The organism is Ensifer adhaerens, from assembly GCF_028993555.1.
GTDB lineage: Bacteria > Pseudomonadota > Alphaproteobacteria > Rhizobiales > Rhizobiaceae > Ensifer > Ensifer adhaerens_I.
In genome coordinates, this window is record NZ_CP118610.1 from 3,304,556 (window position 1) to 3,400,000 (window position 95,445).

The following is a 95,445-nucleotide window of genomic DNA, read 5'->3' on the forward strand; positions in this document are numbered from 1 at the left end:
AGAGTTCGCCCTTGCCGCTGGTTGCAAGGAAGATGCCGATCGGAAGCCCGATCAGCGAGCCGATCAGGCCGGCGATCGCGACCATGTAGATGGTGTCGACGGTGGCGCCAGCGATGCGCAGCAGAATATCAGGCGACATAACCGAGCACCTCCGTAACCAGGCCGTTTTCCGCAAAGAAGCGTTCGGCACGACCGGAGGTCTCGGCGTCCGCACCATAGGCGACGACCAGCGAGCCATAGGGCGCGCCGCCGATCTCGTCGATCGTGCCGGCGATGATATTGACCTCGGCACCGACCGACTTGATCAGCTGCGAGATCAGCGGCTTTTCGGCTGCCGCACCAAAGAAGGTAAGCCGCACCACGGCGCGATCGCCGGCGGCCGGCTGCGGTTTCAGCGCCCGCGACACAGCGTCGGGAAGCTTGGAGCCCGGCAGGCCCGACAGCAACGCCCGCGTCGTCTCGTGCTTCGGATGGGTGAAGACGTCGAAGGTGTGGCCCCGCTCGACGATGCGGCCATGGTCGATGACAGCCACATCCGAGGTCACAGCCTTCACCACTTCCATCTCGTGGGTGATGAGCAGCACCGTCAAGCCGAGTTCGGCATTGATGCGCTTCAACAGTTCGAGGATCGACTGCGTCGTTTCCGGGTCGAGCGCCGAGGTCGCCTCGTCGGAAAGCAAGAGCTTCGGCTCGGTCGCAAGTGCGCGGGCGATGCCGATGCGCTGCTTCTGGCCACCGGAAAGTTCGGCCGGATAACGCGCGTGCTTGTCGGCGAGGCCGACGAGATCGAGCAGCGGCCGGATGCGCTGCTCGATGGCGCGCTTGTCCATGCCTGCGATTTCGAGCGGCAGGGCGACGTTGCCGAACACGGTGCGCGAGGAGAGCAGGTTGAAATGCTGGAAGATCATGCCGACCTTGCGGCGAAGCCCGCGCAGCGCCGCCTCGTCGAGCGCGCCGACATCGACGCCGTCGACCAGGACCTTGCCGCTGCTCGGCTTTTCCAGCCCGTTGACCAGCCGGATCAGCGTCGACTTGCCGGCGCCGGAGCGGCCGATGATGCCGGTGATCGAGCCGCGGTCGACGGTCAGCGAGACCTTGTCGAGCGCGGTGAAAGCGCCGCTCTGGCCAGAGGCGGGAAAGTGCTTGGAAACGCCGTCGAAGGCGACGGCCGCGTCAGCGGGTGGCGCGGCGCTTTGGGCGGAAACGCTCATCGTTCGGAGACCCCCGGAAGAGGCGCGGTCGAATTGTGCGGGTACATAGGTGCTCTCGGAATGTTCAAAACTCATGATCCCGGGCAAGCCGGGATGGAACGCGTGTCCGGTCAGGCCGACATTCGACAACGCATTCGGAACAGGGAGCACTTCTCTAACATCAAGCAACCAGTCAGTTCAACTTTGGCGTCGCATGGCCCGCATGCGACATAATCTACGGCTCTTATGGAGAACTGGCAGCGGATTTCACAGGCATGATATTCCTGAATATGCTGCCGAGCGGCAAAACCATGCTCTTTTGCTGCGGCCCGCCTGAGAAGTGCCACATCCCGGCGCCACCACCTTGGATATCCTCATCGAGACGGACTGCGCCCGCAGACGTTTCATGATAACGGGCGAGGATCCACGGGTTACGAGGTAGAAAATGCGCATCGTCTTGACCGGAAGCTCGGGCCGCATCGGCCGGGCGATCTACAACGCGCTCGCCGCTGCCGATCACGACGTCATCGGCATCGATCGGGCGCCCTTCGGCACGACGGCTGTCGTCGGCGATCTCGTTGACGGCGAACTGCTGGAACGTGCCATGGAGGGCGCGGATGCGGTGATCCATACGGCAGCGCTGCATGCACCGCATGTCGAAGCGGTGGCCGACCAGGAGTTCGAGCGCGTCAATGTAATGGGCACCCATCTCGTGATCGCCGCGGCGCAGGCTGCCGGCGTCGGCCGCATCGTCTTCACCAGCACCACGGCGCTCTATGGCCATGCGGTCACAGAAGGAGGCTGCGCGTGGATTACCGAAGAGACACCGCCGAAGCCGCACACCATCTACCATCACACCAAACTTGCGGCCGAAGCATTGCTCGAAAACGCGGCCGATCGCGCCCTGCACGTGCGGGTGCTGCGCATGTCGCGCTCTTTCCCGGAGGCTGCGGACACGGTCGCGAGCTACCGCCTTCACCGCGGCATCGATGCGCGCGATGTCGCGGCCGCGCATGTGGCGGCGCTCGACAATGGCGGGCCAGCGTTCCAGCGCTACATCATCTCCGGGGAAACGCCGTTCCTTCCGACCGACTGCCGTCGTCTGGCGGAGGATGCCGCGAGCCTCCTGCGCGAACGCGCACCAAAGATGTCGCAGGCCTTCGCCGAGCGCGGCTGGGCGCTGCCGGAAACGATCGACCGGGTCTACGACCCCAGCGCCGCAATCGAAAAACTCGATTGGAAGCCGCGCTACGGCTTCAAGGAAGTTCTGGCGCAGCTCGACCGGCAGAGCCTGGAAGTCCTGCCGGTTCGCCGGTGATCCTGGAGTAGCACAACTTCGGTAGACGCCTCTGCTTCTCCCGGAGTTGTCCCTGGTGTGGCCGGGCTAAAACCGCGCGCCTGTCGTCAACCGTGATTGCCCTTCGGAAACTGTTCCGCGAGCGCCTGGTACCACTGACCGCTTTTCTTGATCGTCCGCACCTGGGTGTCGTAGTCGACATGCACCATGCCGAAACGCATCTTGTAACCTTCGGCCCACTCGAAATTGTCCATCAGGCTCCAGGCGAAATAGCCGCGCATCGGATAACCCTCGGAGATCAGATCCGCGGTGATTGCGAGGTGGTCGGCGATGTAGTCGAGCCGCGGCTGGTCGTCGACGATGCCGTTCTCAACACCCATGTTGTAGCAGGCGCCGTTCTCGGTGATGTAGCAATCGGGCAGCTGGTACTTGGCGTTGAGCGTCTTGACCAGACTGCCGAGCGCCGGGGCATAGACTTCCCAGCCGATATCCGTCTTCACCTCGCTCACCGGCTTGGCGTTGACCGTCCCCGGGTATTCCGCACCCTTGCTCGGATCGGCGCTGACGCGCATCGGCGTGTAGTAGTTGAGGCCCCACCAGTCGAGCGGCCGGGAGATCGTCTCCATGTCGCCGTCTTCGATCACGGGCATGCGGTGGCCAAGCGCACTCATGAAGCTCTCGGGGTATTCACCCTTGAAGATCGGGCCGAAGAAGACGCCGTTGTGGAAGTCGAAGGCCCGATCAGCCGCCGCCTTGTCGGCCTTGCTGTTGCTGCCGGGATAGACCGAGTGGGCGTTGATGACGATACCTGAAGGCAGATTCGGTCGCTCTGAGCGGATCGCATCGACGCCGAGTCCATGCGCCAGATTGGTGAAGTGCAGCGCATGCAGGGCCGCATCCATGTTGCGCTCGCCGGGCGCATGGATGCCGTAGAGGTGGCTGAGCCAGACCGAGCACCACGGCTCGTTGAAGGTCGCGACCGCGTCGAGCCGGTCACCGAGACGGGCGATCACAGTCTTGGCATAGCGCTGGAAGGCGTAGGCCGTCGTGCGCGCCGTCCAGCCGCCATCCCCCATCAGCGCCAGCGGCAGATCCCAATGGTAGAGCGTGGCATAGGCCCTGATGTTGCGCGCCTTGAGCCCGTCGACGAGGCGGTCGTAGAAGTCGAGGCCCTTTTCGTTGATAGGCCCGGTACCCTCCGGGATGATGCGCGGCCACGCGATCGAGAAACGATAGGCATCGACGCCGAGGCTCTTGATCAGGTCCAGATCCTCGTCCAGCCGGTTGTAGTGGTCGCAGGCGACATCACCGTTGTGCCGCCCGAAGACGCGGCCCGGCATGTTGGAAAAGGCGTCCCAGATCGACGGCTTGCGCCCGTCGGCCTTGGTGGCGCCTTCGATCTGGAAGGAGGCGGTCGCCACCCCGAATACGAAATCGCCCGGGAAACGCTGGGCCAGGATCTTGGGATCGGTCATCGCTTTGGTCTCGTCTCGTTCTGGCCCCGCTGCCAGCGGGACCTCGTTGTCTTCTTGTGTTTCGCCGGCTGGCCTAAGGCCGCACAGGCAAATGTCAACTCGCGAAAAAGGGCGGGAAAGCCCCCGCCCTTCGCCGGTTCCGGCCGTTGGTTACACCTTTACCCAGGCACCATTTCGTTTGGATGACTGCACGCAGGCATCGACGAAGACCATGCCCTTCATACCGTCGTCAATGGTCGGGTAAGTGACGGCCGGATCGACCTTTTCGCCCTTGCGCTTGGCAAAGATCGCGCGCGCCGCCTCGGTGTAGATGTTGGCGAAGCCTTCGAGATAGCCTTCGGGATGGCCAGATGGCACGCGGCTTACACGGTTGGCAGCAGCGCCAGCGCCGGCCCCCGCCCGAGTGAGCAGCCGCTTCGGTTCGCCGAACGGCGTGTACCAGAGATAGTTCGGATCCTTCTGCGTCCATTCGAGCCCGCCCTTGGTGCCGTAGACGCGCACCATCAGGCCGTTCTCGTGACCGGGCGCCACCTGGCTGCACCAGAGCAGCCCCTTGGCGCGTTCGCCGCCCTTCGTCTTGAAGCGCATCATCACATGCGCATTGTCGTCGAGCTGACGGCCCGGAACGAAGCTGTCGAGATCGGCCGAAAGCTCTTCCAGTTCGAGGCCCGAGACGAAGGCGCCGAGATTATAGGCATGCGTGCCGATGTCGCCGGTCGAGCCGCCCGCACCCGAACGGGCCGGATCGGTGCGCCAGGCCGCCTGCTTCTGGCCGGACTGCTCGATATTTTCGGTCAGCCAGTCCTGCGGATACTCCATCTGCACCAGCCGCACGGCGCCGATCTCGCCATTTTCGACCATCGCGCGTGCTTGCCGCACCATCGGATAGCCGGTGTAGTTGTGGGTCAGCACGAACAGCGCGTCGCTCTCGTCGGCCGCCTTCTTCAGTTTCTTGGCATCGCCAAGTGTCGAGGTCAGCGGCTTGTCGCAGATGACGTGGATGCCGCGCTTCAGGAATTCCTTCGCGGCGGCATAATGCACATGGTTCGGCGTGACGATCGCGACCGCCTCGATGCCGTCCTTCAGCTTGGCCTCGCGGATCGCCATCTGCTTGAAATCGGAATAGACACGCGACGGGTCGAGCCCGAGCTCGCGGCCGGAGCTTTCCGCCTTCTCCGGCGTCGACGACAGGGCGCCGGCCACCAGTTCAAAGTGATCGTCGAGCCTTGCGGCAATGCGGTGCACCGCGCCGATAAAGGCGCCCGAACCGCCACCCACCATGCCGAGCCGGATGCGGCGCTCGCGCTTCTCGCTCGTTCCTTCAATTGCCATTGTCTTCTCCCCTGTTTCCGTTCGTATCGTGTTGTGGCGGCTTTCGCCCCTCATCACTAGCGGTGAGGACTACCCCTCATCCGCCTGCCGGCACCTTCTCCCCGCGAGCGGGGTGAAGGGAGGTGCCGCATCCGCTCCTGCCATCGCCGCTGCAACACCGACCTCAACAATCCGGGGCCCAGCCGTGGTCCGCATACCCTTTCCCCGCCTGACGGGGAGAGGGTTAGGCCTCGGGTTAAACCCGAGGAGAGGGGCAACCGGCCAAAGCCGTGTGACGGGCAATCCTAGATACCCAGCATGCGCCGGTTCGCCGCCTCGTCGGTGCCGCCGCCGGCGAAATCGTCGAAGGCTTTTTCGGTGACGCGGATGATGTGGTGCTTGACGAAGTCGGCACCCTCGCGCGCGCCATCTTCCGGATGTTTCAGCGCGCATTCCCATTCGACCACGGCCCAGCCGGAGAAATCATTGGCGGCCATCTTCGAGAACACCGCACCGAAATCCACCTGGCCATCCCCCAATGACCGGAAGCGCCCGGCCCGGCTGACCCAGCCCTGGTAGCCGCCGTAGACGCCCTGGCGGCCGGTCGGGTTGAACTCGGCATCCTTGACGTGGAACATCCGGATGCGGTCCTTGTAGATGTCGATGTTGTCGAGATAGTCGAGGCACTGCAGCACATAGTGCGAGGGGTCGTAGAGCATGCAGGCGCGGGCATGGTTGCCGGTGCGCTCCAGGAACATTTCGTAGGTGATGCCGTCGTGCAGGTCTTCGCCCGGATGGATTTCGTAGCAGATGTCGACGCCGTTCTCCTCGGCATGATCGAGGATCGGCTTCCAGCGCTTCGCCAGTTCGTCAAAGGCGGTCTCGACAAGGCCGGCCGGCCGCTGCGGCCAGGGATAGACGAAGGGCCAGGCAAGCGCGCCAGAGAAGCTCGCCATCGCGTTCAGCCCGAGGTTCTTCGAGGCGGTCAGCGCCAGCTTCACCTGCTCCACCGCCCAGGCCTGCCGCGCCTTGGGATTGCCGCGCACCTCGGGTGCCGCGAAACCATCGAAGGCTTCGTCATAGGCCGGATGCACGGCGACGAGCTGGCCCTGCAGATGGGTCGAAAGCTCGGTCACTTCGACGCCGTTGTCGCGCGCAGTACCCGCAAACTCATCGCAATAGGTCTTGGAGGTCGCCGCCTTCTTGAGGTCGATCAGCCGCGCGTCCCAGCTCGGGACCTGCACGCCCTTGTAGCCGCAATCGGCCGCCCATTTGGTGATCGCATCCCAGGAATTGAACGGCGCCGCATCGCCGGCAAACTGCGCAAGAAAGAGCCCTGGCCCCTTGATCGTCTTCATCCCGATTTTCCTCCCGATGGGTTGGCCGCAATTGACGCCGGCCGTCCGGACAGTCGGCGTCAAGGATTACCGTATCACCCTGATTTCACCGAAACTGGTGGACCTGAAACGTTGCAGGCGCCAAAGCTAGCAGATTTTTAATAGGGGGCAACTGGTGAACGCACAGATTCCCTAGAGATTTGTAATCGATTTCATGTTGCAGACTCACCAGTCTCACCGACACGCCGAAGTCGCCGCAAACCGGCGGCCCGGAAAAACCGGGCCGCCGCACGAGCAAACGCGCAAGAGTGGTCAAACGTAGCGGTTGACGACGTTTTCGAGCAGTTCCTGCTTGCCGGACTTCGGCTGCGGGTTGAGGTCGGACTTCAGCACCCAGGCCTCGATCTCTTCGAGCGAGAAGCCGCCGTCGAGCATCTTCTTGGCTTCCGGCACCTGCCAGCCGGCATAGCGCTGATCGAGCGGGGCGGAGAGCGCCTTGTCCTCGATCATCTTCGCCGCCGCCTTCAGGCCACGCGCGCAGCAATCCATGCCGCCGATATGACCGATCAACAGGTCCTCGGGATCGATCGACTGACGGCGCAGCTTGGCATCGAAGTTGGTGCCGCCGGTCTTAAAGCCGCCGCCAGCGAGAACCTGATAATAGGCGAGCGCCATTTCCGGCACGTTGTTCGGGAACTGGTCGGTATCCCAGCCGGACTGGTAGTCGTTGCGGTTCATATCGATCGAGCCGAAGATGCCGAGCGCGTTGGCAAGTGCCAGTTCATGCTCGAACGAGTGACCGGCAAGGATCGCATGGCCCTGCTCGATGTTGACCTTCACCTCGTTCTCAAGGCCGTAGTTCTTCAGGAAGCCATAGACCGTCGCGACGTCATAGTCGTACTGGTGCTTGGTCGGCTCCTGCGGCTTCGGCTCGATGAGGATCGCGCCCTTGAAGCCGATCTTGTGCTTGTACTCGACGACGAGATTGACGAAGCGGCCGAGCTGGTCGAGCTCGCGCTTCATGTCGGTGTTGAGCAGGGTCTCGTAGCCTTCGCGTCCGCCCCACAGCACATAGTTCTGGCCGCCGAGACGCTTGGTGGCGTCGAGGCAGGTCTTCACCGTCGCCGCGGCAAAGGCGAAGACGTCCGGGTCCGGATTGGTCGCCGCACCCGACATGTAGCGGCGGTTGGAGAAGAGGTTTGCCGTGCCCCAGAGCAGGTTGACGCCGGTCTCGGCCTGCTTCTTCTCGAAGTGATCGACGATCTCGTTGAGGTTCTTGGTGTTCTCGGCAAAACTCCGGCCTTCCGGGCGCACGTCGGCATCGTGGAAGCAGTAGAAGGGAACGCCGAGCAGATCGAAGAATTCGAAGGCGACGTCGGCCTTCAGCTTCGCCGCGTCCATCGTGTCCTTGAACCAGGGGCGCTCGAAGGTCTGGCCGCCGAAGGGGTCGCCGCCCGGCCAGACGAAGGTGTGCCAGTAGGCGACGGCAAAGCGCAGGTGGTCTTCCATGCGCTTGCCGAGAACGATCTCGTCCTTGTTGTAGTGACGAAAGGCCAGCGGATTGGTGCTGTCGGGCCCTTCATATTTGATCTTGGCGATATCGCCGAAAAATCCTGTGCTCACGGGTTTGGCTCCTCTCAGGGATGATGTGAATGGAATGGATTTCGGCCGGCGCCGCCCATGCGGTACGCGCGGCCATTACCTGCAAGGTAATTGGTTTCATTCCCTCGACCGGCGATATCGGAAGCATCGAAACGCCAAACAGAAGGAACATTTCGATGCATGACTTCAACGCGATTGCCGAAGCCTACATTGCCGCCTGGAACGCCACCGATGCAGCAAGCCGCGTGGCCCTGATCGAGAAGACCTTCACTGCCGACGTCAGCTATTGCGATCCGATCATGCAGGGCGACCGCCACGCCGGCATCGAAGCGCTGATCGCGGGTGTCCAGGGCCAGTTCCCCGGCTTTCGTTTCACCCTGAAGGGTGCCGCCGACGGCTATGCCGATACGATCCGTTTTTCCTGGGCGCTCGGCCCCGAGGGCGTTCCGTCGGTTATCGAAGGCACGGACGTCTGCGAAATCGAGAACGGCCGGCTGAAGTCGATCACCGGCTTTCTCGACAAGGTACCTGCCCGCTGAGCGGGCTGTGCCCGAACCGGATCTGCGGTGCAGCGTCGTCACGACGCGGCACCCTTGATCGCCGGATAGAGCCGACGGTAGCGCTGGTAGCTGTCCTCGTAGGCCGAAACCAGCGTCGCGTCGGGCGCGATCGTCTCGGCGGTGCGCGGCGCGTAGCAGGTGGCGACAGGGTCCGCACCCGTTGCGGCGATGAGACCAAGACGGGCGGCCCCGAAGGCAGCGCCGAAATCGCCGTCGGCCGGCAGGTCGACCGGCAGATTGAGCGCCGTCGCGATCGACTTCAGCCAGTAGCGCGAGCGCGAGCCGCCGCCGATTGCCGTCACCCGCGAGAGCGCCGTGCCTGCGGCGCGGAGCGCTTCCAGGCTGTCGCGAATGGCGAAGGACACGCCTTCCATCACCGCCTGCGTCAGCACCACGCGGCTGCTTTCGTGGCCGAGCCCGACGAAGGCGCCACGGATCGCCGCATCGTTGTGCGGCGTGCGCTCGCCCGAGAGATAGGGAAGGAAGGTGACGCCGGTCGGCGCCTTCAGATTGTCGCCGAGTTCGGCGCTCAAGTCCGAAGCACTGCGCCCGGCAACGCCCGAATACCAGTTGAGTGCATCGGTCGCCGACAGGATGACGCCCATCTGGTGCCAGGTGTTGGGTAGCGCATGGCAAAAGGCATGCACGGCGCTTTCCGGATTGGGCAGGTAACTGGCGTTGGCGGCAAAGAGCACGCCCGAGGTGCCGAGCGAGACGAAGGCATGCCCCTCGCCGACCGTGCCCATGCCGCAGGCGGACGCCGCATTGTCGCCGGCACCGCCGGCAACCACGACGTCACCGGAGATGCCCCAGCGGGCCACGAGTTCAGGACGCAGCTTCCCGGCCGGGTCGGTTCCCTCGACCAGGCTCGGCATCTGCTTTTCGTCCATACCGGTGGCAGAAAGCAGGCTCTCAGACCATCGCCGCTTGCCGGTATCGAGCCAGGAGGTACCGGCCGAGTCCGACATTTCCGACATGTGTTCACCGGTCAGCCACAGCCGCAGATAGTCCTTCGGCAGCAGGACCCACCGCACCTTGGAGAAGATCTCGGGCTCGTTGGCGCGCACCCAGGCAAGCTTCGGCGCGGTGAAGCCGGGGAAGACGATATTACCGGTAATTGCGCGGAACTGCGGATCGGCGTCGAGTGCTGCCGCCTCGCGGAAGCTGCGCGTGTCGTTCCAGAGAATGCAGGGCCGGAGCACCCGGTCTTCAGCGTCCAGCAGCGTGGCGCCGTGCATCTGACCGGAAAGACCGATGCCGCGCACGGCCGCAAGTTCCTTGGGATGCGCCGCCTTCAGCCCTGATATCGCTTCTTCGGTGGCGCGCAGCCAGTGTGCCGGGTCCTGCTCCGACCAGCCGGGATGCGGCCGCGAGACGTCGAGGGCGCCTGAGGCCGACCCGACGATACGCTGGTCGCCATCAATGAGCATTGCCTTGACGCCCGATGTGCCGAGATCCAGTCCGAGATACATGCTTGCCTCCATTGAGCAACTCCAGCCGGCTTCCCGTCTGGAACCGCACAGTTCCAAATCGTTACGCCGGATCGACCGGCAGGTTGTCCTTCAGGAAAATCTCGATACGGATGCGCTCCTGCGCCCCGATCACGGCGAGACCATCGGCACGAGCCTTGAGCACGCGGATGGCGCTGCGAACCTCATGGCCGGCATCCTGGTTCAGGAGCGCGTCCAAGGTGCCCGAGGCGAGCGCGGCGCGGCTGTGCGGCGTCAACTCATGCGCGATGGCGCAAACATCGGCCTGACGCCCGGCCCTTTCGAGCGCTGTGATCAGGCCGCGATTGCCGGCGCCGAGACTGTAGATGCCGGCGAGATCCGCATGGTCGACGATGAGCCCCGAGACGAGTTTCTCGACCTCGGCGGGATCGTCATGGCCTTCGACGACGGGCAGAAGCCGGCGGCCCGGCGCGCTTTCGGCCATGGCCGCGCTGAAGCCCTCGAGACGATCGCGATGGTCGCGCACCAGCATCGAGCCGGCGACGATCGCGACCGGCCCTTCGCGACCGCCAAGGAAACGCCCCATCAAGGTGCCAGCGGTCCGGCCAGCGGCGATGTTGTCGACGCCGGCGAAGTGATCACGCGAAGATCCCGGCAGGTCGGACACCAGCGTCACGACGGCAATGCCGTCCTCGCGGAGCCGATTGACGGCCGCAACGACCTCGGGCGCGTCGATCGCAACAACAGCGACGCCGGCAGGGGCGAGTGTCCGCGCCTTTTCCAGGGCCGCGGCCAGGGCCGCCCTATCGAAAGCCGGCACGGAGACCACTGTGATCGCGGTACGCTCGACCGCAGACCGCATTTTTGCCGCCTCCACCTCGACCGCAAGGCCGCGCATGAAGGTGTTGTCGCCCTCGGGCAAGATGAAGATCAGCGGGTAGATGCGGCTCTTGGCAAGATTGGCGGCGGCAACGTCGCGCACATAGCCGAGCGTTGCAATGGCGCGCTCGACCTTGTCGCGCGTGACACCGCGCACGCCCGGACGATTGTTCAAAACCCGGTCGACGGTCGCGAGGCTGACCCCCGCTTCGGCAGCGATATCGTGAACAGTCGGGCGCATGTTTTCCTCCGGGCTCTGCCTTTAGAGGATTTTTTGATGTACGTAAATCAAGAATCTGCAGAACGCGAAAAACAGGCCCTTGGCCTGGCGTCGGGGAACCACCGGACATCTGCCTTAAACTATTGAATCAGCTTATTTTTTCGCTCATCCGAGACGCTTGCTGAAGGCCGCGGTGAAGGCAACTTCGCCATGAGCCTCACCCGCTTCGGCCAGCACCACATCCATGAACCCGTCTGTCACCCGCACGATCGCAAAACCGCCCATATAGGCCGCCTTCGGCTTGATAAGGTCGAGCCCGCTCTGCCGGTAGATCATTGCGGTCTCGTGCTGGTGCCCGTGGAACAGGGCGATGACGTTGCTGCCCTTGATGGCGTCCAGCAGCGCCTGGCGCTGAGGGATGCTCCACCAATGCGGACTGCCGTCGCCGCTGTCGTCAAAGGTCTTCAGCTTCGCATCCCAGACCTCGGTCGAGAACGCGTCCCAGCCATAGTGCTGGAACAGGATCACCGGCCGGCCGTCGCCGGCATAGGTCGCCAGGTCCTGCTTCAGCCAGGGCAGCGCATTCACCGCGCCCTTGGACTCGTCACCGCCGAAGCGCTGCAATTGCACGAGGTGCAGTCCGCCCCAGTCCCATGAGTAGCAATCCGAGAGCGGGTCGTAGTTGGTCACCGGCACCGGCGGCTTGTAGAAGACCGTCTGGCGATGGTTGAGCTCGACATAGTCGCGCAATTCGCGGCGATACCAGTCGACATGCGGCGGCGGGCCGTCCTGGTCGAGGTCATGGTTGCCGAGACCCACATAGACGGGCATGTGGACGCGGTCGGGTCCCGCCCCTTCCTGGTAGCGGCTGGAGAACTGCTGCAGCTGCCGCCCCTCGCGCGGCTGGCGCACCTGGCCGCCGCCGTCGTCGGTGATGTCTCCCCCGAGCACCAGGCCGAGCGGCTTGCCGATCTGCCGTCCGGCGCTTGCCAGGCCACTCGGCTTGTTCGCAACCGTTTCCGGCCAGCGCATGGCATGCACGGCATTCAGCGCCGCCACATGTCGCAGCAGGCTGGCGTCGGTCTTGCCTTCAGCCGCGCAGTTCGGGGCAAGCCCCTCGATCGACACGAGGCAGGCATGGATGTCGTTGGAGAACAGGAACGTCGCGTCGATGGCCGGAGCGGCAGCACGGCTGCGGGAGGCCGCAAGCCCTACGCCAAGGCCGGCAAGGCCCGTGACGAAGGACCGTCGCGAAATACCGGCAGAAAACAATGGTTCCATTCTTCCGTCCCTCTCGCGGAACGGGAGTGTGCCGCAAGGCGCTGCTCGCGTAAACCGAGAGCAGCGCCTTACCGAAGTGAACTAGTGACCGCCACCGCTCGGGCCGACGCCCTGTGGCTTGCTGATCATCATCACGCCGAGGATCAGTGACAGGAACAACACGGTCAAAAGCATGAAGATATCGCCGAAAGACAGGATGACCGCCTGCTTCTGCGCCATGGCAGCAAGCTGCTTGACGGCGATCGTCGTACCGTCGAGACCGTGCGCGTTGAAGCTGGCGGCCATGTTGTTGAACCGCTCCATCGCTTCCGGGTTGCCCCACTGCACATGCTCGGCAAGGCGGGCATAGTGGAAGTCCTGGCGCTGGGTCAGGATCGTGTTGATGACCGCGAGCCCTACTGCACCGCCGAGGTTACGGGTCAGGTTGAACAGGCCCGAGGCGCCGCGCATGCGGGCCGGCGGCATGGTGCCGAGCGCGATGTTGTTGATCGGCACCATGCAGAGCATCAAGCCGACACCGCGCAGGATCTGCGGGATAAACAGTTCGTAGAAGTCCCAGTCGGCGGTGAGGTGCCCCATGATCCAGGTACCGGCGGCAAAGCTGGTAAAGCCGATCGTCATCAGCACGCGCGGATCGAGCTTGCCCGACAGGATGCCGGCCACGGGCGCCGTGAAGAACATCGCAAGGCCCGAGACGAACATCGTCTCGCCGATCATCAGCGAATCGTAGCCGCGGATGCGACCGAGATAGAGCGGATAGAGATAGGTGAGACCGTAAAGGCCGATGCCCATCACGAAGGAGAACATCGAGCCGAAAGCGAAGTTTCGATTGGAGAACGCCCTGAGATCGACGACGGGGAATTCCACCTTGAAGGCCCGGTAGAAGAAAATCACCGCGGCGATCACGGTCGCGACCGCGCCCATGACGATGTGGTCGTCGTTGAACCAGTCGTTGGCGTTGCCTTCCTCCAGCACATATTCGAGCGAGCCGAGGAAAATCGCCATCGACGCCAGGCCCCACCAGTCGAACTTCTTCATCAAACCGAGTTCCGGCTTGTCGAAGTCGATGAAGGTCCAGGTGAGCGTAGCGACGATGATGCCGGGGATGACGTTGACGAGGAACAGCCAGTGCCAGGAGAAAGCGTGGCTGAGATAGCCGCCGACCGTGGGGCCGATCGTCGGCGCCAGCGTCGCGATCAGGCCGATGATCGGCGAGACGATGTTGCGCTTCGACGGCGGGAAGATGGTGAAGGCCGCTGCAAAGACCGACGGGATCATGCCACCGCCGATGAAGCCCTGGATGGCGCGATAGACGATCATCTGGTCGATGTTCGTCGCCGTTGCCGCAAGCGCACTCGCCGCGGTAAAGCCCGCCGCCGAAACGGAGAACAGCACGCGCGTGGAGACGATGCGCGCCAACGTCCCCGACAGCGGGATCATGATGACTTCGGCGATGAGATAGGAGGTCTGCACCCAGCCGATCTCGTCCGACCCGGCCGACAGGCCCGCCTGGATTTCGGCGAGTGACGCCGAAACGATCTGGATGTCGAGGATCGCCATGAACATGCCGACGACCATGGCGAAGAAGGCGATCAGCCTCTTCGGATCCATATGTTCCTCGACCTTCGGTGCGGCGGCCGCCACCGAACCTGCTGTTGCCGTTGCGGCCATCTCAGCCACTCCTTGCATGGGCGCCCTGGCGCCAGCGTTCTGGACATGCGCGTTTCGCCGCGCGTGCGTTCCGGACTTGAACACGCCGCGTGGCGCGCTGGCGTCTCGACGGTAAGGCGCGCCCAAGAGCGCGCCGGCATTTCGTCCGCTTACTTGGTGGCTGCGACCTTCGTTGCGTCCGGCGCCGTGCGCGTGTCGACATCGACGACGACACTCAGACCCGCACGCAGGTGACCTTCCGCCAGCACCTCGGCCGGCAGCGTGATGCGCACCGGCACACGCTGGATCACCTTGGTGAAATTGCCGGTGGCGTTTTCGGCCGGCAGCAGCGAAAAGACCGAGCCGGAGGCCGGCGAGATCGAGGCGACCGTGCCTTCGATCGCGTGATCCTCATAGGCATCGACATGGACCTTCACCTTGGAGCCCGGCACCAGATGGGCGATCTGGGTCTCCTTGAAGTTGGCATCGATATAGAGCTGGTCGACCGGAACAAGCGCTGCAAGCCGCTGGCCGGCGGAAACCAGGTCGCCGACCTGAACTGCGACGTTGCCGACGATGCCGTCATAGGGCGCCTTCAGAACGGTAAAACCGAGGTCGCGGTTGGCCTTGTCGCGGGCAAGCTCGAGCGAGCGGATTTCACTTTCGGCTTCGGTACGCTGCGCCTCGAGCACGGTGATGCTCGCATTGGCGGCGGCGATATTGGCGTCAGCCCCGGAAAGGTTTGCCCGCGCCTGGTCGAGCGCCACATCGGCATTGTCAAGCGAAGCGACGGTGCCGACGGCCTTGGACTGGAGGTCGCTTGCGCGCTTCTGCGCAAGTTCGGCGCCGCGCACCGTCGCTTCGAGAGCCTTCTTCTGTGCTTCGGTCTGGGCAAGACTTGCCTTGGCACCAGCGATCTGCGCGTCGAAACGGCTGAGTGCCAGCTTCTGGGTGGCGATCTTCGCTTCGGCCTGCTCGGCGGCTATGCGGTAGTCGCCGTCGTCGAGGGTAACGAGCGGGTCGCCGGCCTTTACCTTCTGGTTGGCAACGACGTCGACCTTGGCGACATAGCCGGAAACCTTCGGCGAGATCGTCGCGATGTCGCCTTCGATATAGGCGTCATCGGTCGAGACCATGAAGCGGCCATTGGTCCACCAGTCGTAGCCGAACCAGCCACCGGCGGCCAGAAGGGCCAGACCGAGCACGGGAACGATGGGCTTGCGCGCCTTTTTCGGCGGCTGCGCCGTTTCTGCGGGAGCCTGGACGGCGGCCTGCTCCGCGGCGGGCGCCTTTGCCTCAAGCGCGGTTTCCTGCTGCACTTCAAAATTCTCGTCAACGGGACGGACGCGAGCAGCGCTGGATGTGTTGGATGCGGACATTGGGCACCGGCCTGGTTAAAGATTGCTGAACGAACTGAACCGTTCGGTTCGATTGGAACTTGACATAAGCCCTTTCCCGTCGCATATCAAGAGGAAATCGAACCGCGTGGTTCGACGACAAAGATTTAATGCAAGCAGGACGGAAACAAACGACCACCATGAGCGCGGTGAAGACCGGAACACAGGACGTGATCCAGCCGACTGTCGGCCTGGATGAAGATCTTTCTTCGGGGGGCGGCCGCCACGCCGCCGGCGAGGACCCGGCCAAGCGCGAGCAGATCCTCGAAGGCGCAAGGCGTGCCTTCCTGAGCCAGGGCTTCGACGCCGCCAGCATGAACGACATCACCCGCGAGGCCGGCGTTTCGAAGGGCACCCTCTACGTCTATTTCGAAAACAAGGAAGACCTGTTCAAGGCGCTGATCATCAAGGGCAAGACCCGGGTGGTCCAGACTGCCAAGCACGCGCTCAACGATCACGACGACGTCGAGGAGTCACTCTACGATTTCGGCGTGACGCTGACGACCAGCATGACCTCCGAAGAAACCATCCGTTCCATGCGCATGGTGATCGGCGTGATCGACCGCATGCCGCATCTGGCCGAGCGCTTCTTCAGCGAGGCGCCCGAGAACGGCTACACCGTGCTCAAGGCCTATCTCGACCGCCAGGTTCCAACCGGTGTTCTCGACATCGACAATACCGAGATCGCTGCCCGCCAGTTCATCGAGATGGCACAGGCCGGGCTCTTCAAGCACCGGCTTTTCGGCGGCATGTGCTCCGCCCCGCCGCGCGAGCAGATCGAGGCGACGGTGACCGCCGCCGTCCGCGTCTTCATGTCCGCCTACGGACCAAAGCAACAGGTCGGCTGACGCCGAACACTCCCGACCGCCCGGGTGTTACAATCCAGCAATTGCGATCAAGCGCACCTTGCGGCAAGACCCTATCACCAGGGCACTGCCAAAGGAGTGATGATGAGTGCCATCGGACGGGCGGTCTGGTTCATCGAGAGCCATTTCGCAAAGGACATATCGCTGGATGAAATCGCCGGGGCCGCTGGCCTTTCGCGCTTCCATCTCTCGCGTGTTTTCGGGCTGGTCACGGGCCGCTCGATCAGCGCCTATATTCGCGGGCGGCGCCTCAGCGATGCCGCATACGCCCTGGCCGATGGCTCCCTCAGTATTCTTTCGGTAGCCCTCGAAGCGGGCTACAACTCGCACGAGGCTTTCACCCGCGCCTTTCGCGACCAGTTCGGCGTGACGCCCGAGACGGTGCGCAAGCAAAGGCACGTTCGAAACATCGAACTGATGGAGCCTTTAAGAATGGACGATACCCGCCTCTTGAAGATCGACCCGCCGCGCTTCGAAGACAGCCCGCCCCTGCTTCTGGCGGGCCTTTCGGAAACCTACGCCTATAGCCGCACCGAGGGCATCCCCTCGCTCTGGCAACGCTTCAACCGCCATTTCGGCAACATACCCGGCCAGAAGGGCGAAATCGCCTACGGTGTCTGCACCCAAAGCAATGGCGAGGCCGGAACCTTCCGCTACATGGCAGCCGCGGACGTCAGCGAAACCGACGAACTGCCCGACGGCTTTTCGACGCTGAAGCTGCCGAAGCAACGCTATGCGGTCTTCCTGCACCGTGGCCACATCTCCGCGATCGCCAAGACCGCGGACTATGTCTTCGGCACCTGGTTGCCCGAGTCCGGGCTTCAACACGGCGAAACGCCCGACCTCATCGAGCGCTACGACGAACGCTTCGACCCGCATTCGGGCATGGGCGTCGTCGAACTGTGGATTCCGATCAAATCGTAAACGGTAAAGCGCCGCCGCAAAGAGCGGCGGCGCTTGTCACGTCCGCGATGTTTCTTAAATACTTCCGGCGATTCTTGCGCGACGACGCGCCACCCAAAGAGAAAGATCGCCGATGCAGGACCTCCTGTTGCTTGCCCAAGACCCCGCCGCCTGGGTCGCCCTCGTCACCCTCGTGGTCATGGAGGTGGTTCTCGGCATCGACAACCTGATCTTCATTTCGATCCTCACCAACAAGCTGCCACCGGAGCATCGCGAAAAGGCCCGCCGCATCGGCATCGGCCTCGCCCTCGTCATGCGCCTTGCCCTGCTCGGAACGGTCGCCTGGATCGTCAAGCTGACGACGCCGGTGTTCGAAGCCTTCGGCCACGGCTTCTCGTGGAAGGACATGATCCTGATTGCCGGCGGTCTCTTCCTCGTCTGGAAGGCAACCAAGGAAATCCATCACAATGTCGATCCGAGCGATCACGGCGAGGACTTCATCGCCTCTTCGGCGATCAACAGCTTCGGCGCCGCGATCGGACAGATCCTGCTGCTCGACCTCGTCTTTTCCGTCGACAGCATCATCACTGCCGTCGGCATGACGCCGCATTTGCCTATCATGGTCATCGCCGTCGTTGCCGCGGTCACCGTGATGCTCGTCGCCGCCAATCCGCTCGCGAACTTCATCGAGAAAAACCCGACGATCGTGATGCTGGCGCTCGCCTTCCTCCTGATGATCGGCACGACGCTGATTGCCGAAGGCATGGGCCTGCATGTGCCGAAGGGCTACATCTACGCCGCCATGGCCTTTTCGGCTCTCGTCGAAATCCTCAACATGGTCGCGCGCAATGCGCGGCTCAGGAAGGCAGGCAAGCTCAACTGACAGGTTGCTGCCACGACGGCTTCATCGCGAAAAGGCCCGCATCGAGGATGCGGGCCTTCTTGCTTGCGGGAGTTCACGAAGGCGCGGAGCCGGACGGACCGGCCGTCAACCGCGAGCCTTCAGCGAAAACCAGGATCGCTCCTCCTTTTCGCTGAGCCATGCCGGTAGCCCGGCCCCACGCCTTCTGATTGGACAACGCATCGCCTGAAGAAACGTTCCGCCCGCCCTTCGCTCCAGTTCAGACGTCTGCGCGATGACCGACTTCGACCAGTATGTTGCCGGGAATGACCGCATAGAAGACGTAGGCGCCATGCCGGTCCTCTGGCGCGATCACCTCGATGCCGGATCCACGCACCCTCCGGTAGACGTCGTCGACCTCGGCCCGCGCCGGCAGCAGGAAGCCGATATGATAGGTTTGAGTGTTGAGGCTCACCTGGTCGCCGCCGCCAAGTGCGGCGATCGGCGGGCTGACGACGAGCACCAGACCGGAACCGTCCGTCAAGCGATAGAAAGCGTCCTTGCCGCGCTTTTCGACCAGCGTCAGGCCGAAGTGATCGATAAGGAAGGAAGCCGTTTCGGCAACGACAGGGCTATAGAGATCGATATGATTCAGTCGCATGTTTGCAGTCTCCGTGTTCGAGAAACGCGGCGGACTGCGTCGATTGCATACACCCCGCCGCGGACCGATGCGATGGCATCGGAACCACGTCGTGGGTTCGAACGGGACGTTCGAGCAGAGCTTCGCAGGCCATGAGCGGCTGCGAAGGGACCGGGCTTACCTTATCCGGTCCTGCCTTTTTCGACGCGCTCTGCTTACCGCATAACGGCCAAGGACGGAAGATGGCTAGCGATCAGTTCTTCCCGGCATCCGGATCGATGCGCTGCAGGTCCTGAAGATAGGCGTCCAAACGGTCGAACTTCTGTTCCCAGAAGCGACGGTAGCTGTCGAGCCAAATGTTGACGTCCTTCAGCGGTGCAGCCTCGAGCCGGCATGGGCGCCATTGCGCTTCGCGGCCGCGGCTGATCAGCCCGGCGCGCTCGAGAACCTTGAGATGCTTGGAAACTGCCGGCAGGCTCATTTCGAACGGTTCCGCCAGTTCGCCGACAGACGCCTCTCCGAGGGCGAGACGGGCGAGGATCGCCCTTCGCGTTGGGTCGGCCAGGGCTGAAAGCGTCGTCGACAAGCGATCTTCCGGCATTTTCTAAAAAACCTTTCAGTTAAATAACCTTTCGGTTCATTATCGCTCAGGGCAGGCAGTGTCAACAAAAACCGGCGTGATCCACTTTCCGTTGACATGACCGGTGTTCTATGGTCTCACGCGAGCCGACTGGAATAGCCTGCCGATACCGCTGTTGCGGCACCCTTGCGGGCCTTTCCTTCCCATAAAATGCGCGCCCCGGCGGTCGGATTTCTTTTCCGGCAAGGGGCGAAAAGCACGTCAGACGGGCAAAAGACCATGGCAAATTCAGCAGTCCGGGTACGCATCGCACCCTCTCCCACCGGCGAGCCGCATGTCGGCACCGCCTATATCGCTCTGTTCAACTACCTCTTCGCGAAGAAGCACGGCGGCGAATTCATCTTGCGCATCGAAGACACCGATGCGACCCGCTCGACGCCGGAGTTCGAACAGAAGGTGCTGGACGCGCTGAAATGGTGTGGGCTCGAATGGTCGGAAGGTCCTGATATCGGTGGTCCCTATGGCCCCTACCGCCAGAGCGACCGCAAGGACATGTATCGTCCTTACGTCGAGAAGATCGTCGAGAACGGCCACGGCTTCCGCTGCTTCTGCACGCCCGAGCGGCTCGAGCAGATGCGCGAGAGCCAGCGCGCCGCCGGCAAGCCCTCGAAATATGACGGCCTTTGCCTCCACCTCTCTGCCGAAGAAGTGACGTCGCGCGTTGCCGCCGGCGAGCCGCATGTCGTGCGCATGAAGATCCCGACCGAGGGCTCGTGCAAGTTCCATGACGGCGTCTATGGCGACGTCGAAATCCCGTGGGATGCCGTCGACATGCAGGTCCTGCTCAAAGCCGACGGCATGCCGACCTACCACATGGCCAACGTCGTCGACGACCACCTGATGAAGATCACCCACGTCGCCCGCGGCGAGGAGTGGCTGGCTTCCGTTCCGAAGCACATCCTGATCTACCGCTATCTCGGTCTCGAGCCGCCGGTCTTCATGCACCTGTCGCTGATGCGCAATGCCGACAAGTCGAAGCTGTCGAAGCGCAAGAACCCGACGTCGATCTCCTACTACACCGCCCTCGGCTACCTGCCGGAAGCGCTGATGAACTTCCTCGGCCTGTTCTTCATCCAGATCGCCGAAGGCGAGGAGCTGCTGACGATCGACGAGCTTGCGGCAAAGTTCGATCCGGAGAACCTGTCCAAGGCCGGTGCGATCTTCGACATCCAGAAGCTCGACTGGCTGAACGCCCGCTGGATCCGCGAAAAGCTCTCGGAAGACGAGTTCGCCGCCCGCGTCCTTGCCTGGGCGATGGAAAACGATCGCCTGAAGCAGGGCCTGAAGCTCAGCCAGTCGCGCATTTCGAAGCTCGGCGAACTGCCGGATCTCGCAAGCTTCCTGTTCAAATCCGACCTCGGCCTGCAGCCGGCAGCCTTTGCCGGCGTCAAGTCGACGCCCGAGGAACTGCTCGAAGTCCTCAACACCGTTCAGCCGGATCTTGAAAAGATCCTCGAATGGAACAAGGAATCGATCGAAGCCGAGCTGCGCGCTGTCGCCGATCGCATGGGCAAGAAGCTGAAGGTCATCGTGGCGCCGCTGTTCGTCGCGGTTTCCGGCTCGCAGCGCTCGCTGCCGCTGTTCGACAGCATGGAGATCCTCGGCCGCGCCGTGGTCCGCCAGCGCCTGAAGGTCGCGTCCCAGGTGGTCGCCTCCATGGTCGGCAGCGGAAAGTAAGGAGAGCACGATGAACGACAAGACCGAAACGACTGGCCTCTCCTCCGACGTCACGGAAGTGCGCGCACAGAAGCTGAAGCTGCTGCGCGAGCAGATCGCCGACGTCTATCCGGCGCATTTCCACCGGACGATGACCAACGCCGAGCTCACCGCCAAGTACGAAGGCCTGGAGCCGGACACCGAGACGCAGGACGTCGTCACCGTTGCCGGCCGCGTCTACTCCTCGCGCAACTCCGGCATGTTCATGGACATCCATGACGCGTCGGGCAAGATCCAGATCTTCAGCCACAAGGACGTCACGAGCGAGGAAGCCCGCGGGCTGCTGCCGATGATCGACATCGGCGACATCATCGGCGTCACCGGCGTTGTTCGCCGCACCAAGCGCGGCGAACTGACGATCAACGCGCAAGCGATCACCATGCTGACGAAGTCGCTGCTGCCGATGCCCGAGAAGTGGCACGGCCTCTCCGACATCGAGCTGCGCTATCGCAAGCGTCACCTCGACATCATGACCAACGAGGAATCGAAGCTGCGCTTCCAGCAGCGCAGCCGCATCGTTTCCGGCATCCGTCGCTTCATGGAAAACGACGGCTTCATGGAAGTCGAGACCCCGATGCTGCACTCGGTCTATGGCGGCGCCACCGCCGAGCCGTTCAAGACGCATCACAACACGCTGAAGCTCGACATGTACCTGCGCATCGCGCCGGAACTGTACCTGAAGCGCACGCTGGTTTCGGGCCTCACCGACAAGGTCTTCGAGATCAACCGCAACTTCCGCAACGAAGGCGTCTCCACCCGGCACAATCCGGAATTCACCATGATGGAGTGCTACTGGGCCTATGCCGACTACGAGGACATCATGGACCTCGTGGAGCGTATGTTCGGCGAGCTGGCCATGGCGATCCACGGTTCGACCGAATTTGCCTATGGCGACAAGGAGATCTCCTTCAAGGGTCCGTTCCGCCGCGTGCCGATGCCCGATGCCGTCAAGGAAGCGACCGGCATCGACTTCCTGGCGATAAAGACCGACGAGGAAGCCCGCAACGCCGCCAAGGCCGCCGGCTTCGAGGTCGAAAAGGACTGGACCTGGGGCGAGTGCCTCGCTTTCGTCTTCGAAGAGAAGGTCGAGCCGACGCTGATCCAGCCGTCCCACGTCACGCATTTCCCGAAGGACATCTCGCCCTTTGCCAAGGAAGTGCCGGGCGAGCCGCGCCTCGTCGAGCGTTTCGAGACCTATTGCAACGCCTGGGAACTCGGCAACGCCTTCTCCGAGCTCAACGATCCGGAAGAGCAGCGCGCCCGCATGGTCGAGCAGCTGGAACAGGCGCATGCACGCGGCGAAAAGGCCAAGCAGCTTGACGACGAGTTCCTCGACGCCATCGACCAGGGCATGCCGCCGGCCGGCGGCCTCGGCATCGGCGTCGACCGCCTGATCATGCTTCTGACCAACGCGCCGTCGATCCGCGACGTCATCCTCTTCCCGGCACGCCGCCAGAAGGCCGACTGACCAAAGGTCGCATTGCCACGAACACGAAGGCCCGCCGCATACGCGTCGGGCCTTTTTATTTTATGATGATGATCCGGCGTCTCGGCCCCGGCCTGGTCTCAGTGACCGGCCGGCGCCTCGGCCGTCTCCTCCGGCTTGGCCTCGTGTTCGGCACCGCCTGCTTCGGCGGTCTTGGCTTCGGCCGGATCCGCGGATGGATCGATGCACGACGAGTGGTCGTCCATGGCCGCCATCATGGTGCGGATATCGTCCATCGACAGATCGACTGTCTTGCCATGGAAGACGCCGGCGGAATTCGCCGTGCCGGCATTATAGGAAGCGCGGAAGGTTTCGCTCATGCCAGGCACGCTTTGCGGGCCGGGAGCGAAGAGCACTTCCGCCCCGATTGCAGCTCCGCGAACCTGTGCCCGATCCTCCGGGCCGGCCGCATCGAGCACGACGACCTGATAGAGATCGGCTCTTTCAACCTTCGCCAGCGCGCCGACCACGCGCAGAGCCGTGCGCATACGCGTCTCGCCATCGGCGCGATCTGTCTTGACGTGCATGCGGATCCAGCGCTGGCCATTGTGGCTGAGCTTGACGGTCCGCAGCATCGTGCATTCGAGACCCGATGTGTTCGGCTTGGAAAGCCCCGCCATCAGAGCGTCTCGGCTGACATAGACGGCGGCGCCGCCGGATGCGGCCGAAACACCGAAGGCGGCCGCGAGGATGACGAGCAGCCTCTTCGAAGGCCGAAACTTGCCGAGGATAGCCTTCACGAGGGACTCCGCCGTCATACCCAGGAATTGCAGAATAAGCCCCAAAGGGCACGCCTCAACATTAGGCGCGCCACCTTTCGGAAAGTTTAAGCTGCTGCTGCGGACATGAGCCACGGAGTCGGCCTGCAAGGCCTCCGAAAACTGGCAAAGCGGCACGCACCCGGTTACCCGCTTGCACGCCGCTATTACCCGTTGGCTTGATCAATCGATCGCGATGTCCACGCGGTTGCGACATTCGCGGTAGGGCGAAACATGCACGTTGCCGGAGGCATCCACCCACCGCCGGTTTTCAACGCAATAGGCCCCTGACTTCGTGAGGATCACCTTCGGACGCCGACGGCTGTAGTTGTCGTTGCCATGCGTGAAGGAGCCGACGCCGGAATACCAATCGCTGCTGTCGGACGAGCTGTGCCCGCTACCGCCGCCACCGCCACCGCGGCCCTTGCCGCCGGCGCTTTGGGCAAAGGAGGGAGCGGCAAACGCGGTCGCCGCGGTGATGACGATCATGGAAACGAGTACCAGCCTATGCATGACATGACCTCCCGGTTGACACTGGATGGGCCGTTCCCATCCATGCGAAGGAGCTTGCCATGCCCGCCCGCGCAGCGATGTTCCCACGGAAACCGGCCAGGAACGCGCTCAGCCTCGATTAAGGCGGCCGGCGGGGAGATTGACTTTCACAGCCATCTTGCCTCCATTGCGGGCCGTCAAACACAAGAACAAGAAAAGAAGAACGAAAATGCACAAAGTCATCTTTGATACGGACCCGGGCATCGACGATGCGATGGCGCTGCTTTTCCTGCATCGTCATCCGGCCATCGACCTGATCGGCATCACCACCGTCTTCGGCAATGCCTCGGTCGAAACCACCACCCGCAATGCGCTGTTCCTGAAGCGTGAGTGGGGCATCGATGCACCGGTCGCCAAGGGTCTCGACAAGACCTTCAATCCCGACCGTCCGCATGTGGGCTGGCCGACCTTCATCCATGGCGACGACGGCCTCGGCAACATCGATGTCCCCGAGACCGTCGATCTGCCGATCGACCCGCGCCCGGCGCATCGCTTCATCATCGACACGGTCCGCGCCCATCCCGGCGAAGTGACGCTGATCGCCGTTGGCCGCATGACCAACCTGGCACTGGCGCTGCGCGAGGATCCGGATTTTGCCGCACTCGTGCGCGAAGTCGTCATCATGGGCGGCGCCTTCGACGTCAACGGCAACATCACCCCTGCCGCCGAAGCCAACATTCACGGTGATCCGGAAGCCGCCGATGTCGTGATGACCGCTGCGTGGCCGGTTACCGTCGTCGGTCTCGACGTCACCACCAAGACGGTGATGACCAAGGCGATGATCGCCGACATTGCCGAGCGCGGCGGCGACGCCGGCAAGCTGCTTGCTGACATCTCGAAGTTCTACGTCACCTTCTACGAGCAGCACGTGCCCGATGGCATGGTGGTGCATGACAGCTGCGCCTGCGCCTATGTCGTGGCGCCTGAACTCTTCACCGTCCGAAGCGGGTCGATCCGCGTCGTCTGCGGTGGCATCTCGGACGGCCAGACGATCCAGAGACCCGACAACCGGCTTTTCCCGCCGAGCCCGTGGGACAATCTGCCGAGCCAGAAGGCCTGCATCGATATCGATGCCGCCCGCACGCTGAAGCTGATCAGCGACACGCTTGTCCTGAACGGCTGAACCTCATCGAAGCGCGACCGATGTTGTGCCTTGAAAAACTTGAACAAGATGGCTGGCGGACGCGTGTTCGCCGGCTATCTTTATGTCCATGAAACCGGACGCCCTGCTCTATCCCGCCCCCAAGGGTCTCTACTGCCAGATCGGCGATTTCTTCATCGACCCGGTGCAGCCGGTCGAAAGGGCGCTCATTACCCATGGCCATTCCGACCATGCCCGCGCCGGCCATGGCCAGGTGCTTGCCACGCGCGAAACCCTGGACATCATGCGCATTCGCTACGGCGACGGTTTCTGCGGCACGAGCCAGTCGGTGGAACTTGGGGAAAGGCTGACGCTTGATGGTGTCGAGGTGGGCTTCCATCCCGCGGGCCACGTGCTCGGCTCGGCACAGATCTCGGTGCGTGCCAACGGCACCCGCATCGTCATATCCGGAGACTACAAACGCCGGCGGGACCCGACCTGCGCCGGCTTCGAGCCGGTCGCCTGCGACGTCTTCATCACCGAGGCAACCTTCGGCCTGCCGGTCTTCCACCACCCGGACGACCGGGCCGAGACGCGCAAGCTGCTTACCTCGCTCACCCAGTTTCCAGAAAGGACGCACGTCGTCGGCGCCTATGCGCTCGGCAAGGCGCAGCGCGTCATCGCGCTCCTGCGCGAAGCGGGCTACCACCAGCCGATCTTCATCCACGGCGCCCTGCAGCGGCTCTGCGACTACTACCAGAGCCAGGGCATCGACCTCGGCGAACTCCGTCCGGCAACACTTGCCGCCGACGACAAACAGGATTTCAGAGGGACGATCGTGATCGGTCCGCCCGCCGCCTTCGCCGATCGCTGGTCCCGGCGCTTTGCCGACCCGATCGCCATCTTCGCCTCCGGCTGGATGCTGATCCGGCAAAGGGCGAAGCAGCGCGGCGTCGAGCTGCCGCTCGTCATCTCCGATCATTGCGACTGGGCCGAGCTCACGCAGACGATCACCGAGATCGCTCCCGGCGAAGTCTGGGTCACGCACGGCCGCGAAGAAGCACTTGTGCGCTGGTGCGAGCTGCAAGGCATCGCCGCTCGCCCGCTGCATCTCGTCGGTTACGACGACGAGGGAGAGTAACGGATGCACGCCTTTGCCGAGCTGCTCGATCGCCTCGTCCTCAGCCCCCAGCGCAACGCCAAGATCCGCCTGCTTGCCGACTACTTCCGGACCGCACCGGACCCGAGCCGCGGCTACGCGCTTGCGGCAATCGCCGGCACGCTATCGCTGAGCACGGTCAAGCCGGCGATGATCCGAGACCTGCTGCTCGAACGCATGGACGCGGTGCTCTTCCGGTACTCCTACGACTATGTCGGCGACCTCGCCGAAACGGTCTCTCTGGTCTGGGAACCGCCGGCTGGTACCGTTCATTCCGACATACCGCTGGGTGCCGCCATCGAGCGCCTGCAGATGACCGGACGCGCCGACGTGCGCGGCGTCGTGCGCGATATGCTCGACCATCTGGACACTTCGGCACGCTTCGCCTTCCTCAAGCTGGTAACCGGGGGCCTCAGGATCGGCGTATCGGCGAAGCTCGCCAAACAGGCGCTTGCCGAAATGGGTGGCAAGGACGTCGCCGAGATCGAGACGCTCTGGCACGGTCTGTCGCCGCCCTATCTGCCGCTCTTCCGCTGGCTGTCAGGAGAGGCGGAGAAGCCCGAGCTTTCGACGCCGGCGGTCTTCCATTCGGTGATGCTTGCCAACCCCGTCGGTGACGGCGATCTCGACGCGCTCGACCCCAAGGATTTCGCGGCCGAATGGAAGTGGGATGGGATCCGCGTGCAGCTTGCAAATATCGGCGGTGTGCGTCGCCTCTATTCCCGCAGCGGCGACGAGATTTCGGGCGCCTTTCCCGATGTGCTCGGAGCCGCCGACTTCGCCGGCGTCATCGACGGTGAGCTGCTGGTCGGCGGCACGGCGCGTACCAATCGCGCGACCAGAAGCTTCGCCGATCTGCAGCAGCGGCTCAACCGCAAGACGGTCAGCCACAAGCTCATTGATGCCTATCCCGCCTTCATCCGCGCCTATGACATTCTGTTTGCCGGAGAAGAGGACGTTCGCCCGCAAGGCTTCGTCACAAGACGAGTCATGCTTGCCGATCTTGTGGAAAGCACCTCGCCACAGCATTTCGACCTGTCGCCGCTGGTGCCATTCTCCACCTGGGACGAACTCGACCACTTGCGCGCCGACCCACCCGATCCGGTCATCGAAGGCATCATGCTGAAGCGGCTCAATTCCCCCTACACGCCGGGCCGCATCAAAGGGCCATGGTTCAAATGGAAGCGCGCGCCCTTCAACATCGATGCCGTGCTGCTCTACGCGCAACGCGGCCACGGCAAACGCTCGAGCTACTACTCGGACTACACCTTCGGTGTCTGGACTGTCGCCGATGGCAAGGAGACACTGGTTCCGGTCGGCAAGGCCTATTTCGGCTTCACCGACGCCGAGCTGGAGGTTCTCGACCGGTTCGTCAGGGACAACACGACCGAGCGCTTCGGGCCGGTCCGGGCCGTGCGCGCCGAACCCGATTTCGGTTTCGTCGTCGAGGTCGCGTTCGAAGGCATCAACCGCTCGACCCGGCACAAATCCGGTGTCGCCATGCGTTTCCCCCGCATTGCCCGCCTGAGACAGGACAAGCTGCCGCGCGACGCCGATCGCCTGGAGACGCTGCAGGCCATGATCGAAGCCAGGGACGGTGCCTAGCCCCGCGACAATCACCCGGATATCTCGGAACACCGGCTAAGGCTAAGCGTTGGGAGGGGACTAGCAACCGAAAGGTGGTGTTCCATGCCAGCCAAATCGAAGGTTCAACAGAAGGCAGCCGGTGCGGCGCTTGCCGCAAAACGCGGAGAGACCAAGAAGTCCGGTCTCAAGGGCGCGTCCCGCGAAATGGAAAAATCCATGACGGAAGGCGAACTCAAGGAACTCGCCGAGACCAAGCGCAAGAGCCTACCGGAGCGCAAGGGCGGTTGAGTGCGAAAACTCGAATAAAAGAACCGACTAAAACAATAATTATTAAGACCCTTTTGGGATTATCTCGGTCGATACACAGCCATTCGCGTGCCGCCGGGGTGATTTGTGCCTGCCAGACATGCTTTCAACCTCGGAATGAAGAGGCTCTCCAGGGTTTTAACGCCAAGCTACCTTCCGGCGATCATCGCGGCTTTCGTGGTCCTGGTGGCCGGCATCCTCGCAGACAATCAGAACCAGGTGGTGGCCGAGGCGCGTTTGCGCACACGGGTCGCCGAAGAGCTCAATCCCATCCGCTCCAAGCTCGAAGCCAACGTCAACGGCAATATCCAGCTGGTGCGCGGCTTGATCGGCACGCTCGTCACCGAGCCGGGCATGGATCAGAAGCGCTTCGCCGCCCTTTCGCGCAGCATCTTTACCGAACGCTCGCAACTGCGCAGCATCGCTGCCGCGCCGAACCTCGTCGTCTCGCTCGTCTACCCGCTCAAGGGAAATGAGAAGGCCCTGGGGCTCGATTACCGCAAGAACGAGTTGCAGCGCGCTGCCGTCATGCGCGTCAAGAACACCAGACAGATGGTGCTTGCCGGCCCCGTGGACCTCGTCCAGGGCGGACGTGGGTTGATCGGCCGCTTCCCGGTAATGATCGACGCGGGCGGCGGCAGCAATCGCTTCTGGGGCATCGTCTCCGCCATCATCGACATCGATCGCCTCTATCGTGACAGCGGCCTCCATTCCGAACAGCCCGGCATCGATATCGCCATAGCCGGGCGCGACGGCACCGGCGCCGAAGGGCCGGTCTTCTTCGGCGACCCCGCGATCTTCAAGCACTCGCCCGTCGAGATGACCGTGCTGTTGCCAGGCGGCTCCTGGCGCATCGCAGCCGTTCCCCGGGGCGGCTGGCCGACGACGGCCGGCAATGCCTGGTTCATTCGCGGGCTGATCGTTCTCGGCGGCCTGATGATCATCCTGCCGATGGTGCTGACCGGGCGCCTGATGAGCGAGCGGCAGATGAACATCCGCGCGCTGAGACACAGCAAGGCGCAGCTGCAGGAGCTCTCCCACCGCCTGAAGATCGCGCTGGACTCCTCGCAGATCGGCATTTGGGAGCTGGACATTGCCAGTGGCAAGCTGCTTTGGGACGACCGGATGCGCGAACTCTACGGCCGCGTCGGCTCCGCCCGCGAGACCTATGAGGACTGGAGGAGTGCCCTTTATCCCGACGATCTCCAGCGCGCCGAAGGCGAGTTCGCTGAAGCACTCAAGACCGGCGACGCCTACAACTCGGACTTCCGCATCTCCCTCCCAGACGGCAATTTGCGCCACATTCGCGCGATCGGCTCCGCCTATATCGGCGCCGATGGCATGCGGAAGGTGGTCGGGGTCAACTGGGATGTGACCGCCGATTTCGAGACCCGCGAAACCCTGTTCGAAGCCAAGCGCATGGCCGAGGCACACAGCGTCGAACTCGAGGCTGCCCGTCATCGCATGGAGTTCAACGCCCTGCACGATCCGCTGACCGGCCTGCCGAACCGCCGGTTCCTCGATCAGGTCCTGGCCGAGCGCAACAGGCATTTCGCGCCGGAGGCTCGCCTGAGCATCTTCCACATGGATCTCGACCGGTTCAAGCAGATCAACGATACGCTCGGCCACGCCGCCGGCGACGAAATCCTGCGCCATGCCGCCGAGCTGCTGCGCGGCAATGCGGATGCCAGGGACTTCGTTGCCCGCATCGGCGGCGATGAATTCGTCATCGTTCGCCAGGATAGCGGGATAGAACCGGACGCCACGCTGGCATCCCGCATCATCGAGGCGATGAGCGTGCCCGTCCGCTACAAGGATCAGGAGTGCCGCATCGGCGTCAGCATCGGCATCGCTGCCCAGGCCAAGGCAACGGATGACCTGTCGCATGTGCTCGTCAATGCCGATATCGCGCTCTACGAAGCCAAGCGTCGCGGCCGCAACCGGCACGAGACCTTCACGGGCGAGTTGAAGACGGCCGTTTTCAAGACCAAGCAGACGGCCGACGAGATCCTTCGCGGGCTGGAGCACAACGAGTTCATCGCGCATTTCCAGCCGCAGTTCTGCCCGCGTACCCTCGACATAACAGGGGTCGAGGCGCTGGCCCGCTGGGATCATCCGTCCAAGGGACTGCTCGGGCCGCATACGTTCCTGAAGACGGCGGAAGACATCAATGTGGTCGCGTCGATCGACCAGGCTATCCTGGAACAGGCACTGTTCCAGATCTACCGCTGGGAGGCGGGCGGGATCCATATTCCCAAGGTCTCGGTCAACCTGTCCTATGCGCGTCTTCACGATGAAAACCTGATCGATCGTCTCGAACAATTGAAGATTCCCAAGGGCCGCCTGTCTTTCGAACTCCTGGAATCGATCTCCTTCGACGAGAGCGACGTGACCGTGCTTTCCAACATCCGCCGGATCAAGGAGCTCGGCATCGACATCGAGATCGACGATTTCGGCACCGGCTATGCCTCGATCCTGAGCCTTCTGAAACTGACCCCGCGACGGCTGAAAATCGACCGCCAGCTCGTGCTGCCGATCCTCGAGTCACCCGCTGAAAAGCGCCTCGTCGAATCGATCATCGATATCGGCACGTCGCTCGGGATCGAAGTGATCGCCGAGGGCGTCGAGACGCTGGAACACGCCCATATCCTGAAGGAACTCGGTTGCCACGGACTGCAGGGTTATGCCTTCGCGCGGCCGATGAACGCCAACGACCTCGCGACCTTCGCCTTCGAGCGCCGCTGGCTTGCGGCCTGAGAAGCACGCCGGCCTGCCGCAAAAAACACGGTGCGTGCATTTTTCGCACCGGTAAGGCTTGGCAGCTTTGTCGCGAATCGCCATAAAAACAATTGCCTGCCTCCACGATCTTGGGATCGGCAGCATCACCTGCGGCAGTCGCTGATGCGACCGCCCTTTCGGGCCTCTAGGGCGTCCCGCTTCAAGTGCAACCCACTGAAGCGGAAAAGATGCTCTAGATTCAACATCCTGGTGCGTCCCTTGTGCAATCTTTTGAAAGCACGGCGCTCTGGTGCCCGCTCTCCATGAAACCCGAACGAAGGGAACGGTACGATCGAATACGCGGGAAAATTGCTTTCTGTCTTCATTCTCGCCCCATTTGCGGGAAGCCTCCTTGCAATCTTCTTTCCGCCCGATCAACGCGGTGCGACAGCCTGGTTCGCGGGAGCGATCGCGCTTCTGTGTTTCCTCGTCGCCGCCAGCCTCTATCCCTTCGTCACTTCGGGCGGCGTGCTGCGCTACGACATCGCCTGGCTCCCGGAACTCGGCCTCAATTTCACCCTTCGTATGGACGGTTTCGCCTGGCTCTTCACGGTGCTGGTGACGGCGATCGGCGTACTCGTCGTCCTTTACGCCCGCTATTACATGGCCGCGGAAGACCCGGTACCGCGCTTCCTGGCACTGTTTCTCGCCTTCATGGGCTCGATGCTCGGCGTCGTGCTATCAGGCAATCTCATCCTGCTTGCCGTCTTCTGGGAACTGACGAGCATCGTTTCGTTCCTCCTGATCGGCTACTGGCACCACAATGCCCATGCCCGTGACGGCGCCCGCATGGCGTTGACAGTCACCGGCACCGGCGGCCTCTGCATGCTCGTCGGGCTGCTGCTGATGGGCCGCATCGTCGGCAGCTACGACCTCGACGTCGTGCTCGCGTCGGGCGATCTGATCCGCAACTCGCCGCTCTATTTGCCGGTCCTGATCCTGGTCCTGCTCGGCGCGTTGACCAAGAGCGCGCAGTTCCCGTTCCACTTCTGGCTGCCGCAGGCCATGGCAGCGCCCACTCCGGTCTCCGCCTACCTGCACTCCGCAACCATGGTGAAGGCGGGCGTCTTCCTGCTCGTGCGTCTCTGGCCGGTCATGGCCGGCACCGAGGCCTGGTTCTGGATCGTCGGTCTTGCCGGGCTTTCCACCCTGCTGCTCGGCGCCTATTTCGCCATCTTCCAGCAGGACCTCAAAGGCCTGCTGGCCTATTCCACCATCAGCCATCTCGGCCTGATCACGGTGCTCCTGAGCCTTGGAAGCCCGCTTGCTGCGGTCGCCGCGATCTTCCACATCGTCAATCACGCCACCTTCAAGGCGTCGCTGTTCATGGCGGCGGGTATCATCGACCACGAGACCGGCACGCGTGACATGCGCAAGCTCGGCGGGCTGATCCGCTATATGCCTGGAACGGCGGTGCTCGCCATGGTCGCGAGCGCGGCCATGGCTGGTGTTCCGCTTCTGAACGGTTTCATCTCGAAGGAAATGTTCTTCGCCGAGGCGATCGAAACGCACCAGGCCAACGTCCTCGACACGATGACGCCCTATGTCGCGACGCTCGCCGGCATGTTCGCGGTCACCTATTCGCTGCGCTTCATCCATAGCGTCTTCTTCGGCAAGACGCCCGAGGATCTGCCGAAGGTGCCGCACGAGCCGCCGCGCTGGATGCGCGTGCCGATCGAGTTCCTCGTGCTCGCCTGCCTGGTCGTCGGCATTATCCCGGCGATTACCATCGGTCCGTTCCTGCACACGGCGGTCGTATCGATTCTCGGGGCCAGCACGCCCTACTACAGCCTGTCCGTCTGGCATGGCTGGAACCTGCCGCTGATCATGAGCTTCGTCGCGCTGGCAGGCGGTGTCGGTCTCTATTTCCTGATGCGCAACTACCTTGCCACCAGCATCGAAGGGCCGCCGATCTTCCGCCTGCTGCACGGCCAGCGCATTTTCGAGCGCGTGCTGGTGACGCTCTCCTGGAAATGGGCGCGTTCACTCGAACAACGGCTCGGCACCCGGCGGCTACAGCCGCAGATGCGCTTCCTCGTCTTCATCGCCGTTTCCGCCGGCGCGCTACCGCTGCTTCTGAGCCACTACGAGCTGCCACCGCTTCTCGTTCGCAGCATCGATCCCGCCTTCGCGCTGCTCTGGGCGGTCGGCATCGCCTGCGCCATCGGTGCGGCGATCCTTGCGAAATTCCATCGGCTGGCCGCACTCGTGCTGCTTGGCGGCGCCGGTCTCACCACTTGCCTGACCTTCGTCTGGCTTTCGGCACCGGATCTGGCCGTGACCCAGCTCCTCGTCGAAATCGTCACGACGGTCCTCATCCTGCTTGGCCTTCGCTGGTTGCCGAAGCGCATCGAGGACACGCAGGAATCGGAACTGCTTTCGCTGAGGGTCCGCTTCCGCCGCCTGCGCGACTTCCTGCTGGCGGTCGTCGCCGGTGGTGGCGTGGCGCTGATTGCCTATACGATGATGACCCGACCGATGCCGGAAACGATCGCGAGTTACTTCCTGGAGCGTGCCTACAAGGAAGGCGGCGGCACCAACGTCGTCAACGTCATCCTCGTCGACTTCCGCGGCTTCGACACGCTCGGCGAAATCGCCGTTCTGGCGATCGTGGCGCTGACGGTCTTCGCCCTGCTCCTGCGTTTCCGCCCGCAGGCCGACAGCCTGGAGGCCCCGGAGCAGCAGCGCGTCCAGAACGCCTTCGACGACGATCACCCGGATCGCAGCAAGGGCGACAGCGTCGCCGAGTATCTGTTCGTGCCATCAGTCATCATGCGCTGGATGTTCCCGGTTATCGGCATGCTCGCCGCCTATCTGTTCCTGCGTGGCCATGACCTGCCGGGTGGCGGCTTTGCCGCCGGCATCGCCATGTCAATCGGCTTCATCCTGCAATACATGTCCGGCGGTACCCGCTGGGTCGAAGAGCGGCTGCGCATCCATCCGCTGCGCTGGATGAGCATCGGGCTGCTGGTCGCCGCGACCACCGGCATCGGCTCCTGGCTCTTCGGCTATCCGTTCCTCACCTCGCATGCGCAATACGTGACGCTGCCGATCGTCGGGAAGTTCCCGCTGGCGAGTGCGCTGTTCTTCGATCTCGGCGTGTTCTCGCTGGTGCTCGGCGCAACGGTGCTGATCCTCATCGCGCTCGCCCACCAGTCGATCCGCGCGCCGCGCGCCCATGCCCGCGCCATGCGGAGCGGAAAGGAGGCCCGCTAATGGAGATCATTCTTTCTGCCGCGATCGGCGTTCTGACCGCATCCGGCGTCTACCTGCTGCTGCGCCCGCGAACCTATCAGGTGATCATCGGCCTCTCGCTGCTCTCCTATGCGGTCAACCTCTTCATCTTCGGCATGGGGCGCCTTCGCGTGAATGCGCCGCCGGTGCTGGAACCCGGTGGCGTCGGCGATCTCAGCCGCTTCACCGACCCGGTGCCTCAGGCGCTCGTCCTGACAGCGATCGTCATCGGCTTCGCCATGACCGCGCTCTTCCTCGTCGTGCTGCTGGCCTCGCGCGGCTTCACCGGCACGGACCACGTCGACGGCCGGGAGCAGCGCCATGACTAACTGGATGCATCACCTGCTGATCTTGCCGATCCTTCTGCCGCTAATGGTCGGCGCGGCGATGATCCCGATCGACGAGCGCAACCGCATGGCAAAGGGTGTAATGGGCTTCGTCTCGACGCTCGCGCTCTTCGTGCTCTCGATGGTGCTGATGCGCTTCGCCTCGATGGACGGGGCGCCCACCGGCAACGGCGTCTATCAGCTCGGCAATTGGCCCGCGCCCTTCGGCATCGTCCTGGTGCTCGACCGTCTTTCGGCGCTGATGCTGTGCCTGACGAGCGGATTGGCGCTTGCCGCACAGGCCTATTCGATCGCGCGCTGGCACACGTCAGGCCATCATTTCCATTCACTGTTCCAACTGCTGATCGCCGGCCTCAACGGTTCGTTCCTCACCGGCGACCTCTTCAACCTCTTCGTCTTCTTCGAAATGATGCTGGCGGCATCCTACGGCCTGCTCCTGCATGGATCAGGACCAATGCGCGTCAAGGCGGGCCTGCAATACGTGGCGATCAACCTCGCCGCCTCGTCGCTCTTCCTGATCGGCGTAAGCCTGATCTATGGCGCGACCGGAACGCTGAACATGGCCGATCTTTCGATGAAGCTGGCCGCGCTCTCGCCGGACGACCGCCAGATGGTCGAGGTCGGAGCGGGCGTGCTCGGGGTCGCCTTCCTGGTGAAGGCCGGCATGTGGCCTTTGAGCTTCTGGCTGCCTACCGCCTATTCGGCCGCGACACCGCCGGTCGCCGCCGTCTTCGCGATCCTGACCAAGGTCGGCATCTACGTCATCCTCAGGCTTTCGCTGCTGGTCTTCGGCGCGAGCGCCGGCGCGTCTGCAGGTTTCGGCCAGCCGATCCTTCTTGCCGGCGGCCTGTTGACGATCGCCTTCGGCGCGATCGGCGTGCTCGCATCGCAGGCCATGGGCCGGCTTGCCGCCTATTCGGTGCTGGTCTCCTCCGGCACCCTGCTCGCCGCAATCGGCCTCGGCCACCCCGGCATGATCGCCGGTGCGCTGTTCTATCTCGTCAGCTCGACCCTGACGATCGCCGCCTTCTTCCTGCTGATCGAGCTGGTCGAGCGTGGTCGTGACGCCGGCGCCGACGTTCTGGCGGTGACGATGGAAGCCTATGGCGATGCCGATGAGGACGAGGAGGAAGAGGAAGTCGGCGCCGCGATCCCCGGCACCATGGCGATCCTCGGCCTCTGCTTCTGCCTGTGTGCCCTGCTGCTCGCCGGCCTGCCGCCGCTCTCCGGTTTCGTTGCCAAATTCGCGATCCTCGGCGGCCTCTTCGGCCTGTCGGGGACGGAAGCCGCCCCGGCGATTTCCGCAGCCGACTGGACCTATGTCACGTTGCTGATCGTCTCCGGTCTGGCCGCGATGATCGCCATGAACCGCGTCGGCATCCGCACCTTCTGGGCGTCGATCGAAAATACCGTGCCACGGGTGGTGGTCATCGAGATCACACCCGTCGTCGTGCTGCTCGCCACCTGCATATTCCTCAGCGTGCAGGCCGGTCCGACGATGCGCTACATGCAGCAGACGGCGGATTCGCTGTTCGATCCTGCGGGCTACGCAGAACGCGTGCTCACGGCACCCCGGGCGGGAGGCTAGTCAACGATGCGCACCTGGTTCCCCTATCCGCTGCTCTCGATTGCCTTGCTGCTCATCTGGGTGTTGCTCAACCAATCGATCGCGCCCGGCACGCTCGTCATGGGCACGATCCTGGCGACCGGTCTCGGCTGGGTGACGCTGAAGCTCAGCCCGGTCCGCTCCCATCCGCGCCGGGTCCTGTTGATGTTGCGCCTCGGCTTTTCCGTTGCGCTCGACGTGATCCGCTCCAATATCGCGGTTGCCGCGGTCATCCTGCGTGGTCGACGCCGGCCGCCGAACTCAGGCTTCCTCACTGTCGATCTCGATCTTGACGATGAAAACGCCCTGGCGCTGCTTGCCTGTGTCATGACCGCGACGCCGGGAACGGCCTGGCTCGAATACGATCGCCTGCGCAAATCCCTGCTCTTCCACGTGCTCGACATGGAGAACGAGCGCGTCTGGATCGATACGGTCAAGCGTTACGAGGCCGCCTTGAAGGAGATATTCGGATGATGGAACTCACGATCATCTGGTCGATCCTGATTGCCCAGATCATGCTCGGCCTGGCGATGGCCTTCGCCTTCTACCGGATGGTAAGAGGCCCGCGTGCCCAGGACCGCATCCTCGGCCTCGACACGCTCTACATCAACGCCATGCTGATGCTGCTCACTTTCGGCATCCGCACCGCCAACTCGATCTACTTCGAATCGGCGCTGATCGTAGCGCTGATCGGCTTCGTTTCGTCGATCGCCTTCGGCAAGTTCCTGATGCGCGGGGAGATCATCGAATGAGCCACCTCACCGATCTTCCTCTTTGGGCGGCGGTCCTCGTCTGCGGACTGACGCTTCTCGGCGCCGCAGTCGCCTTGGTCGGCTCGATCGGCCTGTTGCGCTTCTCGAACTTCTACGAACGTCTCCATTCGCCGACACTGGCAACGAGCGGCGGCGTTCTGATGATCTGCACCGCCTCGATCATCTGCTTTGCCGTGTTGCAGAACCGCTGGGTCTTCCACGAGATCCTGATCATCGTCTTCGTCGTCGTCACCACACCGGTGACGCTGATGCTGCTCGGACAGGCGGCACTCTATCGCGATCGCGTGGCAGAAAAGAGTGGCGTTCCGCTCAAGCAGCGGCCGCCACGGGATGAGCCCGCGGAATAGGTTTCAAGCACCCATAGCCTCAGATGGCCGCGGCCTACTCGCCGCGCCCTCTGAACCGCCGCTGATAGGCAGGGTCATAGAGCGAGCTTTCACGGAAATCGGAGGCTTCGAGCCCCGGACCGACGAAGATCAGCGCCGTGCGTTCGATCGGCTCTTCCGCCACCTTGGCGGCGATGTCACCGAGCGTGCCGCGCACCACCCGCTCGTCCGGCCAAGACGCCTTGACGACGATGGCAACGGGGCAATTGGCACCGTAGAGCGGCGTCAATTCCTCGACCACCTGCGACAGCGCATGGATGGCAAGATGGATCGCCAGCGTCGCGCCGGTGGCGCCAAAGGCGGCGAGCGTTTCGCTATTCGGCATCGGCGAGGCGCGGCCCGAAACGCGGGTCAGCACCAGGCTTTGTGCCACGGCAGGAATGGTCAGCTCGCGTCCGAGCGCTGAGGCAGCGGCGGCAAAGGACGGAACACCCGGCGTCATCGTATAGGCGATACCGTGCTTTTCGAGCCGGCGGATCTGTTCGGCGACGGCACTCCAGACCGAGAGATCGCCGGAATGAAGCCGCGCCACGTCCAGCCCCTCGTTCGCCGCCTTCACATATTCGGCCTCGATCTCGTCGAGCGACATCGGCGCGGTATCGACGATGCGGGCGCCCGGCGGACAATATTGCAGCAGTTCGGGCGAAACGATCGAGCCGGCATAGAGGCAGACCGGGCAACGCCCGATCAGGTCGCGGCCGCGCACCGTGATGAGGTCCGCAGCCCCCGGGCCGGCGCCGATGAAATGTACGGTCATTTGCTGCTCTCACTTTTCGTTCTGGCGCCGTTGCCGACGCAAACTGCTTCACGCTTCCGCTGGTGCTGCTCTTGTCTTCACACGCAATCTCGGGCGTCAAACCGCTTCGCACTTTTGCTGGTCTTGCTCTCTTGTTCTTACGCAATCCCGAACGCAAAACCGCTTCGCACTTTTGCTGGTCTTGCTTTAGGTCTTCGTCCACGACCACTGCGTTACCGGCATGGCCGGCCGCCAGCCCGTCATCGCGCCGACCGGGCCGGCTCTGGCGATATCGACGCGGATCAGCGAGCCGCCAAGCCGCGCGTGATGATCAAGCAACACCGCTTCCATGTCTGTCGTCACCGCATTGGCAACCAGCCGTCCACCCGGCCTGAGCGCCTCGATCGCTGTATCCATCACGCCCGCTTCGCTGCCGCCACCACCGATGAAGATCGCGTCCGGTTGCGGCAGGCCGGCAAGCGCCGCCGGCGCCTCGCCTTCGACCACCGTCAGTCCCGGCACGCCGAACATCGTCGCGTTGTGGCCGATGCGAGCCGCACGCTCCGGCGACACCTCGATGGAGATCGCCTGCATGGTCGGGTCGGCCAGCATCCATTCGATGCCGATCGAGCCGGAACCACCGCCGATATCCCAGAGCAATTCGCCCTTGCGCGGCGCAAGTGCTGACAGCGTCAGCGCCCGCACTTCCCGCTTGGTGATCTGCCCGTCATGCTCGAACAGCGCGTCGTCGCGGCCGGCCGCAAGTGGCAGGATGCGGGCACCCTCATCGGCCGTCACCTCGATGGCGCAGACATTGAGCGGATGCACGAGGCCAAGCATGAAGCGCGACGCGATCTGCGTCGTCACCCGCTCGCCGGCACCGCCAAGCGCTTCCAGCACCGTCAGCCGCGACTGACCGAAGCCGCTAGAGACCAGAAGCTCGGCAAGATCCCGTGGGCCTGCTCCGTCGGACGTCAGCGTCAGAACACGCGCGCCCGGATGCAAATGCGGTCGCACCAGATCGAGCGGACGCCCATGCACGGAAACGAGCGTCGCATCCTGCAGCGCCCAGCCGAGGCGCGAGGCGGCAAGGCTGATCGACGACGGCGCGGGAAGCGTGCGGATTTCGGCAGAGGCGATCCGGCGTGCCAGCGTCACGCCGACGCCGAAGAAGAACGGGTCGCCCGAAGCAAGCACCACCACGGGCGTGCCGCGACGCGCGACAATCTCGACGACAGAGCGTTCCAGCGGGCTCTGCCAATTGTGGGCCTCACCCTTGATGAGCGGCGCAGCCAGTTCCAGATGGCGATGGCCGCCATAGACGACAGGCGCCTCGGCAATCAGTCGCTTGGCCTCGTCGCCGAGACCCGCTACACCATCCTCACCGATACCGATAACGGTCAGCCAGGGGGAGACGATGGCGGGTTCGCTGTTCGACACGTCAGCCATGGAAAAACCTCGCATTCTGATTTTGGGCGGCACCACCGAGGCGCGCGAGCTCGCGCGCCGGTTGGCCGAAGACGTCCGCTACGACACCGCAATCTCGCTCGCCGGCCGCACAGCCGACCCGCGACCGCAGCCGGTCAGGACCCGCATTGGCGGTTTCGGCGGCGCCGATGGGCTGGCGCATTTCCTGCGCGACGAGAACATTGCGTTGCTGGTCGACGCCACGCATCCCTTTGCGGCGCGCATATCGCACAATGCCGAGGCAGCGGCGCAAAGAGCCGGAATTCCGTTGCTTGCGCTTCGCCGACCGGAATGGCTGCCGCTCCCCGACGACCGCTGGACCCCCGTCGACAGCGTTGTCGAAGCGGTGAGCGCGCTCGGTGATCGCCGTCGCCGCGTCTTCCTTGCCATCGGCCGGCAGGAAGCTTTCCACTTCGAGGTGGCGCCACAGCACAGCTATGTCATCCGCAGCGTCGATCCGGTGACGCCGCCGCTCAATCTGCCCGACCAGGAGGCGATTTTGGCGACCGGCCCCTTCAAGGAAACCGACGAAGCCGAACTGCTCACGAGCCGGAAGATCGACGTGATCGTTGCCAAGAACAGCGGCGGCAGCGCCACCTATGGCAAGATCGCCGCAGCGCGGCGGCTGGGCATCGAGGTGATCATGATCGAGCGGCGCAAGCCCGCGGACGTGCCGACGGCAGGCAGTTGCGACGAGGCGCTCGACCGCATCGCTCACTGGCTCGCTCCCGCATAGAAGCGCGGCGTGTAGACGAGATCCGGCTGACCATCACGCTCGACGATGCGTGTTTCCGGCGAACCGATGATGACGCAGGTCGCCATGTCGGCGCGGTTGGCATCTGCTTCGCCAAGCGGCATCACGGCAATGCGCTCGTCCGGCCGCCCGGCGGCCCGACCGAAGATGACCGGCACCGTTGCCGGCAGAACGCCACGCAGGATCTCGAAGGCCTCGCCGAGTTGCCACGGGCGCGCCTTGCTGATCGGGTTGTAGAGCGCAATGACCAGCCCCGCTTCCGCCGCCAGTCGGAGGCGCCTGACGATGACCTCCCAGGGCTTCAGATTGTCGGAGAGCGACATCGCACAAAAATCGTGACCGAGCGGCGCACCGATACGGGCAGCAACGGCGAGCATCGCGGTCACTCCCGGCGTGATCACCAGCTCGACCGATTTCCATTCCGCAGGCCCCTTGTCGATCGCCTCGCAGACGGCGGCTGCCATGGCAAAGACTCCGGGATCACCGCCGGAGACCATGCAGACCTTGGCACCGGCCGCAGCCCGCGTCAGCGCGACTTGCGCACGATCAAGTTCCTCGCGATTGTCGGAGGCGACGCGCAGCTGGTCGGGGCGCAGGTTCAGCCGGTCGAGATAGGGGAAGTAGCCGTAGAACTCTTCAGCCTCCGCGACGGCTTCCGCCGTTTCTGGCGTCATCTGCTTCGGGCTGCCCGGGCCGGTCCCGACCACATAGAGCGTGCCGGTCATGGCCTGTCCTTCCAGCCGGGCACGAGCACCAGCGAGAAATAGGGCGCGTCGTCGTCGGCCTTTTCAGCAAGCGCCGTCATCGCCGCGTTCTTCATCGTACCGCGTTCGACATAAACCGCCTGGCCGAGACGGCCGGAGGCAGCAAGCGCCCGCCGGATCTTCGGCAGGTTGCGCCCAACCTTCATGATGACCGCGGCTTCCGTATCCTTGAGCCGCCGGCCGAGTTCGGCCTCAGCCATCGTGCCCGGAAGCACGGAAAGCACGTCATCGCCCTGCACCAGCGGCAGGCCGGCAAGCGACCAGCAGCCGGACATCGCGGTAATGCCGGGGATCACCTCGACCGGGAAGCGGTTGGCGAGCCGCACATGCAGGTGCATGTAGGAGCCATAAAACAAAGGATCGCCTTCGCTGAGCACCGCCACCGTGCGGCCGGCCAGAAGATGCGCCGCCACGGCTTCGGCGGACACGTTGTAGAAATCGGTGATCTGGCTCTTGTACGCGCCATCGTCCTTGTCGATCTCGGTCGTCACTGGATAGTAGAGCGGCAGCTCAACCATATCCGGCTTCAACAGGCCTTCGACCACGGCGCGGCCATTGCCGCTGCGCCCGGCCTTGGCGAAATAGGCAAGCACATCGGCTTCGCCGAGCGCCTTCACCGCCTTGACAGTCAGGAGCTCCGGGTCGCCCGGTCCGGTTCCAACGCCGATCAGGCGCCCAACGCAAGCCGCGCTCACAGGCCCGGTCTCGCGAGCGAATTGAGCGCCGCTGCGGTCATGGCGCTGCCGCCGAGGCGGCCGCGGACGATCGCGAAGGGAACTCCGTATGAGTTTTCGGCGAGCGCATCCTTCGATTCCGCTGCACCGACAAAACCGACGGGCATGCCGAGGATCGCCGCGGGCTTCGGCGCGCCGTCGCGCAGCATTTCGAGCAGGAAGAACAGCGCCGTCGGCGCGTTGCCGATCGCGACCACCGACCCGGCCATGCGCTCACTCCAGAGTTTCAGCGCGGCGGCAGAACGGGTATTGCCGATCTCGGCAGCAATCTCAGGCGTGCGCGGATCGCGCAGCGTGCAGATCACCTCGTTGCCGGCAGGCAGGCGCGCGCGGGTAACCCCGTGCACGACCATCTCGGCGTCGCAGAGGATCGGCGCGCCAGCCTTCAGTGCCGCGCGGGCGGAGGTGACGAAATCGGGAGAGAAGACGAACTGCCTGGCCGCCTCGACCGAGCCGCAGGCATGCACCATGCGCACGGCCACATCCGCTTCTTCATCGGAAAATCCCGAGAGATCGGCCTCGGCGCGAATGATGGCGAAGGAACGCTCGTAGATGGCGTTGCCATCGCGAATGTAATCATACTCAGGCATGTCTATCCCTGTTCGAACGCTGCCGAGACGCGCGCAGCTCCGAGCCGTGTAAGACAGGACTGCGCCGATTCGCCAGCGTCTTTGTTTTGCCGCACCAGCCGGCCGAGCCGGGCGAGCGCGGATTCCATTCCATTCTCATCGGTGTAGGCGCTTGGCAAGCCATTGGCAGCCCCATTTACGACAAGGCCGTATCCTGAAGGCGCACCGACCAGCGTCAGTTCGCTCGGCCTCGGCCGGGCACAGCCCTTGGCGCAACCCGAGAGATGCACGGTAAGCGAACCGTCGAGCAGCTCGGGCGCCATCTCGACGAGGCGCTGCGCCATGCCCTTGGTCTCCATCCAAGCTGACGCGCAGCCCTTGCTGCCGGCGCAGGTGGCGATCGCATTGCGCGGGTCGCCTTCAGTCAGGCGAAAACCATGCGCAGAGGCGAGGCTCTGCGCGACGGCAGCCGCTTCGCGCGTGAGACCGAGCACGAAAAAGGCATGCCCCGGCGCGAGCCGGATCGCATTGGCGCCGAGATCTTGGGCCTGTTGGAGGAAGGAGGTCAGCACAGAGGCTTCCACTTGAGCGAAGGCGAGCCCGAGGCCGAGAACGACGCCAGCGTCATCCAATGCATGAATGCCGGGTATTGCGAGCGGGGCGGTGGGAGCTGCCAAACGCTCGCCGACCGGTTCACAGCGACAGAATTCTCGGATCTCGACCGGGTCCAGGTCGCGCCCGCGAGCCGCAGCACCAAGGGCCGCGAGTTTTTCCAGAATGGCGACCAATGCCGACACCACCTCGTCGCCGGCAAATATTCCGACAACGGCGCCACGGGCGGCCGTCCCGCCAAGCGACAGCAGCCAAGCGACACCAACCGGCGTCGAAAGTGCTTTCAAACGGACATCGGCAACAACGCCATCGAGCTCGAAGCGGCCGCTGCCGTCGATGACGACGGAGAGTTTCGGTGCGAGCTTCAGGGGCGGCTGGTGTCCTTGCAAGGCTTCCCGCAGCCCCATCGCGATCGGACGGGGATCGACGATTTCAGCCGGATCGATCCCGGCCAAAGGCGGCACCTCGATCGCAAGGCCCTCGGCAATCGTGATTTCGGCATCACCGATCGCCTGCGCCAGATCAGGCACGGTCGCCGGGCTCAAACCACGAAGCTGCAGGTTTCCGCGCGCGGTGATCTCGATGATGCCGTTGCCGAAGCGTTCGGCAGCTGCCGCAAGCGCGATAATTTTCGGAATGGTCAGGCTGTCGTCGCCTGGCTTCAGCCGCACCAGCAACCCGTCGCCGGTCTGCATCGGCGCTGCCAGCGACGGACAGGCGCCGCGCCGCATCGCGACGCTGGCATCGGCTTCTCCGGTCGATGGAAGGGCGCAGGTGGTCATCAAATCCGTCATCGCTTGAGGCTCTCCTCCCTGAAGACGCCTCCAAAGACGCTATAACACAGCCATAAACCTTGAGTGAGATCAAACACGACGCGGATCTGCCCGCCCGTCATTCCTCGAAGTCGGCACCCTTGCGCAGCAGGTAGATATCCATGATCCAGCCCATCTTCTCGCGCGCCGCAGCCCGCGTTTCGAGGATCCGATCCTTCACCTCTGCAAGGCGGCCGGAGATGACGATCTCGTCCGGCGTGCCGAGATAGGCGCCCCAATAGATCTCCGCATCCGGATCGTCGATCCGCTGAAATGCCTGCTCGCCGTCGAGCATGACGACAGAGGTCTGGCTTCTTTCAGGAAAGCTCTCGTGCAGCCGGCGACCAGTGGTGATCTCCACCGGCTTGCCGACGAGGTTCAACGGAATCCGGTGGCTGGCGCAGAGCGCCTGCAGGCTGGTGATCCCCGGCAGCACGTCATAGTCGAAGGCGACGTGCCCGCGCGCCTTCACACGCTCGATGATGCGGATGGTACTGTCGTAGAGCATCGGATCGCCCCAGACGAGAAACGCGCCGATGCCCTCCTCGCCCAACTCCTTCGACAGAAGCTCTTCGTAGATCGCAGCAATCCGGGCATGCCAGTCATCGACGCTGCCGTCGTAGCTGACGCCCTCGGTGCGGCGCACCGGCACGGCGAATTCCACGGTGCGGCTGTCGCTGCGCGTCACGTAGCGGGCGCAGATCTCGCGGCGCACTTCGGCAAGCTCGGTCTTCTTCGCTCCCTTGGTCGGGATGAACAGAACATCGGCCCGGTTGAGCGCGTTGATCGCCTGCACGGTCATATGCTCAGGATTGCCCGAACCGATGCCGATGACCAGAATTTTGCGCATTCCCTCGCCTCCGCCTGCCTTCTCTCGGTGTCTTTGGCGGATCGCCGTCACCGGCGCAAGACCTTACCGCGACAGCGGAAACGCCAACGCCGACCTCAGTTCATTTCGGCGACCGCCGGATTTTCAGGCAGCCGCCAGTCGATCGGATCAAAACCCTTGGATTCCAGGAAGGCGTTGGCCTGCGAGAAATGCCGGCAGCCGAGAAAGCCGGAATGGGCCGACAATGGCGACGGGTGCGGAGCACGCAGCACCAGATGGCGCGAGCGATCGACGAAGGACGCCTTCTTCTGCGCATAGGAACCCCAGAGCATGAAGACGACGGGATGATCGGCCTCGTTGACGGCGCGGATGATCGCGTCGGTGAACTTCTCCCAACCGCGCCCCTGATGCGAGGCCGCGTTGCCGCGCTCGACCGTCAGCACGCTGTTTAAGAGCAACACGCCCTGCTTCGCCCAGCTTTCGAGGAACCCGTGCCGCGCCGGCGGAATGCCGAGATCGCTGTTCAGTTCCTTGTAGATGTTGACGAGCGACGGCGGTGTACGCACGCCCGGGCGCACGCTGAAGCAGAGCCCATGCGCCTGACCGTCGCCGTGATACGGATCCTGGCCGAGAATGACGACGCGCACCTTGTCGAGCGGCGTCAGGTCCAGCGCGCGGAAATATTCCGGTCCGCGCGGAAAGATCTGCCGGCCTTCATTCCTTTGGGCAACGAGGAACTGCTTGAGATCGGCCATGTAGGCGCTCGCAAACTCCGGCGCCAGCGCTGCCTTCCAGCTCTCTTCGAGCTTCACCGCCGTTTCCATTGCACCTCCGGTCCATCTCTTTCCTTCGAGGCCAGCAATTTAGGCCGACCGGCCGCCACCGCAAGCCCAATCGCCGCCAGCCACCAGGTGGTGCACGGCTTTTGTCCGAGACACCGCACGACCGACCGTGCGCGGCACTAGCGGCCCGCAAGAGCATTGTATTTCAATGGATACAACGGTAATCAGGATTCGATAACGTTGTATCCTAAGAGATATCACGCTTAGTTGGAGGAAATCGATGATCAAGAGAAGAGACTGGCTGAAGGGCCTGGTGTTGGCGCTCGGGCTCGCATGGGCCGGCAGCACCGTCATGCCGGCGTCGGCGCAGGCCGAAGAAAAGGTAACCGTGTTTGCGGCCGCAAGCCTCAAGAACGCACTCGATGCGATCAATGCCGAGTGGCAGAAGGAAAGCGGCAAGGAAACCACCGTTTCCTATGCGGCAAGTTCCGCGCTCGCCAAGCAGGTGGAACAGGGGGCGCCTGCCGATGTCTTCATCTCTGCCGACCTCGCCTGGATGGACTATCTAGCCGAAAAGAAGCTGATCAAGGACGACACGCGTTCGAACCTGCTCGGCAACCGCATCGTGCTCGTTTCCGGCAAGGCTGATGCCGCGGTCGTCGACATCAAGCAGGGGTTCGACCTCGCGGCCGTCCTCGGCGATGGTCGCCTCGCCATGGGTGCGGTCGATTCCGTTCCGGCCGGCAAATACGGCAAGGCCGCACTTGAAAAGCTCGGTGCCTGGAAGGCCGTAGAGCCCAAGGTCGCCGGCGCGGAGAGCGTACGCGCTGCCCTGCTGCTCGTTTCGCGCGGCGAAGCACCCTACGGCATCGTCTACCAGACCGACGCCGCCGCCGATCCAGGCGTCAAGGTCGTCGGCACCTTCCCGGAAGACAGCCATCCACCGATCATCTACCCGATCGCGATCACGGCCGAAAGCAAGAGCCCGGATGCCGCGGCCTATGTCGACTTCGTCAAGTCGGCGAAGGCTGCAGCGCTCTTCGAAAAGCAGGGCTTCACGGTCCTGAAGTAACGGGTTTCAAATAACGTCGGGTGCAACCTGTCCAGAGGACGGCGAAGCATCTATCGTCATGGCCGCGTCCCCCGCGCCCAAACGCGGGCGACGCGGTCATTTGTCAGGGGCACCGGAGGGCGCAGGCAGCCACAGCTTTCGTCCGCCTCAGATCGGGAGCGATATCCGTTGGACTGGCTTGCAGTGAGCGATGCGGAATGGACGGCGATCCTGCTGAGCCTGCGCGTTGCAACCGTCGCGATGATCTGCAGCCTGCCCTTTGCCCTTGCCGTCGCCATGCTGCTTGCCCGCGGGCGCTTCTGGGGCAAGACGCTGCTCAATGGCCTCGTTCACCTGCCGTTGATCCTACCGCCCGTCGTCACCGGCTTCCTGCTGCTGCTGCTCTTTGGCCGCCGCGGGCCCCTCGGCGCCTTTTTCGCCGACTATTTCGGCCTGGTCTTTTCCTTCCGCTGGACAGGTGCAGCGCTAGCCTGCGCCGTCATGGCCTTCCCGCTGATGGTGCGCAGCATCCGCCTGTCGATCGAAGCGGTCGACCGCAAGCTGGAAGACGCCGCCACCACGCTCGGGGCAAGCCCGCTCTGGGTCTTTGCCACCGTCACCCTGCCGCTGATCATTCCCGGCATCATCGCCGGCATGATCATCGCCTTTGCCAAGGCGATGGGCGAGTTCGGCGCGACGATCACCTTCGTCTCCAACATTCCCGGCGAGACGCAGACACTTTCCGCCGCCATCTACACCTTCACCCAGGTGCCGGGCGGGGACGCCGGCGCGATGCGGCTGACGATCATCTCGGTCGTCATTTCCATGGCCGCGCTGATCTTTTCCGAACTGCTGGCGACCTTCGCCGCGCGCCGGGTGGCGGCCCAATGAGCCTCACCGTCGAAGCCCGCCACCAGCTCGGCAATTTCTCGCTCGACGCCGCGTTCACCTCCGACGGCGGCGTGACGGCCTTGTTCGGTCGCTCCGGCTCCGGCAAGACCTCCTTGATCAACATCATCGCCGGCCTCCTGAAGCCGGAGAGCGGCCGGGTCCTGCTTGACGGCGATATCATCGCCGACAGCGAGCGCCGGATCTTCACGCCGGTGCATCGTCGCCGCTTCGGCTACGTCTTCCAGGAGGCGCGGCTGTTCCCGCACTTGAGCGTGCGGCGCAACCTTGCCTATGGCCGCTGGTTTGCCGGCAAGAGCGGTGCCGGCGGCGGCGACGCGCGTATCGTCGAGATGCTCGGCATCGGCCACCTGCTCGAGCGCAATCCTTCAGCCCTTTCCGGCGGCGAGCGGCAGCGCGTTGCGATCGGCCGCGCGCTGCTCGCAGCACCCCGCCTGCTGCTGATGGACGAGCCGCTCGCAGCACTCGACGAGGCCCGCAAGGCCGAAATCTTGCCCTATCTCGAACGGCTGCGCGACGATGCCGGCATTCCCATCGTCTATGTCAGCCATTCGGTCGGCGAGGTCGCTCGACTGGCACGCCGCGTCGTGGTGCTCGAAGACGGCCGGGTTACCGCATCGGGTGCGGCCGCCGAAGTGTTGAGCGCCCCCGCCGCGATGCTCGCCACCGGCCGGCGCGAGGCCGGCGTCCTGCTGGAGGGCGAAGTCGAGAGAACCGATCAGTTCCACGAATTGACGACCGTCCGGGTCGGTCGGGAGCGGCTGCGCATTGCAAGCGTCAGCGCGACACCCGGCAGCAGGCTTCGCCTGCACATCGCCGCACGCGACGTCATGCTGGCGACATCAAGACCGGTGGAGATCAGCGCGCTCAACGTGCTCGAAGGGCGCATCCTTGCGATCGCGACGGAGGAAGACGGCAGCGTCGACGTCCGGGTGAGTTGCGGCGATGCGACGATTGCCGCCCGCATCACCCGCTTTTCCCGCGACGCGCTGCAGCTTGCTCCCGGCAAGACGGTCTACGCGATCATCAAATCGGTCGCGATCGATCACTAGAACGCCGTGCGCTCGCGCGTCTCAAGGGATTTCACCCGGCGCCCTGGGCCTTTTTGGAAACGGCCTCGCCGGTATCGGACGATGCATCGCTACCGCGAACGGATTCGAGCCACGCAAGATCCTCGCCGATCGCCGCCTGCGCCTTCTCCTCCATCTCGCGGTAGCGCCGGATCAGCTCTTCGCCGAACGGGGTCACCAGGGCTCCGCCACCCTGCTTGCCGCCGCGCTGGGATTCAACCGAAGGCGCGCTGAACATCCGGTTCAAGGCATCGACCAACAACCAGGCGCGCCGATAGGACATGTCCATCGCCCGGCCGGCTGCCGAAATGGAGCCCGTCTCGCGGATCAGTTCGAGCAGCAGAATCTTGCCGCGGCCGAGTCGATCGGCGGGCGGAAAATCGATGCGCAGGACGGGGCGAAGATCGGGGCGGTTGTCACTCATGCCGGCGAGCATAGAAGCTCGCCGAGCAAACCGGAAGTGCACCCGGTGGACAGGCGAACCAGCTTTCCCAACAAAGTGAGCCGGCAAGCCCAGCTTTCGAGCAATGGCCAGATAGCAGGTCTTGATCTCGCGGCGGCGGCGTGCACCGATGACCACGACAGGTCCCTGCCCGAAAGTACCCTCCCCATGCCCGGTCCCACGCTTGATGCCATCGCCACCGATTCCGCCCTGCCCGCCAAGGCCGACGTCGTCATCGTCGGTGGCGGCATCATCGGCGTCAGCACCGCCCTCTTCCTCGCCGAGCGCGGTGTCGATGTCGTGCTCTGCGAAAAGGGTACGCCGGGTGCGGAGCAATCGAGCCGCAACTGGGGCTGGGTCCGCGTCATGGGCCGCGACGAGCGCGAGATTCCGCTGGCAATCGAGGCGCTGAAGATCTGGGATACGCTCGATGCCCGCATCGGTGGCGAAACCGGCTTTAGCCGCAGCGGCATCCTCTACATCTCCGAGAACGAGCGCGACGTCGCCAATCGCGATGCCTGGCTCGCCATGGCGAAACCCTATGGCGTAGACACTCGCCAGATTGGCAGCGACGCGACCGCCGAGGCCGCCCTTCGCTACGAAGGCGCACTTTTCACCCCGAGCGACGGCAGAGCCGAACCACAGAAGGCCGTGCCTGCGATCGTCGCCGGCGCCCGCCGCGCCGGAGCACGCATCCTGACCGGCTGCGCAGTACGCGGCGTCGAGCGGACAGGCGGGCGGATCTCCGCTGTCGTGACCGAGAAGGGCCGCATCCAGACGTCGACGGTTGTCGTTGCCGGTGGTGCCTGGTCCAGGCTCTTCCTCAAGGGCCTCGGCATCCGGCTGCCCCAACTGAAAGTCCGCAACACGGTTTTGAGAACGGGTCCGGTTTCCGGTGGCCCCGAAGGGGCCGGGGCGACAGCAACCTACGCCTACCGCAAGCGGCTCGACGGCGGCTATACGATTGCCGATGGTGCTGCCAATCTGCATGCGATCGTACCCGACAGTTTCGCCTTCTTCCGCAATTTCCAGGCGGCGCGGAAGGCGGAGGGCGAGGCTGTGCAGGTCGGCCTTAGTGCCCAAAGCTGGAACGAACTGTTCGAAATCGGCGCCGTGCCACTCGACCGGCCCGGTGCCTTCGAACGCCACCGAGTGCTCGATCCCAACCCGGATTCCCGCCGCGCTCTTCATGCTCTCGACGCCGCGGCAAAGGCCCTCCCGTTCCTGCGCGAGGCCAAAGTGCAGCAGATCTGGGCCGGCCTGATCGACGTCACGCCCGACGCTGTACCGGTGATTTCGGCGGTCGAGGGCGTTTCGGGGCTCGTCATCGCGACGGGATTTTCCGGCCACGGCTTTGGCATCGGCCCCGGCGCGGGGCATCTCGTCGCCGATCTCGTCGCCGGCGCAAAACCGATCGTCGATCCCATGCCTTTTCGTCTCTCCCGCTTCCTCGACGGCACGCCGATCACGCTCGCGCCACCGGTCTGATCGTCGTCCCGGCGAAACGCTCACGAAAGAAAATTACAAGCAGCGACCGGCGAAACCATGCGCGACACAACGCTTGGGCGCATTGCCGGCAGGATTCTATCTTTCTTTGCCTGCCCCTGCCCGGAGACGCTGAAAGACCTTCATAAGCCCCGGAACTCGTGGCAGTCTGTGAGCATTCCCGTCGGGAGAGCGGGGGTTGGGAGGAGTGTACGCAGACCTCAGGCAGAGGAGCCTTGTGGGGTCAAAGCGTGCGTCTTTCGTCAATGTCAGTCCGATCGTTTTCCCGATTTAGAGCATTTCCAGCAAAAATGCGCAGCGGTTTTGCGTCCGGAAATGCGTGAGAACAGAAATGAAGAGCGGTTCAACTGGAACCGATCTTGATTTGGTGCGCTGCGCACTCCGGAGGAGGCCGGAAACCGCATGAGCGATCTTGATCGACTTAGCCTGCATGTCCCCGAACCGGCGGTTCGGCCTGGTGGCCAGCCGGATTTCTCCACCGTCAAGATCCCGAAGGCGGGTTCCGTTCCGCGCCCGGAGGTGGACGTCGCGTCCGAAGAGATCCGCGACCTCGCCTATTCGATCATCCGTGTCCTGAACCGCGACGGCGAGGCCGTCGGCCCCTGGGCCGGCCTGCTGTCGGACGACGAGCTTCTGGCCGGTCTGAAGCACATGATGACACTGCGGGCCTTTGATGCGCGCATGGTCATGGCACAGCGCCAGGGCAAGACCTCGTTCTACATGCAGCATCTGGGCGAAGAAGCCGTCAGCTGTGCCTTCCGCAAGGCGCTGGTCAAGGGCGATATGAACTTCCCGACCTATCGTCAGGCGGGCCTGCTCATCGCCGACGGCTACCCGATGGTCGAGATGATGAACCAGATCTTCTCGAACGAGAGCGATCCCTTGCGCGGCCGCCAGCTGCCGATCATGTACTCCTCCAAGGAGCATGGCTTCTTCACCATCTCCGGCAACCTCGCCACCCAATATGTGCAGGCGGTCGGCTGGGCGATGGCATCGGCCATCAAGCGAGACACCAAGATCGCCGCCGCCTGGATCGGCGACGGCTCGACGGCGGAATCGGATTTCCACTCGGCGCTGGTCTTTGCCTCCACCTACAAGGCGCCAGTCATCCTCAACATCGTCAACAATCAGTGGGCGATCTCGACCTTCCAGGGCATCGCCCGCGGCGGCTCCGGCACCTTTGCCGCCCGCGGCCTCGGCTTCGGCATTCCGGCGTTGCGCGTCGACGGCAACGACTATCTCGCCGTCTACGCCGTTGCCAAATGGGCGGCGGAGCGCGCAAGGCGCAATCTCGGCCCGACGCTGATCGAATACGTCACCTACCGCGTTGGCGCGCATTCGACCTCGGACGACCCGAGCGCCTACCGCCCGAAGACCGAATCGGAAGCCTGGCCGCTCGGCGATCCGGTCCTGCGGCTGAAGAAGCACCTCATTCTGCGCGGTGCCTGGTCGGAAGAGCGCCACGCCCAGGCCGAAGCCGAAATCACCGACGAAGTGATCCAGGCGCAGAAACAGGCCGAGGGCCACGGCACGCTACATGCCGGCGGCAAGCCCTCGGTGCGCGATATCTTCGAAGGCGTCTATGCCGAGATGCCGCCGCACATTCGCCGCCAGCGGCAGAAGGCAGGATACTGATATGGCCAGAATGACAATGATCGAAGCCGTGCGCAGCGCCATGGACGTCTCCATGGAGCGCGACGACAATGTCGTCGTCTTCGGCGAGGACGTCGGCTATTTCGGCGGCGTTTTCCGCTGCACGCAGGGCCTCCAGGCGAAATACGGCAAGACCCGCTGTTTCGACGCGCCGATCAGCGAAAGCGGCATCGTCGGCACGGCGATCGGCATGGCGGCCTACGGCCTGAAGCCCTGCGTCGAGATCCAGTTCGCCGACTACATGTACCCGGCCTACGACCAGATCACCCAGGAAGCGGCCCGCATCCGCTACCGCTCCAATGGCGATTTCACCTGCCCCATCGTGCTGCGCATGCCGACCGGCGGCGGCATCTTCGGTGGCCAGACCCACAGCCAGAGCCCGGAAGCGCTTTTCACCCATGTCTGCGGCCTGAAAGTCGTCGTCCCCTCCAACCCCTATGACGCCAAGGGCCTGCTGATCGCTTCGATCGAGGATCCCGATCCGGTGATGTTCCTGGAGCCGAAGCGGCTCTATAACGGCCCCTTCGACGGCCATCACGATCGCCCGGTCATCCCCTGGTCGAAGCACGATCTCGGTGAAGTGCCGGAAGGCCACTACACGGTCCCGATCGGCAAGGCTGAGGTGCGCCGCCAGGGCTCCGCCGTCACCGTTGTCGCCTACGGCACCATGGTGCACGTGGCGCTCGCAGCGGCCGAGGAAACCGGCATCGATGCCGAGGTGATCGATCTGCGGAGCCTCTTGCCGCTCGACCTCGACACGATCGTCAAGTCGGTCGAAAAGACCGGCCGCTGCGTCGTCGTACACGAAGCGACGCTGACGTCCGGCTTCGGTGGCGAAGTCGCAGCCCTGGTGCAGGAGCATTGTTTCTACCATCTCGAAGCGCCCGTCGTGCGCGTCGCCGGCTGGGACACACCCTATCCGCACGCCCAGGAATGGGACTATTTCCCCGGCCCCGCGCGCGTCGGACGCGCGCTCGTCGAAGTGATGGAGGCCTGAGATGGGCGAATTCGTAATCAAGATGCCCGATGTCGGCGAAGGCGTGGCCGAGGCCGAACTGGTCGAATGGCACGTGAAGCCCGGCGATCCCGTGCGCGAGGACATGGTGCTTGCCGCCGTCATGACCGACAAGGCGACCGTCGAAATCCCCTCGCCCGTCACCGGCACCGTGCTCTGGCTCGGCGCCGAAGTGGGTGACACGGTTGCGGTGAAGGCGCCGCTGGTGCGCATCGAAATATCAGGCGAAGGCGAACCTGCCCCGGTCATCGACGAAAAGCCCGCGGCCAAGGTGGAAGAAAAGCCCGCCGTGAAGGCCGAAACGCCCGCCCCTGTCGCCAAGCCCGCTCAGCCCGCCAAGGTCGAGGTCAAGGCACCCGCGGTGAACGGCGTGCACCAGCCGGGCGAACGGCTGGAAAAGGCGCTGGCCTCACCCGCCGTGCGGCTGCGCGCGAAGGAAAGCGGCGTCGATCTGCGCCAGGTGACCGGAACGGGTCCGGCCGGCCGCATCACCCATGACGACCTCGACCAGTTCATCGCCCGCGGCGCCCAGCCGGTACTGGCGCCGGCCGGCCTGCAGCGCAAGACCGCCGTCGACGAGATCAAGGTGACCGGCCTTCGTCGCCGAATCGCGGAAAAGATGTCGCTCTCCACGTCGCGCATTCCCCACATCACCTATGTGGAAGAGGTCGACATGACTGCGGTGGAAGAGCTGCGCGCCACCATGAATCGCGACCGCAAGCCGGATCAGCCGAAGCTGACGATCCTGCCCTATCTGATGCGGGCGCTGGTGCGCACCATTGCCGAGCAGCCAGCCGTCAACGCGATCTTCGATGACGGCCCCGGCATCATTCACCGCCATCATGCGGTCCATATCGGCATCGCCACGCAGACCCCGGCGGGCCTTACCGTTCCGGTCGTCCGCCATGCCGAGGCGCGCGGCATCTGGGATTGCGCCAACGAACTCAACCGCCTGGCGGACGCTGCCCGCACCGGCACGGCGACCCGTGACGAGTTGACGGGCTCGACCATCACCATCTCCTCGCTCGGCGCGCTTGGCGGCATCGTTTCGACGCCGGTCATCAACCATCCGGAGGTCGCGATCGTCGGCGTCAACAAGCTCGCCATCCGTCCGGTCTGGGATGGAACGCAGTTCGTGCCGCGCAAGATCATGAACCTGTCTTCGAGCTTCGATCACCGCGTCGTCGACGGCTGGGATGCGGCCGTCTTCGTACAACGGCTGAAGACCCTGCTCGAAACGCCGGCGCTTATTTTCGTGGAGGCCTGAGGCGATCATGAAGGAAATCTCCTGCAAGTTGCTCGTCATTGGCGCCGGCCCCGGCGGCTACATCTGCGCGATCCGCGCCGGTCAGCTCGGCCTCGACACGGTGATCGTCGAAAAGGCAAAGGCGGGCGGCACCTGCCTCAACGTCGGCTGCATTCCCTCCAAGGCCTTGATCCACGCGGCCGAAGAGTTCCACAAGCTGCGTTCGGCCGCATCCGGTCGCAGCCCGCTCGGCCTGTCGCTCGCCAACCCGACGATCGATCTCGCCCGTACCATCGCCTGGAAGGATGGCATCGTCGGCCGCCTGAACGGTGGTGTCACCGGCCTTCTGAAGAAGGCCGGTGTCAAGGCCGTGATCGGTACCGCCCGCTTCGTCGATGGCAAGACCGTCGATGTCGAGACCGAAACCGGACTGCAGCGCATCCGTGCCGAGGCGATCGTCATTGCCACTGGTTCGGCCCCTGTCGAACTGCCGGACTTGCCGTTCGGTGGCCCGATCATTTCCTCGACCGAAGCCCTGTCGCTGAAGAGCGTTCCGAAGAGCCTCGCTGTGATCGGCGGCGGCTATATCGGCCTCGAACTCGGCACCGCCTTCGCCAAGCTCGGCAGCCACGTCACCGTGCTCGAAGCGCAGCCTCGCATCCTGCCGCTCTATGACGCCGATCTGACGAAACCCATCGCCAAGCGCCTCGGCGAACTCGGCATCGAGGTCTTCACCCAGACAGTCGCCAAGAGCTACTCCGCCGAAACCGCGAGCCTCAGTGCCGAGCACAATGGCCGCGCCATCGACGTCGCTGCCGAAAAGGTGCTGGTCACCGTCGGCCGCAAGCCGGTGACTGAGGGCTTCGGCCTGGAAGAAATCGACCTCGACCGCACCGGCCGCTTCATCCGCATTGACGACCAGTGCCGCACCTCCATGCGCGGCATCTATGCGATCGGCGACGTCACCGGCGAACCGATGCTGGCGCACCGCGCCATGGCGCAGGGGGAAATGGTGGCGGAGATCGTCGCCGGCCACAAGCGCAGCTGGGACAAGCGCTGCATTCCGGCCGTCTGTTTCACCGACCCGGAAATCGTTACCGCCGGCTTGTCGCCCGACGAGGCGCGCGCCAGCGGCATCGAGATCAAGATCGGCCAGTTCCCCTTCCAGGCGAACGGCCGCGCCATGACGACGCTTGCGGAGGACGGCTTCGTCCGCGTCGTCGCCCGCGCCGACAACCACCTGGTGCTCGGCATCCAGGCCGTCGGCCACGGCGTCTCGGAACTGTCAGCAAGCTTCAGCCTGGCGATCGAAATGGGCGCCCGCCTCGAAGACATCGCCGGCACCATCCATGCGCACCCGACGCAATCGGAAGCCTTCCAGGAATCCGCATTGAAGGCGCTGGGTCACGCGCTGCATATCTGACGCTGCTGGCAGGTTCGGGCGCGAGCGCCCCTCATTCGCGCGGTGAGGGTTGCCCCTCATCCGGCCTGCCGGCCACCTTCTTCCCACATGCGGGGAGAAGGAGACACCTGGTACCCGCCCGCGCCAACCCTTGCCGTATGGGAGAATGACATGAGCAAAACTGACCCGATCGTCATCGTTTCGGCGGCCCGCACGCCGATGGGCGCCTTTCAGGGCAGCCTTAGGGATTTGACCGCACCGGAAATCGGCGCCATCGCGCTCAAGGCCGCGCTCGCTCGCGCCGGCCTTGATGCCGTCGACGAGGTGCTGATGGGCAACGTGCTGCCGGCCGGTGTCGGCCAGAACCCGGCCCGCCAGGCGGCCCTTGGCGCCGGCCTCGGCAAGGAAACGCCGTCGACGACCGTCTCCAAGGTCTGCGGCTCCGGCATGAAGGCGCTGATGCTCGGCCATGATGCGCTGCTTTCGGGCAGCGCGTCGGTGCTTGCCGTCGGCGGCATGGAGTCGATGACCAACGCCCCCTATTTGTTGCCGAAGGCGCGCGGCGGCTTCCGGCTGGGGCACGGCGAGGTCAAGGACCACATGTTCCTCGACGGTCTTGAAGACGCCTATTCCGGCCGTCTGATGGGCACCTATGCCGAGGATACGGCCGAACACTACCAGTTCTCGCGCACCGATCAGGACGGCTTCGCGCTACGCTCGCTGGAGCGCGCCAACCGGGCGGCTGAGGATGGTTCCTTTGCCGAGGAAACGGTGGCGGTCAGCGGCGCTGGCAAGCGGCAGACCGCCAATCTCGATCGCGACGAGCAGCCGACCAAATCGGATCCGGCAAAGATCCCGAAGCTCAAACCCGCCTTCCGCGACGGCGGCAGCGTCACGGCGGCCAATTCGTCGTCGATATCTGACGGGGCAGCTGCGCTGATCCTGATGCGGGCGAGCGAAGCGGAAAAGCGCGGGCTGACGCCGCTTGCGATCGTCGCCGGCCATGCCGGCCATGCACAGGAGCCGGCCTGGTTCACGACGGCGCCGATCGGCGCGATCGACAAGCTGATGGCAAAGCTTGCCTGGGACAAGGGCAGCGTCGGCCTCTACGAGATCAACGAGGCCTTCGCCGTGGTGGCGATGGCCGCGATCCGCGATCTGGGGCTTTCCGACGATATCGTCAACATCAACGGCGGCGCCTGCGCACTCGGCCACCCGATCGGCGCCTCCGGCGCCCGCATCATCGTGACGCTTCTTCATGCCATGCGCGCCAAGAACGTCAAGCGCGGTATTGCCTCGCTCTGCATCGGCGGCGGCGAGGCGACAGCTGTCGGGCTGGAACTGTTGCAGTAGCTCAGAGCGGGATGAGGAAAACTGTGCGCGGTTTCCGCCCGCATTCCGCTCCAACTAAAAAAGCGCCGCCGGTCCAGCCGGCGGCGCTTCTCATTTTCAGCGGGCGGTCTGCCCCACGGCCGGTTCCTCAGCCCATGCGCTCGGAAGCGTAGGAGCCCGGGCTCGCCGGGAACACGACGACGCGGTTGCCGTTGATGAAACAACGGTGGTGGATATGCGCGTGCACGGCGCGGGCAAGCACCTGGCTTTCGACGTCGCGGCCGATCGAGACGTAATCCTCAGCACTCTGGGCGTGGGTAATGCGGGCGATGTCCTGCTCGATGATCGGACCTTCGTCGAGGTCGGCGGTCACATAGTGCGCCGTGGCGCCGATCAGCTTCACGCCGCGCTCATAGGCCTGCTTGTAAGGGTTGGCGCCCTTGAACGACGGCAGGAACGAGTGGTGGATGTTGATGATGCGGCCCGACATCTTCTTGCAGAGCGCATCCGAGAGCACCTGCATGTAGCGAGCCAGAACGACGAGATCGGCATCGGTCTGCTCGACGATTTCCATCAGCCGGGCTTCTGCCTGCGGCTTGTTGTCCTTCGTCACCTTGATGTGATGGAAGGGAATGTCGTGGTTGACGATCACCTTCTGGTAGTCGAAGTGGTTGGAAACGACGCCGACGATGTCGATCGGCAGCGCGCCGATCTTCCAGCGATAGAGCAGGTCGTTGAGGCAATGGCCGAAACGCGACACCATGAGCAACACCTTCATGCGCTCTTCGCTGTCGCGGATTTCGGCATTCATGTCGAAGCGCTTGACGACCGGCTCGAAGCCCGCCTTCAGCTCGTCGAGCGTGGCGCCCTCCTGGCTGATGAAGGTGAGCCGCATGAAGAACAGGCCGGTTTCAAGGTCATCGAACTGCGAACTGTCTGAAATGTAACAGCCCTTTTCGGCGAGATAGCCGGTGATGGCGGCAACGATGCCACGGGTGGTCTTGCAGCTGACGTTCAGCACATAGCTTTTCATCGGGATGTCTCTCGCTCCAGAGGTTTTTCCGGCCCCCCTTATACGGCCAGTCACACAAAAACTAGCGCGGCCTTTGCCCCGCTGTCGATCCATTCGCGACATCCGTTTGACGGAACCGGCCAGACGGCGGCGGCATCGGTCTGCGCGGCTGCCATTCAAATGTCAGGGACAGGTCCAAGCGCGCGACGCTGGGCTCCGCTCAGCGCGGTGTGCGATCCGGATGGGCACGGGCAAAGGCTTCGATCTCGGCACAGTGCTCGTCGATCGCGACAAGCCGCGGGTAGGCCGAAAGATCGACGTCCCAGCGACGGGCATTGTAGACCTGCGGTACCAGGCAGAAATCCGCCATGGTCGGGCTGTCGCCATGGCAGAACCGGCCGGTTGCGGGATGGTCGAGCAGCCGCTCGAACGCGGCGAGCCCTTCACCGATGAACTTGCGCATCCAGTTGCGCCGCGCCGCCTCGCCGTCTTCGGCATTGACCATGACGTAGGAAACGACGCCGAGATTGCAGGTCGGGTGGATATCCATGGCGATTGCGTAGGACAACATGCGCACACGTTGCCGCCCGACGGCATCGGCCGTCAGGAAACCAGCATCGGGCCGGGTTTCGTCTAGATACTCGATGATGGCGAGCGATTGCGTGAAGCGCTCGCCATCAATCTCAAGAACCGGCACCAGGCCCTGCGGGTTGCGCGCCAAGTGCTCCGCCGCCTTGTGCGCCTTGGCCAGCAGGTCAACCGGCACCGAACGATAGCTTTCGCCGAGGCTATTGAGCGCAATGCGCACCCGATAGCTCGCCGACGATCGCCAGTAATCGTAAAGGACGGTCTCGCTCATGCTCTTTCCCGCAGTCTTCCGCTCGGCCTATTCAGGCCTTGTTGTAGGCTTCGACGGTCTGTTCGATCGCGCCGAAGATCGAATGGCCGGTCTTGTCCTTCATCTCGATGCGCACGACGTCGCCAACCCTGAGGAAATGCGTCTTCGCAGCACCACCGACGATCGTCTCGATCATTCTGAGTTCAGCGATGCACGAATAGCCGGCGCCGCCTTCGGCAACCGGCTTGCCCGGTCCGCCGTCGAGCTTGTTGGAGACCGTGCCCGAACCAATGATCGTGCCGGCGGCAAGCGGCCGGGTCTTGGCCGCATGCGCAATCAGCTGGGCGAAATCGAAGGTCATGTCGACGCCGGCATTGGCGCGACCGAAAGGCTTCCCGTTGAGATCGACATGGAGCGGCATGTGCAGCTTGCCGCCGTCCCAGGCGTCACCCAGCTCATCCGGAGAGACCGCAACCGGCGAGAAGGCGGAAGATGGCTTTGACTGGAAGAAACCAAACCCCTTGGCAAGCTCGGCTGGGATCAGACCGCGCAGCGAAACGTCGTTGACCAGCATGATGAGGCGGATCGCGGCGCGTGCCTCGTCGATCGTCGCCCCCATCGGCACGTCATCGACGATGACGGCGACTTCGCCCTCCATGTCGACGCCAAAGCTTTCGTCGGCGAGCGGGATCGGATCGCGCGGCGCGATGAAACTGTCGGAGCCGCCCTGGTACATCAGCGGATCGGTCCAGAAGCTTGCCGGCATGTCGGCATTGCGGGCCTTGCGGACCAGTTCGACGTGATTGACGTAGGCCGAACCATCGGCCCATTGGTAAGCGCGCGGCAACGGCGACAGGGCGTCGTGTTCGTGGAAGCGGATCGTCGGCTGCGAGCCGGTCTCGATCCCCTCGGCCACGCGGGCAAGCCGCGGTCCCGCATGCGCCCAATCATCGAGCGCCGCCTGCAGCGTACGGGCGATGTGCCCGACCTCGGAGCAGCGGGTCAGATCGTGAGAGACGACCACGAGCTTTCCGTCGCGCGAACCGTCCTTGAGTGTCGCCAGTTTCATGCAGTCCTCCCTCTCAATCTTTTCATTGTTCCGGACCGAAGACCGCTTCGCGGTCCGCGTGGATTTGTTTTAAACGGACGAATCGTCCGCAATCTTCACAACAAGGCCGTCAGCGGCGATCGTCAAGCCGCCCGCCCAGCTTTTGCGGGTCGCCGCAATCCAATGGCGTTCCGTTATCTCGGGATCATCGGCCGGGATGAGATGATTGAGCACCAGGCGGCCGACGCCGGCAGCCGTCGCGATCGCGCCAGCCTGCTCGGCGAATGTGTGGCTTGCCAGCAGGTGTTCCTTCAGCCGCGCGCCATTGCCGGTGCGAGCCACCAGCCGGTCGACGCCTTCGGCAAGCATCGCCTCGTGCACGAGGATGTCCGCTCCCCTTGCGAAATCCGCAAGCGGCGGGAAGTAGGCCGTATCGGACGAAAAGACGACTGATCCTTCGGCATGATCGAAGCGAAGCGCGAAACAGTCGGTGACCGGTGGGTGATCGACCCGCAGCGCCGACAGTGCCAGCCCATTTTCCGAAAACACCTTACCCTCGGAAAACTCGATGACCTCGACAAGCGCACGCAGATCCGGCCGGCCTTCATCGACGATGCGAATGTCGACATCGAAGGCCATCGATTGAAGGAAGCCCTGCCAGTAGGCGCGGGTGCCGGCCGGGCCGAAGACGCGCACGGGATTGGCGAGCCCCGCAGTCCAGGCCGTGTGGATCAACGGACCGAGCTCAAGCACGTGATCCGAATGCAGGTGGGTGATGACGATGAGGTCCAACGCCTTCAGCGGCACGCCGGCATCTGTCAGCCCGCGGGTAACGCCGAGACCACAATCGACGACGACCCCGCGGTCGCCGATCTCAAGCAAGGACGAAGTCGGCCAAGGGCCGCCCGGCCGGATCGCCGGACCGCCCTTGCTACCGAGCAAAACGAGGCGTGAACTCAAGACCAATCGCCTTCCGGCGTCCCGTTGAACCGCTTCTTGAGATCCGTCCAGCAGTCGATGTAGTTGTCCTGCAACGTCTCTAGTTCGGCGGCGTAGCGGGTCAACTGCTGCGGGAAGCGGGTCTCGAACATGAAGGCCATCGTATGGTCGAGCTTCACCGGTTTCAACTCACTGTTTGTCGCCTTGTCGTAGCCCGACGCATCGGGCCCATGTGCCAGCATCATGTTGTGCAGGCTCATGCCGCCGGGCACGAAGCCCTCTTCCTTGGCGTCATAACGGCCGTAGATCAGCCCCATGAACTCGCTCATGATGTTGCGGTGATACCAGGGCGGCCGGAAAGTGTGCTCGGCCACCATCCAGCGCGGCGGGAAGATGACGAAATCGATGTTCGCCGTGCCCTCCTCGCCCGAGGGTGCCGTGAGCACCGTGAAGATCGACGGATCCGGGTGATCGAACAGGATCGCACCGACCGGCGAGTAGGTTTTCAGGTCGTATTTGTAGGGCGCGTAATTGCCGTGCCAGGCGATGACGTCGAGCGGCGAATGGCCGATCTCGGTCACATGGAAGCCGCCGCACCACTTCACATGCACGCGGCAGGGCGTCTCCTTTTCCTCGAATGCGGCGACCGGCGTCTTGAAATCGCGTGGGTTGGCAAGGCAGTTGGCGCCGATCGGGCCGCGGTCGGGCAGCGTGAACTTGGCGCCGTAATTTTCGCAGATATAACCGCGCCAGACCTTTTCCTCGCCGAGCCGCGTGACCTTGAACATGGTGCCGCGCGGCACGATGCAGATTTCCGAAGGCTCCACGTCCATCTTGCCGAGTTCGGTGAACACCTGGATCGCGCCCATCTCCGGAACGATCAAGAGTTCGCCGTCGGCGTTGAAGAAATAGTCGTCGACCATGTCGTCGTTGAAGGCATAGGCGTGGGCGGCCATGCCGGTCTGCGTCGGCGCATCGCCCGCCGTCGTCATCGTGCGGATGCCCTCAAGGAAGTTCAGCTTTTCCGTCGGCGCCGGCAACGGGTTCCAGCGCAATTGGCCAAGCGCCAGCGAGTGTTCGGCCACATGCGGCGCCGTCTTCCAGTGCGGATAATCGATCTTGCTGAAACGCCCGGTGTGACGAACGCTTGGGCGAATTCGGTAAAGCCAGGAGCGCTCGTTGGTGCCACGCGGCGCGGTGAACGGCGAACCCGAGAGCTGCTCGGCATAGAGGCCGTAGGCGCATTTCTGCGGGCTGTTCTGCCCCTGCGGCAAGGCCCCGGGCAGGCTCTCGGTCTCGAAATCATTGCCGAAGCCGGGCATGTAGTTGAGCGCCTCCGCTGCCTTCACCTGTGCGTCGGCCTGTTTTCCTGCCTTGTCCAGCATCCTCGATCCTCCTCTTATTCGCGCCTTGCTCCAGTGGTCGAAGCGACCCGTGAGCGGTCCGACGCAATCCCAAATAGCGCGGCGACGACTTGATCCCAGATGGACGCGAGCCTCGCCTTCGGCATATTAGTTGCAATCGTAACTATCGATTTTGTAACTATCAAGGACGCCCATATGGTCGCCGACGGCTTCGAGCTTAGTACCTTTCTGCCCTACCGTCTGAACCGCGCGGCCGAGTTCGTCGCGCTGCGCTTCGCCGCGCAATACAAGGCGCGCTACCAGCTGACCCGCCCGGAATGGCGCACGCTCGCAGCGCTCGGCAGCACCGGCCGGCCGATGACCGCGACAGAAGTCGGCGCCCACTCGGCCATGCACAAGACAAAGGTGAGCCGCGCAGTCGCAGCACTCGAGGAGCGCCGCTGGCTGACCCGAAGTGAGGATGAAGGCGATCGCCGCCTCGAACATCTCGCGCTGACGAAGGCAGGTGGTCGGGCCTACCGCGAACTGACGGAACTCGCCGCCAGCTATCAGGCCGAGTTGGATAGACTGATCGGCCCGGCCGGCATGCAGGCGCTGGCTGCCGGGCTGGAGGCGGTCGAACGCGCGATGGGCAAGGTTGAGAAACGCGCAGCCGCGCCAGCTTAGCCCTTCATTCGCTCCGGGATTGGAACGCCTTCAAAGCTCTTCAGCGTTTCGAGCACGATCGACGTCTTTACATGCTGCACGCTGTCGTGCGGCAAAAGCACGTCGTTGACGAAGCGCGAGAGCCCGGCGAGATCGGGGGTCACCACGCGCAGGTGGTAGTCCATCTCGCCGGTCAACGCATAGGCCTCCAGCACCTCAGGCAGACTGGAGACAAGCTTGCCGAAGCGCTTGGCATTATCGCGGTTGTGAGTGGCGAGTGTCACCGAGATCACCACCATCAGATCGAGCCCGAGCTTCTGTCTGTTGATCTGCGCCTGATAGCCGGTGATATAGCCTTCCGCTTCGAGCCGGGTGCGCCGGCGCGAGCATTGCGACGGCGAAAGCGCGATGCGTTCGGACAGCTCGTTGTTGGTCAGATGCCCGTCGCGCTGCAGTTCGCTGAGGATCTTGAGATCGAACCCGTCAAGCTGCTCCATCCGTGCATCCTAATACATTATTTTGCATGTTTCGTGCGCCATTCTGTCTAAAGCGCGCAAGAATACAAGCATCATGCATGGGATTTGCGTCATACTCCAGCAAAGTTTGGAAGAATAAGAGGAGACTTCCGATGGGCCCCTTCCCGCACGATGCCCCGCCGGCAACGATTACCACTGAAAACCCCGCCGGCACCGACGGCTTCGAATTCGTCGAATTCGCCCATCCGGAGCCAGAGAAGCTTGCCGAGCTTTTTGCGCGCATGGGCTACAGCCCGGTTGCCAAGCACAAGACCAAGAACATCACCGTCTGGCGCCAGGGCGACATCAACTACATCCTGAACGCCGAGCCCGGCTCACACGCCATGCGCTTCGTCGACGAGCACGGCCCCTGCGCCCCGTCGATGGCCTGGCGTGTCGTCGATGCCAAGCATGCTTTCAACCACGCGGTTTCGAAGGGCGCGATCCCTTACGAAGGCACGGACAAATGTCTCGACGTTCCGGCGATTGTCGGCATCGGTGGTTCGCTGCTCTATTTCGTCGAAACCTACGGCGCCAAGGGTTCTGCCTATGAGGCCGAGTTCGAGTGGACCGGTGAGCGCAACCCGCGGCCGGTAGGCGTCGGCTTCTACTATCTCGACCACCTGACCCACAACGTCTATCGCGGCAACATGGACAAGTGGTGGGCCTTCTACCGAGAACTGTTCAACTTCACCCAGATCCACTTCTTCGACATCGACGGCCGCATCACCGGCCTCGTCAGCCGGGCGATCACCTCGCCCTGCGGCAAGATCCGCATCCCCTTGAACGAATCCAAGGACGATACGAGCCAGATCGAGGAATATCTGCGCAAGTACAAGGGCGAAGGCATCCAGCACATCGCTGTCGGCACCGAAGGCATCTACGATGCCACCGACAAGCTGTCCGACAACGGCCTGAAGTTCATGCCGGGCCCGCCGGAGACCTACTACGACATGTCGCACGATCGCGTGCACGGCCATGACGAGCCAATCGACCGGATGAAGAAGCATGGCATCCTGATCGACGGCGAAGGCGTGGTGAACGGTGGCATGACCAAGATCCTGCTGCAGATCTTCTCCAAGACCGTGATCGGCCCGATCTTCTTCGAGTTCATCCAGCGCAAGGGTGACGAAGGCTTCGGCGAGGGCAATTTCCGCGCCCTGTTCGAATCGATCGAAGCCGACCAGATCCGTCGCGGCGAACTGGGTCCGCAGGCGGCCGAGTAACCTCAAGTTGGTCCGGCGGTCTTGGCCGGACAGCAGAGCGGCCTCTGAACACCAAGCCTCTCGCCTCAAGCGAGGGGCTTTTCTACGGGCAGAGCGTGCGGCTTCCCCGAACACGCGCCTCCGGCGTGCTCGATCGAGCACGCGTTGCAATCGGCAATCTCAGTTCGTGACCTCGTTGACGACGCGCCAGTTCGGGCGACCAAGGTCGTGCGGCCAATTGATCACGTCACGGTCGTTGAAGTAGACGACCTCGGCCAGAGCCGGGAACTGCGGATCCGGTTTTGTCGCGGCATCCATCCAAGGCTGCATGTAGGCCTGGCTGCCTTCCCATCCGGTCTCGGCAACCCAGATCGGCTTGTTGTATTTGGCCACCAGATCGTAGCCGGGCTTCAAGGCCTGGGTGAAGGTCCGGGGCGCACCGTATTCGATCTTGTCAAATGCTTCGAGCCCGAAGACGGATAATCCGACGAGATCGACATAGTCGTCACCCGGATAGTAGGCTTCGAGGTTCGGCAGACCTTTCGGCGACCACATGATCTGCGCCTTCGGGGCCTTCTTGCGCACGATGTCCATCGCATGCCTGTAGGCCTTGATCCAGTCCTGGGGTTCCCAGCCGGCCCAGGAGAAGCGGCCGGAGGTGTCCTCCATTTCCTGGCCCCAGCGCACGATGACCGGGCTCTTCAGCTCGGCGAGCGCGTTGGCGATCGCTTCCATGTTGGGATCATATTCGCCTCTGAGCATCCGGTCGCGGAGCTGCGTCGGCGTCAGTTTCCAGTCGAGCGACCAGGACCAGGGCTCGATGGTGATCAGCAGATTGCGACCCCGCTGAAGGGCATACTCGTCAGCGGTGCGCAAGGATGCGAGATCGACGTCCTCCCAAGGCAGGAACAGAGCTTCGGTCGTCACATTACCCTGGGCGCCGAAATCGCCATGCGGGTCATAGGCTCCGAATTTCGTTCCGCCCGGGTGCATGACGGGACGTTTGTCGATCATCGTCTCGGTCTGTCCGGCATTGCCCGCAGGATTGGCTTGCTCCTGCGCCAACGCGGAAACCAAGCTGCCGAAGTCCAGCTGCAGGGCCAGGGCAGTGCATAGGGCGAATGCCAATTTGCGTTTCATTTTATCCTCCTGCTGCGTCTATTTTTTGGCCAGGAACTGTTCCTTGAGACGCAACGCTTTTGCTGTGATGTCGTCCTGGGCGACGAGGCTGTAGTAGGCGTCGTTGGGCTTGGGTTGTGCATGCCTGAAGACGTACCATTCGCCGTTTGGTACCTTTCGCTGATAGATCGTGTCGCCGATCTTGGCGTGGCCGAAGCAGGTCCGGGCATCGCCGGCATTGGCCGCGGTGGTCCAGATGGCCTGCATGCACATCATGCCGAGATCGCTGACGTACCAATTGCCTTCGGCATAGGACCGGTTGCCGTTACCCTTGTCGACAAAGGCCACGAGCTTGCGGTCATGCGCGGTGAAGCGCGCACCGCCGGTCGACCATTGCCAGGTCTTGTTGCGGTAGAGGGAATAGACTTCGTAAGCGCTGAGCGGCGTCGGCTTGACTTCCATCTTCGCCTTGACCGGCTGGGCGCCCAAGTAGACCGCAGCAACTGCAACTGGCAGCAACAGCGGCAGAACCATGACCTTTATCGACCCTTTCATCACCTTTCTCCTCACATTGGAGATGACACACTCGACGGCTCGCCGCCGTCATGACGGCACGTTGTACCGGCCGACCTTCTTGGTCGTCCTCGTTTCCCCGGCACTCGTTTCCCTGGCATTCATTCGGCTGCCAGTCGTTTCGCTGATACTCCTTCTCTCGACTCTGCTGGCGGTGGTGGTGCGTGATGCGGCAGGCTCGATCAGCGTCGCGCTCTCACGCGGCTGCGAAAAGCCTTTCCATTGCAGCCGGAAACGAACGATCCTGAGGTTCGTGCCGTGTCCGGCGCCGGCGACCGTGTACTTCGCCTCGGTGAAGGTCACGAAACCCAAGCCATGCGACAGGGCCTCCGTTGCCTCGGCGCCGTGACGCACGGCCGACTGGGCTGAAAGCACCGAAACCAGCACGAGAGAGCCGGCCGTCATCGCGGTCATCGTCGAACGCGGCATGAGCGGCAGCCCGTTCTCGCGGGCGTGACGCACATGGATCACCACCACCAGCCCCGCATAGATGAGGGCGTTGATCTCGGCGAAGACGTAGAAGCCACGCGCCGTTCCGGCATCGGAAATCAGCCAGACGGCGAGCGCCGACATCAGGGAAAGCACGAGATAAGGCGTCAATACCCGAAGCGGCAGGGGAACTGCGGCGCCGGCGCCCTTCGGCGTGATGCGAAAATCGACGAACGAGCCGCTCAGATGGTCGCGCACCGCCGCCAGGCAGCCGAGCAGCGACCAGGGCCACCGCGCGAACAGGAACAGGACCGTCTCCCAGCTCAGCACTCGCGCGTCGTGCGGCCGGAACGTACCGGTCGAACGCCAGAAATAGGCAAGCACGACCAGAACCAGCGACAAAGGCACGAAATGCAGCAGAAAATCGGGATAGTCGACCTCAACGAAGGCCCGTCCCATAAACAGCGCCGCGATCGGCATCAGGAACATCAGCGCCATGAAGCACGAAAACAGCGGGTACCAGAACTGCGAAAACAGGAACTGGAATTGCAGCCGCGGCGGCAGCTTCGGCACATACAAAGGCGAATATTTCAGCAGGATCGCGACGAGGCTGCGTGACCACTGGAACTCCTGAACCACGAGATCGGCAAAGTTCGCCGGGCCGTCGCCATGGGCTATGGCGTTGTGGGCATGCACGCCACGCCAGCCATGGGCGTTCATCATCAGCGTCGTCGAATGATCTTCGGCGAGTTCCGGCCCCAACCCGCCGATCTGCTTCAGGGCCTTTGTCCGCACCGCATAATGGGAACCGATGCAGAGAGGCGCCCAGCCATTGTTGTAGCCGACCTGCAGGGAGCCATGCAGGCTCGCCTCCGCATAAAGCCGCCCACGCGCCGACCAGCTTGCCGCGGCATTCGCGTCGCAAATGCTCGGCGCCGAGACATAGCCGACCGACGCGTCGTTGAAGGGTCGCAGCACCTCGACGAGATAGGTGGCTTCGGGCACGTGATCGGCGTCGAACTGGGCCACGAAATCGTAGCGGTCGTAGCCGTAGTGATCGTAGAAATAGGCAAGGTTTCCTTCCTTGCAGCGCGTGCGGCGCGGCCAGGCGGCGCGATGATACTCGGCAATCCCCCTTCGCGTGGAGAGGAAAACCCCGTGGGCCGCACACCAGGAAACGGTCTCCTGCGACGGGTCTTCATCCGCCAGCCACACATCGAAGTCGCAGCCGGTCTGGTCCAGCATCGCCTGCAAGGTCTTGCGCACAACGGCAAACGGCTCGGACGGCGCCTTGGTGACGACCATCGCGATCCGGCCCTGGGGAACAGGACCAGTGCTCACCGTGGCCACCCTTGCACCGGAGAAGATCGTGATGAAATAGACCGGCAGCAGTGTGATCCACCCGACGACCACGGTTATGAGAACATAGGAGGGCCAGTCCAGGACATGGGCCGGATCGAGCCACCACCACCAGAAATAGGTGAAGGCCGCAAACCACGCGGTAACGCCCAACATGTTCAGTATCTGCAAGCGCCCGGAGAAGAGCGTCGTCAGACGCGGCCTGACGTGCCGCGCACGCGCGCGATCGGCATAGTGCCGAAATCCGTCGACTGTAGCCGTCCAGCTCATCACCGCACCCCCAGCCCGAAACCCGGCGCCGCCGTGCGGATGATGGTTTCGATATCCGAGAGCGCCGGCCGAAAGGCCAGTTGCAGGTGCGCCCGGCTGGTGTCGGCATAAAGGACAGGCGGATCGCCAGGGCGACGCGGCAACACCTGCACGGGGACCTGTCGCCCGGTAACGCGATCGATGGCCTCGAGAACCTGGCGGATCGAAGTTCCGTGTCCGGAGCCGAGGTTGGCACGCAGCACCTCGCCGCCATCATGCAGATAGTTGACGGCCGCGACATGGGCGTCGGCGAGGTCGGTCACGTGGATGTAGTCGCGAATGCAGGTCCCATCCGGCGTCGCATAGTCGTCGCCGAAGATGTCGAGCCTTTCGATCCTGCCGGCAGCCGCCATCAGCGCACGCGGTATCAGATGCGTCTCCGGATCGTGCCGTTCCGCAAGCTGCCCGTCCGGATCGGCACCTGCGGCGTTGAAGTAGCGCAACGCCACGGAGCGGAGATCATAGGCGCGCGCATAGTCGGCGAGCATCAGTTCGATCATCAGCTTCGTGCGCCCATAGGGGTTGATCGGAGACTGTTCCGTATCCTCGGTGATCGGGAGCCGCTGCGGCACGCCGTAGGTGGCGCAGGAGCTGGAAAAGACGATGCGGGCCAGCCCGGTCGAACGGCAGGCTTCGAGCAGCGCGATGCTGCCTGCAACGTTGTTGCGGTAGTATTTTCCCGGGTCTTCGACGGATTCCCCGACATAGGCGGAAGCCGCAAAGTGGATAAGGCATTCGGGCAGATACGCCCGGATCGCCGTTGCCAGCCGTTCCGTATCCCCGAGATCCCCTTCAACGAGGGGACCCCAGCGTACGTTGGCTCTATGTCCCGTCGACAGATTGTCGTAGACGACGGGGACGAAACCCTGCTGGGCAAGGCGCTTGCAGGTATGGCTTCCTATGAAACCGGCACCGCCGGTGACGAGTACGACACGGGACATCTCATACCGCCTCTCCCGCCGTCGCGCGATCGGCCGCGCTGAGGCGCTCCTCGAAGTAAGCGATGGTGCGCTCGAGCCCGTCTCGCAGCATCACCTTCGGCTCCCAGGCGAGCTCGGTCAGCGCGTGCGAGATATCGGGACGGCGCTGGCGAGGATCGTCGACGGCCGCCGCCTGGTGAACGATGCGCGATCGCGAGCCGGTCAGAGACCGCACCACCTCGGCAAGTTCGAGAACGGTGAATTCCCCCGGATTGCCAAGGTTGATCGGGCCGATGCAATCATCGGCCGAAACCGAAAGCCGGAGAAAGCCGTCGATCAGGTCGTTGACATAGCAGAAGGACCGGGTCTGCTGCCCGTCGCCGTAGATCGTCAGGTCCCGACCCAGAAGGGCCTGGACGACGAAGTTGGAGATCACCCTGCCATCGTCCGGACGCATGCGCGGGCCGTAAGTATTGAAGATGCGCGCGACCTTGATCTTGACCCCATAGGATCGGTGGTAGTCGAAGAACAGGGTTTCGGCCGACCGCTTTCCTTCGTCGTAGCAGGCACGCGGGCCGATCGGATTGACGTTGCCGAAATAGACCTCGCGCTGCGGGCTGAGAAGCGGATCGCCGTAGACTTCCGAAGTTGAGGACTGGATAACCGTGGCGCCGGTGGCGCGCGCATTTTCAAGTGCATGCAGCGCGCCAAGGACGTTCGTCATGAGAGTGCCGACCGGATCGGCCTGATAGTCGGGCGGCGATGCTGGAGAGGCAAAGTTGAAGATGACGTCGGCGTCGATCAAATAGGGTTTGCGAACGTCATGATCGATGATGTGAAAATGCGGGTTCTGCACCAAAGGAGAGAGATTTTCACGCCGTCCCGTTGAAAAATTGTCGAGACAAATGACCGTATGACCTAGAGAAAGAAGTCTTTCACAAATATGAGAACCAAGAAAACCACCACCACCTGTTACTAGAATTCTTCTTGGTATTCCTGCAATCTTCTTTAGAAATTCCCGTTGCCCGACGACAGACAACGGCCCCGGAACGACCTTTCGCATACGCACCTCCAATTATTGTACACACCATTTCTCGTGGTGATTGGAGACGGGCTGCTCAAAGAAAATATAATAAGGATTTTTTCTTTATTACAAATTCACGCACAACCCGACATAACAAGAACTCTACACTTCATCCAAAAATCTTCTTATATTCAATTTCTATATTAGCTAACTATCAAACAACCATTGGCACGTCAACTGAAACTCTAAGAATTGATATAATATAATATGAAATAGGAATAGGAATAGGAATAGGAATAGGACGTCGCAGAAAAATAGCCAAGAATAACTACATTTATTCCGAATAATCTAATTATTTAATACCTTGTTAACCATACAATAATTACAAAGGGCTACACATCACTCAAGAAACCTTACCATTTTCAGGGGATTAGACCGTCACGAAATGTCGGTCGGATGTTCCATCATGGCGAGCCGCTTCGCCGCAAACGAGATCGTGGGAAGCCGGCATACAGGGTCTCGCAGGCAGCCAAGCACCACCGACTGCGCTCTCGACCGCGTCGAGGCACAGGAACGGAAGGCTTGGCTGCCGCTGTCGAGCTTAGTTCTTCCAGCGCGACGAAAGCGTGTCGCCACCCCGTTCGGCCGCCGCATCATTGGTGAAGTAACGCGACGCAGCCTCCGTGCGGTTGCGGACGTTCATCTTCTTGTAGATGTTGCGGACATGAACCTTGACGGTGTTTTCCGACAGGCCAAGACGATCGGCGATGATCTTGTTTTGCGTGCCCTTGCAGATCAGATCGAGGATCTGAACTTCGCGGGTCGTCAATCCGTCAGGCCCGGCATCGCGCTTACGCCGACCGGCACCCGCGGCCGGACCGGGTCCGGACAGCTCTGACCGCCGACCGTAAAGGCTGCTCGCTGTGAAGGGCTCGGGAGAAAGCCGTCGCAGCAAGGCGGCTGGGAAATGCTCGCCTCCCTTCATCAACAAATCGATGGCGGCAAGGCAGACGTCCAGGTTCAGGTTCAACGGCAGAACGCCGTGGATCAAGCGCTCTTCAACGAAGCCGGCAATCGACGGATCGAGCTCGTCGGCATTCTCCACCACCAGACCGATCGAAGTCTTGGGGTGAAACTCGTGGATGGTCCGCAAGATTGCTGGAAAGGACTTGGCCGGCATGCGGTAGAGCATGATCAACGTCACATCGACGAGACTGCCGTCCAACAGATTGTCCGGATCGGAAAAGCAGACGATGTCATGCCCCTGAAACCGCGAGCCGACTGCCTGCATCAGGCACTCGGCAAACAGATCGATCTTGGCAAGCATGACAATTTTTTTCTTCTGTGACAAAGCCTTGTTGTTTTCTTCAAAATCACCAACGCTGGAGCTTCCCGGATACATTACGCCCTCCTAGGATTTTTCCATTTGTTTTTATGGGTGCTGCGTTTTTCGCGCAGTGCACCGCACTTTCAGAAAATTTATTCGGAACCACTATGCGTCGCGATATCTTCCCGCCCCGGGAAAATTCGCGATAGCTAATGTAACGTAAAGATCTTCATTACGAAACAACCCAAAAGGATTAGAGACGCTTCATAGACGTTCTTAAATCGTTATAAATCGAACCATCTTTGGGTTACACTGCAATAGATCCCCTTACCGGAGCGCGAAAAACGTCATCAAGAGCGCAGCGATCGCCATTTTGCCGCGCATCGCGGCCCATATGTTTCCGCGAGAGGCAACCCTTCCGAGACGAAAAAACGGGTTACTTGCCGAGGTATTCCCAGCATAACCTACCCATTTCGCAAGACCGATATACCTCAAAATACTTCGTTAGAGCTAGTAAATTAGCACCTTGGGCAGCGCGGACCAGCCGCTCGCGCCAGGAAGCGGAGAATACAACCGCATGTTTGGTGCCAACAGTCGCGCTGACATGCCGAATCTTAACGCCATTACAACGGCTTGCGGCTGCGGATTACGCCACAAACAGCCAATAATTACAAACCACTAACCAGAATTGGTATCTTCCGCGCACCCGTGTTTGGAGTCACATTGGCATTTCGTTCCTGAGTATGAACGAAAATAGCTTGGGTTTCGGAGGATTTTTATTCGCTACTGCTCTTCGACCCAGCGCGTGGCGTAAGCGTAAACCAGAGTAAGCGTCAAGAATACATTGATCGATTTCGGACTTCGGTCCGCCTAGTCATTTAAAAAAAGCATAAAAATCGAAATGTATTTTAATGAAGGCAATAGACATCAGGTTACAATATTGATCATTACTCAAAAAAGGAGCCAGCCCCAGATAAATACCGTAAGATCTAAAGGTATTTGGAGTTGGCTCCCCTTTTAACTCTCCCCCCCCAAAAAGCTCCTCAGCGTCCTTGAAAGGGCCTATAGTCCGTCAGGCCCTGTCCTCGTTTTCGCTCCAATCGAGTGCCTTCAGCTTTTCCCGAAAAGCGAAGCGGACAATGTGACTTTCAATGATGTCCTTGGCGCGCTGCAATGCCTCGGCATCGGGTGCCTCGACCATAAAACATAGCCGATCGCCGCACGCGGCCATCCGCGCCGTCGCCCCGCCTGGCATGGCGGCCACCGAGTCCGTCTCGGTATAGCCGACCGTTATCTTGTGCGCGAAGTGCTTCGACATCTGCTGGGGTATCGGGACACCCGCTCCGTCGTGTAGCCGCTCGACGCTTTCAGCATGATCTGCTCCTCTCCCCCGTCGTGTCTCTGAAACATGAAACGGCCGCGAAAGACATGTTCGCGGCCGTTCGATCACTTCGCACTCAAGCGAGCCCTCTCGCCTGAAGCTACTTCTTCTCGAGCGCCTGCGTGAGTTGGTCGACGATATCCTGCTGCGACTTCAGGCCGGAGGCCGTCAGGTAGAGCTTGGCGGAATCGAGATAGACCACATGGCCGTCCTTCCAGGCCTTCGTCTGCCGCACCAGCTCGTTGTCGAGCAATGCCGCCGCCGGCTGCGCCTGCTGGCCGATCGCCGCATCGCGGTCGACGACGAAGATCCAATCGGGATTGGTCTCGAGAATATACTCGTAAGAGACCGCCTGACCGTGGGTGGCCACCTGCAGTTCCGGGTCGGCCGGCTTGATGCCGAAGACATCATGCAACACACCGAAACGCGATCCCTTGCCATAGGCGCTGATCTTGCCGCCTGTCGTGAGCAGGATCAGCCCTGTGCCCTTCTCGGCCGCGATGCCGCGAAGCTTTTCGATCGAGGCATCGAGCTTTTCGACGTTTGCCTTGATTTCCGCTTCCTTGCCGAAGATCTGGCCGAGGATCTCGGCATTCTTCTTCACACTGCCGATGAGGTCCTTGTCGTCCGAGGTCAGGTCGATCGTCGGCGCGATCTTGGCGACGTCGGCATATTTTGCCTGCGATCGGCCGCCGACAATCACCAGATCCGGCTCCGCCGCATTGATGGCTTCGTAATCGGGCTCGAAGAGCGTTCCGATCTTCGGATAGCTATCGGCCTTGTACTTCTCAAGCGAAGGCGGGATTGCCGAGCCGGGAACGCCGGCAACGGGGATGCCGAGCATGTCCAGCGTCTCCAGCATGCCGAAGTCATAAACCAGCACCGTCTTCGGGTTCTTCTCGACATCGGTGGCGCCGCTGCTGTGCTCGATCTTCAGCGTCTCGGCCATGACGCTTGGCGCGCCGACGATTGCCAATGTCGCGGCGACCGCGAGGCTGCGCAGACCATTAGAAAGCGGAGATATATTCATGACTTTTTTCCTCATCTTTTCTCGGTCGTCGTAGCGCGATTTTTCGATGAGGGCAATGCACAGGCACCACTTGCCGCAGATGCCGCAGAAAACTTGACGAAGGCGATCATATATAAGACTAAGTCGAACCGTCCGCGGAGTGCCACTGCGCGGTGGCAAGCTTGAGCCTTCCGCGAGGAAGCATCTGGCGCAATCGGACAAGGGACATGCAGGCAGTGGTCACGACGAACAACAGGCAGGGCAGGCCCGAATGACGAAGCCGGTCCTGATTGCCATCCCCGTCATCCTCCTGCTTGCCGCCGCCAGCGTCTTTACGGGCGTCGGCAGCCTGGCCACATCCGACGATGGCCGTGGCTGGTTCCTCGTTGTCGAGAGCCGCCTTCCGCGCACCCTTGCGCTGATGCTCGCGGGCGCCGGCCTCGCGGTTTCCGGCACGATCATGCAGATGCTGGCGCGCAACCGTTTCGTCGAGCCGTCGACGGCGGGCACCGCCGAGTCCGCGGCGCTCGGAATGCTGCTGGCCATGCTCATCGCCCCCAACCTGCCGGTGGCCGGCAAGATGGCTTTCGCGACGCTGACAGCGCTTGCCGGCACCGCCCTGTTCCTGCAGATCCTGCGGCGCATTCCGCTGCGCTCGGAGCTGATGGTGCCGCTCATCGGTCTCATGCTCGGCGGCGTTATCAACGCCATCACCACCTTCATCGCCTATCGCTACGATCTGATGCAGTCGATGGGCGCATGGATGTCGGGCGACTTCTCGGTGGTGCTGCGCGGTCGCTACGAGCTGCTGTGGATCGGTTTCGCGCTCACTCTCGTCGCCTATGCGACCGCCGCGCGCTTCACCGTCATCGGCATGGGGGAGGCGATCGCCCGCAATGTCGGCCTCAACTACGACAAGGTCGTAACCCTCGGACTCGCCATCGTCTCCATGGTCACGGCAACGGTCGTCGCCACCGTCGGCATGATCCCGTTCCTCGGCCTCGTGGTTCCGAACATCGTCAGCCTGATCATGGGCGACAATCTGAGGCGCACGCTGCCTGTGGTCGCCATTTCCGGCGCAGGCCTGGTGCTCGCCTGCGATATCGTCGGACGGCTCCTGATCGCTCCTTACGAAATTCCCGTGGGAACCGTCATGGGCGTCATCGGCAGTCTGATCTTCCTCCATCTCCTGCTTTCCAGGCGCTCCCATGCAGGCTGATGCCAGGAGGATCGCTCCGTCCACCGTCGTGCTTGCGTCGGCCGCGCTTGCATTCGTGTCAATGGTCGCCTTCATGACCATCGGGGCCAAGGGGAGCTGGTCCTTCCTCCTCTCCTTCCGCGGCACGAAGCTGCTCGGCATGGTGCTGGTCGCCTATGCGATCGCCGTCTCCACCGTGCTGTTCCAGACGATTTCCGGCAACCGCATCCTGACGCCATCGATCATCGGTTTCGATGCCATGTATACGTTGCTGCAGACGATCATGGTGTTCTTCCTGGGAGCTGCGGGCGCCAGCAGCGTCGACCCGCGGCTGCAGTTCCTCGTCGAGACGGCCGTGATGGTCGGCCTTTCGCTTCTGCTGTTTCGCGCGCTGTTTTCCGGCGCCAGCCGCAGCCTGCATCTTCTGATGCTGGTCGGCGTCATCCTGGGCGGCCTGTTCCGCAGCCTGTCGTCTTTCCTCCAGCGCATCCTCGATCCCAATGAATTCGTCGTGCTGCAGGACAGGCTGTTTGCAAGCTTCAACAGTATCGACGCCAATCTGCTCGGCATTGCGGCTGTCGCTACCCTGGCCGTGACTTTCGTTTTGTGGCGGCTTTCGCCGACCTTCGACGTGCTTTCGCTTGGCCGAGAGGCATCGATCGGCCTCGGCGTCGATCATCAACGCGTCGTCACGCTTCTCCTGGTGCTGATCGCGGTGCTGGTCTCGATTTCGACCGCGCTCGTGGGGCCGGTGACCTTCTTCGGCCTGCTGGTTGCAAGTCTCGCCTGGCAGCTGACGCCGACCGCCAGCCACCGCTACGTCCTGCCGGTTGCCGTTTGCATCGCGATCGCGACGCTCGTCGGCGGCCAGGTCATCCTCGAGCGGCTGTTTTCCTTCAACACGGCGCTCAGCATCGTCATCGAGTTCTTCGGTGGCCTTGTCTTCATCTTCCTGCTGGTGCGAGGTTCCGCCCGATGATCGAAATCCAAGGGGTGACGAAATCCTACGGCGGCAACGCGGTCGTGGACCGGGTGTCGCTGACGCTGCCCGCCGGCGGTCTGACTTCGATCATCGGTCCGAACGGCGCCGGCAAGTCGACACTGTTGTCGATCGTCAGCCGGCTGATGCCGATGGATACGGGCAAGGTGCTGGTCGACGGTCTCGACGTCAGTCGTACGGCTGGCGACGTCCTTGCCCGCCGGCTCTCGATCATGCGCCAGGACAACCACATCACCGCCCGCCTGAGCGTGCGCGACCTCGTCGCCTTCGGCCGCTACCCCTATTCCAAGGGGCGGCTGACGGCGGCCGATGCCGCACATATCGAGCGCTCGATCGCCTATCTCGGACTCGAGCCCTATCAGAACCGCTTTCTCGACGAGCTCTCGGGCGGCCAGCGCCAGCGCGCCTTCATCGCCATGGTGCTCTGCCAGGACACCGACTACATGCTGTTCGACGAGCCGCTGAACAATCTCGACATCAAGCATGCGGTCGAGACGATGAAGCTGTTGCGACGCCTGGCCGACGACTTCGACAAGACCGTGGTCGTCGTCCTGCACGACATCAACTTCGCCTCCGCCTATTCCGACCGCATCGTCGCGATGCAGGCCGGCCGCCTCGCCTTCGAGGGGCCGCCGGAAGACATGATCGTACCAGTTCGCCTGCAGGCCATCTTCGGTGTCGACTGCCGCGTTCACGCCGTCGGCGAAACCCGGCTGGTCAACTATTTCGAATAGGCAAAGCGCGCTGCGCGGAATGTCTGGGCAGCGCACCTTTCGAGAAAGCCAGCACTTGCGCGCGCTACAGCGCCGCGCGTCTTATTAGACGCGCAAAGGTCGCTGTAGCACTTTGAATTGCTGCATGTTTTGTCCTTCAATCGGCTACGATTAAAGGAAACGTGCAGAAGGCTAGCCGGCGCCACCGCGCGCACCCTCCTTGCCGATCCGCGCAGCGTCCACGGCATGATCCTCGTCCGTCACCGAGGAGAGCCGCTTCAGCCGGCGACCGAGCCGCGCGTTGATGTCGTCCATCACCGTGAACATCACGGGCACGAAGACGAGGCTCAGCATCGTCGAGGTGATCAAGCCTCCGATCACCGCGATTGCCATCGGTGCCCGGAAGGCGGCATCGGCGCCGACGCCGATGGCGGCCGGCACCATGCCCGCCACCATCGCAATGGTCGTCATGATGATCGGCCGCGCACGGGTGACTCCCGCCGTCAGCAAGGCCGTTCGCCGATCCGCACCCTCGTTGCGGCACTCGATCGCATGGTCGACGAGCAGGATCGAATTCTTGCAGACGATGCCCATCAGCATGAGGATGCCGATCGTCGACGAGAGATCGAGCGAGGCGCCGAAGAGCAGCAGCGCAAGCGCCGCGCCGCCGATCGACAGAGGCAGGGCCACCAGGATGGTGACCGGCTGCAGGAAGTCCTTGAAGAGCAGCACCAGGACTGCTGCGACCATCAGGATGCCCGCAAGCAGCGCCAGCGCGAAGTTGCGGAACATTTCCGACATGTATTCCGCTTCGCCGTAGTTGGCCTGCGACACGCCCAGGGGCAACTCGGTCATGGCCGGCAGCGCCGAGATCGCCTCGAACGCGGTTCCGAGCGTCATGCCGTTGAGGTTGGCCTCGACGGCGATCAGGCGCTTGCGATCGAGACGTTCGACGCTGCTTTCCTCCGCGCCGAAGGAAATGTCGGCGACCGAGGTCAGCGGCACCACCGTGCCGGCATTCGTGCCGACCCTGAGATTGCGCAGCGTGTCGACGTCGCCCCTGGCCGCCTGGTCGAGCATCACCCGGATTGGTACCTGGCGATTGCCGAGGTTGAAACGCGCCGAATTGCTTTCGCTGTCGCCCATTGTGGCGATGCGGGCAACGGTGCCGATCGAGGTCACCGACACACCGAGCCTTGCCGCCTCGTCGAAGCGCGGCTTGACCAAAAGTTCCGGCGAGAGCAGCGGCTCGGTGGACTGGACGTTGACCAGACCCGGAAGCGCGCGCATCTCCTTTTCGAGACGCCGCACCGAAGCCATCAGCGCCTCCGGGTCGTCGCTCGTCAGATAGATCGACAGATCCTTGGCACCTTCAACGGACGAGAACGTTGCCTGGATATCGGGCGTTGCCGCCAGCAGCGGACGGAGCGAAAGCTCGAAGGACTTGCGATCGAGCCCGCGCTCCTTGCGCGGCTTGAGCTTGATGCGCAAAGAGACCTCGTTGAGGTTTTCCGCCGTCGCCAGAACGCTTTCGACCTCCGGCCGCGCCTTGATCTGGCTGACCAGATCATCGGAAATGCGAGCGGTTTCTGCGAGCCGCGTGCCGGGGGGCAAGGTGATCTTGAGCTGCGAGACGTTGCTATCGCTCGTCGGCAGAAAACCGGTCGGCAGCATGGTCAGGAGCCCGATCGAGCCGATGAAGATCAGCGCCACCAGCGACAATGCCGTCTTGCGATGATCCAGGGTCCAGCCGAGCAGGCGACGATAGCCGTTGGCGATGCGCGATGGCTTGCCGGCATGGCCATGGCCGACCCTCGGTCGCAGCAGGTAGGCCGCCATCAATGGCGTCAGCAGGCGTGCCACGGCCAGCGAGAACAGCACGGCGATCGCGACGGTCAGGCCGAACTGCTTGAAATACTGGCCGACCGCGCCGCCGATGAAGCTGACCGGTGCAAAGACCGCGACGATCGTCAGCGTCGTGGCGACGATGGCAAGACCGATCGCATCGGCCGCGTCGATCGCGGCAATGAACGGGCGTTTGCCCATGTCGACGTGGCGTTCGATGTTCTCGATCTCGACGATCGCGTCGTCGACGAGGATGCCGATGACGAGCGTCAGCGCCAGCAGGCTGATGCCGTTGAGCGTGAAGCCGAGCAGGTCCATCACCGCGAAGGTCGGCAGGATGGAGAGCGGCATGGCCAGCGCGGAGATCAGCGTCGCTCGCCAGTTGCGCAGGAAGGCGAAGACGACGACGACCGTCAGGATCGCGCCTTCGATCAGGGCCGTGACGGCCGCATCGTAACTTTCCTGCGTGTATTCGACGAGCGAGATCAGTTCCGTGAACTCGACGCCAGGCATCCGCGCTCGGATCTCCTTCAGCCGCTCGGCAACGGCATCTGCAACGACGGTATCACTCGATCCCTTGCTGCGCGAAACCGAGAAGCTGACGACCGGCTCGCCGTCGACGCGCGCGAAGTTGCGCGGCTCGGAGGACGTATCCTCGATCGTCGCGATATCGGAAAGCTGCACCCAGCGGCCGCCCGAAAGCGGGATCGACAGCCGCGAGAGCTCCTCGACCGAGCCGGCGCTGCCGACCGTGCGGATCGACTGTTCGCGGTCGCCGATCTCGCCGCGTCCGCTCGGGATATTGGTGTTGATCTCGCGCAGCGCCGTATTCACCTGGTCTGCCGTCACGCCAACCGCCAGCAGACGCTCCGGATTGAGCGACACCCGGACCTCGCGATTGACGCCACCGAGCCGCTGCACCTTCTGCACGCCGGGCAGCGTCAGCAGTTCGCTGTTGATCGTATCGTCGACGAACCAGGACAGCTCCACGGGCGACATGTCGGGCGCGCGCACGGCGTAATAGACGATGGCACTTCCGTCGACGTCGAGGCGCGAGACGATGGGTTCCTGGATCGACTGCGGCAGGTCGGAGCGGATTTGCGCCACGGCCTCGCGCACATCGTTGGCGGCGCGGTCGGGATCGGTGCCGATCTTGAATTCGACCGTGGTCGTCGAAACGCCGTTGGTGATGGTCGAGCGCATATGGCTGACGCCGACAAGGCCGGCAGCCACACCTTCGACGCGGCGCGTGACCTGCGTTTCCATTTCGGCCGGCTGGGCGCTCGGCTGCGTGATCGTCACCGTCACGACCGGAAACGACACGCTCGGATTGGCGTTGACCGGCAGTCGCAGGAACGAGGCGATGCCCATCAATGTAAGGACGACGAAGAGGACGATCGTCGGAACGGGCTTTCGGATTGCCCAGGCAGAGATGTTGCTGGTCATTGCTGCTTGCCCGTCTGCATCGGCTGGACGTCCTTCGCGACGACCGCCTCGCCCTCGCGCAGCGATACGCCGGCCTTGAGAACGACGCGGTCACCGGCTGCCAGCCCGGAGACGATCTCGACCTTGCCACCCTGGCGCATGCCCGGCTGAACCGTCTTGCGCGCCACTTTGCCGGCATCGACGACGAAGACCGAAACCGTGCCGTCGGGAGCCCCGTAAAGCAGCGCGGAATCGTCGACCATGATCGCCTTGCGCTCGGCCACCACGATCTCCGCCCGGCCAAAGGTACCGGAAAACGGCGGTTTGCCGGTATCCAGCGTGACCTGAGCGGTTCCAAGCCGGGTTTCGCGGTCGATCTTCGGATTGATCACCCGCACTTTGCCTTCGATCCAGTCACTGCGGCCGGAGAGCTTGACCTTGACGAGCTGGCCGACGGCGAGAAGCGGCAATTCCGTTTCCGGTACTTCGGCCGCAAACTCGATCTCGCCATCGCGGATCAGCTTGACGAGCGGGTCTGAGTCCGCAAGCGCACCGGCACGGGCGAGCCGCTCGGAGACGATACCTGCGGCGGGCGCCACGATCACGGCGCGTTCGAGTTTACGGCGTGCCTCGGCCTCGAGGGCTTCCGCCTGTTCGTAGTCCGCCCGTGCGACCTTTACCGCCTGTTCGGCGATCGCTAGAGCAGAGACGCGCTCCTCGAGAATGGTTTCAGCCTGAAGGTGGCGCAGTTGCCGGGCACGGGCGAGCTTCCTTTGCTCCTGCGTGACGGTTTCCGCCTCCCGCGCCATCGTGGCACCGGCACGGGCCACCCGGCCCTCCGCCTCGCGCAGAAGGTTTTCCAGCATGTCGGTCTCCAGTCGGGCAATCACCTGCCCGGCCGCAACCCTGTCGCCGATCTCGACCTCCACTTTGGCGATCCGCTGATCGGTCAAGGTCGTGCCGACGGCAATCTCCTCGCGAGCGACGAAGACGCCGGCGAAGGACCGGGTCCACTCCTGCGGGCGACTGTCGGCGACGAGTGTCGACACCGTGCGACCGATAGCGGCGCTATCGACGGGAACCGACGCAGCGGCCTCCCCGGAGGCATTCGCCACACGACCGGTCATGGCGAGCGCAAGCAGCGCAGCAAACATGACGTTCAACTCAACTGTACGTCTCATTTCATTGGCTTCCATCGGTAAGACCAGTCGGATCGGAAACACGAGCGCTCGAGGCTGCCGGGCTCCGAGATCGGACAAACTGCGCCTAATAATTAATAGATTAGTCAATCTAATAATTTGATCCATCAAACGCGACAATTGTAAGGCAGATGACATACTATCATTGCGGGAGGATGGCGGGGTTCCTGTCGGCAGCCGACCTTGACACCGGCGCACCGCCCCGCGAAATTAGAGTGCTCGCTCTAATAATGAGAATGCCCTGCAAGGAGAATTGGCGATGCGCAAGGTCGATCCCGAGAAACACGCCGCCAAACGTCGACAGATCCTCGATGCAGCAATCACCTGTTTTGCGCGCAAGGGATTCCACGGCACGTCGACTGCCGAAATCTGTGCCGAGGCAGGCATGAGCCCGGGCAATCTTTTCCATTATTTTCCGACCAAGCACACCATTATCGCGGCGATCGTGGAGGAAGAACGTCAAGAAACGGCGGAGATCTTCCGAAAATTGGGTGAAGCCGAAGACCTCTTCGCCGCCCTGCTCGGTTTCATGGACACCATTCTCGAGCTCGCAGACGATCCGATCTATTCGAGCCTGGCGCTCGAAATCGCCGCAGAAGCGATGCGTGACGAGCGGATCGGTACGCTCGCCGCCGCCAATGACGCAGAGCTTCAGGGAGCGCTTGCGGCGCTGCTGCGGGGTGCGGCAAGCCGAGATCAGATCGATCGGACCGTGGATTCAGACGGTGCTGCCCGATGGATCGCCGCGATCATCGACGGCATCTTCAGCCGGGTGGCAGTAGACCCCGGTTTCAAGCCGAAGAACGAGGGCGCAATGCTGCGGCTTCTCCTCACCCGGTTTCTGCGTCCTCAGGGCTGAGGCCTTGCGAACGGAATGACCGCAGCAAGCATTCTCCCGCCGCGGTCGTTGTTTTCAGAACCGCCGACTTTCGCCGGCGGATCCTTCGAGACGGAAGCAATATCAGGAATGCTTCTGGATGATGCCGTAGACGATGTTGCGGTTGGCGCCGAACTGCACACGCGCATCGATGGCGGCCTTGCCCGCGCTCTTGTGGATGATGTTCCACATGTCCGCCTCCGAGCGCAGCAGAAGTGCCCAGTTCATGAAGGTCTCCATGTAGCCGTCGACGCCGATATCCTGGGCAAAATTGGCAAACAGGAAGACACCGTTCGGCTTCAGCATCTGCAGGCAGCGATGGGTCAGCTTTATGGCCACCTTGTCGGCAAGGTAGTCGTAGAGGCCGGCAGCATAGATGAAGTCGAACTTGCCGAGCTTCTGATCACGGCCAAGCAGGCTGCGCACGGAGCCGTCAACGGCTTCGATGCAGGTGCCAGTGAAGTCGCGGCTGATTGAACCGACGCTGAGCGGATCCTGATCGAGCGCCACCCAGCGCTTGATCCGATGCTCCTCAAGCGCCACCGAGCGATTGGCTTCGCGCAGGTGGCCAGCGGCAATCGTGAGAATTTCCGCCTGGGAACCGCGGCTGGCCGCGATCTCGTCGACGTGACGGGTCAGGAGGTCGCGACGCTCGCGCACCGCTACCGAGGAGGATGCGTCCTTGGTGTAGTCGTAGAGCGCTCGCCCGGTGGGCGATGCCCGCTCGATCTCCTTGGCGACGCTTGCATGGCCGTAGATGAAGTCGAGCAATTGCGCGTCGCCGGAGTATCCCCGGGGCTTATCGAAGGACCATCGGGTGAACGGGTCCTGGAGGAAGTACTCCGACACCGGGTGCGCCTGGGCGATCGGTATCAGCTCCTGCCAAACGTTCGGGTGGAACTTGGCCCGGGTTTCATGGAGGGCAGTTGCAAGCCGGTCGATAATCTTCGCCGGGTGCGTTCCCTGCAGGAACTGCTCCTGAGCAATTCTGAGAATCACTGCGAGCTCGGCCTTGCCGATCGAGAGCTGTTCGTCGTGCCGCTCGCCCCTCGGCGAAACGAACTCATCGGCCATCGCCTTGGGAGTAATGAGGCTTTGACCGTCGAAAACCGTTTGAAATTGGCGCACGCGAGACCATCCGTTAATGCTTTGTTAACAATGGTCGCGAAGATGCGCGCATTACGGCTCGGTTTGCAAGTTTTTGTATATAATAAGGTAAATTCTCGTGCTTCCTCCCTTTGGGTTACGCCTAATCCTAGGCGTTCCAGCCCTTTAATTTAACAAAACTTAATGGACACCTCCTATCATCCCACCCCGCGCCACTCGCCCTTGTTGCAGGCTTAAAGCGGGTGGCAAGCATGGAGTGTCCGAAACAACGTCCATTGATGGAAAAGCGACGACCGTTTCCGTTGACCGTGACGCAGCGCGATGGATCAGTGCATGAAGCACACGTTGGCCGACGTAGTTGACATCGACCTACACAAGCAGCCGCACAGGCCGCATCTGGCTGAGCTTCAGACACTCTATCGAATGGAGGGCGAGGCTGGCCGGCGTGCGGCGACGAGACAGGGCCTCTGGGTCGCGGTTGCCGTCTATCTGATGTTTTTCGCGACCGACATGCTGCTGATCCCCGATGTCGCCTTCTATACAGTTCTGGCGCGCCTCGTCGTCGGCATTGGCGCACTTTTGACCTTCGAGATCCTGTATCGCATCAAGGCCCGAACCAAGTGGCTCGACGGCACCTGCGCCGGCGCACTGGTCTTCGGCTACATCGGCTGGCTCGTGCCTGCGATGATGACGGCCGACATCGGCAGCATGTCCTACTACATGATCTTCGGCGCGATCTTCATGATGGGCGCCAATCTCTTCTTCAGCTTCCGTTTCCGCCTCTCGGTCGTCGCCTCCGGGATCGTGTTGACGACGTTCTTCATCGCTCTGTCGTTCTTTTCCGCGCACGACCCTGCCTTTCTGATCGCCTTCGGGACCTTTTACGTCTCCTGTTTCGTCTTCACCTCCTATGTAAACTGGAAGCTCAACCGCGAGCGCTACAAGGTTTTCCTCAACGCCTTCGAGGCGAAGATCCAGCAGAACGAGGCCTCGGAACGCGGCATGGCGCTCCTGCGGCTATCCAACACCGACCCCCTGACCGGCCTGGACAACCGCCGTGCCATCGACCAGCAGCTGCGCGACTATTGGAACGATTGGCAGAAGCTCGGAAAGAACTTCGCCGCCATGCTGATCGACGTTGATTTCTTCAAGAAGTACAATGACTGCTATGGCCATCAGGAAGGCGATCGCTGCCTGGTGCTGGTCGCAAATGCGCTTGGCGAGGCGATCAAGGACTACAACGGATCGCTCGGCCGCTATGGCGGCGAGGAGTTCATCGTTCTTGCCCGCCTGGACACTCTGGATGAGGCAGCCGAGCTCGCCGAGGTCATCTGCCGTACTGTCGAGAACATGCGGCTGGTGCATGAGCAGCGCCGCGACGGCGTCTCCATCGTCACCGTCAGCGTCGGCGCCGCCTTCACGCGCAATCAGACCGGGGCCAAGCTCGAAAAGATCATCCACGAGGCCGACCGTGCGCTCTATGCCGCCAAGGCCAGCGGCCGAAACTGCGCGAAGCTGTTCGACCCGAACGACCCGCAAAGCAGCGACGAAAGCGAGAACATTGCCGCGCTTCTGAAGATCGCGGTCGATCAGAACCTGGTGTCGCTCGTCTACCAGCCGATCAGGAACGTGATGACCGGTGAGGTTGAGGCCGTGGAGGCCCTGATGCGGCTGACGATGCTGGACGGCACGTCGGTTCCGCCGAGCCTTTTCATTCCGGTTGCCGAGCGAACCGGCGCCATTCTCGACCTCGGCCGCTGGGCGATCAAGACCGTCTGCCACGAGCTGCTCGTCGACAACCATATCCCGCTCGTCAGCGTCAACGTCTCGCCGATCCAGCTGAAGACCCCGGGTTTTGCCACCTCGGTCGCCGCGATCCTTGGCGAGACCGGCGTGGCCGGCAGCCGTCTTGCCTTCGAGATCACCGAAGGGCTCGAAATGGAGATGCATTCGGGCATCCTGCGCTGCATCAGCGACCTCGAAACGCTGGGCATCAGGATATGGCTGGATGACTTCGGTACGGGCTTTGCCGGACTCTCCTGGCTGCGCCTGATCGATTTCGATACCGTGAAGGTCGACCGTTCGTTCCTGCACGATTGCAATACCCCCAAGGGGCGCGCCATGCTGCAGGACATCATCGGGCTGGTGCGAAACCGCGGCCACAAGATCCTGATCGAAGGCGTCGAGACCGACGAGCAACTGGCGCTGATGCGGCGCTTCCGGATCGACCAGGTCCAGGGCTTCCACGTCGGCCGCCCTGCACCGGCAGAGACTTTCCGCACGCCGCCGGACAAGCCCCGTATGCCACTGCGAAACAGCGCCCGATCCTAACCGACACCGTCTCGTCTCGCGGACCATCAGCAACAGGGCCTTTCAGCCGTGTTGCGTCGGCGAAACGTCTGCTGCTCTGAAAGCAGCTACGCGCTCGATCAGGAAACGCAATGGCGCGCTACCGCCGAAGCACAACCTTAACATAGCCCGCGAATACGTATTGCGCTTCGACCGGGTGGAGACGTAGGATACCGGAGTTTACAGTGCCGCCGGATACAATCCCACATTGTAACCATGGGAGCGCGCATGACCATGGAAAGTCGGCAGGACAGCCGGGCAGGGCCGGCAGTTGCTCCACCCACCGACGCGGAAGTTCTGGCGCAGCTCGATCGAATTCGCTGCAGCGCCGAGTTCGATGCGCCGGAGCGTGACCGCAAATTCCTGACCTATGTCATCGAGGAAACGATTGCGGGCCGGGGCGATCGCATAAAGGCCTATTCGATCGCAACCGAGGTTTTCGGCCGGGATTCCTCTTTCGACCCGCAGACAGATCCGGCGGTGCGGATCGAAGCGGGCCGCATTCGCCGGGCGCTCGAACGCTATTATCTCGTTGCCGGACGAACCGACCCGATCGTCATCAGCATACCCAAGGGCGCCTACGTACCAACCTTCGAACGGCGCATCGATGCGTGGCTGCCGTCACCTACGGAAACCAGCGAAAGTTCCGCACAAAAACCGGCCGCTCTACGCGCCGGCCGAGGAACCTGGCTCGCGGCGGTCACCGTTGTCTGCGTCTGCAGTGGCCTGACAGCCGGGGCGCTGCTTCTCCACCAGGAAGACAAGTCGATCGTCCGCCTGCAGCCAACAATCCCGAGGCTCGTCGTCACACCCTTTGAAGACCTGTCAGGAACCTCACAATCGGCGATGATGGCCCGCGGGCTCACTGACGAGGTCGTTGGCAACATCGCCAAGTTCAAGGAGATCACCGTCACCACCCGGGAAGGGTCCGATGCGTCGCTGCAGGGTGGGCCAGCCTTTGCCCTGGAGGGTCGGGTCCGGTTCGACGGAGAAAGACTTCGGCTCGTGGCAAGACTCATCCAGCGGTCAGATGGATCGGTGGTGTGGGCGAACACCTATGACGAGCGCCTTGGAACCGGACAGACAATCGACCTGCAGGTAACGGCGGCCGCGACTGTGGCTGGTGCCGTGGCACAGCCCTATGGTGCCATTTTCCAGGCAAGTCTCACTGCATTCAAACGATCGGTTCCCGATGACTGGCAGGCTTATGCCTGCACCTTGAGCTATTACGGTCATCGCGGGGACGTCGGCGCGCAAGGCCATGCCGGGGTGCAGGAATGTCTGCAACAGGCGACGCAACAGGTTCCAACCTACGCGACCGCCTGGGCCCTGCTGTCGATGTCCTATGTCGACGCCTTCCAGGATCGCCTCGATCGTTCCACCTCAACAGAGCTGGAGCAGGCAACCGAAGCGGCGGCCCGTGCCGTGGAACTGGATCCTCAGGACGTGCGCGCACTTGAGGCGCGAATGCTTGCCCTGTTCTTCCGCGGCGATGTCGATGCTGCCCTGGCCGTCGGCGCGCGCGCACTTGCGATCAATCCCAACGACGCAGAGCTTGCTGGTGAGTACGGGTTCCGGCTGGCGCTTTCAGGCCAATGGGATTCCGGCTGCAAACTCCTGGAGCAAAGCGTCGCCCGCAACATTGGGCCCGTCCGCTACTTCGAAGCAGCACTCTCGGTCTGCTCCTATTTCGGGGGCGACTATGTCACAGCCGAGCGATGGTCGCGCATGGCCGATCTTCGCAGCCACCCATTCTCCCGCGTCATGCTTCTCGCCACGCTGGGCAAGCTCGGCAAAGGCGCTGAGGCGCAGGAAGAAAGAAAGTGGATCGAAACCAACCTGCCGGGCCTGCTTGAAGGTGTCCCTCAGGAGGTCACTTTGAGGCTGCGTCGTCCGCAGGATCGGCAACAGCTTCTTGACGGCTTGCGCAAGGCGGGCGTACCGGTCCTCGAAACCGAATTCGAACAGGCACGCACCGACAGTTCGATCCACTGACCGATGCGCGATCAAACCGGGCGCGGCGTTTGCGATGCGTCGGCTTGAGGTTTTTCCCGAACAGTGCCCCCCTGCATCCAGACCATCAGCAGATCGTGAACCACACTGAGAACGATCGGGCCGAGGAAGAGGCCGATCAGCCCGTAGGAAAGCGTGCCGCCGAGCACCCCGAGCAGGATGACCAGCGTCGGCGTCGAAAGTCCGCGAGCCACCAGGATCGGCTTCATCACATTGTCGATGACAAAGAGCGGGACCAACAGAATTGTCATGAGCAGCGCCGGGCCGAAATCCATCGTCATCCAGGCCCAGATGATCACCGGAAGCAGGACCAGCGCGGGCCCGATCTGGATGATGCAGAGAACAAGCACGACGAATGCGATCGCACCCGGCGCCGGAACATGGAACAGGCCGAGCACCAAGGCGCAGAGAAAGGCCTGCAGCAAGGCGACGCCGATGACACCGCGTGCCACGTTGCGGATCGTCGCTGCCGCCAGACGCAGGAAGCCGATGCCCCTGTCGCCGCCGATCCTGCCGGAGAAGCGTTGCGCCATCTCCGCCAGTCGTTCGCCGGAGCCGAACAGAAAGCCGGCCACCAGGACGGACACCACGAAGCTCAACACCTCGGCGCCGATGCTCGCAATCTTGCCGAGCGCCTTGCTGCCCGCCTGGACGAGCGAAGGTTCGAGCTTGCTCAAGAGAGCCTCAAGGTTATCCGATGCCATGCTCCAGGCGGCATGAACCCGTTCACCGATGATCGGCCAGTCGCGCACAAATTCCGGCGGGACTGGTACCCTCAGAGAACCGTCGGCAAGTTTGGCAAGCAGCGCCTGAAGCCCTTCGGCAAAGCTGAACGCAATCGCCGTCAATGGCGCGACGATGACGGCCAGACAGGTCAGCGTGATGAGAAATGAAGCCAATCGCCGCGAGCCGAGAAGGCGGCCAAGTCGGGCATAGGCCGGGTAGAGCGCCACGGCAAGAATGGCCGCCCAGATGAGAATGATGGCGAATGGCGCAATCAGCGTCAGCGCCCAATAGGCAAAGAGCCCGACGATGCCGATCCTGGCGATGTCGGTGATCTTCGCCTCGAAGGACGGAGGACCGTCCGCTCCCTCGCGGACCGCGCCCGTTCGGGAAGGATCATCAACCATGCTCGCCCCTCACCCTTGATGTGGCAAATCGATGCGCCGCTATCTGCCCCCGCGACCCAGCCACTCAGCATACCTTCCCTCGTGCAACAGTCATTCGGACTGTACGCCGGCGATGGCCGATAGGCAGTAATATACAGTAGCATACGTCATTCGGGCTTCCCCATCGGCTAGCCTCCTCTAGAGATACCTGTGACAGACGAAAGTAGAAATATGAGCCGCGACTGGATCAAGCTCTGGTTGCAGCGAAAGCGTCGACAGGGGGCTGTCACGCGCGCTTATGCAAGCGCCCGCGCGCCTCAGCCAACAAAGGGAGGCTGGATAGATGATCCGGAAAACGATCATCGCGCTCGGCAGCGCAGTGACGATACTGGTTTCAACACCGATCACGGCCGTCATGGCCCAGCAGACGGCGAGTGCGCCGGCCGCTGAACAGCAGACAGCGCCGGAACCGCTCAGCGACGACGAACTCGAAGTTCTGGTCGCCCGCATCGCGCTCTATCCTGACGAACTGGTGGCGCTTATTTCCGCTGCCGCGCTCTATCCTCTGCAGATCGTCGAGGCGGAACGGTTCCTGGAGGCCCGTGCGAAGAAACCCGACATGAAGCCGAAAGACGATTGGGACGGCAGCGTCATCTCACTTCTCAACTATCCCCAGATCGTCAAGATGATGAGCGAAGACCTCGAATGGACTCAGTCCTTCGGCGATGCGATCGCCAATCAGCAGAAGGATGTGCTGATCGCGATACAGCAATTGCGTGACGAGGCCGTCGCCAAGAACATCATCAAGAGCGACGACAAGGTGAAGGTGGTCCAGGAAGGCGATAATGTCATCATCCAGGCTGCCAACCCCGAAACGATCTACGTGCCGCAGTATCCGCCGGAGATGCTGTACGAGCCTGACTATGCACCGGCGCCGATCGGCTACTATGACGAATCCTATCCGGCCTATTGGTATCCCGGAGCAGCCTTCTTCGCCGGCGCGGTAACCGGAGCTGCCTTCGCCGCGATCGTCGACTGGGACGATTGGGGCGTCTGGGGTGGCCGCTGGAACGGCGGCGACATGGACATCGACTGCAACAACTGCTTCAACAATATCAACGGTAAGGTGAAGTGGAACGACGTCGACTGGAAGAATGTCGATCGCAGCAAGATCAACTTCGACCGCGACCAGCTTCAGCATTTCGACCGAAACAGCATCAAGAACAACATCAAGGCGAACGGCAACAACAACCTGCGCAACCGCGCCGCCGAGATCAACCGCGATCGGCCGAACGCGCGGCCCGGCGGTGGCGGCGGCGGTCAGATCAGGGACGTGCGCAAGAGCACGCTTGATGGGCTGAAGGCCCAGCAGAGGCCGGCTGCCCGACCGGGCGGGGCCGGGGGCGGGCAGGCGCTCGCGAACGCGCGGGCCGGAGACGGCAAGCCGAGCATCAATCGTCCTGCGGGCAAAAACCCCTCTCAGGCCAACCGTCAGGGCGGCAAGAAGAAGATGGCCGCCAAGGCGCAGAACCGGCCGAACAAACCGTCCGGCCTTGGCAACGTCAATCCCGGGCGGCGCGAAATCAACTCGTCACGCCGCGGCGGTCAGAGCATGGGCGGCGGCCAGCGCGGCGGGGGACGGCCACAGATGAGCCGCGGTGGCGGCAGGCCGCAAATGCACCGTGGCGGCGGCGGTGGTCGCGGCGGCGGCGGCGGTGGTCGCGGCGGCGGCGGACGCAGACGTTGAACGGATCATAGGAGAACGACCATGGCAAAGCTCTTTCATCCGTTTCTCCTCGGAACGGCGATCGCCCTCACGTTGGCCGCCGTGCCACTCAACGCTTCTTTCTCGCAGACACAGACTGCGGCGGATCAGGCGCCAACGGATCAAATGCCTGCAGGCCTCGATGCCTTTGCAGCCGACGAGGATCCGCCTGTTTTCGATGATCCAGCCAAGGCGGTCGACGAATTCAAGGCAAGGCTCGCCGCCAACGATTTCGACGGTCTGGCGAAGCTTCTGGGACTCAATGCGGAGAAGCTGAAGGCCGGTGAAGGGGTGATGGATACCTTCGCGCTCATTCGCGAAGGTGCCGCTCGCAACGTCGTCGTGCGCGATCTCGAAGGACGCAAGATCATCCAGCTCGGCGATCGGCTCTGGCCGCTGCCCTTCCCGCTCACCAAGGGCGAGGACGGAAAGTGGGCTTTCGACACCTATGTCGGGCTTGAGGAGATCATCAACCGTCGCGTCGGCGAGAACGAGCTCCAGGCGATCGACACGGTACAGGCCTATGTCGATGCGCAAAAGGAATACGCCTCGCAGGACCGCGACGCCGATGGCGTGCTCGAATACGCCCAGAAGCTGATCAGCACGCCTGGCCAGACGGACGGGCTCTACTGGCCGGCCGATCAGGGCGACGGCGAGAGCCCGGTCGGCGACTCAATCAACGAGGCAGCGCTGGAAAAGGCAAAGGCCGGCCAAGGCTATTTCGGCTACCGTTTCCGCATCCTGACGTCGCAAGGCGATAACATTGCCGGCGGCCAATATGACTATGTCATCAACGGCAACATGATCGGCGGTTTCGCCTTGATCGCCTGGCCGGTCACTTACGCCGAGACCGGAGTCAAGACCTTCGTCGTCAACCAGCAGGGGATCGTCTACGAACGTGACCTCGGGCCGAGCACCGAACAGATCGTGCCCTTCATCGATCGTTTCGATCCCGATGACAAATGGGACGTGGTGCCCGATTGAGCGGCAGTTTCAGTTGAGGATCTCGTCGGGCCGGATTTCCGATCCGGCCTGGAAATGGCAAACGTATCGGCCACACCGGTTGCCGAGGTTCTCTGACGGCTTCGGCCAACTATGCGTCAGCCTCTGCAACTCTCAGCGGCATGTGTAGCGAAACGCGATAGCGCGTGGGTCCGACATGACCGGCGGTCAATGATGCACCTTCCGGAAAATGAGTCCTGACGCGATGAGCGACATTGGCAAGGCCAATGCCGAGGCCCTCACCCGCCTTGCAGGGCGCGCATCTGCGCCGCCAGCGCCTCTTCGCGGGAGGCGATCAGCTTCAAGTCCCTATCGCGGACGTCCATGTGGAGCAGCGCCACGAAGAGGAACGACCAGCCAAAGAAGATCGACATGCGGTAACAGACCGCATAGCCGTAATCCATGATGTTGAACGACGACGGGCGACATGATCAGCGTATAGAGGTAGTAGTCCATGAGGGACATGGCGAGCGAACTGACCAGAGAAAGCACCAGACACGCGAAAATTTGCGTGGCGTAGCGCTGCCTTCTCATGCGGCTGAGCAGATGCGCAAATAGAATGGCCAGAGCGACAAAGACCGCTTCAAGGACAAGCTTGCCAAGGAAAGGCTTGAGCGGGTTGTCACCGATCGTGAGCCAGATCGGACTGCTGATCAGCAACTCCGCGGCCGCGTAGATCAAGGCCAGGCGCAGGGTCGTTGCGGGAAAACGGGATTGCGGCGGAAACCAGATACGTCGGATCGAGTTTGGGCGTTCTGTTGTGCGCCGGGGCGTTGGTACGGGTGCGGACTGTCATGTCCCTCTTGAGCATTGAGCCGTGCTCAACGGGTTGCGCCGGTGGGGCGGCGCAGATCGGACAGGGTCGGCCGCCGTCGCCTGAACTTGGGGCGGCGTTGCCGGTCGCCCGGCGGCGCGAGCCCTTGAGCATGTGCTTTAACGTCAAAAAGCCCGCGGACGTTTTTGTCTGGCGGGCTTTTTGTTTGATTTGGTTGCGGGGGCAGGATTTGAACCTGCGGCCTTCAGGTTATGAGCCTGACGAGCTACCGGGCTGCTCCACCCCGCGCCATCTAGGTAAACCGCGAAGCGGTTTATCCGGTCAGCGCAAATCCCTATGGGATTTGTCGCGGTAATGTAAATCCCGAAGGGATTTATGGTCTCTGCCGAGCAAATTGCGAAGCAATTTGTCTCGCGTAAGGAAGGCACTTACCGGGTTTTGCGAAGCAAAATCCCGTTGTTTGTCTCGGTCTAGCAAAACAAAAGGGCCGCTTGAGGGCGGCCCGTGTTCGGCTGGGCCGAGGGATGAAGAGAAGATGATCGTTTGATTTCCGGATTTGTCTTGCGATTTGCAGACCTGGCAGCGACCTACTCTCCCGCGTCTTAAGACGAAGTACCATCGGCGCTGGGGCGTTTCACGGCCGTGTTCGGAATGGGAACGGGTGCAGCCACCCCGCCAGAACCACCAGGTCGGCAAAGCGCAAGATTTGCGCTTAGCTTAAGCGCAAACCGGATGAGAAGCTGGTGAGTTCGTTTTGCGAACTCGTTTTGTCTTTGAACACGTCTTGTGATGCACATCTAGTGATGAGCATGAGCAATGGGAACGATCAAGCCAATCGAACGATTAGTACTGGTAAGCTTCATGCGTTGCCGCACTTCCACACCCAGCCTATCAACGTGGTCGTCTTCCACGGTTCTCAAGGGAATACTCGTTTTCAGGTTGGTTTCCCGCTTAGATGCCTTCAGCGGTTATCCATTCCATATATAGCTACCCTGCTATGCCCTTGGCAGGACAACAGGTCCACCAGAGATATGTCCATCCCGGTCCTCTCGTACTAGGGACAGATCCTGTCAATATTCCTACACCCACGGCAGATAGGGACCGAACTGTCTCACGACGTTCTGAACCCAGCTCACGTACCGCTTTAATTGGCGAACAGCCAAACCCTTGGGACCTGCTCCAGCCCCAGGATGCGATGAGCCGACATCGAGGTGCCAAACAACCCCGTCGATATGGACTCTTGGGGGTCATCAGCCTGTTATCCCCGGCGTACCTTTTATCCGTTGAGCGATGGCCCTTCCACGCGGGACCACCGGATCACTATGACCGACTTTCGTCTCTGCTCGACTTGTCAGTCTCGCAGTCAGGCGGGCTTATGCCATTGCACTCGACGACCGATTTCCGACCGGTCTGAGCCCACCATCGCGCGCCTCCGTTACTCTTTCGGAGGCGACCGCCCCAGTCAAACTACCCACCATACACTGTCCCGGATCCGGATGACGGACCGCGGTTAGACATCCATGACGATAAGGGTGGTATTTCAAGGATGGCTCCACAAGAACTGGCGTCCCTGCTTCAAAGCCTACCACCTATCCTACACATGCCGACACGAATGCCAGTGTAAAGCTATAGTAAAGGTGCACGGGGTCTTTCCGTCTGACCGCAGGAACCCCGCATCTTCACGGGGAATTCAATTTCACTGAGTCTATGCTGGAGACAGCGGGGAAGTCGTTACGCCATTCGTGCAGGTCGGAACTTACCCGACAAGGAATTTCGCTACCTTAGGACCGTTATAGTTACGGCCGCCGTTTACTGGGGCTTCGATTCAGAGCTTGCACCCCTCCTCTTAACCTTCCAGCACCGGGCAGGCGTCAGACCCTATACGTCGTCTTGCGACTTCGCAGAGCCCTGTGTTTTTGATAAACAGTCGCTACCCCCTGGTCTGTGCCACCCCAAAAGACTTGCGTCCATTGGGGTCACGCTTCTTCCGAAGTTACGCGTGCAATTTGCCGAGTTCCTTCAGCATAGTTCTCTCAAGCGCCTTGGTATACTCTACCTGACCACCTGTGTCGGTTTCGGGTACGGTCTATAATGGTGGAGCTATTTCCTGGAACCGCGTCCCCGCCCGGACAATCCAATAAGTCCGAACAAGTTAAGCGATCCGTCACTACCACCAGGCCCACGAATATTAACGTGGTTCCCATCGACTACGCGTGTCCGCCTCGTCTTAGGGGCCGGCTAACCCTGCTCAGATTAACTTTAAGCAGGAACCCTTGGTCTTTCGGCGAGAGGGTCTCTCACCCTCTTTATCGTTACTCATGTCAACATTCGCACTTCCGATACCTCCAGGACCCCTCACGGGTATCCCTTCACAGGCTTACGGAACGCTCCGCTACCACACGTCTTGCGACGTATCCTCAGCTTCGGTGCATGGCTTTAGCCCCGTTACATTTTCGGCGCAAAGACCCTTATTTAGACCAGTGAGCTGTTACGCTTTCTTTAAATGATGGCTGCTTCTAAGCCAACATCCTGGTTGTTTTGGGATCCTCACATCCTTTCCCACTTAGCCATGACTTGGGGACCTTAGCTGGAGGTCAGGGTTGTTGCCCTTTTCACGACGGACGTTAGCACCCGCCGTGTGTCTGCCGACTAGTACTCCTCGGTATTCGGAGTTTGGTTAGGATCAGTAAGACGGTGAGTCCCCATAGCCCATCCAGTGCTCTACCCCCGAGGGTATTCGGTCGACGCTCTACCTAAATAGATTTCGCGGAGAACCAGCTATTTCCGAGTTTGATTGGCCTTTCACCCCTAACCACAAGTCATCCCAATCTATTGCAACAGATGCGGGTTCGGTCCTCCAGTTGGTGTTACCCAACCTTCAACCTGCTCATGGCTAGATCACTCGGTTTCGGGTCTAATGCGACGAACTGAACGCCCTGTTCAGACTCGCTTTCGCTGCGCCTTCACCTATCGGCTTAAGCTTGCTCGTCACACTAAGTCGTTGACCCATTATACAAAAGGTACGCTGTCACCCTTGCGGGCTCCAACTGTTTGTAGG

The 95,445-nt window shown here is 62.7% G+C and carries 81 protein-coding genes, 1 tRNA gene and 2 rRNA genes (2 of these 84 only partly in view); 38 read left to right on the forward strand and 46 right to left on the reverse strand.

All coding sequences use genetic code 11. The features are described from left to right. Together PWG15_RS16115 and PWG15_RS16120 are read right to left on the reverse strand one after the other, a co-directional pair. Positions 1 to 139: the 5' end (the start) of a methionine ABC transporter permease gene (locus PWG15_RS16115; protein WP_275021519.1), read on the reverse strand. It extends 527 nt beyond the left edge of the window; the window shows 139 of its 666 coding nt (coding positions 1–139); its start codon is at positions 137 to 139; its stop codon lies beyond the left edge, outside the window. After that, complete coding sequence (locus PWG15_RS16120; protein ID WP_275021520.1) at positions 129 to 1,211, reverse strand: methionine ABC transporter ATP-binding protein; 1,083 nt, start codon at positions 1,209 to 1,211, stop codon at positions 129 to 131. The genes PWG15_RS16115 and PWG15_RS16120 overlap by 11 nt, the downstream gene beginning before the upstream one ends. A gap of 424 nt (positions 1,212 to 1,635) precedes the next feature. On the opposite strand from PWG15_RS16120, the gene PWG15_RS16125 reads away from it, so the two are divergent. Further along, on the forward strand, positions 1,636 to 2,508 hold the full coding sequence (locus PWG15_RS16125) for an NAD-dependent epimerase/dehydratase family protein (RefSeq protein WP_275021521.1): 873 nt from the start codon (positions 1,636 to 1,638) through the stop codon (positions 2,506 to 2,508). Positions 2,509 to 2,594: 86 nt separating this feature from the next. On the opposite strand, the gene PWG15_RS16130 is transcribed toward PWG15_RS16125, so the two are convergent. From PWG15_RS16130 to xylA, 4 genes are all read right to left on the reverse strand, one after another. Further along, positions 2,595 to 3,962 carry a GH1 family beta-glucosidase gene (locus tag PWG15_RS16130; protein ID WP_275021522.1) on the reverse strand — a complete coding sequence of 456 codons (1,368 nt, stop codon included), beginning with the start codon at positions 3,960 to 3,962 and terminating at the stop codon, positions 2,595 to 2,597. Positions 3,963 to 4,112: 150 nt separating this feature from the next. Beyond that, positions 4,113 to 5,294 carry a Gfo/Idh/MocA family protein gene (locus PWG15_RS16135; protein WP_275021523.1) on the reverse strand — a complete coding sequence of 394 codons (1,182 nt, stop codon included), beginning with the start codon at positions 5,292 to 5,294 and terminating at the stop codon, positions 4,113 to 4,115. 284 nt (positions 5,295 to 5,578) lie between these two features. Beyond that, positions 5,579 to 6,631: a sugar phosphate isomerase/epimerase family protein gene (locus PWG15_RS16140; protein ID WP_275021524.1), complete on the reverse strand. Its 1,053-nt coding sequence runs from the start codon at positions 6,629 to 6,631 to the stop codon at positions 5,579 to 5,581. Positions 6,632 to 6,922: 291 nt separating this feature from the next. Continuing rightward, positions 6,923 to 8,233, reverse strand: coding sequence for a xylose isomerase (xylA, locus tag PWG15_RS16145; protein WP_275021525.1), 1,311 nt, complete (start codon positions 8,231 to 8,233; stop codon positions 6,923 to 6,925). Between the two features lie 155 nt (positions 8,234 to 8,388). Here xylA and PWG15_RS16150 point away from each other — a divergent pair, with 155 nt between their 5' ends. Continuing rightward, on the forward strand, positions 8,389 to 8,751 hold the full coding sequence (locus PWG15_RS16150; RefSeq protein WP_275024439.1) for a nuclear transport factor 2 family protein: 363 nt from the start codon (positions 8,389 to 8,391) through the stop codon (positions 8,749 to 8,751). 38 nt (positions 8,752 to 8,789) lie between these two features. Here PWG15_RS16150 and xylB read toward each other — a convergent pair whose 3' ends face one another. The 5 genes from xylB to PWG15_RS16175 all read right to left on the reverse strand — a co-directional run bounded on the left by xylB (position 8,790) and on the right by PWG15_RS16175 (position 15,632). Then, positions 8,790 to 10,244, reverse strand: coding sequence for a xylulokinase (xylB, locus tag PWG15_RS16155; protein ID WP_275021526.1), 1,455 nt, complete (start codon positions 10,242 to 10,244; stop codon positions 8,790 to 8,792). 61 nt (positions 10,245 to 10,305) lie between these two features. Continuing rightward, positions 10,306 to 11,343, reverse strand: a complete 1,038-nt coding sequence (locus tag PWG15_RS16160) for a LacI family DNA-binding transcriptional regulator (protein ID WP_275021527.1) — start codon at positions 11,341 to 11,343, stop codon at positions 10,306 to 10,308. A 144-nt stretch (positions 11,344 to 11,487) separates the two neighbouring features. Further along, positions 11,488 to 12,603 carry a metallophosphoesterase gene (locus PWG15_RS16165; protein WP_275021528.1) on the reverse strand — a complete coding sequence of 372 codons (1,116 nt, stop codon included), beginning with the start codon at positions 12,601 to 12,603 and terminating at the stop codon, positions 11,488 to 11,490. An 81-nt stretch (positions 12,604 to 12,684) separates the two neighbouring features. After that, a complete protein-coding gene (locus tag PWG15_RS16170) occupies positions 12,685 to 14,274 on the reverse strand; it encodes a DHA2 family efflux MFS transporter permease subunit (RefSeq protein ID WP_275021529.1) in 1,590 nt (529 codons plus the stop codon). A 149-nt stretch (positions 14,275 to 14,423) separates the two neighbouring features. After that, entirely contained in the window at positions 14,424 to 15,632 is a 1,209-nt protein-coding gene (locus PWG15_RS16175; protein WP_275021530.1) for an HlyD family secretion protein, read from the reverse strand. Positions 15,633 to 15,790: 158 nt separating this feature from the next. On the opposite strand from PWG15_RS16175, the gene PWG15_RS16180 reads away from it, so the two are divergent. The 3 genes from PWG15_RS16180 to PWG15_RS16190 all read left to right on the forward strand — a co-directional run bounded on the left by PWG15_RS16180 (position 15,791) and on the right by PWG15_RS16190 (position 18,302). Beyond that, positions 15,791 to 16,498, forward strand: a complete 708-nt coding sequence (locus PWG15_RS16180) for a TetR/AcrR family transcriptional regulator (protein ID WP_275021531.1) — start codon at positions 15,791 to 15,793, stop codon at positions 16,496 to 16,498. Between the two features lie 102 nt (positions 16,499 to 16,600). Next, complete coding sequence (locus PWG15_RS16185; protein ID WP_275021532.1) at positions 16,601 to 17,440, forward strand: AraC family transcriptional regulator; 840 nt, start codon at positions 16,601 to 16,603, stop codon at positions 17,438 to 17,440. Positions 17,441 to 17,552: 112 nt separating this feature from the next. Then, complete coding sequence (locus tag PWG15_RS16190) at positions 17,553 to 18,302, forward strand: TerC family protein (RefSeq protein WP_275021533.1); 750 nt, start codon at positions 17,553 to 17,555, stop codon at positions 18,300 to 18,302. A 238-nt stretch (positions 18,303 to 18,540) separates the two neighbouring features. Here the strand turns inward: PWG15_RS16190 and PWG15_RS16195 are convergent, their stop codons facing one another. Next, positions 18,541 to 18,921 (reverse strand): VOC family protein, encoded by a 381-nt coding sequence (locus tag PWG15_RS16195; RefSeq protein ID WP_275021534.1) that lies wholly within the window; start codon positions 18,919 to 18,921, stop codon positions 18,541 to 18,543. 232 nt (positions 18,922 to 19,153) lie between these two features. Further along, positions 19,154 to 19,501: an ArsR/SmtB family transcription factor gene (locus tag PWG15_RS16200; RefSeq protein ID WP_275021535.1), complete on the reverse strand. Its 348-nt coding sequence runs from the start codon at positions 19,499 to 19,501 to the stop codon at positions 19,154 to 19,156. A gap of 258 nt (positions 19,502 to 19,759) precedes the next feature. Here PWG15_RS16200 and gltX point away from each other — a divergent pair, with 258 nt between their 5' ends. Beyond that, entirely contained in the window at positions 19,760 to 21,217 is a 1,458-nt protein-coding gene (gltX, locus tag PWG15_RS16205; RefSeq protein ID WP_275021536.1) for a glutamate--tRNA ligase, read from the forward strand. A 10-nt stretch (positions 21,218 to 21,227) separates the two neighbouring features. Then, on the forward strand, positions 21,228 to 22,724 hold the full coding sequence (lysS, locus tag PWG15_RS16210) for a lysine--tRNA ligase (RefSeq protein ID WP_275021537.1): 1,497 nt from the start codon (positions 21,228 to 21,230) through the stop codon (positions 22,722 to 22,724). 98 nt (positions 22,725 to 22,822) lie between these two features. On the opposite strand, the gene PWG15_RS16215 is transcribed toward lysS, so the two are convergent. Continuing rightward, on the reverse strand, positions 22,823 to 23,482 hold the full coding sequence (locus tag PWG15_RS16215; RefSeq protein WP_275021539.1) for a hypothetical protein: 660 nt from the start codon (positions 23,480 to 23,482) through the stop codon (positions 22,823 to 22,825). 201 nt (positions 23,483 to 23,683) lie between these two features. Continuing rightward, the gene (locus PWG15_RS16220) at positions 23,684 to 24,013 is read right to left on the reverse strand and encodes a hypothetical protein (protein ID WP_275021543.1); all 330 of its coding nucleotides are present in this window, start codon (positions 24,011 to 24,013) and stop codon (positions 23,684 to 23,686) included. Between the two features lie 208 nt (positions 24,014 to 24,221). Between PWG15_RS16220 and PWG15_RS16225 the strand changes: the two genes are divergently transcribed. From PWG15_RS16225 to mnhG, 11 genes are all read left to right on the forward strand, one after another. After that, entirely contained in the window at positions 24,222 to 25,175 is a 954-nt protein-coding gene (locus tag PWG15_RS16225; RefSeq protein ID WP_275021545.1) for a nucleoside hydrolase, read from the forward strand. Between the two features lie 88 nt (positions 25,176 to 25,263). Then, positions 25,264 to 26,274 (forward strand): ligase-associated DNA damage response exonuclease, encoded by a 1,011-nt coding sequence (locus tag PWG15_RS16230; protein WP_275024440.1) that lies wholly within the window; start codon positions 25,264 to 25,266, stop codon positions 26,272 to 26,274. A 3-nt stretch (positions 26,275 to 26,277) separates the two neighbouring features. Further along, positions 26,278 to 27,897 carry a cisplatin damage response ATP-dependent DNA ligase gene (locus tag PWG15_RS16235; RefSeq protein ID WP_275021546.1) on the forward strand — a complete coding sequence of 540 codons (1,620 nt, stop codon included), beginning with the start codon at positions 26,278 to 26,280 and terminating at the stop codon, positions 27,895 to 27,897. Positions 27,898 to 27,981: 84 nt separating this feature from the next. Continuing rightward, complete coding sequence (locus PWG15_RS16240; RefSeq protein ID WP_275021548.1) at positions 27,982 to 28,167, forward strand: DUF3008 family protein; 186 nt, start codon at positions 27,982 to 27,984, stop codon at positions 28,165 to 28,167. Positions 28,168 to 28,302: 135 nt separating this feature from the next. Continuing rightward, complete coding sequence (locus PWG15_RS16245) at positions 28,303 to 30,942, forward strand: bifunctional diguanylate cyclase/phosphodiesterase (protein ID WP_275021550.1); 2,640 nt, start codon at positions 28,303 to 28,305, stop codon at positions 30,940 to 30,942. Positions 30,943 to 31,272: 330 nt separating this feature from the next. Then, on the forward strand, positions 31,273 to 34,179 hold the full coding sequence (locus PWG15_RS16250) for a monovalent cation/H+ antiporter subunit A (RefSeq protein ID WP_275021552.1): 2,907 nt from the start codon (positions 31,273 to 31,275) through the stop codon (positions 34,177 to 34,179). Beyond that, complete coding sequence (locus PWG15_RS16255; protein ID WP_034787081.1) at positions 34,179 to 34,526, forward strand: Na+/H+ antiporter subunit C; 348 nt, start codon at positions 34,179 to 34,181, stop codon at positions 34,524 to 34,526. The genes PWG15_RS16250 and PWG15_RS16255 overlap by 1 nt, the downstream gene beginning before the upstream one ends. Continuing rightward, a complete protein-coding gene (locus PWG15_RS16260) occupies positions 34,519 to 36,132 on the forward strand; it encodes a monovalent cation/H+ antiporter subunit D (protein ID WP_275021558.1) in 1,614 nt (537 codons plus the stop codon). Before PWG15_RS16255 ends, PWG15_RS16260 begins: the two co-directional genes overlap by 8 nt. A gap of 6 nt (positions 36,133 to 36,138) precedes the next feature. Then, positions 36,139 to 36,624 carry a Na+/H+ antiporter subunit E gene (locus PWG15_RS16265; protein WP_275021560.1) on the forward strand — a complete coding sequence of 162 codons (486 nt, stop codon included), beginning with the start codon at positions 36,139 to 36,141 and terminating at the stop codon, positions 36,622 to 36,624. Continuing rightward, the gene (locus tag PWG15_RS16270; protein ID WP_057254530.1) at positions 36,621 to 36,902 is read left to right on the forward strand and encodes a K+/H+ antiporter subunit F; all 282 of its coding nucleotides are present in this window, start codon (positions 36,621 to 36,623) and stop codon (positions 36,900 to 36,902) included. Before PWG15_RS16265 ends, PWG15_RS16270 begins: the two co-directional genes overlap by 4 nt. Continuing rightward, positions 36,899 to 37,270, forward strand: a complete 372-nt coding sequence (gene mnhG / locus PWG15_RS16275) for a monovalent cation/H(+) antiporter subunit G (RefSeq protein WP_275021564.1) — start codon at positions 36,899 to 36,901, stop codon at positions 37,268 to 37,270. The genes PWG15_RS16270 and mnhG overlap by 4 nt, the downstream gene beginning before the upstream one ends. 34 nt (positions 37,271 to 37,304) lie before the next feature. Here the strand turns inward: mnhG and cobM are convergent, their stop codons facing one another. Further along, complete coding sequence (cobM, locus tag PWG15_RS16280; RefSeq protein ID WP_275021566.1) at positions 37,305 to 38,066, reverse strand: precorrin-4 C(11)-methyltransferase; 762 nt, start codon at positions 38,064 to 38,066, stop codon at positions 37,305 to 37,307. Positions 38,067 to 38,252: 186 nt separating this feature from the next. After that, the gene (cbiE, locus tag PWG15_RS16285; RefSeq protein ID WP_275021568.1) at positions 38,253 to 39,494 is read right to left on the reverse strand and encodes a precorrin-6y C5,15-methyltransferase (decarboxylating) subunit CbiE; all 1,242 of its coding nucleotides are present in this window, start codon (positions 39,492 to 39,494) and stop codon (positions 38,253 to 38,255) included. On the opposite strand from cbiE, the gene PWG15_RS16290 reads away from it, so the two are divergent. Continuing rightward, on the forward strand, positions 39,463 to 40,248 hold the full coding sequence (locus tag PWG15_RS16290; protein WP_275021569.1) for a cobalt-precorrin-6A reductase: 786 nt from the start codon (positions 39,463 to 39,465) through the stop codon (positions 40,246 to 40,248). The two genes, cbiE and PWG15_RS16290, sit on opposite strands and share 32 nt — an antisense overlap. Here PWG15_RS16290 and PWG15_RS16295 read toward each other — a convergent pair. From PWG15_RS16295 to ung, 6 genes are all read right to left on the reverse strand, one after another. Continuing rightward, positions 40,227 to 40,991 (reverse strand): precorrin-3B C(17)-methyltransferase, encoded by a 765-nt coding sequence (locus PWG15_RS16295; protein WP_275021570.1) that lies wholly within the window; start codon positions 40,989 to 40,991, stop codon positions 40,227 to 40,229. The two genes, PWG15_RS16290 and PWG15_RS16295, sit on opposite strands and share 22 nt — an antisense overlap. Then, on the reverse strand, positions 40,988 to 41,725 hold the full coding sequence (locus PWG15_RS16300) for a precorrin-2 C(20)-methyltransferase (RefSeq protein WP_275021571.1): 738 nt from the start codon (positions 41,723 to 41,725) through the stop codon (positions 40,988 to 40,990). The genes PWG15_RS16295 and PWG15_RS16300 overlap by 4 nt, the downstream gene beginning before the upstream one ends. Continuing rightward, positions 41,722 to 42,354 (reverse strand): precorrin-8X methylmutase, encoded by a 633-nt coding sequence (locus PWG15_RS16305; protein ID WP_275021573.1) that lies wholly within the window; start codon positions 42,352 to 42,354, stop codon positions 41,722 to 41,724. The genes PWG15_RS16300 and PWG15_RS16305 overlap by 4 nt, the downstream gene beginning before the upstream one ends. A gap of 2 nt (positions 42,355 to 42,356) precedes the next feature. Continuing rightward, on the reverse strand, positions 42,357 to 43,727 hold the full coding sequence (gene cobG, locus PWG15_RS16310) for a precorrin-3B synthase (RefSeq protein WP_275024441.1): 1,371 nt from the start codon (positions 43,725 to 43,727) through the stop codon (positions 42,357 to 42,359). Between the two features lie 109 nt (positions 43,728 to 43,836). Further along, entirely contained in the window at positions 43,837 to 44,607 is a 771-nt protein-coding gene (gene cobF / locus PWG15_RS16315) for a precorrin-6A synthase (deacetylating) (RefSeq protein WP_275021574.1), read from the reverse strand. 95 nt (positions 44,608 to 44,702) lie between these two features. After that, positions 44,703 to 45,410 carry a uracil-DNA glycosylase gene (ung, locus tag PWG15_RS16320; protein WP_275021575.1) on the reverse strand — a complete coding sequence of 236 codons (708 nt, stop codon included), beginning with the start codon at positions 45,408 to 45,410 and terminating at the stop codon, positions 44,703 to 44,705. A 238-nt stretch (positions 45,411 to 45,648) separates the two neighbouring features. Between ung and modA the strand changes: the two genes are divergently transcribed. The 3 genes from modA to modC all read left to right on the forward strand — a co-directional run bounded on the left by modA (position 45,649) and on the right by modC (position 48,380). Continuing rightward, positions 45,649 to 46,440: a molybdate ABC transporter substrate-binding protein gene (gene modA, locus PWG15_RS16325; RefSeq protein WP_275021576.1), complete on the forward strand. Its 792-nt coding sequence runs from the start codon at positions 45,649 to 45,651 to the stop codon at positions 46,438 to 46,440. Positions 46,441 to 46,608: 168 nt separating this feature from the next. Then, positions 46,609 to 47,310, forward strand: a complete 702-nt coding sequence (gene modB / locus PWG15_RS16330) for a molybdate ABC transporter permease subunit (RefSeq protein WP_275021577.1) — start codon at positions 46,609 to 46,611, stop codon at positions 47,308 to 47,310. Beyond that, entirely contained in the window at positions 47,307 to 48,380 is a 1,074-nt protein-coding gene (gene modC / locus PWG15_RS16335) for a molybdenum ABC transporter ATP-binding protein (RefSeq protein ID WP_275021578.1), read from the forward strand. Before modB ends, modC begins: the two co-directional genes overlap by 4 nt. Positions 48,381 to 48,411: 31 nt before the next feature. On the opposite strand, the gene PWG15_RS16340 is transcribed toward modC, so the two are convergent. After that, entirely contained in the window at positions 48,412 to 48,822 is a 411-nt protein-coding gene (locus PWG15_RS16340; protein ID WP_275024442.1) for a winged helix-turn-helix domain-containing protein, read from the reverse strand. 186 nt (positions 48,823 to 49,008) lie between these two features. Here PWG15_RS16340 and PWG15_RS16345 point away from each other — a divergent pair, with 186 nt between their 5' ends. The 6 genes from PWG15_RS16345 to PWG15_RS16370 all read left to right on the forward strand — a co-directional run bounded on the left by PWG15_RS16345 (position 49,009) and on the right by PWG15_RS16370 (position 57,015). Further along, positions 49,009 to 50,328, forward strand: coding sequence for an NAD(P)/FAD-dependent oxidoreductase (locus PWG15_RS16345; RefSeq protein ID WP_275021579.1), 1,320 nt, complete (start codon positions 49,009 to 49,011; stop codon positions 50,326 to 50,328). A 420-nt stretch (positions 50,329 to 50,748) separates the two neighbouring features. After that, entirely contained in the window at positions 50,749 to 51,981 is a 1,233-nt protein-coding gene (locus PWG15_RS16350) for a 3-methyl-2-oxobutanoate dehydrogenase (2-methylpropanoyl-transferring) subunit alpha (RefSeq protein ID WP_275021580.1), read from the forward strand. A gap of 1 nt (position 51,982) precedes the next feature. After that, complete coding sequence (locus PWG15_RS16355) at positions 51,983 to 52,996, forward strand: alpha-ketoacid dehydrogenase subunit beta (protein ID WP_275021581.1); 1,014 nt, start codon at positions 51,983 to 51,985, stop codon at positions 52,994 to 52,996. 1 nt (position 52,997) lies between these two features. Continuing rightward, positions 52,998 to 54,281, forward strand: coding sequence for a dihydrolipoamide acetyltransferase family protein (locus PWG15_RS16360; RefSeq protein ID WP_275021582.1), 1,284 nt, complete (start codon positions 52,998 to 53,000; stop codon positions 54,279 to 54,281). A 7-nt stretch (positions 54,282 to 54,288) separates the two neighbouring features. Further along, on the forward strand, positions 54,289 to 55,683 hold the full coding sequence (lpdA, locus tag PWG15_RS16365; RefSeq protein ID WP_275021583.1) for a dihydrolipoyl dehydrogenase: 1,395 nt from the start codon (positions 54,289 to 54,291) through the stop codon (positions 55,681 to 55,683). A 150-nt stretch (positions 55,684 to 55,833) separates the two neighbouring features. Beyond that, on the forward strand, positions 55,834 to 57,015 hold the full coding sequence (locus tag PWG15_RS16370) for an acetyl-CoA C-acyltransferase (RefSeq protein ID WP_275021584.1): 1,182 nt from the start codon (positions 55,834 to 55,836) through the stop codon (positions 57,013 to 57,015). A gap of 127 nt (positions 57,016 to 57,142) precedes the next feature. Here PWG15_RS16370 and purU read toward each other — a convergent pair whose 3' ends face one another. From purU to hmgA, 5 genes are all read right to left on the reverse strand, one after another. After that, positions 57,143 to 58,027 (reverse strand): formyltetrahydrofolate deformylase, encoded by an 885-nt coding sequence (gene purU / locus PWG15_RS16375; RefSeq protein ID WP_275021585.1) that lies wholly within the window; start codon positions 58,025 to 58,027, stop codon positions 57,143 to 57,145. A gap of 199 nt (positions 58,028 to 58,226) precedes the next feature. Next, positions 58,227 to 58,865 (reverse strand): maleylacetoacetate isomerase, encoded by a 639-nt coding sequence (maiA, locus tag PWG15_RS16380; RefSeq protein WP_275021586.1) that lies wholly within the window; start codon positions 58,863 to 58,865, stop codon positions 58,227 to 58,229. Positions 58,866 to 58,896: 31 nt separating this feature from the next. After that, positions 58,897 to 59,913: a fumarylacetoacetate hydrolase family protein gene (locus PWG15_RS16385; protein WP_275021587.1), complete on the reverse strand. Its 1,017-nt coding sequence runs from the start codon at positions 59,911 to 59,913 to the stop codon at positions 58,897 to 58,899. Between the two features lie 69 nt (positions 59,914 to 59,982). After that, positions 59,983 to 60,852: an MBL fold metallo-hydrolase gene (locus tag PWG15_RS16390; RefSeq protein ID WP_275021588.1), complete on the reverse strand. Its 870-nt coding sequence runs from the start codon at positions 60,850 to 60,852 to the stop codon at positions 59,983 to 59,985. Then, the gene (hmgA, locus tag PWG15_RS16395) at positions 60,849 to 62,216 is read right to left on the reverse strand and encodes a homogentisate 1,2-dioxygenase (protein ID WP_275021589.1); all 1,368 of its coding nucleotides are present in this window, start codon (positions 62,214 to 62,216) and stop codon (positions 60,849 to 60,851) included. The genes PWG15_RS16390 and hmgA overlap by 4 nt, the downstream gene beginning before the upstream one ends. 174 nt (positions 62,217 to 62,390) lie before the next feature. Here hmgA and PWG15_RS16400 point away from each other — a divergent pair, with 174 nt between their 5' ends. Further along, positions 62,391 to 62,861 (forward strand): MarR family winged helix-turn-helix transcriptional regulator, encoded by a 471-nt coding sequence (locus PWG15_RS16400; protein WP_275024443.1) that lies wholly within the window; start codon positions 62,391 to 62,393, stop codon positions 62,859 to 62,861. Here the strand turns inward: PWG15_RS16400 and PWG15_RS16405 are convergent. After that, positions 62,858 to 63,337 carry an Lrp/AsnC family transcriptional regulator gene (locus PWG15_RS16405; RefSeq protein WP_275021591.1) on the reverse strand — a complete coding sequence of 160 codons (480 nt, stop codon included), beginning with the start codon at positions 63,335 to 63,337 and terminating at the stop codon, positions 62,858 to 62,860. The two genes, PWG15_RS16400 and PWG15_RS16405, sit on opposite strands and share 4 nt — an antisense overlap. Positions 63,338 to 63,468: 131 nt before the next feature. Between PWG15_RS16405 and hppD the strand changes: the two genes are divergently transcribed. Next, positions 63,469 to 64,581, forward strand: coding sequence for a 4-hydroxyphenylpyruvate dioxygenase (gene hppD / locus PWG15_RS16410; protein ID WP_275021592.1), 1,113 nt, complete (start codon positions 63,469 to 63,471; stop codon positions 64,579 to 64,581). 159 nt (positions 64,582 to 64,740) lie between these two features. On the opposite strand, the gene PWG15_RS16415 is transcribed toward hppD, so the two are convergent. From PWG15_RS16415 to PWG15_RS16450, 8 genes are all read right to left on the reverse strand, one after another. Further along, the gene (locus PWG15_RS16415) at positions 64,741 to 65,700 is read right to left on the reverse strand and encodes a glycoside hydrolase family 26 protein (RefSeq protein ID WP_275021593.1); all 960 of its coding nucleotides are present in this window, start codon (positions 65,698 to 65,700) and stop codon (positions 64,741 to 64,743) included. Positions 65,701 to 65,718: 18 nt separating this feature from the next. Beyond that, a complete protein-coding gene (locus tag PWG15_RS16420; protein ID WP_275021594.1) occupies positions 65,719 to 66,234 on the reverse strand; it encodes a DUF995 domain-containing protein in 516 nt (171 codons plus the stop codon). 48 nt (positions 66,235 to 66,282) lie between these two features. Next, positions 66,283 to 68,310: a glycosyltransferase gene (locus PWG15_RS16425; RefSeq protein WP_275021596.1), complete on the reverse strand. Its 2,028-nt coding sequence runs from the start codon at positions 68,308 to 68,310 to the stop codon at positions 66,283 to 66,285. Then, the gene (galE, locus tag PWG15_RS16430) at positions 68,310 to 69,290 is read right to left on the reverse strand and encodes a UDP-glucose 4-epimerase GalE (protein WP_275021597.1); all 981 of its coding nucleotides are present in this window, start codon (positions 69,288 to 69,290) and stop codon (positions 68,310 to 68,312) included. Before galE ends, PWG15_RS16425 begins: the two co-directional genes overlap by 1 nt. A gap of 1 nt (position 69,291) precedes the next feature. Continuing rightward, positions 69,292 to 70,332, reverse strand: a complete 1,041-nt coding sequence (locus PWG15_RS16435) for a UDP-glucuronic acid decarboxylase family protein (protein WP_275021598.1) — start codon at positions 70,330 to 70,332, stop codon at positions 69,292 to 69,294. A gap of 562 nt (positions 70,333 to 70,894) precedes the next feature. Continuing rightward, a complete protein-coding gene (locus tag PWG15_RS16440; protein WP_275021599.1) occupies positions 70,895 to 71,695 on the reverse strand; it encodes a response regulator transcription factor in 801 nt (266 codons plus the stop codon). Positions 71,696 to 72,692: 997 nt separating this feature from the next. Beyond that, a complete protein-coding gene (locus PWG15_RS16445) occupies positions 72,693 to 72,938 on the reverse strand; it encodes a DUF2218 domain-containing protein (RefSeq protein WP_275021600.1) in 246 nt (81 codons plus the stop codon). A gap of 163 nt (positions 72,939 to 73,101) precedes the next feature. Continuing rightward, positions 73,102 to 74,031 carry a siderophore ABC transporter substrate-binding protein gene (locus tag PWG15_RS16450; protein WP_275021601.1) on the reverse strand — a complete coding sequence of 310 codons (930 nt, stop codon included), beginning with the start codon at positions 74,029 to 74,031 and terminating at the stop codon, positions 73,102 to 73,104. A gap of 250 nt (positions 74,032 to 74,281) precedes the next feature. Between PWG15_RS16450 and PWG15_RS16455 the strand changes: the two genes are divergently transcribed. The 3 genes from PWG15_RS16455 to PWG15_RS16465 are packed head-to-tail and all read left to right on the forward strand — an operon-like array spanning position 74,282 to position 76,942. Next, positions 74,282 to 75,229 (forward strand): ABC transporter permease, encoded by a 948-nt coding sequence (locus tag PWG15_RS16455; protein ID WP_275021602.1) that lies wholly within the window; start codon positions 74,282 to 74,284, stop codon positions 75,227 to 75,229. Beyond that, the gene (locus PWG15_RS16460; RefSeq protein WP_275021603.1) at positions 75,219 to 76,187 is read left to right on the forward strand and encodes an iron chelate uptake ABC transporter family permease subunit; all 969 of its coding nucleotides are present in this window, start codon (positions 75,219 to 75,221) and stop codon (positions 76,185 to 76,187) included. The genes PWG15_RS16455 and PWG15_RS16460 overlap by 11 nt, the downstream gene beginning before the upstream one ends. Next, positions 76,184 to 76,942 carry an iron ABC transporter ATP-binding protein gene (locus PWG15_RS16465; RefSeq protein WP_275021604.1) on the forward strand — a complete coding sequence of 253 codons (759 nt, stop codon included), beginning with the start codon at positions 76,184 to 76,186 and terminating at the stop codon, positions 76,940 to 76,942. The genes PWG15_RS16460 and PWG15_RS16465 overlap by 4 nt, the downstream gene beginning before the upstream one ends. A gap of 171 nt (positions 76,943 to 77,113) precedes the next feature. Here the strand turns inward: PWG15_RS16465 and PWG15_RS16470 are convergent, their stop codons facing one another. Together PWG15_RS16470 and PWG15_RS16475 are read right to left on the reverse strand one after the other, a co-directional pair. Further along, a complete protein-coding gene (locus tag PWG15_RS16470; protein WP_275021605.1) occupies positions 77,114 to 80,212 on the reverse strand; it encodes an efflux RND transporter permease subunit in 3,099 nt (1,032 codons plus the stop codon). Next, entirely contained in the window at positions 80,209 to 81,372 is a 1,164-nt protein-coding gene (locus PWG15_RS16475) for an efflux RND transporter periplasmic adaptor subunit (RefSeq protein ID WP_275021606.1), read from the reverse strand. The genes PWG15_RS16470 and PWG15_RS16475 overlap by 4 nt, the downstream gene beginning before the upstream one ends. Positions 81,373 to 81,649: 277 nt before the next feature. Between PWG15_RS16475 and PWG15_RS16480 the strand changes: the two genes are divergently transcribed. Next, positions 81,650 to 82,249 (forward strand): TetR/AcrR family transcriptional regulator, encoded by a 600-nt coding sequence (locus PWG15_RS16480; protein WP_275021608.1) that lies wholly within the window; start codon positions 81,650 to 81,652, stop codon positions 82,247 to 82,249. Positions 82,250 to 82,351: 102 nt separating this feature from the next. Here PWG15_RS16480 and PWG15_RS16485 read toward each other — a convergent pair whose 3' ends face one another. Continuing rightward, positions 82,352 to 83,395, reverse strand: a complete 1,044-nt coding sequence (locus PWG15_RS16485) for a class I SAM-dependent methyltransferase (protein WP_275021609.1) — start codon at positions 83,393 to 83,395, stop codon at positions 82,352 to 82,354. Positions 83,396 to 83,707: 312 nt separating this feature from the next. Between PWG15_RS16485 and PWG15_RS16490 the strand changes: the two genes are divergently transcribed. Next, positions 83,708 to 85,705: a putative bifunctional diguanylate cyclase/phosphodiesterase gene (locus PWG15_RS16490; RefSeq protein WP_275021610.1), complete on the forward strand. Its 1,998-nt coding sequence runs from the start codon at positions 83,708 to 83,710 to the stop codon at positions 85,703 to 85,705. Between the two features lie 246 nt (positions 85,706 to 85,951). Next, on the forward strand, positions 85,952 to 87,718 hold the full coding sequence (locus PWG15_RS16495; protein WP_275021611.1) for a hypothetical protein: 1,767 nt from the start codon (positions 85,952 to 85,954) through the stop codon (positions 87,716 to 87,718). Between the two features lie 11 nt (positions 87,719 to 87,729). Here PWG15_RS16495 and PWG15_RS16500 read toward each other — a convergent pair whose 3' ends face one another. Further along, positions 87,730 to 88,866 carry an AI-2E family transporter gene (locus tag PWG15_RS16500; RefSeq protein WP_275021612.1) on the reverse strand — a complete coding sequence of 379 codons (1,137 nt, stop codon included), beginning with the start codon at positions 88,864 to 88,866 and terminating at the stop codon, positions 87,730 to 87,732. Between the two features lie 322 nt (positions 88,867 to 89,188). Between PWG15_RS16500 and PWG15_RS16505 the strand changes: the two genes are divergently transcribed. Then, a complete protein-coding gene (locus tag PWG15_RS16505; RefSeq protein WP_275021613.1) occupies positions 89,189 to 90,592 on the forward strand; it encodes a DUF3300 domain-containing protein in 1,404 nt (467 codons plus the stop codon). A 21-nt stretch (positions 90,593 to 90,613) separates the two neighbouring features. Continuing rightward, positions 90,614 to 91,594 (forward strand): DUF2950 domain-containing protein, encoded by a 981-nt coding sequence (locus tag PWG15_RS16510; RefSeq protein ID WP_275021614.1) that lies wholly within the window; start codon positions 90,614 to 90,616, stop codon positions 91,592 to 91,594. Between the two features lie 257 nt (positions 91,595 to 91,851). On the opposite strand, the gene PWG15_RS16515 is transcribed toward PWG15_RS16510, so the two are convergent. The 4 genes from PWG15_RS16515 to PWG15_RS16530 form a co-directional block, all read right to left on the reverse strand. Beyond that, entirely contained in the window at positions 91,852 to 92,016 is a 165-nt protein-coding gene (locus tag PWG15_RS16515) for a hypothetical protein (RefSeq protein WP_275021615.1), read from the reverse strand. A gap of 582 nt (positions 92,017 to 92,598) precedes the next feature. Then, positions 92,599 to 92,675, reverse strand: a tRNA-Met gene (locus PWG15_RS16520). 286 nt (positions 92,676 to 92,961) lie between these two features. Next, positions 92,962 to 93,076 (reverse strand): 5S ribosomal RNA (gene rrf, locus PWG15_RS16525). A gap of 133 nt (positions 93,077 to 93,209) precedes the next feature. Next, positions 93,210 to 95,445 (reverse strand): 23S ribosomal RNA (locus PWG15_RS16530) (it continues 561 nt past the right edge of the window).

Coding starts and splice junctions, on each gene's coding strand:
- PWG15_RS16175 (WP_275021530.1), bottom strand. CDS start 15,632: ATGTCCGCATCCAACACATCCAGCGCTGCTCGCGTCCGTCCCGTTGAC.
- PWG15_RS16160 (WP_275021527.1), bottom strand. CDS start 11,343: ATGCGCCCGACTGTTCACGATATCGCTGCCGAAGCGGGGGTCAGCCTC.
- PWG15_RS16245 (WP_275021550.1), top strand. CDS start 28,303: ATGAAGAGGCTCTCCAGGGTTTTAACGCCAAGCTACCTTCCGGCGATC.
- modC (WP_275021578.1), top strand. CDS start 47,307: ATGAGCCTCACCGTCGAAGCCCGCCACCAGCTCGGCAATTTCTCGCTC.
- PWG15_RS16435 (WP_275021598.1), bottom strand. CDS start 70,332: ATGCGAAAGGTCGTTCCGGGGCCGTTGTCTGTCGTCGGGCAACGGGAA.
- cobF (WP_275021574.1), bottom strand. CDS start 44,607: ATGCGCAAAATTCTGGTCATCGGCATCGGTTCGGGCAATCCTGAGCAT.
- gltX (WP_275021536.1), top strand. CDS start 19,760: ATGGCAAATTCAGCAGTCCGGGTACGCATCGCACCCTCTCCCACCGGC.
- PWG15_RS16255 (WP_034787081.1), top strand. CDS start 34,179: ATGGAGATCATTCTTTCTGCCGCGATCGGCGTTCTGACCGCATCCGGC.
- PWG15_RS16195 (WP_275021534.1), bottom strand. CDS start 18,921: ATGCGACTGAATCATATCGATCTCTATAGCCCTGTCGTTGCCGAAACG.
- PWG15_RS16150 (WP_275024439.1), top strand. CDS start 8,389: ATGCATGACTTCAACGCGATTGCCGAAGCCTACATTGCCGCCTGGAAC.
- PWG15_RS16455 (WP_275021602.1), top strand. CDS start 74,282: ATGACGAAGCCGGTCCTGATTGCCATCCCCGTCATCCTCCTGCTTGCC.
- PWG15_RS16270 (WP_057254530.1), top strand. CDS start 36,621: ATGATGGAACTCACGATCATCTGGTCGATCCTGATTGCCCAGATCATG.
- modA (WP_275021576.1), top strand. CDS start 45,649: ATGATCAAGAGAAGAGACTGGCTGAAGGGCCTGGTGTTGGCGCTCGGG.
- PWG15_RS16420 (WP_275021594.1), bottom strand. CDS start 66,234: ATGAAAGGGTCGATAAAGGTCATGGTTCTGCCGCTGTTGCTGCCAGTT.
- PWG15_RS16260 (WP_275021558.1), top strand. CDS start 34,519: ATGACTAACTGGATGCATCACCTGCTGATCTTGCCGATCCTTCTGCCG.
- PWG15_RS16450 (WP_275021601.1), bottom strand. CDS start 74,031: ATGAATATATCTCCGCTTTCTAATGGTCTGCGCAGCCTCGCGGTCGCC.
- PWG15_RS16125 (WP_275021521.1), top strand. CDS start 1,636: ATGCGCATCGTCTTGACCGGAAGCTCGGGCCGCATCGGCCGGGCGATC.
- PWG15_RS16490 (WP_275021610.1), top strand. CDS start 83,708: ATGAAGCACACGTTGGCCGACGTAGTTGACATCGACCTACACAAGCAG.
- PWG15_RS16425 (WP_275021596.1), bottom strand. CDS start 68,310: ATGAGCTGGACGGCTACAGTCGACGGATTTCGGCACTATGCCGATCGC.
- galE (WP_275021597.1), bottom strand. CDS start 69,290: ATGTCCCGTGTCGTACTCGTCACCGGCGGTGCCGGTTTCATAGGAAGC.
- PWG15_RS16220 (WP_275021543.1), bottom strand. CDS start 24,013: ATGCATAGGCTGGTACTCGTTTCCATGATCGTCATCACCGCGGCGACC.
- cobG (WP_275024441.1), bottom strand. CDS start 43,727: ATGACCACCTGCGCCCTTCCATCGACCGGAGAAGCCGATGCCAGCGTC.
- PWG15_RS16445 (WP_275021600.1), bottom strand. CDS start 72,938: ATGTCGAAGCACTTCGCGCACAAGATAACGGTCGGCTATACCGAGACG.
- PWG15_RS16405 (WP_275021591.1), bottom strand. CDS start 63,337: ATGGAGCAGCTTGACGGGTTCGATCTCAAGATCCTCAGCGAACTGCAG.
- PWG15_RS16165 (WP_275021528.1), bottom strand. CDS start 12,603: ATGGAACCATTGTTTTCTGCCGGTATTTCGCGACGGTCCTTCGTCACG.
- PWG15_RS16185 (WP_275021532.1), top strand. CDS start 16,601: ATGAGTGCCATCGGACGGGCGGTCTGGTTCATCGAGAGCCATTTCGCA.
- PWG15_RS16305 (WP_275021573.1), bottom strand. CDS start 42,354: ATGCCTGAGTATGATTACATTCGCGATGGCAACGCCATCTACGAGCGT.
- PWG15_RS16350 (WP_275021580.1), top strand. CDS start 50,749: ATGAGCGATCTTGATCGACTTAGCCTGCATGTCCCCGAACCGGCGGTT.
- ung (WP_275021575.1), bottom strand. CDS start 45,410: ATGGAAACGGCGGTGAAGCTCGAAGAGAGCTGGAAGGCAGCGCTGGCG.
- PWG15_RS16515 (WP_275021615.1), bottom strand. CDS start 92,016: ATGGATTACGGCTATGCGGTCTGTTACCGCATGTCGATCTTCTTTGGC.
- PWG15_RS16190 (WP_275021533.1), top strand. CDS start 17,553: ATGCAGGACCTCCTGTTGCTTGCCCAAGACCCCGCCGCCTGGGTCGCC.
- lpdA (WP_275021583.1), top strand. CDS start 54,289: ATGAAGGAAATCTCCTGCAAGTTGCTCGTCATTGGCGCCGGCCCCGGC.
- PWG15_RS16475 (WP_275021606.1), bottom strand. CDS start 81,372: ATGAGACGTACAGTTGAGTTGAACGTCATGTTTGCTGCGCTGCTTGCG.
- PWG15_RS16440 (WP_275021599.1), bottom strand. CDS start 71,695: ATGTATCCGGGAAGCTCCAGCGTTGGTGATTTTGAAGAAAACAACAAG.
- PWG15_RS16340 (WP_275024442.1), bottom strand. CDS start 48,822: ATGAGTGACAACCGCCCCGATCTTCGCCCCGTCCTGCGCATCGATTTT.
- xylB (WP_275021526.1), bottom strand. CDS start 10,244: ATGTATCTCGGACTGGATCTCGGCACATCGGGCGTCAAGGCAATGCTC.
- PWG15_RS16120 (WP_275021520.1), bottom strand. CDS start 1,211: ATGAGCGTTTCCGCCCAAAGCGCCGCGCCACCCGCTGACGCGGCCGTC.
- PWG15_RS16360 (WP_275021582.1), top strand. CDS start 52,998: ATGGGCGAATTCGTAATCAAGATGCCCGATGTCGGCGAAGGCGTGGCC.
- PWG15_RS16265 (WP_275021560.1), top strand. CDS start 36,139: ATGCGCACCTGGTTCCCCTATCCGCTGCTCTCGATTGCCTTGCTGCTC.
- PWG15_RS16230 (WP_275024440.1), top strand. CDS start 25,264: ATGAAACCGGACGCCCTGCTCTATCCCGCCCCCAAGGGTCTCTACTGC.
- PWG15_RS16290 (WP_275021569.1), top strand. CDS start 39,463: ATGGCGGGTTCGCTGTTCGACACGTCAGCCATGGAAAAACCTCGCATT.
- lysS (WP_275021537.1), top strand. CDS start 21,228: ATGAACGACAAGACCGAAACGACTGGCCTCTCCTCCGACGTCACGGAA.
- PWG15_RS16135 (WP_275021523.1), bottom strand. CDS start 5,294: ATGGCAATTGAAGGAACGAGCGAGAAGCGCGAGCGCCGCATCCGGCTC.
- PWG15_RS16370 (WP_275021584.1), top strand. CDS start 55,834: ATGAGCAAAACTGACCCGATCGTCATCGTTTCGGCGGCCCGCACGCCG.
- PWG15_RS16510 (WP_275021614.1), top strand. CDS start 90,614: ATGGCAAAGCTCTTTCATCCGTTTCTCCTCGGAACGGCGATCGCCCTC.
- PWG15_RS16355 (WP_275021581.1), top strand. CDS start 51,983: ATGGCCAGAATGACAATGATCGAAGCCGTGCGCAGCGCCATGGACGTC.
- PWG15_RS16130 (WP_275021522.1), bottom strand. CDS start 3,962: ATGACCGATCCCAAGATCCTGGCCCAGCGTTTCCCGGGCGATTTCGTA.
- PWG15_RS16470 (WP_275021605.1), bottom strand. CDS start 80,212: ATGACCAGCAACATCTCTGCCTGGGCAATCCGAAAGCCCGTTCCGACG.
- PWG15_RS16200 (WP_275021535.1), bottom strand. CDS start 19,501: ATGCCGGAAGATCGCTTGTCGACGACGCTTTCAGCCCTGGCCGACCCA.
- PWG15_RS16295 (WP_275021570.1), bottom strand. CDS start 40,991: ATGACCGGCACGCTCTATGTGGTCGGGACCGGCCCGGGCAGCCCGAAG.
- PWG15_RS16480 (WP_275021608.1), top strand. CDS start 81,650: ATGCGCAAGGTCGATCCCGAGAAACACGCCGCCAAACGTCGACAGATC.
- PWG15_RS16415 (WP_275021593.1), bottom strand. CDS start 65,700: ATGAAACGCAAATTGGCATTCGCCCTATGCACTGCCCTGGCCCTGCAG.
- PWG15_RS16465 (WP_275021604.1), top strand. CDS start 76,184: ATGATCGAAATCCAAGGGGTGACGAAATCCTACGGCGGCAACGCGGTC.
- mnhG (WP_275021564.1), top strand. CDS start 36,899: ATGAGCCACCTCACCGATCTTCCTCTTTGGGCGGCGGTCCTCGTCTGC.
- PWG15_RS16385 (WP_275021587.1), bottom strand. CDS start 59,913: ATGAAACTGGCGACACTCAAGGACGGTTCGCGCGACGGAAAGCTCGTG.
- PWG15_RS16500 (WP_275021612.1), bottom strand. CDS start 88,866: ATGGTTGATGATCCTTCCCGAACGGGCGCGGTCCGCGAGGGAGCGGAC.
- PWG15_RS16240 (WP_275021548.1), top strand. CDS start 27,982: ATGCCAGCCAAATCGAAGGTTCAACAGAAGGCAGCCGGTGCGGCGCTT.
- PWG15_RS16400 (WP_275024443.1), top strand. CDS start 62,391: ATGGTCGCCGACGGCTTCGAGCTTAGTACCTTTCTGCCCTACCGTCTG.
- maiA (WP_275021586.1), bottom strand. CDS start 58,865: ATGAGCGAGACCGTCCTTTACGATTACTGGCGATCGTCGGCGAGCTAT.
- PWG15_RS16180 (WP_275021531.1), top strand. CDS start 15,791: ATGAGCGCGGTGAAGACCGGAACACAGGACGTGATCCAGCCGACTGTC.
- PWG15_RS16235 (WP_275021546.1), top strand. CDS start 26,278: ATGCACGCCTTTGCCGAGCTGCTCGATCGCCTCGTCCTCAGCCCCCAG.
- hmgA (WP_275021589.1), bottom strand. CDS start 62,216: ATGCTGGACAAGGCAGGAAAACAGGCCGACGCACAGGTGAAGGCAGCG.
- PWG15_RS16495 (WP_275021611.1), top strand. CDS start 85,952: ATGACCATGGAAAGTCGGCAGGACAGCCGGGCAGGGCCGGCAGTTGCT.
- PWG15_RS16225 (WP_275021545.1), top strand. CDS start 24,222: ATGCACAAAGTCATCTTTGATACGGACCCGGGCATCGACGATGCGATG.
- PWG15_RS16460 (WP_275021603.1), top strand. CDS start 75,219: ATGCAGGCTGATGCCAGGAGGATCGCTCCGTCCACCGTCGTGCTTGCG.
- hppD (WP_275021592.1), top strand. CDS start 63,469: ATGGGCCCCTTCCCGCACGATGCCCCGCCGGCAACGATTACCACTGAA.
- PWG15_RS16345 (WP_275021579.1), top strand. CDS start 49,009: ATGCCCGGTCCCACGCTTGATGCCATCGCCACCGATTCCGCCCTGCCC.
- PWG15_RS16505 (WP_275021613.1), top strand. CDS start 89,189: ATGATCCGGAAAACGATCATCGCGCTCGGCAGCGCAGTGACGATACTG.
- cobM (WP_275021566.1), bottom strand. CDS start 38,066: ATGACCGTACATTTCATCGGCGCCGGCCCGGGGGCTGCGGACCTCATC.
- cbiE (WP_275021568.1), bottom strand. CDS start 39,494: ATGGCTGACGTGTCGAACAGCGAACCCGCCATCGTCTCCCCCTGGCTG.
- purU (WP_275021585.1), bottom strand. CDS start 58,027: ATGAAAAGCTATGTGCTGAACGTCAGCTGCAAGACCACCCGTGGCATC.
- PWG15_RS16140 (WP_275021524.1), bottom strand. CDS start 6,631: ATGAAGACGATCAAGGGGCCAGGGCTCTTTCTTGCGCAGTTTGCCGGC.
- PWG15_RS16170 (WP_275021529.1), bottom strand. CDS start 14,274: ATGGCCGCAACGGCAACAGCAGGTTCGGTGGCGGCCGCCGCACCGAAG.